Origin of the sequence: Roseovarius litoreus, assembly GCF_900142765.1 — a bacterium.
Taxonomy (GTDB): Bacteria; Pseudomonadota; Alphaproteobacteria; order Rhodobacterales; family Rhodobacteraceae; genus Roseovarius; species Roseovarius litoreus.
Genome location: NZ_FRCB01000008.1, coordinates 1 through 112,749, shown reverse-complemented (window position 1 = coordinate 112,749; position 112,749 = coordinate 1). Strand labels below are relative to the sequence as shown.

At 64.1% G+C, this 112,749-nt stretch carries 112 protein-coding genes and 1 pseudogene (1 of these 113 only partly in view); 79 read left to right on the top strand and 34 right to left on the bottom strand.

The annotated features are described in order from the left end of the window. Positions 1-543, top strand: a pseudogene (locus F3H35_RS19220) (calcium-binding protein) (its annotated part extends 63 nt beyond the left edge of the window); the annotation flags it as partial. 72 nt (positions 544-615) lie between these two features. Then, a complete protein-coding gene (locus F3H35_RS14915; protein ID WP_262975137.1) occupies positions 616-3,636 on the top strand; it encodes an Ig-like domain-containing protein in 3,021 nt (1,006 codons plus the stop codon). Positions 3,637-3,748: 112 nt separating this feature from the next. Here the strand turns inward: F3H35_RS14915 and F3H35_RS14910 are convergent, their stop codons facing one another. After that, positions 3,749-5,737, bottom strand: coding sequence for a DEAD/DEAH box helicase (locus F3H35_RS14910; RefSeq protein ID WP_149780341.1), 1,989 nt, complete (start codon positions 5,735-5,737; stop codon positions 3,749-3,751). A gap of 337 nt (positions 5,738-6,074) precedes the next feature. Between F3H35_RS14910 and F3H35_RS14905 the strand changes: the two genes are divergently transcribed. From F3H35_RS14905 to F3H35_RS14885, 5 genes are read left to right on the top strand one after another with little or no spacing between them, the layout of a single operon-like run. Continuing rightward, complete coding sequence (locus F3H35_RS14905; protein ID WP_149780340.1) at positions 6,075-7,106, top strand: BMP family protein; 1,032 nt, start codon at positions 6,075-6,077, stop codon at positions 7,104-7,106. Beyond that, positions 7,107-8,657, top strand: a complete 1,551-nt coding sequence (locus F3H35_RS14900; RefSeq protein ID WP_149780339.1) for an ABC transporter ATP-binding protein — start codon at positions 7,107-7,109, stop codon at positions 8,655-8,657. It begins immediately after the preceding gene. Next, positions 8,647-9,696, top strand: coding sequence for an ABC transporter permease (locus tag F3H35_RS14895; RefSeq protein WP_149780338.1), 1,050 nt, complete (start codon positions 8,647-8,649; stop codon positions 9,694-9,696). Before F3H35_RS14900 ends, F3H35_RS14895 begins: the two co-directional genes overlap by 11 nt. 3 nt (positions 9,697-9,699) lie before the next feature. Then, positions 9,700-10,644 (top strand): ABC transporter permease, encoded by a 945-nt coding sequence (locus tag F3H35_RS14890; protein ID WP_007812740.1) that lies wholly within the window; start codon positions 9,700-9,702, stop codon positions 10,642-10,644. Beyond that, the gene (locus tag F3H35_RS14885) at positions 10,644-11,921 is read left to right on the top strand and encodes an amidohydrolase family protein (RefSeq protein WP_149780337.1); all 1,278 of its coding nucleotides are present in this window, start codon (positions 10,644-10,646) and stop codon (positions 11,919-11,921) included. The genes F3H35_RS14890 and F3H35_RS14885 overlap by 1 nt, the downstream gene beginning before the upstream one ends. A gap of 7 nt (positions 11,922-11,928) precedes the next feature. Here the strand turns inward: F3H35_RS14885 and F3H35_RS14880 are convergent, their stop codons facing one another. Continuing rightward, on the bottom strand, positions 11,929-12,495 hold the full coding sequence (locus F3H35_RS14880) for a YqgE/AlgH family protein (RefSeq protein ID WP_149780336.1): 567 nt from the start codon (positions 12,493-12,495) through the stop codon (positions 11,929-11,931). 135 nt (positions 12,496-12,630) lie between these two features. Between F3H35_RS14880 and F3H35_RS14875 the strand changes: the two genes are divergently transcribed. Beyond that, positions 12,631-13,437 carry a protein-disulfide reductase DsbD domain-containing protein gene (locus F3H35_RS14875; RefSeq protein WP_149780335.1) on the top strand — a complete coding sequence of 269 codons (807 nt, stop codon included), beginning with the start codon at positions 12,631-12,633 and terminating at the stop codon, positions 13,435-13,437. 6 nt (positions 13,438-13,443) lie between these two features. On the opposite strand, the gene moaB is transcribed toward F3H35_RS14875, so the two are convergent. Genes moaB through F3H35_RS14855 form a run of 4 tightly spaced genes read right to left on the bottom strand, consistent with a single transcriptional unit; the run spans position 13,444 to position 16,014 of the window. Next, positions 13,444-13,986: a molybdenum cofactor biosynthesis protein B gene (moaB, locus tag F3H35_RS14870; protein ID WP_007812749.1), complete on the bottom strand. Its 543-nt coding sequence runs from the start codon at positions 13,984-13,986 to the stop codon at positions 13,444-13,446. A gap of 5 nt (positions 13,987-13,991) precedes the next feature. Continuing rightward, the gene (locus F3H35_RS14865; protein ID WP_149780334.1) at positions 13,992-14,615 is read right to left on the bottom strand and encodes a LysE family translocator; all 624 of its coding nucleotides are present in this window, start codon (positions 14,613-14,615) and stop codon (positions 13,992-13,994) included. Next, complete coding sequence (locus F3H35_RS14860) at positions 14,612-15,211, bottom strand: metallophosphoesterase family protein (protein ID WP_149780333.1); 600 nt, start codon at positions 15,209-15,211, stop codon at positions 14,612-14,614. Before F3H35_RS14860 ends, F3H35_RS14865 begins: the two co-directional genes overlap by 4 nt. After that, the gene (locus F3H35_RS14855) at positions 15,208-16,014 is read right to left on the bottom strand and encodes a uracil-DNA glycosylase (protein WP_149780332.1); all 807 of its coding nucleotides are present in this window, start codon (positions 16,012-16,014) and stop codon (positions 15,208-15,210) included. Before F3H35_RS14855 ends, F3H35_RS14860 begins: the two co-directional genes overlap by 4 nt. A gap of 112 nt (positions 16,015-16,126) precedes the next feature. Here F3H35_RS14855 and F3H35_RS14850 point away from each other — a divergent pair, with 112 nt between their 5' ends. Genes F3H35_RS14850 through plsY form a run of 5 tightly spaced genes read left to right on the top strand, consistent with a single transcriptional unit; the run spans position 16,127 to position 19,944 of the window. Next, positions 16,127-17,077, top strand: coding sequence for an aspartate carbamoyltransferase catalytic subunit (locus F3H35_RS14850; RefSeq protein WP_149780331.1), 951 nt, complete (start codon positions 16,127-16,129; stop codon positions 17,075-17,077). Next, the gene (locus F3H35_RS14845; RefSeq protein WP_149780330.1) at positions 17,074-17,610 is read left to right on the top strand and encodes an aspartate carbamoyltransferase catalytic subunit; all 537 of its coding nucleotides are present in this window, start codon (positions 17,074-17,076) and stop codon (positions 17,608-17,610) included. The genes F3H35_RS14850 and F3H35_RS14845 overlap by 4 nt, the downstream gene beginning before the upstream one ends. Then, on the top strand, positions 17,610-18,059 hold the full coding sequence (locus F3H35_RS14840; RefSeq protein ID WP_149780329.1) for a hypothetical protein: 450 nt from the start codon (positions 17,610-17,612) through the stop codon (positions 18,057-18,059). The genes F3H35_RS14845 and F3H35_RS14840 overlap by 1 nt, the downstream gene beginning before the upstream one ends. Then, on the top strand, positions 18,056-19,339 hold the full coding sequence (gene pyrC / locus F3H35_RS14835; protein ID WP_149780328.1) for a dihydroorotase: 1,284 nt from the start codon (positions 18,056-18,058) through the stop codon (positions 19,337-19,339). The genes F3H35_RS14840 and pyrC overlap by 4 nt, the downstream gene beginning before the upstream one ends. Beyond that, on the top strand, positions 19,339-19,944 hold the full coding sequence (gene plsY / locus F3H35_RS14830; protein WP_149780327.1) for a glycerol-3-phosphate 1-O-acyltransferase PlsY: 606 nt from the start codon (positions 19,339-19,341) through the stop codon (positions 19,942-19,944). The genes pyrC and plsY overlap by 1 nt, the downstream gene beginning before the upstream one ends. A 140-nt stretch (positions 19,945-20,084) precedes the next feature. Here the strand turns inward: plsY and F3H35_RS14825 are convergent, their stop codons facing one another. From F3H35_RS14825 to F3H35_RS14815, 3 genes are all read right to left on the bottom strand, one after another. Further along, positions 20,085-21,455, bottom strand: coding sequence for a glutamate--cysteine ligase (locus tag F3H35_RS14825; protein ID WP_149780326.1), 1,371 nt, complete (start codon positions 21,453-21,455; stop codon positions 20,085-20,087). Between the two features lie 64 nt (positions 21,456-21,519). After that, positions 21,520-22,032: a hypothetical protein gene (locus F3H35_RS14820; RefSeq protein WP_149780325.1), complete on the bottom strand. Its 513-nt coding sequence runs from the start codon at positions 22,030-22,032 to the stop codon at positions 21,520-21,522. Then, positions 22,029-22,754 carry a 16S rRNA (uracil(1498)-N(3))-methyltransferase gene (locus tag F3H35_RS14815; protein WP_149780324.1) on the bottom strand — a complete coding sequence of 242 codons (726 nt, stop codon included), beginning with the start codon at positions 22,752-22,754 and terminating at the stop codon, positions 22,029-22,031. The genes F3H35_RS14820 and F3H35_RS14815 overlap by 4 nt, the downstream gene beginning before the upstream one ends. Before the next feature lie 11 nt (positions 22,755-22,765). On the opposite strand from F3H35_RS14815, the gene ubiA reads away from it, so the two are divergent. From ubiA to argF, 5 genes are all read left to right on the top strand, one after another. After that, positions 22,766-23,731, top strand: coding sequence for a 4-hydroxybenzoate octaprenyltransferase (gene ubiA, locus F3H35_RS14810; protein ID WP_149780323.1), 966 nt, complete (start codon positions 22,766-22,768; stop codon positions 23,729-23,731). Positions 23,732-23,793: 62 nt separating this feature from the next. Then, positions 23,794-25,710, top strand: coding sequence for an OmpA family protein (locus F3H35_RS14805; RefSeq protein ID WP_149780322.1), 1,917 nt, complete (start codon positions 23,794-23,796; stop codon positions 25,708-25,710). Beyond that, a complete protein-coding gene (locus tag F3H35_RS14800; protein ID WP_007812773.1) occupies positions 25,697-26,023 on the top strand; it encodes a hypothetical protein in 327 nt (108 codons plus the stop codon). Before F3H35_RS14805 ends, F3H35_RS14800 begins: the two co-directional genes overlap by 14 nt. A 256-nt stretch (positions 26,024-26,279) precedes the next feature. Further along, positions 26,280-27,464: an aspartate aminotransferase family protein gene (locus F3H35_RS14795; RefSeq protein ID WP_149780321.1), complete on the top strand. Its 1,185-nt coding sequence runs from the start codon at positions 26,280-26,282 to the stop codon at positions 27,462-27,464. 98 nt (positions 27,465-27,562) lie between these two features. Next, positions 27,563-28,489 (top strand): ornithine carbamoyltransferase, encoded by a 927-nt coding sequence (argF, locus tag F3H35_RS14790; RefSeq protein ID WP_007812777.1) that lies wholly within the window; start codon positions 27,563-27,565, stop codon positions 28,487-28,489. Positions 28,490-28,546: 57 nt separating this feature from the next. Here argF and F3H35_RS14785 read toward each other — a convergent pair whose 3' ends face one another. Beyond that, positions 28,547-29,005, bottom strand: a complete 459-nt coding sequence (locus F3H35_RS14785) for an NUDIX hydrolase (protein ID WP_149780320.1) — start codon at positions 29,003-29,005, stop codon at positions 28,547-28,549. A 72-nt stretch (positions 29,006-29,077) separates the two neighbouring features. Next, positions 29,078-31,534 carry an ATP-dependent helicase HrpB gene (gene hrpB / locus F3H35_RS14780; protein WP_149780319.1) on the bottom strand — a complete coding sequence of 819 codons (2,457 nt, stop codon included), beginning with the start codon at positions 31,532-31,534 and terminating at the stop codon, positions 29,078-29,080. 99 nt (positions 31,535-31,633) lie between these two features. On the opposite strand from hrpB, the gene meaB reads away from it, so the two are divergent. Further along, positions 31,634-32,641, top strand: coding sequence for a methylmalonyl Co-A mutase-associated GTPase MeaB (gene meaB / locus F3H35_RS14775; RefSeq protein ID WP_223228429.1), 1,008 nt, complete (start codon positions 31,634-31,636; stop codon positions 32,639-32,641). On the opposite strand, the gene F3H35_RS14770 is transcribed toward meaB, so the two are convergent. Both F3H35_RS14770 and hisD read right to left on the bottom strand, forming a co-directional pair. After that, positions 32,638-33,318, bottom strand: coding sequence for a cysteate racemase (locus F3H35_RS14770; protein ID WP_007812784.1), 681 nt, complete (start codon positions 33,316-33,318; stop codon positions 32,638-32,640). The genes meaB and F3H35_RS14770 overlap by 4 nt on opposite strands. A gap of 41 nt (positions 33,319-33,359) precedes the next feature. Next, entirely contained in the window at positions 33,360-34,667 is a 1,308-nt protein-coding gene (hisD, locus tag F3H35_RS14765) for a histidinol dehydrogenase (protein ID WP_149780318.1), read from the bottom strand. A 323-nt stretch (positions 34,668-34,990) separates the two neighbouring features. Between hisD and F3H35_RS14760 the strand changes: the two genes are divergently transcribed. Next, positions 34,991-35,683 (top strand): NAD-dependent deacylase, encoded by a 693-nt coding sequence (locus F3H35_RS14760; protein ID WP_149780317.1) that lies wholly within the window; start codon positions 34,991-34,993, stop codon positions 35,681-35,683. A 51-nt stretch (positions 35,684-35,734) separates the two neighbouring features. Here the strand turns inward: F3H35_RS14760 and F3H35_RS14755 are convergent, their stop codons facing one another. From F3H35_RS14755 to rpmB, 3 genes are all read right to left on the bottom strand, one after another. Next, positions 35,735-36,214, bottom strand: a complete 480-nt coding sequence (locus F3H35_RS14755) for a copper chaperone PCu(A)C (protein ID WP_149780316.1) — start codon at positions 36,212-36,214, stop codon at positions 35,735-35,737. A gap of 43 nt (positions 36,215-36,257) precedes the next feature. Next, positions 36,258-36,605 (bottom strand): hypothetical protein, encoded by a 348-nt coding sequence (locus F3H35_RS14750; protein WP_149780315.1) that lies wholly within the window; start codon positions 36,603-36,605, stop codon positions 36,258-36,260. Between the two features lie 107 nt (positions 36,606-36,712). Continuing rightward, a complete protein-coding gene (gene rpmB / locus F3H35_RS14745; protein WP_149780314.1) occupies positions 36,713-37,003 on the bottom strand; it encodes a 50S ribosomal protein L28 in 291 nt (96 codons plus the stop codon). Positions 37,004-37,351: 348 nt separating this feature from the next. Here rpmB and F3H35_RS14740 point away from each other — a divergent pair, with 348 nt between their 5' ends. Further along, positions 37,352-37,759 (top strand): (R)-mandelonitrile lyase, encoded by a 408-nt coding sequence (locus F3H35_RS14740; protein ID WP_149780313.1) that lies wholly within the window; start codon positions 37,352-37,354, stop codon positions 37,757-37,759. 191 nt (positions 37,760-37,950) lie between these two features. Then, positions 37,951-38,265: a hypothetical protein gene (locus F3H35_RS14735; RefSeq protein WP_007812797.1), complete on the top strand. Its 315-nt coding sequence runs from the start codon at positions 37,951-37,953 to the stop codon at positions 38,263-38,265. A gap of 632 nt (positions 38,266-38,897) precedes the next feature. On the opposite strand, the gene F3H35_RS14730 is transcribed toward F3H35_RS14735, so the two are convergent. Beyond that, entirely contained in the window at positions 38,898-39,872 is a 975-nt protein-coding gene (locus tag F3H35_RS14730; RefSeq protein WP_149780312.1) for a glutathione S-transferase family protein, read from the bottom strand. A gap of 313 nt (positions 39,873-40,185) precedes the next feature. Between F3H35_RS14730 and F3H35_RS14725 the strand changes: the two genes are divergently transcribed. The 9 genes from F3H35_RS14725 (at position 40,186) to F3H35_RS14685 (ending at position 47,970) form a co-directional block, all read left to right on the top strand. Continuing rightward, on the top strand, positions 40,186-40,410 hold the full coding sequence (locus F3H35_RS14725) for a DUF6732 family protein (protein ID WP_149780311.1): 225 nt from the start codon (positions 40,186-40,188) through the stop codon (positions 40,408-40,410). Between the two features lie 2 nt (positions 40,411-40,412). Then, entirely contained in the window at positions 40,413-41,675 is a 1,263-nt protein-coding gene (locus F3H35_RS14720; protein WP_149780310.1) for a sirohydrochlorin chelatase, read from the top strand. Between the two features lie 71 nt (positions 41,676-41,746). Then, entirely contained in the window at positions 41,747-42,385 is a 639-nt protein-coding gene (locus F3H35_RS14715) for a precorrin-8X methylmutase (protein WP_149780309.1), read from the top strand. Positions 42,386-42,443: 58 nt separating this feature from the next. Further along, the gene (gene cbiE / locus F3H35_RS14710; protein WP_149780308.1) at positions 42,444-43,646 is read left to right on the top strand and encodes a precorrin-6y C5,15-methyltransferase (decarboxylating) subunit CbiE; all 1,203 of its coding nucleotides are present in this window, start codon (positions 42,444-42,446) and stop codon (positions 43,644-43,646) included. Positions 43,647-43,725: 79 nt separating this feature from the next. Next, positions 43,726-44,427: a precorrin-2 C(20)-methyltransferase gene (gene cobI, locus F3H35_RS14705; RefSeq protein ID WP_149780307.1), complete on the top strand. Its 702-nt coding sequence runs from the start codon at positions 43,726-43,728 to the stop codon at positions 44,425-44,427. Continuing rightward, positions 44,418-46,238 carry a precorrin-3B C(17)-methyltransferase gene (cobJ, locus tag F3H35_RS14700; RefSeq protein ID WP_149780306.1) on the top strand — a complete coding sequence of 607 codons (1,821 nt, stop codon included), beginning with the start codon at positions 44,418-44,420 and terminating at the stop codon, positions 46,236-46,238. Before cobI ends, cobJ begins: the two co-directional genes overlap by 10 nt. After that, positions 46,235-46,765: a DUF6882 domain-containing protein gene (locus F3H35_RS14695; RefSeq protein ID WP_149780305.1), complete on the top strand. Its 531-nt coding sequence runs from the start codon at positions 46,235-46,237 to the stop codon at positions 46,763-46,765. Before cobJ ends, F3H35_RS14695 begins: the two co-directional genes overlap by 4 nt. Next, complete coding sequence (gene cobM, locus F3H35_RS14690) at positions 46,762-47,535, top strand: precorrin-4 C(11)-methyltransferase (RefSeq protein WP_149780304.1); 774 nt, start codon at positions 46,762-46,764, stop codon at positions 47,533-47,535. The genes F3H35_RS14695 and cobM overlap by 4 nt, the downstream gene beginning before the upstream one ends. 84 nt (positions 47,536-47,619) lie before the next feature. Further along, complete coding sequence (locus tag F3H35_RS14685; RefSeq protein ID WP_149780303.1) at positions 47,620-47,970, top strand: hypothetical protein; 351 nt, start codon at positions 47,620-47,622, stop codon at positions 47,968-47,970. Between the two features lie 32 nt (positions 47,971-48,002). On the opposite strand, the gene F3H35_RS14680 is transcribed toward F3H35_RS14685, so the two are convergent. Both F3H35_RS14680 and F3H35_RS14675 read right to left on the bottom strand, forming a co-directional pair. After that, positions 48,003-48,530 carry a DUF3833 domain-containing protein gene (locus tag F3H35_RS14680; RefSeq protein ID WP_149780302.1) on the bottom strand — a complete coding sequence of 176 codons (528 nt, stop codon included), beginning with the start codon at positions 48,528-48,530 and terminating at the stop codon, positions 48,003-48,005. A gap of 115 nt (positions 48,531-48,645) precedes the next feature. Beyond that, a complete protein-coding gene (locus F3H35_RS14675; protein WP_149780301.1) occupies positions 48,646-49,818 on the bottom strand; it encodes a MalY/PatB family protein in 1,173 nt (390 codons plus the stop codon). Between the two features lie 254 nt (positions 49,819-50,072). Here F3H35_RS14675 and def (F3H35_RS14670) point away from each other — a divergent pair, with 254 nt between their 5' ends. The 4 genes from def (F3H35_RS14670) to F3H35_RS14655 are packed head-to-tail and all read left to right on the top strand — an operon-like array spanning position 50,073 to position 52,279. Beyond that, positions 50,073-50,597, top strand: coding sequence for a peptide deformylase (gene def, locus F3H35_RS14670; protein WP_149780300.1), 525 nt, complete (start codon positions 50,073-50,075; stop codon positions 50,595-50,597). 4 nt (positions 50,598-50,601) lie between these two features. After that, positions 50,602-51,099, top strand: a complete 498-nt coding sequence (def, locus tag F3H35_RS14665; protein WP_149780299.1) for a peptide deformylase — start codon at positions 50,602-50,604, stop codon at positions 51,097-51,099. Between the two features lie 4 nt (positions 51,100-51,103). Next, the gene (fmt, locus tag F3H35_RS14660; RefSeq protein WP_149780298.1) at positions 51,104-52,021 is read left to right on the top strand and encodes a methionyl-tRNA formyltransferase; all 918 of its coding nucleotides are present in this window, start codon (positions 51,104-51,106) and stop codon (positions 52,019-52,021) included. Between the two features lie 15 nt (positions 52,022-52,036). After that, complete coding sequence (locus tag F3H35_RS14655) at positions 52,037-52,279, top strand: hypothetical protein (protein ID WP_007812829.1); 243 nt, start codon at positions 52,037-52,039, stop codon at positions 52,277-52,279. A gap of 84 nt (positions 52,280-52,363) precedes the next feature. Here F3H35_RS14655 and rnhA read toward each other — a convergent pair whose 3' ends face one another. The 6 genes from rnhA to F3H35_RS14625 form a co-directional block, all read right to left on the bottom strand. Then, on the bottom strand, positions 52,364-52,822 hold the full coding sequence (gene rnhA, locus F3H35_RS14650; RefSeq protein ID WP_149780297.1) for a ribonuclease HI: 459 nt from the start codon (positions 52,820-52,822) through the stop codon (positions 52,364-52,366). Next, the gene (locus tag F3H35_RS14645) at positions 52,815-53,435 is read right to left on the bottom strand and encodes a glutathione S-transferase family protein (RefSeq protein WP_149780296.1); all 621 of its coding nucleotides are present in this window, start codon (positions 53,433-53,435) and stop codon (positions 52,815-52,817) included. The genes rnhA and F3H35_RS14645 overlap by 8 nt, the downstream gene beginning before the upstream one ends. Before the next feature lie 52 nt (positions 53,436-53,487). Beyond that, the gene (locus F3H35_RS14640) at positions 53,488-53,934 is read right to left on the bottom strand and encodes a DUF3429 domain-containing protein (protein ID WP_223228437.1); all 447 of its coding nucleotides are present in this window, start codon (positions 53,932-53,934) and stop codon (positions 53,488-53,490) included. A gap of 78 nt (positions 53,935-54,012) precedes the next feature. Next, positions 54,013-54,828, bottom strand: a complete 816-nt coding sequence (locus F3H35_RS14635) for an N-acetyltransferase (RefSeq protein ID WP_149780294.1) — start codon at positions 54,826-54,828, stop codon at positions 54,013-54,015. Positions 54,829-54,919: 91 nt separating this feature from the next. Next, a complete protein-coding gene (gene ispH, locus F3H35_RS14630; protein WP_149780293.1) occupies positions 54,920-55,876 on the bottom strand; it encodes a 4-hydroxy-3-methylbut-2-enyl diphosphate reductase in 957 nt (318 codons plus the stop codon). A 213-nt stretch (positions 55,877-56,089) separates the two neighbouring features. Beyond that, positions 56,090-56,662 carry a LabA-like NYN domain-containing protein gene (locus F3H35_RS14625; RefSeq protein WP_149780292.1) on the bottom strand — a complete coding sequence of 191 codons (573 nt, stop codon included), beginning with the start codon at positions 56,660-56,662 and terminating at the stop codon, positions 56,090-56,092. Between the two features lie 147 nt (positions 56,663-56,809). Here F3H35_RS14625 and folK point away from each other — a divergent pair, with 147 nt between their 5' ends. The 12 genes from folK to rnc all read left to right on the top strand — a co-directional run bounded on the left by folK (position 56,810) and on the right by rnc (position 68,638). Beyond that, positions 56,810-57,376, top strand: a complete 567-nt coding sequence (gene folK / locus F3H35_RS14620) for a 2-amino-4-hydroxy-6-hydroxymethyldihydropteridine diphosphokinase (protein ID WP_149780291.1) — start codon at positions 56,810-56,812, stop codon at positions 57,374-57,376. A gap of 88 nt (positions 57,377-57,464) precedes the next feature. Continuing rightward, complete coding sequence (locus F3H35_RS14615) at positions 57,465-57,671, top strand: GTP-binding protein (RefSeq protein WP_149780290.1); 207 nt, start codon at positions 57,465-57,467, stop codon at positions 57,669-57,671. A gap of 70 nt (positions 57,672-57,741) precedes the next feature. Next, positions 57,742-58,068: a DUF6525 family protein gene (locus F3H35_RS19050; protein ID WP_223228428.1), complete on the top strand. Its 327-nt coding sequence runs from the start codon at positions 57,742-57,744 to the stop codon at positions 58,066-58,068. A gap of 46 nt (positions 58,069-58,114) precedes the next feature. Further along, positions 58,115-58,474 (top strand): DNA-directed RNA polymerase subunit omega, encoded by a 360-nt coding sequence (gene rpoZ / locus F3H35_RS14605; protein WP_149780289.1) that lies wholly within the window; start codon positions 58,115-58,117, stop codon positions 58,472-58,474. A gap of 31 nt (positions 58,475-58,505) precedes the next feature. Further along, positions 58,506-60,647, top strand: a complete 2,142-nt coding sequence (locus tag F3H35_RS14600) for a RelA/SpoT family protein (protein WP_149780288.1) — start codon at positions 58,506-58,508, stop codon at positions 60,645-60,647. 11 nt (positions 60,648-60,658) lie between these two features. Beyond that, positions 60,659-61,321 carry a DUF2062 domain-containing protein gene (locus F3H35_RS14595; protein ID WP_007812843.1) on the top strand — a complete coding sequence of 221 codons (663 nt, stop codon included), beginning with the start codon at positions 60,659-60,661 and terminating at the stop codon, positions 61,319-61,321. 157 nt (positions 61,322-61,478) lie between these two features. Further along, complete coding sequence (locus tag F3H35_RS14590) at positions 61,479-62,231, top strand: pyridoxine 5'-phosphate synthase (protein ID WP_149780287.1); 753 nt, start codon at positions 61,479-61,481, stop codon at positions 62,229-62,231. A gap of 31 nt (positions 62,232-62,262) precedes the next feature. After that, positions 62,263-63,723, top strand: coding sequence for an alpha/beta hydrolase (locus F3H35_RS14585; protein WP_149780286.1), 1,461 nt, complete (start codon positions 62,263-62,265; stop codon positions 63,721-63,723). Positions 63,724-63,736: 13 nt separating this feature from the next. Beyond that, entirely contained in the window at positions 63,737-64,150 is a 414-nt protein-coding gene (acpS, locus tag F3H35_RS14580) for a holo-ACP synthase (RefSeq protein WP_149780285.1), read from the top strand. Positions 64,151-64,521: 371 nt separating this feature from the next. After that, positions 64,522-67,020 (top strand): cation:proton antiporter, encoded by a 2,499-nt coding sequence (locus tag F3H35_RS14575; RefSeq protein WP_149780284.1) that lies wholly within the window; start codon positions 64,522-64,524, stop codon positions 67,018-67,020. Between the two features lie 90 nt (positions 67,021-67,110). Then, entirely contained in the window at positions 67,111-67,947 is an 837-nt protein-coding gene (gene lepB / locus F3H35_RS14570) for a signal peptidase I (protein WP_149780283.1), read from the top strand. A gap of 7 nt (positions 67,948-67,954) precedes the next feature. Continuing rightward, entirely contained in the window at positions 67,955-68,638 is a 684-nt protein-coding gene (rnc, locus tag F3H35_RS14565; protein ID WP_149780282.1) for a ribonuclease III, read from the top strand. A gap of 24 nt (positions 68,639-68,662) precedes the next feature. On the opposite strand, the gene F3H35_RS14560 is transcribed toward rnc, so the two are convergent. Beyond that, positions 68,663-69,016 (bottom strand): thermonuclease family protein, encoded by a 354-nt coding sequence (locus F3H35_RS14560; RefSeq protein WP_223228427.1) that lies wholly within the window; start codon positions 69,014-69,016, stop codon positions 68,663-68,665. Between the two features lie 333 nt (positions 69,017-69,349). Here F3H35_RS14560 and era point away from each other — a divergent pair, with 333 nt between their 5' ends. The 4 genes from era (at position 69,350) to recO (ending at position 72,030) form a co-directional block, all read left to right on the top strand. Next, on the top strand, positions 69,350-70,258 hold the full coding sequence (gene era, locus F3H35_RS14555) for a GTPase Era (protein WP_149780280.1): 909 nt from the start codon (positions 69,350-69,352) through the stop codon (positions 70,256-70,258). Then, positions 70,255-70,587, top strand: coding sequence for a DUF1491 family protein (locus tag F3H35_RS14550; protein ID WP_149780279.1), 333 nt, complete (start codon positions 70,255-70,257; stop codon positions 70,585-70,587). Before era ends, F3H35_RS14550 begins: the two co-directional genes overlap by 4 nt. An 80-nt stretch (positions 70,588-70,667) precedes the next feature. Next, positions 70,668-71,195, top strand: a complete 528-nt coding sequence (locus F3H35_RS14545) for a universal stress protein (protein WP_149780278.1) — start codon at positions 70,668-70,670, stop codon at positions 71,193-71,195. 100 nt (positions 71,196-71,295) lie between these two features. Further along, on the top strand, positions 71,296-72,030 hold the full coding sequence (gene recO / locus F3H35_RS14540; RefSeq protein ID WP_149780277.1) for a DNA repair protein RecO: 735 nt from the start codon (positions 71,296-71,298) through the stop codon (positions 72,028-72,030). A gap of 3 nt (positions 72,031-72,033) precedes the next feature. Here the strand turns inward: recO and F3H35_RS14535 are convergent, their stop codons facing one another. Beyond that, positions 72,034-72,579, bottom strand: a complete 546-nt coding sequence (locus F3H35_RS14535; protein ID WP_149780276.1) for a TetR/AcrR family transcriptional regulator — start codon at positions 72,577-72,579, stop codon at positions 72,034-72,036. Between the two features lie 489 nt (positions 72,580-73,068). Here F3H35_RS14535 and F3H35_RS14530 point away from each other — a divergent pair, with 489 nt between their 5' ends. The 7 genes from F3H35_RS14530 to F3H35_RS14495 all read left to right on the top strand — a co-directional run bounded on the left by F3H35_RS14530 (position 73,069) and on the right by F3H35_RS14495 (position 86,581). After that, a complete protein-coding gene (locus tag F3H35_RS14530; protein WP_037295083.1) occupies positions 73,069-73,584 on the top strand; it encodes a fasciclin domain-containing protein in 516 nt (171 codons plus the stop codon). 1,407 nt (positions 73,585-74,991) lie between these two features. Continuing rightward, positions 74,992-81,414 carry a Hint domain-containing protein gene (locus F3H35_RS14520; RefSeq protein WP_188129984.1) on the top strand — a complete coding sequence of 2,141 codons (6,423 nt, stop codon included), beginning with the start codon at positions 74,992-74,994 and terminating at the stop codon, positions 81,412-81,414. Between the two features lie 363 nt (positions 81,415-81,777). Next, entirely contained in the window at positions 81,778-82,602 is an 825-nt protein-coding gene (gene phnC / locus F3H35_RS14515) for a phosphonate ABC transporter ATP-binding protein (RefSeq protein WP_149780273.1), read from the top strand. Positions 82,603-82,679: 77 nt separating this feature from the next. After that, entirely contained in the window at positions 82,680-83,579 is a 900-nt protein-coding gene (gene phnD / locus F3H35_RS14510; protein ID WP_149780272.1) for a phosphonate ABC transporter substrate-binding protein, read from the top strand. A gap of 94 nt (positions 83,580-83,673) precedes the next feature. Then, positions 83,674-84,549 carry a phosphonate ABC transporter, permease protein PhnE gene (gene phnE / locus F3H35_RS14505; protein ID WP_149780271.1) on the top strand — a complete coding sequence of 292 codons (876 nt, stop codon included), beginning with the start codon at positions 83,674-83,676 and terminating at the stop codon, positions 84,547-84,549. Between the two features lie 3 nt (positions 84,550-84,552). Then, the gene (phnE, locus tag F3H35_RS14500) at positions 84,553-85,905 is read left to right on the top strand and encodes a phosphonate ABC transporter, permease protein PhnE (protein WP_149780270.1); all 1,353 of its coding nucleotides are present in this window, start codon (positions 84,553-84,555) and stop codon (positions 85,903-85,905) included. A gap of 58 nt (positions 85,906-85,963) precedes the next feature. Continuing rightward, positions 85,964-86,581: an LbetaH domain-containing protein gene (locus tag F3H35_RS14495; RefSeq protein ID WP_149780269.1), complete on the top strand. Its 618-nt coding sequence runs from the start codon at positions 85,964-85,966 to the stop codon at positions 86,579-86,581. Between the two features lie 68 nt (positions 86,582-86,649). Here F3H35_RS14495 and F3H35_RS14490 read toward each other — a convergent pair whose 3' ends face one another. Beyond that, positions 86,650-87,831, bottom strand: a complete 1,182-nt coding sequence (locus F3H35_RS14490; RefSeq protein WP_149780268.1) for an alpha-D-ribose 1-methylphosphonate 5-triphosphate diphosphatase — start codon at positions 87,829-87,831, stop codon at positions 86,650-86,652. A gap of 76 nt (positions 87,832-87,907) precedes the next feature. Then, entirely contained in the window at positions 87,908-88,630 is a 723-nt protein-coding gene (phnF, locus tag F3H35_RS14485) for a phosphonate metabolism transcriptional regulator PhnF (RefSeq protein WP_149780267.1), read from the bottom strand. A 101-nt stretch (positions 88,631-88,731) separates the two neighbouring features. On the opposite strand from phnF, the gene phnG reads away from it, so the two are divergent. The 7 genes from phnG to phnN are packed head-to-tail and all read left to right on the top strand — an operon-like array spanning position 88,732 to position 93,767. After that, positions 88,732-89,175: a phosphonate C-P lyase system protein PhnG gene (gene phnG / locus F3H35_RS14480; protein ID WP_149780266.1), complete on the top strand. Its 444-nt coding sequence runs from the start codon at positions 88,732-88,734 to the stop codon at positions 89,173-89,175. Continuing rightward, a complete protein-coding gene (phnH, locus tag F3H35_RS14475; protein ID WP_149780265.1) occupies positions 89,175-89,744 on the top strand; it encodes a phosphonate C-P lyase system protein PhnH in 570 nt (189 codons plus the stop codon). The genes phnG and phnH overlap by 1 nt, the downstream gene beginning before the upstream one ends. Then, positions 89,744-90,844, top strand: coding sequence for a carbon-phosphorus lyase complex subunit PhnI (locus tag F3H35_RS14470; RefSeq protein WP_149780264.1), 1,101 nt, complete (start codon positions 89,744-89,746; stop codon positions 90,842-90,844). Before phnH ends, F3H35_RS14470 begins: the two co-directional genes overlap by 1 nt. Continuing rightward, positions 90,841-91,722, top strand: coding sequence for an alpha-D-ribose 1-methylphosphonate 5-phosphate C-P-lyase PhnJ (locus F3H35_RS14465; RefSeq protein ID WP_149780263.1), 882 nt, complete (start codon positions 90,841-90,843; stop codon positions 91,720-91,722). The genes F3H35_RS14470 and F3H35_RS14465 overlap by 4 nt, the downstream gene beginning before the upstream one ends. Further along, the gene (phnK, locus tag F3H35_RS14460) at positions 91,719-92,495 is read left to right on the top strand and encodes a phosphonate C-P lyase system protein PhnK (RefSeq protein ID WP_149780262.1); all 777 of its coding nucleotides are present in this window, start codon (positions 91,719-91,721) and stop codon (positions 92,493-92,495) included. Before F3H35_RS14465 ends, phnK begins: the two co-directional genes overlap by 4 nt. Before the next feature lie 46 nt (positions 92,496-92,541). After that, the gene (phnL, locus tag F3H35_RS14455) at positions 92,542-93,222 is read left to right on the top strand and encodes a phosphonate C-P lyase system protein PhnL (protein WP_149780261.1); all 681 of its coding nucleotides are present in this window, start codon (positions 92,542-92,544) and stop codon (positions 93,220-93,222) included. Continuing rightward, positions 93,222-93,767 carry a phosphonate metabolism protein/1,5-bisphosphokinase (PRPP-forming) PhnN gene (gene phnN / locus F3H35_RS14450; RefSeq protein WP_149780401.1) on the top strand — a complete coding sequence of 182 codons (546 nt, stop codon included), beginning with the start codon at positions 93,222-93,224 and terminating at the stop codon, positions 93,765-93,767. Before phnL ends, phnN begins: the two co-directional genes overlap by 1 nt. Here phnN and F3H35_RS14445 read toward each other — a convergent pair. Further along, positions 93,749-94,435, bottom strand: a complete 687-nt coding sequence (locus F3H35_RS14445; RefSeq protein ID WP_149780260.1) for a DUF1045 domain-containing protein — start codon at positions 94,433-94,435, stop codon at positions 93,749-93,751. The genes phnN and F3H35_RS14445 overlap by 19 nt on opposite strands. Positions 94,436-94,485: 50 nt before the next feature. On the opposite strand from F3H35_RS14445, the gene F3H35_RS14440 reads away from it, so the two are divergent. The 5 genes from F3H35_RS14440 to F3H35_RS14420 all read left to right on the top strand — a co-directional run bounded on the left by F3H35_RS14440 (position 94,486) and on the right by F3H35_RS14420 (position 100,385). Continuing rightward, the gene (locus tag F3H35_RS14440; RefSeq protein WP_149780259.1) at positions 94,486-95,628 is read left to right on the top strand and encodes an alpha-D-ribose 1-methylphosphonate 5-triphosphate diphosphatase; all 1,143 of its coding nucleotides are present in this window, start codon (positions 94,486-94,488) and stop codon (positions 95,626-95,628) included. Between the two features lie 255 nt (positions 95,629-95,883). Continuing rightward, entirely contained in the window at positions 95,884-97,956 is a 2,073-nt protein-coding gene (locus F3H35_RS14435) for a leucine-rich repeat domain-containing protein (protein ID WP_149780258.1), read from the top strand. Between the two features lie 54 nt (positions 97,957-98,010). Beyond that, on the top strand, positions 98,011-98,712 hold the full coding sequence (locus F3H35_RS14430; protein WP_149780257.1) for a fumarylacetoacetate hydrolase family protein: 702 nt from the start codon (positions 98,011-98,013) through the stop codon (positions 98,710-98,712). A 228-nt stretch (positions 98,713-98,940) separates the two neighbouring features. Continuing rightward, positions 98,941-99,903, top strand: coding sequence for an SLAC1 anion channel family protein (locus tag F3H35_RS14425; RefSeq protein WP_149780256.1), 963 nt, complete (start codon positions 98,941-98,943; stop codon positions 99,901-99,903). 41 nt (positions 99,904-99,944) lie between these two features. Beyond that, positions 99,945-100,385 carry a hypothetical protein gene (locus F3H35_RS14420; protein WP_149780255.1) on the top strand — a complete coding sequence of 147 codons (441 nt, stop codon included), beginning with the start codon at positions 99,945-99,947 and terminating at the stop codon, positions 100,383-100,385. Positions 100,386-100,470: 85 nt separating this feature from the next. Here F3H35_RS14420 and F3H35_RS14415 read toward each other — a convergent pair whose 3' ends face one another. Further along, on the bottom strand, positions 100,471-102,159 hold the full coding sequence (locus F3H35_RS14415; RefSeq protein WP_149780254.1) for an acyl-CoA dehydrogenase family protein: 1,689 nt from the start codon (positions 102,157-102,159) through the stop codon (positions 100,471-100,473). A gap of 18 nt (positions 102,160-102,177) precedes the next feature. Here F3H35_RS14415 and F3H35_RS18905 point away from each other — a divergent pair, with 18 nt between their 5' ends. Further along, entirely contained in the window at positions 102,178-102,468 is a 291-nt protein-coding gene (locus tag F3H35_RS18905) for a hypothetical protein (protein WP_188129983.1), read from the top strand. Positions 102,469-102,861: 393 nt separating this feature from the next. Here the strand turns inward: F3H35_RS18905 and F3H35_RS14405 are convergent, their stop codons facing one another. Beyond that, positions 102,862-104,460 carry a phosphoenolpyruvate carboxykinase gene (locus F3H35_RS14405; RefSeq protein WP_149780253.1) on the bottom strand — a complete coding sequence of 533 codons (1,599 nt, stop codon included), beginning with the start codon at positions 104,458-104,460 and terminating at the stop codon, positions 102,862-102,864. A 383-nt stretch (positions 104,461-104,843) separates the two neighbouring features. Here F3H35_RS14405 and F3H35_RS14400 point away from each other — a divergent pair, with 383 nt between their 5' ends. Genes F3H35_RS14400 through F3H35_RS14370 form a run of 7 tightly spaced genes read left to right on the top strand, consistent with a single transcriptional unit; the run spans position 104,844 to position 110,322 of the window. Continuing rightward, a complete protein-coding gene (locus F3H35_RS14400) occupies positions 104,844-105,545 on the top strand; it encodes a response regulator transcription factor (RefSeq protein ID WP_007812899.1) in 702 nt (233 codons plus the stop codon). Next, a complete protein-coding gene (locus tag F3H35_RS14395) occupies positions 105,545-107,257 on the top strand; it encodes a sensor histidine kinase (RefSeq protein WP_149780252.1) in 1,713 nt (570 codons plus the stop codon). Before F3H35_RS14400 ends, F3H35_RS14395 begins: the two co-directional genes overlap by 1 nt. 3 nt (positions 107,258-107,260) lie before the next feature. Beyond that, a complete protein-coding gene (locus F3H35_RS14390) occupies positions 107,261-107,734 on the top strand; it encodes an HPr kinase/phosphorylase (RefSeq protein ID WP_149780251.1) in 474 nt (157 codons plus the stop codon). 14 nt (positions 107,735-107,748) lie between these two features. After that, positions 107,749-108,699 carry an RNase adapter RapZ gene (gene rapZ, locus F3H35_RS14385; RefSeq protein WP_149780250.1) on the top strand — a complete coding sequence of 317 codons (951 nt, stop codon included), beginning with the start codon at positions 107,749-107,751 and terminating at the stop codon, positions 108,697-108,699. Then, entirely contained in the window at positions 108,696-109,100 is a 405-nt protein-coding gene (locus F3H35_RS14380; RefSeq protein ID WP_149780249.1) for a PTS sugar transporter subunit IIA, read from the top strand. Before rapZ ends, F3H35_RS14380 begins: the two co-directional genes overlap by 4 nt. Before the next feature lie 7 nt (positions 109,101-109,107). Continuing rightward, positions 109,108-109,386 carry an HPr family phosphocarrier protein gene (locus F3H35_RS14375; RefSeq protein ID WP_149780248.1) on the top strand — a complete coding sequence of 93 codons (279 nt, stop codon included), beginning with the start codon at positions 109,108-109,110 and terminating at the stop codon, positions 109,384-109,386. Between the two features lie 15 nt (positions 109,387-109,401). Beyond that, positions 109,402-110,322, top strand: coding sequence for a lysophospholipid acyltransferase family protein (locus tag F3H35_RS14370; protein WP_223228426.1), 921 nt, complete (start codon positions 109,402-109,404; stop codon positions 110,320-110,322). A gap of 224 nt (positions 110,323-110,546) precedes the next feature. On the opposite strand, the gene F3H35_RS14365 is transcribed toward F3H35_RS14370, so the two are convergent. Then, entirely contained in the window at positions 110,547-111,422 is an 876-nt protein-coding gene (locus F3H35_RS14365; protein WP_149780246.1) for a 3-hydroxybutyryl-CoA dehydrogenase, read from the bottom strand. A gap of 159 nt (positions 111,423-111,581) precedes the next feature. On the opposite strand from F3H35_RS14365, the gene F3H35_RS14360 reads away from it, so the two are divergent. Continuing rightward, the gene (locus tag F3H35_RS14360; protein WP_149780245.1) at positions 111,582-112,454 is read left to right on the top strand and encodes a DUF6473 family protein; all 873 of its coding nucleotides are present in this window, start codon (positions 111,582-111,584) and stop codon (positions 112,452-112,454) included. A gap of 67 nt (positions 112,455-112,521) precedes the next feature. Here F3H35_RS14360 and F3H35_RS14355 read toward each other — a convergent pair. Beyond that, on the bottom strand, positions 112,522-112,749 hold a 228-nt coding region (locus F3H35_RS14355), incomplete at its 5' end, for an electron transfer flavoprotein subunit alpha/FixB family protein (RefSeq protein ID WP_223228425.1).

Here is a 112,749-nt window from a genome sequence, read left to right as displayed (position 1 = left end):
GGCAACGGCGGCAACGACAACATTCGAGCCGGTGACGGAAATGACTTTGTCGATGGCGGCGTCGGTAACGATTACATCGAAGGCAACGCGGGGAACGACACGATCCTCGGCGGGGAGGGCAATGACAACCTGCGCGGTGGCGATGGCAATGACTTCATCGATGGCGGTGTCGGTGACGAATATATCGAAGGCAACGCGGGTCATGACACGATCCTTGGTGGCGAAGGAAATGACAACCTCCGTGGCGGCAACGACAACGACCAGATCGAGGGTGGAACCGGCAACGATTTTATCTCCGGAGATGCGGGCGATGATCGTCTGTTCGGCGGTGATGGCGCGGATGATCTGCGCGGCGGCACGGGAAAGGACTTCCTTGTCGGGGGTGACGGCAACGACCAACTGATGGGCGGTGCGGATGCTGACGCGCTGCGTGCGGGCGCTGGCGACGACCGGCTTTTTGGCGAAGACGGCAATGACGACATGCTCGGCGGCTCTGGCGACGACCTCATGGACGGCGGCACGGGCGACGACTTCATGGGTGGCCAGGATGGCGATGACCACATGAATGGCGGAGACGGTAACGATTTTGTAGCGGGCGATGACGGCGCGGACGTCATGAAGGGTGGCGCTGGCCATGATACACTTGTCGGCGGTGCCGGTGCCGACCTGATCGAAGGCGGCGCGGGCGATGACCTGATCACCTTCGACAACCCGTTCGTGGACAACGAAGACCCCACCACCGATGGTGCGGGAGACATGATCTTCGGCGGCGCCGAGGGCGCGTTGGACAACGACACGCTCGATCTGCGTGGCGCGGGCAAGGTCACCATCGATCAGCAGATCGACGAGAATGACGAGGGTGCCACCAAGGGCACCGTCACTTTCGCCGATGGCAGCACCCTGACCTTCGAAGGGATCGAGACGATCCTGAGCGATGGCGATGGCACGGTCGACGGGGCCGAAACGGGTGAGTTCATGCCCGTGGGCTATGCGGATGCGCAGGGCGACGTGATCACCGAAGGGGATGATCGCATCTTCGGCAATGGCGGCAACGACGATATCCGCTCGGGTGGCGGTGATGATTTCATCGATGGCGGCACCGGCAACGACAACATCTTCGGCGGCACCGGCAATGACTTCATCCTTGCGGGCGACGGCGATGACGTGGTGCGTGGCCGCGAAGACGATGATTACATCGACGCGGGCGCCGGCAATGACAACATCATGGGCGAGGAGGGCGACGACGCGTTGCGGGGCCGTGCGGGCGATGACTTCGTGGCCGGCGGCTCGGGCAATGACGATATCCTCGGCGAGGATGGCAACGACTCGCTCTATGGCGACACCGGTGACGACTTCATCGGCGGCGGCGCGGGTGATGACATTGTCAGCGATGCGCTCGAAGGGTTTGTCGGCGGCGGCAATGACCAGTTCTATGGCGACGACGGCAACGACACCTTGCTTGGCGGCGACGGCCACGACACGCTTGTGGGCGGTGCAGATGCCGACAGGATCGAAGGCGGCGCGGGCGATGACCTGATCACCTTCGACAACCCGTTCGTGGACAACGAAGACCCCACCACCGATGGCGCGGGCGACATGATCTTCGGCGGCGCCGAGGGCGCGTTGGACAACGACACGCTCGATCTGCGTGGCGCAGGCAAGGTCACCATCGATCAGCAGATCGACGAGAATGACGAGGGCGCCACCAAGGGCACCGTCACTTTCGCCGATGGCAGCACCCTGACCTTCGAAGGGATTGAGACGATCCTGAGCGATGGCGATGGCACGGTCGACGGGGCCGAAACGGGTGAGTTCATGCCCGTGGGCTATGCGGATGCGCAGGGCGACGTGATCACCGAAGGGGATGATCGCATCTTCGGCAATGGCGGCAACGACGATATCCGCTCGGGTGGCGGTGATGATTTCATCGATGGCGGCACCGGCAACGACAACATCTTCGGCGGCACCGGCAATGACTTCATCCTTGCGGGCGACGGCGATGACGTGGTGCGTGGCCGCGAAGACGATGATTACATCGACGCGGGCGCCGGCAATGACAACATCATGGGCGAGGAGGGCGACGACGCGTTGCGGGGCCGTGCGGGCGATGACTTCGTGGCCGGCGGCTCGGGCAATGACGATATCCTCGGCGAGGATGGCAACGACTCGCTCTATGGCGACACCGGTGACGACTTCATCGGCGGCGGCGCGGGTGATGACATTGTCAGCGATGCGCTCGAAGGGTTTGTCGGCGGCGGCAATGACCAGTTCTATGGCGACGACGGCAACGACACCTTGCTTGGCGGCGACGGCCACGACACGCTTGTGGGCGGTGCAGATGCCGACAGGATCGAAGGCGGCGCGGGCGATGACCTGATCACCTTCGACAACCCGTTCGTGGACAACGAAGACCCCACCACCGATGGCGCGGGCGACATGATCTTCGGCGGCGCCGAGGGCGCGTTGGACAACGACACGCTCGATCTGCGTGGCGCAGGCAAGGTCACCATCGATCAGCAGATCGACGAGAATGACGAGGGCGCCACCAAGGGCACCGTCACTTTCGCCGATGGCAGCACCCTGACCTTCGAAGGGATTGAGACGATCCTGAGCGATGGTGAGGTAAACGCCGCACCTGTCGCCGTCGATGATGCCGCCGTCGCGCTCGAGGATGGATCGGTCACGATCGACGTGCTGTCGAACGATATCGACCCCGAAGAGGACTCGCTGACCGTAACGCAGGCAAGCGCCGAGAACGGGACGGTGACCGTCAACGACGACAACAGCCTCGAATACACCCCCGATCCCGGTTTCTTCGGGACCGACATCATCACCTACGAGATCTCGGACGGGTTCGGGAACACCGATACCGGCGAGGTTACCGTCGAAGTGGAAGAAGTGCCGGATGCGCCGGTGGTCGATGGAACGGCGGGAGACGATGTGCTGCTGTCGGACTTCGTCGATGAAGACGGCGACCAGATTGATGGCACCGATGGTCTGAACGACACGATCGACGCGGGCGCAGGCAACGATTTCGTCGATGGCGGTGCCGGGGATGACACGTTCCTCGATAACGCTGGCAACGATGTCTACTTCGGCAATGAAGGCAACGACAGCTATGTTTCCCAAGACACGGGCAATGTCTTTGTCTTCGTCGGTGAGGACGGGACCGGTCAGGTGCAGAACGTCACATCCGGCGAGTTGGACGAGGTGTTCAGCGTCGAGACGTTCGTTGCCGGTGAAGATGAAACCGGGTTTGACGGCATCGCCTTCGAGAATGCCATCTCGGAAGACGACATCGCCACCCAGCTTCAGGGCATTTCCGATAATGCCTTCGGTCAGTTCTTCCCTGACGCTGCGCCTCCCGTTGCCTTTGGGCCGGAAGTCGGTCTCTTGCTGTCGGATATCCTGGGCGGGGCAGTCGGAGGATCGCCTGTCGGTAACTATCTGATCGAGGGCGGTGACGAGGAAGGTCAGATCGGAGAGGTGTCCTTCGAAAACTTCGAGCAGATTTTCTTCGGTGTCGAAATGTCGACTGACCGTGAGGTCGAAGAACGAGCCTTCGAAGAAATGCGCATGCGTGAAGAGCTCCGCGAGGAGGAAGAAGAGCTGGACCGTATGGGCTTCGCCATGTGACCAGTTCTTGTGCAGACAGTCAAAGCGCCCCGTCAGGGGCGCTTTTTCCGTTTTGGATCAGACCATTTCAGAGCCTTGGCGTAACGATCACCATCGCATCTGCGCGAAGGGGTCAGGATTTCGTGCGTGGCTTGCGCGGCTTGGCCGTGGCGGCACCGGCAGCGGCCTTGGCCGCTTGCCTGGCGCGGTTTTTCTTGCTGCTTGGTTTCCCGGCAGGCGGTTTCGGTCCGCGCGCTGGTGCATCGCCGCTTGCGGTCCCGGCGCCGGTTCTGGGCTTGCGTTTGGTCAGGCCCGTTACCCCAAGCCGGGCCGGGCGGTCTTCGGCCTTGCGTGTGTCATCGCGCTTGGGCTTGGGCTTTGTCCCCGGCTTGGGCTTCTTGGCGCGCGGCTTGGGATCGTCGTTCCAATCCACAGGCGTCGTCGTACCGGGCGCGGCGGGCTTGTCCTGCCGCGTATCCGCCGGGGGCGTGGGCCGTGTGGCGGGCTTGCCCTTGGGGCTGGCGGGCCTCTCGGCGCGCGGTCCGCGGTCGGATGCGGGCGCGCTGTCCAGCCGGGTCAGCTTCGCACCGCCCTCCAGAGTCATCGCGGGTCCGACATTTGCCAGGAACCCCTGCACAGCACTTTGCCGAATTTCGACCAGCGACACATCGTTCTGAATGCGAATGGCGCCGATATCCTCGCGCGACAGGGCTCCGATCTTGCACAGCATCGGCAAGAGCCTGCGCGGCTCGGCTCCTGCGGCGCGCCCCCCCTCGACCGAGAACCAGACGCTTGGCCCGAAGGCCGCGCGCGGCTCGGGCGCTGCAGAGACATCCGATAGCTCTTCGGGCGCCGAATGCCTTTCGCGGAACAGCCGCACGAATGCCGCCGCCAGTTGCTCGGCCGAAAATCTTTCGGTCAGCTTGGCGACCGTCGCGCGGTTCGAATCCTCGATCTCCGCATCCCACTCGGTGCCGGCCAACATACGCTCGTCATCCCTCGCGGTGACCTCATCGGCCGAGGGCGCATCGGCCCATTCCGCTTTCACCTTGGCCCAGCCCAGAAGCCGCTGCGCCTTCTTGCGCGCGGCGGGCGGCACGATCAGCGCGCTGACCCCTTTGCGCCCTGCGCGGCCCGTGCGGCCCGAGCGGTGCAGCAGCGTGTCCTGATTGGTGGGCAATTCGGCATGGATCACCAGTTCGAGATTCGGCAGATCGATCCCGCGTGCGGCGACATCCGTGGCCACACAGACCCGGGCCCGCCCGTCGCGCATCGCTTGCAGCGCATGGGTCCGTTCGCTCTGTGACAGCTCGCCCGACAGGGCCACGACCGAAAAGTTGCGGTTCGACAGCCGGGTGGTCAGCCGGTTGACCATCGCGCGGGTATTGCAGAACACGATGGCGTTAGGCGCCTCGTAATAGCGCAACACGTTGATGATCGCATTCTCGGCATCCCGCGCCGACACGTTCAGCGCGCGATACTCGATATCGGCATGCTGCGTGGTGCCCGAGGCGGTGGAAATCCGGATCGCGTCCTTTTGATAATTGCTGGCCAGCTTCGCGATCGCCGCTGGCACCGTGGCCGAGAACAGCAATGTCTGACGCTCGGTCGGCGCCTGCTCGAGAATGAATTCCAGATCTTCGCGAAACCCGAGATCCAGCATCTCGTCGGCTTCATCCAGAACCACCGCCTTCAAGGCGCTCAGATCAATGCTGCCCCGCATGATGTGATCGCGCAGACGGCCCGGCGTGGCGACAACGATATGCGCGCCGCGCTCCAGCGCCCGGCGCTCGTCGCGCATGTCCATGCCCCCCACGGTCGAGGCCAGAACAGCATTGGCCTGCCCGAAGAGCCACGCCAGCTCGCGCTTGACCTGCAGGGCCAGTTCGCGCGTCGGCGCGATCACCAGGGCCAGGGGTGCCGCGGCTGGCCCGAAACTCTCGGCCTCGCCGAACAGGCCCGGCGCGATGGCAAGCCCGAATCCAAGCGTCTTGCCCGATCCGGTCTGCGCCGAGACCAGAAGATCCTTGCCCGCCAGTTCCGGGGCGCTCACGGCCTCCTGCACGGCGGTGAGCGAGGTATATCCCTGGGCGTCCAGAGCGTTTGCAAGAGCTTGTTTCAAAGGCGGTTCACTTTTCGGATGCGAGGAGGGCCACAGGCGTCCGAAGGACGGCCCCGGACGGCTAAACCCCCGCGTTATCCTTTCAGACCGTGGATGTATAGCCTGCAATCACGCTATCGGCACCTGGCAGGCGAGTGACCGCGCAGCATCGATCTTGCGCAACCTGCCTTGTCGCACTGTGCACAATTCCTGCGCATGTCGGGCAAGTCTGCCGGAAAAACAGTCTATTTGCGCTGGACACTCGCCCGCATGAAACCTTTTATTGGCAGATACGCGAATTGTCTTTACCATTTGGTCAAACATCGAGGCGCGCCTCGTCCAACAGGGGAAAAAGGTCATGAAGACATCACTCACCAATGCCGCATCCGGCATCACTCGCCGGCGCTTTCTCGGCACCACCGCGGGCACGGCGCTTGTCGTGGCGGCGGGCGCTCCGGGCGGTCTGCGCGCTGCTGAACCGCTCAAGGTGGCGGGCATCTACACCGTCCCGGTCGAGCAGCAATGGGTCAGCCGCATCCACAAGGCCGCCGGGATCGCACAGGATCGTGGCGATATCGCCTATGTCTTCTCCGAGAATGTCTCGAATACCGACTATGCCCGCGTGATGCGCGAATATGCCGAACAGGGATACCAGCTCATCATCGGCGAAGTGTTCGCCGTCGAACAGGAGGCGCGCGAGGTCGCGGCCGAATATCCCGACATCGCCTTCCTCATGGGCTCCAGCTTCAAGCAGGATGATGCGCTGCCCAACTTCGCCGTCTTCGACAACTACATTCAGGACGCGTCCTATCTGACCGGCATCATCGCAGGCTCCATGACCGAAACCGCGAATATCGGCATGGTGGGCGGCTTCCCCATCCCCGAGGTCAACCGCCTGATGCATGCCTTCATGGCCGGCGCCCGTGAAATGAACCCCGACATCTCCTTCCAGGTCAGCTTCATCGGCAGCTGGTTCGACCCGCCCAAGGCCAAGGAAACCGCCTTCGCCATGATCGAAAACGGCGCGGACATGCTCTATGCCGAACGCTTCGGCGTCTCGGACGCCGCGCAGGAAAAGGGCATTCTGGCCATCGGCAACGTGATCGACACGCAGGCCGACTATCCCGATACGGTCGTCGCCTCGGCGATCTGGCATTTCGAGCCGACGCTCGACAAGGCCATCGCCGAAGTGCAGGCGGGCACCTTCAAGGCCGCTGACTATGGCGTTTATTCCTTCATGCAGGAAGGCGGCTGCTCGATCGCGCCGCTCGGCACGTTCGAAGGCAAGGTGCCACAGGCGGCGATGGATCTGGTCAAGCAGCGCACCGATGAGATCATGTCGGGCGCCTATGTGGTCGAGATCAACGACGAAGAACCCAAGTCGTCCTGAATGCTGCGCCCAGAGGCGGCGCGGGTCGTCCTGCGCCTTGACGGCATAACCAAGCGTTTTGGCAAGCTGGTCGCGAACGACGCGATCAGCTTGTCGCTGCATCAAGGCGAGGTGATCGCCCTTCTGGGCGAGAACGGCGCCGGCAAGACCACGCTGATGAACATCCTCTTCGGTCAATACACGGCCGATGAAGGCACGGTCGAGGTGTTCGGCCAGACCCTTCCGCCGGGCAACCCCCGCGCGGCGCTGGATGCAGGCGTGGGCATGGTGCACCAGCATTTCACCCTCGCCGACAACATGACCGTTCTGGAAAACGTGACCCTCGGCACGCAACCGCTTTTCGCCCCCCGGCTGGATCGTGGCGCCGCCCGCGACAAGCTGGCCCGGCTTGCAGCGGATTTCGGGCTTCAGGTGCATCCCGATGCCCGGGTCGGCAGCCTCACGGTCGGCGAACGCCAGCGGGTCGAAATCCTCAAGGCGCTTTACCGCGATGCCCGTATCCTGATCCTCGACGAGCCCACCGCCGTTCTGACCCCACAGGAAATCGACGATCTGTTCGCGACCTTGCGCAAGGCCGTGAAACTGGGCCTGTCGGTCGTCTTCATCTCGCACAAGCTGCATGAGGTGATGGCGATTTCCGACCGCGTGCTGATCCTGCGCCACGGTCGCCTTGTCGCCGAACGCCCCATCGCCGAGGTCGACAAGGCGAAACTCGCCGCCCTCATGGTCGGCTCCGAAGTGGCCGCGCCCAAGGTCGAACAGGGCCGGCCCGGCGCCGTGCTCATGCGCCTGCAGGATGTCACCACGCCGGACCGGGGCAGCGCGCCGGGTCTCAACCGCGTGTCGCTCGCACTCCATTCCGGTCAGATCGTGGGGCTTGCGGGCGTGTCTGGCAACGGACAGGCGGCGCTGGCCGATCTGATCGGCGGGCTGATCCGACCCGCTACGGGCCGGCTCGACCTCAACGACGCCGAAATGCAGGACTGGACCCCGCGCAAGGCGGTGCAGTCGGGCATCGCCCGCATCCCCGAAGACCGTCACAAGACCGGCACCATCGCCGAGTTCGACCTGACCGAAAACGCCATTCTCGAATCCTATGCCGATCCGCCCTACAGCCGAGCGGGCTGGATGAGCTGGGGCGTGGCCGAGGCGTTCACCCGCCAGATCATCGACACCTACGACGTGCGCTGCCCCGGTCCCGGCACGCGTATCCGTCTGCTCTCGGGCGGCAACATGCAGAAACTGATCCTTGGCCGTGTGCTTGAAAAGGCGCCCTCGATCATTCTCGCCAATCAGCCGGTTCGCGGTCTGGATATCGGTGCTGTGAACTACGTGCATTCGCAACTTCTGGCCGCGCGCGACCGTGGGGCTGCGGTGCTCCTGATCTCCGAGGATCTCGACGAGATCATGGCCCTGTCGGATGTGATCCATGTCATGTCCGAAGGCCGCCTGTCGCCCGGTTTCGCGCGCGGCAGCATGACACCCGCCGAACTGGGTGTCTGGATGGCCGGGCAGGGCTTCGACGAAGCGGAGACGGCCCATGCGTCTTGAACCTGTCGCCAACCCTTCGTTTCTACGCACCACGGTGCCGCCCGCCATCGCCATCGGCTCGACCGTGGTGATCGCCTCGCTTCTGGCCATGGCCGCAGGGGCCAACCCGTTTTCCGTGCTGGGGCTTATCATCAAGGGCGCATTCGGCTCGAAATTCGCGCTTCTGGAAACGCTCAACCGGGCAACGCCGCTCATCTTCACCGGCCTGTCGGTCGCTGTCGCCTTCCGCGCCCGTCTTTGGAACATCGGCGCCGAGGCGCAGCTTTACGCCGGCGCGCTCATTACCGTGATCCTTGGTACGGGGATGCTGCAATGGGGGGCTTTTGCCCTCATTCCAACGCTGGCCATTGCGTCGATGCTGGCGGGGGCACTGGTGCTCTTGGTCCCGGCGCTGCTCAAGGTGCGCTTCGGTGTCGATGAGGTCGTCACCACACTTCTGTTCAACTTCATTTTCCTCCTGTTCGTCTCGATGCTTCTGGAAGGGCCGCTCAAGGATCCGATGGGCATGGGCTGGCCGAAATCCGAACGCCTGATCGCCGAGGCGCGCCTGCCGCGCATCGTCGAAGGGTTGCGCCTGCATTGGGGCTTCGCATTGGCTCTGATCGCGGCGGTGGTGGTCTGGGTGATCCAGCGCCGCACCACGCTCGGCTACGAGATGCGCGCGGTCGGTCTCAACCGCGAGGCGGCGGGGTTCGCGGGCATCCCGGTCAACCTCGTGCTCGTCAAGACGGCGCTTCTGGCGGGGGGGCTGGCGGCGCTTGCGGGCTTCTCCGAGGTGGCGGGCCTCAAGGGCAACCTGACCCTCGATCTCAGCCCCGGCTTTGGCTACACCGGCATCATCGTTGCCATGCTGGCGCTGCTCAATCCGCTTGGGGTGATCGCGGCGGCCCTGTTCGTTGCGGGCATCTTCGTCGGTGCCGACAGCATGAGCCGCGCCGTGGGCGTTCCCAGCTATCTGGCCGATATCATGCTGGCCACGGCACTTTTGCTGATGGTGCTGGCGATCCTGCTGACCCGGTTCCGCGTGGTGAGGGAATAGGCCATGGACATCCTCGAAATCCTTCTCTCCGCCAGTTTCTGGACAGCGGCCATCCGCATCGCCAGCCCGCTGATCTTCGCCACTCTGGGCGAGCTGATCTGCGAACGCGCGGGCGTGCTCAATCTCGGGATCGAGGGGATCATGGTCGCCGGTGCCTTCGCGGGCTGGATGGCGGTCTATTCCGGCACCGGGCTATGGATGGGCGTGGCCGTGGCCATGGCGGTGGGCATGCTCTTTGGGCTGGTGCACAGCCTGCTGACCGTCCCGTTCGGACTGTCGCAGCATGTGGTCGGGCTTGGCGTCACGCTGTTGGCCACGTCGCTGACCTATTACGCCTATCGCCTTGCACTGCCCGAAGTGACCAGCCCGCCCAAGATCGACGCGTTCCAGCCTTATGAAATCCCGCTGCTGTCGGATCTGCCGCTGATCGGCCCGGCGCTGTTTTCCCAGACGCCGCTGACTTATCTCGCGTTCATTCTGGTCGGCGTGGTGGCGTTCGTGCTCTACCGCACGCCGCTTGGCCTTGCCTTGCGGGCCGCGGGGGAAAACCCCTCGGCCGTGGCCGCTCAGGGGCTTTCGGTCACCGGCATCCGCATGGGTGCGGTGATCGTCGGCAGCGGCTTCATGGCGGTGGGGGGTGCGTTCCTGACCATGTCGGCCTTTGACAGCTTCTTCTTCGAGATGGTCAACGGGCGCGGCTGGATCTGCATCGCCCTCGTGGTGTTCGGGGCATGGCGGCCGGGCAAGGCGCTTCTGGGCGCGATCCTGTTCGCGGCCTTCGACGCGCTGCAGATCCGCATCCAGCAGACGCCGCTTGGGGCCGACATTCCCTATCAGGTGTTCCTGATGATGCCCTATTTCCTGTCCATACTGGCGCTTATCGTCATGTCGCGCCGGGCCGAGGTGCCCGCCGCGCTGATGGTGCCGTTCAACAAGGGAGAACGCTGATGTTCGATCTGATCGTTCAGGGCGGCACGCTGGCCGATGGCCGCATCGCCGATATCGGTATCACCGGCGACACCATCGCCGCGGTCGAGGATCTGTCGGGCGCCGAAGCGGGCTTGGTGATCGACGCTGCGGGCGATCTGGTCGCACCGCCTTTCGTCGATCCCCATTTTCACCTTGATGCGACCCTGTCCTATGGCCTGCCGCGGATCAACGCCTCGGGCACCTTGCTCGAAGGCATCGGGCTCTGGGGTGAACTCAAGCAGATCGTCACCCAGGACGAGATGATCGAGCGCGCTCTGGCCTATTGCGATTGGGCCGTCAGCCAGGGGCTTCTGGCGATCCGCAGCCATGTCGATACCTGCGATGACCGCCTTATCGGGGTCGAGGCGATGCTCGAAGTGCGTGAACGTGTCCGCCCCTACCTGGATTTGCAACTGGTGGCCTTCCCGCAGGATGGCCTCTACCGCGACCCCACCGCGCGCGACAACACGATCCGCGCGCTCGACATGGGCCTCGATGTGGTCGGCGGCATCCCGCATTTCGAACGGACGATGGCCGATGGCGCCGCCTCGCTGCGCGAGCTCTGCGAAATCGCCGCCGCGCGCGGGCTGATGGTCGACATCCATTGCGACGAATCCGACGACCCTCTCAGTCGGCATATCGAAGCACTGGTCTTCGAGACGCAGCGCCTTGGCCTTCAGGGCCGGGTCGCAGGCTCTCACCTGACCTCGATGCATTCGATGGACAATTATTACGTCTCGAAACTTCTGCCCCTGATGGCCGAGGCGCAGGTCGCAGCGATCTCAAACCCGCTGATCAATATCGTCCTTCAGGGACGACACGATACCTATCCCAAGCGCCGTGGTCTGACCCGCGTGAGGGAAATGCAGGCCCATGGCATCACCGTTGGCTGGGGGCAGGATTGCGTGCTCGACCCGTGGTATTCGCTCGGCACCGCCGACATGCTCGACGTGGCCTTCATGGGGATGCACGTGGCGCAGATGACCAGCCCCGAAGAGATGGCGCGCAGTTTCGACATGGTCACCACCCAGAACGCCCGCATCATGGGCCTTGATGGCTATGGTATCGCGCCGGGCAAGACCGCGTCACTGGTGGTGCTCGATGCCGGCAATCCGATCGAGGCCTTGCGCCTGCGCCCCGCGCGTCTTGCGGTGATCTCCAAGGGAAAAGTGGTGTCTCGGATGCCGCGCGAGGATGCGGGCCTGTCCCTTCCGGGCCGTCCCGATACCGTGCGCCGCCGTCACACCTTCGGCTGATCGGGCGTCACGCCCGTCCCGCACTGGCCGACAGCGCCAGCGCGTCCACGCCAAGCGATTTCAGCGCGGCTTCCCACTTCTCGGCATCGGGCGTGTCGAACACGATCTCCTTGCCGGCCTCGCAGGTCAGCCAGCCATTCTGGGCGATCTCGGACTCAAGCTGTCCCGGCCCCCATCCGGCATAGCCAAGCGCCATCACCACATGCCGCGGCCCGCGCCCATCCGCCAGATCCTCAAGGATATCCAGCGTCGCGGTCATGGCGAAATCCTGGTTCACATCCAGCGTGGAAATCGACGAATGATACCCGTAATCATGCAGAACGAAGCCCCGTCCATGCTCCACCGGGCCGCCGAAGTGCACCACCACGTTGCGCATGTCCTGTCCCGGCGTGATCGACAGCTGTTCCAGAAGATCCCGCAGCTTCAGATCCACGGTCGGCTTGTTTATGATGATCCCCATCGCGCCCTCTCCGGAATGCGCGCACATGAAGATCACCGAATGTTCGAAGCGGGGATCCCCCATGCCGGGCATGGCGATCAGCAGTTTTCCGGTCAGATCGATATCCGAGGTCAATCCCGTTCTCCATTAGCCATGTTTCAAGAATGGGGCGCTCAGCCACTCAGTTCAAGCAGTCCAGTGCCTTGATTGTGACAATTCTCGCTGGAAAGTGAGTTGGCATTTCCTGCCGGATACCCCATTTGAAAGGTCATGATAACGCGCATCCTTGTCCTTCTCGCCCTGCTTTGCGGCCCTGTCTCGCTGGCCCCGATGGCCCGTGCCGACAGTTCCATGATCGAAGCCCGTATCCTGACCGGCTGGCGTCAGGACGATGGCAGCCATGTCGCCGCATTGCAATTGTCGATGCTGGATGGCTGGAAAACCTACTGGCGTGCGCCGGGTGATGCGGGCATTCCTCCGCGCTTCGACTGGGCAGGCTCCGAAAACCTCGCTGCCGTGCAGATCACCTGGCCCACCCCTCGATCCATCGATCAAGGCGGGCTGCGCACCATCGGGTATTCCGACACCGTCATCTGGCCGCTGACCCTGACACCGGCTCGCGCGGGCCAACCGATCACGCTCGCCGGCAAGATCGAACTGGGCGTCTGCAAGGATATCTGCGTTCCGGTCACGCTGATCCTGTCGCAGGATCTGCCCAAGGCGACGCAGCGCGATCCGCGGATCGTCTCGGCGCTGGCCGCGCGCCCCTATTCCGCGCAGGAGGCCGGGGTGACATCGGTCCGCTGCAGCGTCAGCCCCGTCGAAGGCGGGCTTCGCCTGCGTGCCGACGTGAAACTGCCCCATACCGGCGGCGAGGAAATCGCCGTGATCGAGACATCGAACCCCGCGATCTGGGTGGCGCAAGCCGCCACCACGCGCCACAACGGAACTCTCTCCGCCGAAACCGAGATGTATCACGTCGAAGGCGGCGCCTTCGCCCTGGATCGCTCGGGCCTGCGGATCACGGTGATCGGTGACAACCAGGCCGTCGATATCCAAGGCTGCCCGTCGAAGTGACCCCGGTCACTTGCGCCGCTTGTGCTCATCCAGCCGGGGCAGGATCTCCACGAAATTGCAGGGCCGGTGGCGGTAATCCAGCTGCAGGCTCAGGATCTCGTCCCAGGCATCCTTGCAGGCGCCGGGACTGCCGGGCAGGGCGAAAAGATAGGTGCCGTTCGCAACACCGCCCGTGGCGCGCGACTGCACGGCACTCGTGCCGATCTTCTGGAACGAGATCATGGTGAATACCGTCCCGAAGGCGTCGATCTCCTTTTCATAGACATCGCGATGCGCCTCGACGGTGACATCCCGACCGGTCAATCCGGTACCGCCCGTCGAAATCACCACATCCACCTGATCCGACGCGATCCATTCGCGCAGCTGATCGGCGATCTGGTCGCGCTCGTCGCGCACGATCATCCGGTCGGCAAGCACATGGCCCGCCGCCTCGATCCGGTTCACCAGCACCTCGCCGGAACGATCCTCCGAGATGTCGCGGCTGTCGCTCACGGTCAACACGGCAATCCGAACCGGGATGAAATCCTTTGTTTCGTCGATACGGCCCATTCGGGTCAACTCCTCTGAAGAAGGGCAAGCCGCACGGCTAGCCCCGCGAATATCAGCGCACTCGCATAGCCAAGCCCGCGTGTAAACCGGGCCGAGGTGGCCAGTCGCTGCCCAAGGCCCCCGGCCAACAGGCCGACAGCGCCGTTGATGACAAAGCCCCCCACCGCCAGAACCAGCCCGCAAATCAGAAACTGCCCGAGAACCGATCCTTGCGCCGGATTGACGAATTGCGGCACGAAGGCCAGCACGAACAGGATCACCTTGGGATTGAGCAGGTTGACGATCAGCCCCTCCCGAAAGGCCCGCGCCGCAGGCATCGCCAACGGCGTGACATCCCGCGCCGGCCCGCGCCGCAGCGCGCCCGCCGCCAGCCACAGAAGATAGGCCACGCCGACCCATCGGATCGCGTCGAACAGCCATGGCAGCGCCGCCACCGCCGCGCCCAGGCCCAGACCCGCCAGCGTGACATGCACTAGACCACCCGCCGAAATACCTGCAGCGGCCGCCAGCGCGGCCTTGCCCCCCGACCGTAGGCCAAGCCCAAGACAGAACATCATGTCCGCCCCCGGCGTAAGGTTCAGCGCCAGAGCCGCAGGGATGAACGCCAGCAGCACAAGCGGGTCCATCATGCCCCGACCTCGAACCAGTTGACCGTGGGGCCCAGATTGACCACGCGGGTCTTGCCGATCATGCCGCTCTGGCCCCAGCTGTCGTGAATATGCCCGCAGACCGCCAGTGTCGGCTGCAGGCGCTCTATCGCGTCGCGGATCGCGGTGGAGCCGACGGAAACCCCCTGCGATGTGACATCGGCAAGCCCCTTGGGTGGGGAATGGGTGACAAGGATATCCGCGCCGGTGCAGGTGCCCAGCAATCTGTCTGCATCCTCTTCGGTCAGATCGCAGGACCATGCGCCGAACGGCGTAACCGGCACGCCATATCCCAGACCGAACAGGCGCAGCCCTCCGATCTCGTGACCCTGCCCATGCAGAACGGTGATCCCGTCGCGCGCGGCGTCCCGCAGCTCTTCGGCGCTTTCCGCATTGCCCGGCACCACCACCATCGGCGCCGCGATCCCATCCAGCAGCGCCATGGCCTGATCCAGCCCGCGCCGCCCGTTGCAGAAATCCCCCGCCCCGATCACCAGATCGGCCTGCCGCGCCGCTTGGGTCAGCGCCTCGGCATGGCGGGCCGACTGGTGCAGGTCGGAAAAGGCAAGGATCTTCATGCCCCGCCCCGCAGCCGCGCCTGCAACTCCAGCAGATCGGCCCAGGCCTCGCGCTTGGCATGCGGGTTGCGCAGCAGATAGGCGGGATGGACCATCGGCAGGGTCGGCCTGCCATAGCTTTCGGTCCATTGCCCGCGCAGCCGCGTGATGCCTTGACGGCCCAGACCCGCCTGACAGCTGATATTGCCCATCAGAACGACGATCTCGGGATCCACCAGATCGACATGGCGCTGCACGAAAGGCAGCATCATGGCGATCTCTTCGGGCTTGGGATCGCGATTCTGCGGTGGGCGCCACGGCATCACGTTGGTGATATAGACGGCCTGTCCGGCCTCGGGCGCGGTGCGGCTCATGTCGATCGCCTCCAGCATCCGGTCCAGCAATTGCCCCGCGCGCCCCACGAAAGGCCGGCCCTGAAGATCCTCGTCGCGGCCCGGCGCTTCGCCGATGATCATCACCCGCGCCGATGGCTGGCCATCCGCGAACACCAGGTTGCGCGCGCCGCGCTTCAGATCGCAATGCTCGTAGCCTGCCAGAGCCTCTCGCAGCGCATCAAGCGTCTCCGCCGCCCCGGCGGCAGCGCGCGCCTCGGCCAGCGGATCGGCGGCGGGGGCAGGGGCGGGCGCCACCGATGCCGCAACGGCCTGTGCCGCACGCGGCTTGGTGGCCGCCGCGGCGGCAGGTGGCGTGTCGGGCAGCTCATAGCGATTGACCGGCAGATCTCCGATCGCCTCGGTCGCCCCAAGCTCGATCTGCCAGTCCAGAAGCGCCTTCGCGGCATGAGGATCAAATGTCGATTCCATTGCCCTGCCAAGCTACCGCCCCGTCGCGCCGGTGGAAAGGCGACAAAGCGATCCCTTGCCCCTCCGCGCGCCGCTTTCTATAAGCGGGCAGGATCACGGAACGGAGCGGCGGATGACCTTTTCACACTCCCACCTTCTGGGGATCGAGCCCCTTGCCCCGCCCGAGATCACCACGATTCTGGACCTCGCCGATCAATACGTGGATCTCAACCGTCGGGACGTGAAACATGCCGACGCCCTGGCCGGGCTCACCCAGATCAACATGTTCTTCGAAAACTCCACCCGCACGCAGGCGAGTTTCGAACTCGCGGGCAAGCGGCTTGGCGCGGACGTGATGAACATGGCGATGCAGGCCAGCTCGATCAAGAAAGGTGAAACGCTGATCGACACGGCGATGACGCTCAACGCCATGCACCCCGATCTGCTGGTCGTGCGCCATCCCCAATCGGGTGCCGTGGATCTCTTGTCGCAGAAGGTGAACTGCGCCGTGCTCAACGCAGGCGACGGCCGTCACGAACACCCTACCCAGGCCCTGCTGGACGCGCTCACCATCCGCCGTGCCAAGGGCCGCCTTCACCGTCTCAACATCGCGATCTGCGGTGACATCGCCCATAGCCGGGTGGCGCGCTCGAACCTGCTGCTTCTGGGCAAGATGGAGAACCGCATCCGCCTGATCGGCCCGCCCACGCTCATGCCCTCGGGCATCCGCGATTTCGGGGTCGAGGTGTTCGACGACATGAAGCAGGGCCTGCAAGATGTGGATGTCGTCATGATGCTGCGCCTGCAACGCGAACGCATGGACGGCGGCTTCATCCCCTCCGAGCGTGAATACTATTTCCGCTACGGTCTGGATGCCGAAAAGCTGGCCTATGCCAAACCCGATGCCATCGTCATGCATCCCGGTCCGATGAATCGCGGCGTCGAGATCGACGGCGAGATCGCCGACGACATCAACCGCAGCGTCATTCAGGAACAGGTGGAAATGGGCGTCGCGGTCCGCATGGCCGCGATGGACCTTCTGGCCCGCAACCTGCGCGCGCGCCCCAAGGCGGTGATGGCATGACCGACAGCATCCAAATCAAACCCACCGAACATGGCGTCGTGCGTGTCTTCGATGTCGATCTGCCCGCCGAGCAGATCAAGGCCTTCAACCGTCGCAACGGCACATGGCCGCTGCAGGATGCACTTGGCGCCGGCACGCTCGATCCCGCCCATGTCGATCTCATCGCGGTCGAGGATCTCGATGAGCTGGGCCTTGCGGGCTATCTCGCCGAAGGGCATGGTATTTCCTCGGATGATCTGCGCGACATGCGCGGGCGGCTCGCGGCCCTGTCCGGCCATGTGCTGATCGTCACCTCCCGCGCCTTCGGCGGTGAGGAACAGACGCTCTCGCCCCGTGCGCCGCTGCACCTTGTCGCCACCTTCACCGAAGACCGTCCACCGGTCTCCTTCGATCCGCTGCCCTCGCAGGCGGCGCGCGGCGTCACCGGCGGCAAGCCCCCTCCCAGTGACGCGGCGATGTCCGGGCGCGTGGCCTCCATCGCGCTGCTGGTCCTGTTCCTTTTGGTGGCGCTGGTCGTCTGGGTGGCGTCCTGATGGATGGCCTGATGCACTCCATGACCCCGACCACACCCTTGGCCGAGGGCGAAATGGTGCTGCACAGCTTCCATCCCGACCGGGCCACCTATTGGCGTGATCACGCTTGGCTTGCCGCCGCGGCGATGGCGATCGGCATGGCGATCCTCTGGGTCATGGGCAATCCGCATGTCTGGACCGGGGCCGTGGGCGGGCTGGCCGCCGTTGCCGTGCGCGCCTTCTACGTCGCCTCCGACGAGATGCAGGCCCGATGGGATCTGACCGACAGACGCCTGCTGGGGCCGCAAACCCGCGCCGTTCTGCTGGCCGATATCGCCCGCGTCCGCACCCTGGGGTCGGCGGTGCAGATCGTCACCCGGTCCGGCGACAAGCATCTTCTCAAGTATCAACCCGACCGCGACGCCACCCGTCAGCGTATCCAGACCGCCATGACCGGAGCCCGCCCATGAGCCGCACCACGCTTTTCACGAATGCCCGCCTGATCGACCCCGAAAAAGGCACCGACGCGCCCGGCTGGCTGCTGATCGAGGGCACCACGATCAAGGCGCTCGGCACCGAAGATGCGGCACCCGCCGCTGACGCGGTGATCGATTGCGGCGGCCATTGTCTTGCCCCGGGCATCGTGGATATCGGCGTCAAGGTCTGCGAGCCGGGCGAACGGCACAAGGAATCCTATCGCTCGGCCGGGCTTGCGGCGGCGGCGGGCGGGGTCACCACCATGATCACCCGTCCCGACACCTTGCCCGCCATCGACACCCCCGAGACGCTGGAATTCGTCGCGCGCCGCGCCAATGCCGCCGGCCCCGTGAATGTCCGCCCCATGGCGGCGTTGACCAAGGGCCGCGAAGGCCGCGAGATGACCGAGATCGGGTTCCTTCTGGATGCCGGCGCCGTGGCCTTCACCGATTGCGACCATGTCATCACCAATACCAAGGTGTTCCAGCGCGCGCTGACCTATGCCCGTGGCCTTGGCGCGCTGATCATCGCCCATCCTCAGGAACCGGGCCTCAGCGCCGGGGCCTCGGCCACCTCGGGCAAATTCGCCTCGCTGCGCGGGCTGCCATCGGTCTCGCCCATGGCCGAACGTATGGGGCTCGATCGCGATATCGCTCTGCTGGAAATGACCGGCGCGCGCTATCACGCCGATCAGATCACCACCGCCCGCGCGCTGCCCGCGCTGGAGCGTGCCAAGCGCAACGGGCTGGACATCACCGCAGGCACCTCGATCCACCATCTGACCTTGAACGAACTGGACGTGGCCGATTATCGTACCTTCTTCAAGGTCAAGCCGCCGCTGCGCTCCGAGGATGACAGGCAAGCGGTGATCGAAGCCGTGCGCTCGGGGCTGATCGATGTCATCTGCTCGATGCACACGCCGCAGGATGTGGAATCCAAGCGCCTGCCCTTCGAAGAGGCCGCATCCGGCGCCGTCGCCCTGGAAACCCTGCTGCCCGCCGCGCTCAGGCTCTATCATTCCGGCGATCTGGACCTGCCCACGCTGTTCCGGGCGATGGCGTTCAATCCCGCGCAACGGCTGGGGCTGGCCTCGGGTCGGCTTGCGCCGGGCGCGCCCGCCGATCTGCTGGTCTTCGATCCCGACAAGCCCTTCGTGATGGATCGCAACAGCTTGCACTCCAAGTCCAAGAACACGCCGTTTGACGGTCAGCGCCTTCAGGGTAAGGTGCGCTTGACCTATGTCGCCGGAACCTGCGTCTACGAGGCCGCCTGATGCCACCCATCGAAACCGGATCCACCCTGCTGATCGTCTGGGCCGTCATCGGCTATCTTCTGGGGTCGATCCCCTTCGGACTGCTGCTGACGCGCGCGATGAATCTCGGCAATCTGCGCGAGATCGGATCGGGCAATATCGGCGCCACGAATGTCCTTCGCACCGGCTCCAAGGGGGCGGCGGCGGCGACGCTGCTGCTGGATGGCGGCAAGGGGGCATTGGCGGCCCTGCTGGCGCGCTACCTGACCGGCGAGGACGCCGCGCAACTGGCCGGGGTGATGGCATTTTTCGGCCATTGCTATCCGGTCTGGCTCAAGTTCAAGGGCGGCAAGGGGGTGGCGACGTTCCTTGGCCTTCTGCTGGCGCTGGCTTGGCCGGTCGGTGTGGCGTGCTGCCTGACATGGCTGGTCGCCGCCGCGCTCAAGCGGATGTCGTCCTTTGCCGCGATCACTGCGGCGGCGCTGTCGTCGATCTGGGCCTTCGTGCTGGGACGGCCCGATGCGTTCCTGCTCTGCGTGATCCTGACCCTGATGATCTATTGGCGCCACCGCGACAATATCGCCCGGATCAAGGCTGGAACCGAGCCTCGGATCGGGCAGAAGTGATCCTGGGGTTGGTTTGGGTGACCCCGGTCTGACCGCGCTCTTCCGGCCTTCCGGTTGCTCCGACCCTGCACCGACGCAATACTGACGTTATACTGACGTGATACCGATGCAGTTTTTCGCTGTTTTTCGGGTGTCCGGGATCAGTAGGAATACTGCGCGTAAATCCGGCTCAGATCGCCGTTCCAGTCGCCTTCGTAATGCTCCAGAAGCTCGTCGGCGGGAACTTTTCCGTTCTCCACGCTTTCCTTCAGCGCGTTGAGGAAATGGGTCTCGTCCGGGATCATCCCATTGGCCCCGGCCCGCGCCCGCGCCTTCAGTCCCGCTTCCGAAAGGTCCAGAACCTCGCGTGCCAGATCATGCATGGAAATGCCCATCACATTGGCCTGCAACGCTTTTTCGCTCGCCGCTACGCGCAGCGCCTCGCGGGTTTCCGCGTCCCAGTCCTTGACGATATCCCATGCCGCATCCAGCGACGACTGGTCATACATCAGCCCCACCCAGAACGCCGGCAGCGCGCAAAGCCTGCGCCATGGCCCGCCATCGGCCCCGCGCATTTCAAGGTATTTCTTGATGCGCGCTTCGGGGAAGATCGTGGTCAAATGATCCGCCCAGTCCGACAGCGTCGGCTTTTCCCCCGGCAGCGCCGGCAGCTCCCCCTTCAGGAAATCCCGGAAAGACTGCCCCAAAGCGTCAATGTATTTCCCGTCGCGATAGACAAAATACATAGGTACATCAAGGGCATAGTCGGCCCATGCCTCAAAGCCGAATCCCTCGTCGAAGACGAAGGGCAGCATCCCTGTCCGGGCCGCATCCAGATCCCGCCAAACCCGCGCGCGCCATGATTTCAGACCCGTCGGCTTGCCATCGAAAAACGGTGAATTGGCGAAAAGGGCCGTCGCCACCGGCTGCAACGCCAGCGCCACGCGCAGCTTGCGCACCATGTCCGCTTCAGAGCCGAAATCAAGGTTCACCTGCACGGTGCAGGTCCGGTACATCATGGATTTGCCCATGGTGCCGACACGGTCCATGTAGTCGGTCATCAGCTTGTAACGGCCCTTGGGCATGCGCGGCATGTCCTCGTGGCTCCAGATCGGCGCGGCCCCCAGTCCGATAAAGCCCACGCCCACCTTGTCTGCGATGTCCTTGACGTCCCTCAGATGGGCGTTCACCTCGTCGCAGGTTTCGTGGATCGTTTCCAGCGGCGCGCCCGAAAGTTCCAGCTGCCCGCCGGGTTCAAGGCTGACATTCGCGCCATCCTTGGCAAGACCGATCAGCTTTCCACCTTCTTCAAGCGGGGCCCAGCCGTGAAGGTCGCGCAGTCCTTCAAGCACGGCCAAGACGCTGCGTTCCCCTTCGTAGGGGATCGGCTTGAGCGTGTCCTTGCAATACCCGAACTTCTCGTGCTCGGTGCCGATGCGCCATTCATCGCGCGGTTTGCAGCCGCTTGCCAGATATTCGGCCAGTTGTTCATGCCGCTCGATCGGCCCGCCACCGGACTGGGGTATGGACATGACCGTTTCTCCTGCCTTGTCGCGTCTTGCTGGCTGCCACAAGTGGCGGCATTCGCACGGGGTGTCAATGTAGCCGGGGGTATGATTTTTGCCAGATGACCACCGGGCTATTTCCATGCCGTTTCATCTGAGCCAGCATATGCTCGGTCCGGATGCCCGGCAATGTTGCAAATGCATCGAACAGCGCATCTGCGCCGCTGGCCGTCAGGGGGATCGCAAGATCGGGTTGGCCGGGTTGGCTCAAGATCCAGTGCGGCGGTCTCCCAGTGGGATCGAGCGACACTTGCGACAGCTCGCCCAAAGCCACCATACCGCCGGTCAACGGACCGAAATAGGCGATCTGACCCTCGACCACATTGACGATACCCGGACCATCCTGACCAGAGCGAAAGCGTCCGCGCTGCACCCCCGCGGCAACCAGAACCGCGCCTGCTGCGGCGATCACATAGCCCAGCCAGTGCAACAATCCGACCGCCCCGAAGGCCCACCAGAGGCCGACAGCCAGAACTGCGCCCCCGGCCAGCACCTCGCGCCACCGCCACAGCGCCGCCGTGGCCTCAGGGCGCACAAAGCTCATCTCCAATCCCCCAGGGTCATCTGCCAGACCGTCATCGCCGCTACCGCCGCAGTATCCGCCCGCAGGATGCGCGGGCCAAGACTGACCGGATGCGCGAAAGGCAGGGCGTGCAGGCGGGCGCGCTCTGCCTCGGAAAATCCGCCCTCCGGGCCGATCAGGATCGCCCATGCCGGGCCACCCACAGCCCCGAGATTCTGTGCCGCTCCGGCCAATGCCTCGTCACAGAACATCAATTGCCGCCTCTCGGGCCAGTCCTGCAGCAACCGGTCGAGCTTTTGCAGATCGGTGACCTCGGGCACATAGGTGCCGCCGCATTGCTCGGCGGCCTCGATGGCATGGGCCTGCAGACGGTCCTGCCGGATACGCTCGGAATTGGTGAAATCCGTCTGCACAGGCAGGATGCGCGCGGCCCCCATTTCGGCGGCTTTCTCGACGATGAAATCGGTGCGCGCCTTCTTGATCGGAGCGAATAGCACCCACAGATCGGGCGGGTTTCGCTGCGGGGCCGTCTGCTTTTCGACCCGCAGAACCCCCCCCTTTTTCGAGGCCTCCTGCACGGTGACAAGCCATTCGCCGTCACGCCCGTTGAACCCCAGAAGCGCATCGCCCGCGCCGCGCCGCATCACCCCGAACAGGTAATGTGCCTGATCGCGGCTCAGAGGAACCGTTTGCCCTTCCCCCAAGGGGTGCTCTACATAAAGCCTGATCTTCGCATCTGCCATGGGGGCACCATATGACCGGCAAGAACCAGACGCCAGAGGCCGCAGGCATGGTGGCCGATGCGGTCAAGGGCAACTGGGTTGATCGGTTCGCACCAGCGGCCACGCGGCCCTATCTGCGATTGGCGCGCGCGGATCGGCCTATCGGCACATGGCTGCTGTTGCTCCCTTGTTGGTGGGGGTTGTTGCTGGCGATGCTCCATGACGGGCGCGCCCATTGGCATGATCTGTGGATCTTTGCGGGCTGCGGCATCGGGGCGTGGTTGATGCGAGGGGCGGGCTGCACATGGAACGACATCACCGATCGCGATATTGATGGCAGCGTAGCCCGCACCGCATCGCGCCCCATCCCCTCGGGTCAGGTGAGCGTGACGGGTGCGCTTGTCTGGCTGGTTGCACAGGCGCTCGTGGCGTTCTGCATCTTGCTGACGTTCAACGCGGCTGCAATCGCGCTTGGTATTCTGGCGCTCGTGCCGGTGGCCATCTACCCTTTTGCCAAGCGGTTCACCTGGTGGCCTCAGGTGTTTCTGGGCCTGGCGTTCAACTGGGGGGCGCTGCTGGCCTGGACCGCGCATGCCGGACAGCTCGAATGGCCGGCGGTTCTTCTTTATCTGGCGGGTATTTCCTGGACGCTGTTCTACGATACGATCTATGCGCATCAGGACAAGGAAGATGACGCCCTGATCGGTGTCAAATCGACCGCACGCCTGTTCGGAGACCGGACACCCAGATGGCTGGCCATGTTCCTTGTCCTGACGGTTGCATTGCAGTCTCTGGCGGTGATTGTCGCGGCCATCGGCGGGAGTTCGCCGGCCCTGCTGGTTGCGCTTCTGGGTCCGTGGGCAATGGGCTGGCATATGCAATGGCAGCTGCGAAAACTGGACCTGAACGACAACGAGAGACTGCTCGGACTGTTCCGGTCGAACCGGGATGCGGGGCTGTTGCCTTTGCCGTTTTTCGCCATTGCCCTGTTGCTGTGATTGAACATCCCGCCTGCACGGCCTAAACACGGCCAGAGCAATAACTTGCGGGCCTGAACGCCATGCGCCTGTCTTCGATCTTCACCATAGTCGGCACCTTTCTGGCAGCGGCTGTGTTTTGCGTGCTGATGGCCAGTTTTGCCGTGCGCATCATCGAGGACAATTCACGTTTGTCCGTCAGGAACACGCTGGAGCAAAACGGCCTGTCCTGGGCCGAGGTGGACGCGGACGGGCTGCAGGTCTTTCTGGCCGGCACCGCCCCGTCCGAAGTCGCTCGGTTCAAGGCGCTTTCGGTCGCGGGTACGGTCGTGGATGCGGCCCGCGTCATAGACCAGATGCTTGTCGAGGACGCAAAGATCATGACGCCGCCGCGCTTTTCGATCGAGATTTTGCGCAATGACAGCGGTCTTTCCCTGATCGGCCTTTTGCCCGCTTCGACGGATCGCGAAGCGTTGATGGCGGCAATCGCCAAGGCCACGGACGGCGCGCCAGCAAAGGATCTTCTTGAATCCGCCGATTATCCTGAGCCCGAGACATGGGAGGACGCACTCGATTTTGCCGTCGACTCGCTCAGCCTGTTGCCGCGCACGAAAATTTCGGTCGATTCAACGCGCGTGGTCGTGAAAGCCATGGTCGACAGTCCCGCCGACAAGCGCAGACTGGAAACCGAACTTGCCCGAGCGGCGCCTGACGATGTGAGGCTGTCGCTGGACATCTCTGCGCCGCGCCCGGTCATCACCCCCTTCAATCTGCGGTTTCTGATCGAGAACGGGGTCGCGAAATTCGACGCCTGTTCCGCCGACACCGAAGAGACGCGTGCCCGCATTCTCAGTGCGGCTGGACGGGCCGGACTCGACACCAAGGCTGATTGCACCATCGGATTGGGCGTGCCTTCGCCGAAATGGGGTGAGGCCGTCGAGCAGTCGATCGCGGCACTTGCCGAACTTGGGGGCGGTAGCCTGACCTTTTCGGATGCGGATATTTCACTTCTGGTGCAGCAGGGCACGCCGCAAAACGTCTTTGATGATGTGGTGGGCAAGCTTGAAAGCTCGTTGCCCGATGTTTTCGCGCTGCACGCGGTCCTTTTGGAACCCGAAAATAAATCCGACGCGGCACAGCCCGAATTCGTGGCCACCTTGTCGCCTGAAGGTCTGGTGCAGTTGCGTGGGCGCGTGGGCAGCGAATTGGCGCGCCAGACCCTCGACAGTTTCGCCAAGGCCCGGTTTTCGTCACGGTCCGTCCACATGACCGCGCGTGTGGCCGAAGGGTTGCCTCGTGACTGGTCCCTGCGCACGCTGACGGGGCTCGAGGCGCTGACCTATCTGTCGAACGGGGCGGTCACCGTGACCCCGGACGAGTTGACGGTCACGGGCGATACAGGCCAGGCAGACGCGTCCGCGACGATTTCAGGGTTCCTGGCCGACAAGCTGGGCGAGGGTTCGCAGTTTTCGATCAACGTCACCTACAGAGAAGAGCTGGACCCGATCGCCAGCATCCCGACGCCTGAAGAATGCGAGGCGAAGATCGCCTCCGTGCAGTCCGGGCGCAAGATCAACTTCGAGCCGGGCTCTTCGACCATCGATGGCAATGGCGCCGCGATCATGGACGACATCGCCGAGATCTTGCGCGAATGCGGTGACATCCGCATCGAGATCGGCGGTCACACCGACAGTCAGGGCCGCGAAGAGATGAACGAGCGGTTGAGCCAGGAGCGGGCGCAGGCGGTCCTGAACGAATTGCGTGCGCGCCGGGTGCTTACATCGTCTTTCACGGCCAAGGGATATGGTGAAAGCCAGCCCATCGCCGACAATGATACCGAAGAGGGCCGGGAAGCCAATCGAAGGATCGAATTCCGGCTGTTGCGCCCGCAACCTGTCGAAGAAGTTGCGACGACGCTTGAAAGCCTCGAAGAACCGGGCGAAGAAGAAAGCGGAGCGACAAGCGCAGAGCAGGAAGAACCAGCGGATGAACAGAACTGAGTTTATCATTGCCACCGCGATCATTCTGTTCGTGGCATTTTGTATGGGATGGTTCGCCAATTGGCTGGTGCATCGCTTCATCCGTGTGAATCAGTCCGATGTCGGTGAGCTGGAGCGCCTTGCGCAGGAGTTGCACGAAGCCGAGGAAACCCGCGATCAGGCGATCACCTACCTGCAGCAGCGTGAGGCCGAGTTGACCAATCAGCTTGCTCAATCCGAGGCCGAACTGGCCGCGACGATGGATGGTCTGCGAGAAGCCCGCTACGAGGCCGAACAATTGCGCACGCATCTTGAACGCGTGACCTCGGGCTGACATCGGGACCACCGCCGCCGCTCGTTATGCGGACGGGCGGCGCCGCTTGTGCATTTTTGCTTCACGTCGGGGAAAGAACGCGCTACACGCGCTGCATGATCGCATGCTTCACATATCGCACGACCCGACGAGGACGCTGACGCGTCTGACGCTCCTGTTTGCGATATTTGGCGCTCGGCGCCGTTCCCCTTCCTGAAACATTGACTCGCCTGCGCCTCTAAGGCACTCAAAGGGCTTCTTAATAAAGGATACGCACATGTTTCCGTCCGTTCTGCCGACATACAACCGGGCTCCGCTGACTTTCGTCAAGGGCGAAGGCAGCTGGCTGGTCGAGGCGGATGGGCGCCGATTTCTGGATATGGGAGCCGGTATCGCGGTGAACGCCCTTGGCCATGCGCATCCGGCGCTGATTGCAGCGCTGACCGAGCAGGCTGGCAAATTGTGGCATACCTCGAACCTCTACAATATTCCGCAGCAGCAGGCCCTCGCGGACAAGCTGGTGGATGCGACTTTTGCGGATACTGTGTTTTTCACAAACTCCGGCACCGAGTCCTGCGAATTGGCCGTGAAAATGGCCCGCAAGTATTTCTATGAGAAGGGTCAGCCCGACCGGATCGGTATCGTCGCCTTCGAAGGCGCGTTCCACGGCCGGTCTCATGCCGCGATTGCCGCGGCAGGCTCCGAGAAGATGGTCAAGGGGTTCGGGCCTCTTCTGCCCGGATTCACTCAGGTTGCTTGGGGTGATCACGACGGGCTTCATGCCGCAATCACCGACACCACCGCCGCCATCCTGATCGAGCCGGTTCAGGGCGAGGGCGGGATCCGCCCGGTGCCGGATCAGTGCCTCAAGGGGTTGCGCGATCTGTGCGACGAAAAGGGTATCCTGCTGATTTTCGACGAGGTTCAGTGCGGCATGGGTCGTACCGGCAAGCTCTTTGCGCATGAATGGGCGGGTGTCGAGCCGGACATCATGATGGTCGCCAAGGGGATCGGCGGGGGGGTTCCGCTTGGTGCGGTGCTCGCCACCCAAGACGCGGCCGGCGGCATGACGGCGGGCACGCATGGATCCACCTATGGCGGCAACCCTCTGGCTTGTGCAGTGGGGACCAAGGTGATGGATATCGTGGCTGCGCCCGACTTCCTGAATGCGGTCAACGCCAAGGCCTGCAAATTGCGCCAGGGTCTCGAAGGGCTGGTTGCCAGTCACCCGGACGTCTTCGAAGGCGTGCGCGGTGTGGGTCTCATGATCGGGCTGAAATGCAAGGTCGCCAATATGGATGTGGTCACGGCAGGCTATGACGCCGGGGTCATCACCGTGCCGGCTGCCGATAATGTCGTCCGGCTTTTGCCGCCCCTCAATCTGAGCGATGAGGAGATTTCCGAAGCGCTGTCCCGCTTGCAGGCGAGCGCCGTGGCGATCGAAACCGCAATCGCGTCCTGACCACCGGACGTTTTTCATCATTCCGGGGATCAGGGTTCCACTCCGACTGCAGTCCATGTCGACACTCACGCAGCCTTCCCCTCAGCCAAGGGCTCAAAATGGAAAATTTTCTCGATATTCACAAAACCGATCCTGAGGCGCTGCGGCACATCATCGACAGTGCGAAAGCGATGAAGGATGCCCGCAAGGACCGTCCGCGCGGTGCGACTGATGATGAATTGCCTCTGGCCGGGCATATGGTGGCGCTGATCTTCGAAAAGCCCTCAACCCGGACGCGGACCAGCTTTGATGTCGGTGTGCGCCAGATGGGTGGTCAGACCATGGTTCTTTCGGGCACGGACATGCAGCTTGGCCATGGTGAAACCATCGCAGATACAGCCCGTGTGCTGAGCCGCTATGTCGACCTCATCATGATCCGTACATTCGATGAATCCGTCCTGCTGGAGATGGCCGATTATGCGGATGTGCCGGTCATCAACGGTCTGACCAACCGGACGCATCCCTGTCAGATCATGGCCGATATCATGACGTACGAAGAGCATCGCGGGCCAATTGCAGGCCGCAAGGTGGTCTGGTCCGGGGATGGCAACAATGTCTGCGCCTCGCTTCTGCATGCGGCGGGCCAGTTCGGTTTCGACGTCACCTTCACCGGCCCCGCGCAACTCGATCCCGAAGACGCGTTCGTCGGCTTCGCCCGTCAGAAAGGCAGCACCATCCAGATCGAGCGGGATCCGGTCAAGGCGGTCAGCGGTGCCGATCTGGTGGTCACCGATACATGGGTCAGTATGCATGACAGCCAATCCACCAAGGAGCGGCGTCACAACATGCTGCGGCCCTATCAGGTGAACGAAGAGCTTATGGCCCATGCCAAGCCGGATGCCTTGTTCATGCATTGCCTGCCGGCCCATCGCGAGGAAGAGGTCACCAGTCAGGTCATGGATGGACCGCACTCGGTGATCTGGGATGAGGCCGAGAACCGCCTTCATGCCCAGAAAGCTATCATGCGTTGGTGTCTCGACCGGTGATCGTCGCGTTCTGCGCGTCTGCCCGGGTATGAACCCGGACCGGATGCTGTCCTGCGGTTACAGCCTTAGCAGGATTTTTTTCAACTCCGGCTCTTGCACGGCCTCGGCCGCGTCCGAGGGCCGGAACCATCCGCGCTCGCGTTCATGCGCTTCGGGAAAGTCATCGGCCATTTCCGTCACATCAAGGCGAAAAACCTCTACCTCGACCAGAAGATCGCACCCGTCCTCGGCAGATTTCTCATAACAGAACTTGCCCAGACCGGTCTCATGCAGGACGCCGGATTTTACCCCGGCCTCCTCCCAGGCTTCCTTCTGTGCGGATTGTGCGGGCGACATGTCTTTCTCCAGCCAACCCTTGGGCAGGATCCAGCGGCCGGTATCGCGGCTGGTGATCAACAAAACCTCGGTTCCATCAGCACCTGTTCGGCAGCATAGCGCCGCCGATTGTTCTTCCTCCGGCAAACGGAAAAACGGCTGGAGGACGCCAGACCACGCTTTTTTCAGACCTTCAATCATGAGAGTACCGTACCCGCTCGATTTTCATTGTTTTTATGAACTCAATATACGCGTTAAACGTGAAATTACAATTCACGTCGGATTTCGGCGATTGGCGCGCAAGGTGGGGTCCGCCTTGGTGGGGTCTTCTGGCCATGGGTGTTTGGGGTACCGCCCGCGCATATCCTTGCGCACATCGGCATAACTGTTTGCCCAGAATCCCGGAATATCCGTCGTGGTCTGCACGGGCCTGCCCGCCGGCGACAGAAGGGTGACCCGCAACGGTGTGCTGCCGACACGGGGATGGGTCGTTTGGCCGAACATCTCTTGCAGGCGCAACTGGATCTCAGGGGCATCGCCGGAATAATCGATCGGTATCTTCCGACCCAGTGGCGTTGTAAAATGCGCTGGCGCGCCCTGATCGAGACGCTGCATCTGCTCGAAATCCAGCCGCGCGCGCAGCGCATCCAGCATGTCGAAGCGTTTCCAGTCCTGTGCAGTCCTGACCTCTGCCAGATAGGGCAGCAACCAGTCCTCCAACTGCTCCAGCAGCGCGGTTTCGGTCATGGCAGGCAAATCCTCGCCTGCGCGGCGCAGCAATTCGACCCGCGCGGCAAAGCGTCTTGCGGCATCGCTCCAGATCAGCCCAAGATCGCGTACCCCGTCCAGCATGGCGCGCGCCATGACATCGGCAGGGGCGGTTTTCCAGACACGGTCATCCAGAACCAGCGCGCCGAAGCGTTCCTGCTGGCGCGCGACCACCCGGCGCTCGCGTCGATCCCACACGCAAAGGTCATGCCAGTCGATCTGATCCGCGAAAAGCCCCCGAATTTCGGCCTCGGTTATCCGGATCGCCTGCCGGATGCGGGCCTCTCGGGGGTTGCCGTCCAGATCTGTCGCCACGATCAATCGTGCGGCTGACAGATCATCGCCTTCTGGAAGAACCGCGCCCTTGCCGCCTGACAGGATGTAACGTGGTGCATCCCCCTTGCGCCGCATCCCCACCCGGTCCGGATAGGCCAGCGCGGCCATTTCGGCATCGCTGAATGGGGTTTCGGCAGTCTTGCCGACCTGCCGGGTAAGGCGCTTGGCTTCGGTTCGTATCCGTTCCAACACGCCGCGATTGGCAATATGCGCGTGCCGCTGCGCATAGTCGCGCGGATCGCGCGCCGCCATCAGCCGCAAGTGCAGATCGACCGGCGCCTTGCGTGGCAGGGGGTCACGGTCCGACAAGAGCGCCGCAAGCGTTGCGCCTTGCGCGCCCGCCAGCGCCATCACATGGGCCAGCCTCGGATGCAGTGGAAGTGCGGCAATCACCTTGCCATGCGGTGTGATCCGGTTGTCGTCATCCAGTGCGCCCAGCATCCGCAAAAGCGCCTGGGCCTCGGCATAGGCGCCCGGATTGGGCGGTGTCAGAAAGGCCAGATCCCCCGGCGCGGCGCCCCAGACGGCTAGTTCCAGCGCAAGTCCTGAAAGATCCGCCTCTTCGATCTCGGCCGGCGGATAGGCGGGCAGCGCGCCTTCCTCGCCCTTGGTCCACATCCGGTAGCACAGCCCTTCGCTCACCCGTCCAGCGCGGCCTGCACGCTGTGTCGCCTCGGCGCGCGTCACCGGGTCCGTCACCAGCCGGGACATGCCGCTGGCGGGATCGAACCGCGCCCGCCGCGCCCGTCCGCAATCGATCACCACACGGATATCTTCGATGGTCAACGACGTCTCAGCGATCGCGGTGGCCAGTACGATCTTGCGCCCGTCCATGACCGGGGCAATCGCGCTGCGCTGCTTGGCAAAGTCCATGGCGCCGAACAAGGGCCGCACATGGCAGCAAGGCGGCAGACGATCCGCGATCAATGCCTCGACGCGCCGGATCTCGGCTTCGCCGGGCAAAAAGACCAGCATGCCGCCTTGCGTTTCTGCCACGGCCCGCAGCACCAGCTCGGCCGCCATATCCTCGAAGCGCCGCTCTTTCGGTATCGGGCGATCCAGCCAGCGGATCTCGACGGGAAAACTGCGCCCTTCCGAGGTGATCACCGGCACACCGCCCATGAGCTCGGCCACCGGGGCGGCGTCCAGCGTGGCTGACATCGCCAGCAGGATCAGATCCGGGCGCAGCGCCTCGCGGATCTCGATGCACAGGGCCAGGCCCAGATCGGCATTCAGCGACCGTTCGTGAAACTCATCGAAAATGACGGCGCCGACGCCGGAAAGCTCCGGGTCTGTTTGCAGCATACGGGTCAGGATGCCTTCGGTCACGACTTCGATGCGCGTGACGCCTGACAGCTTGGCCTCGCCGCGCATGCGGTATCCGACCGTTTGACCCGGTGCCTCGCCAAGGCTTTGTGCCATGCGTTCGGCTGCGGCGCGCGCGGCAAGGCGGCGCGGCTCCAACATCAGGATGCGCCCTTCGGTCAGGCCCGCCGCCAGCATCTCGAGCGGCACAATGGTGGTCTTGCCGGCACCGGGCGGAGCCTGCAGCACCGCGCCGCCGTGCTCGCGTAGCGCCGCGATCAGCGGGGCGATGGCGTCATGGATGGGCAATTGCGTCGACATGATCCGCCTTATCGACCAAGTCCGATCACTTTTCCATAGCCGCCTCTGGTCGCCCACTCTGGACAATGCGGGTCACGCCAAGGCATGAAGGCAGGCAGTATGCAAAAGAACGGACCCGCCGCCGCGATGGATATCGAAACTTTCAGCCAGGCGATCACCTCTGGCGACCGTCGCGCCTTGTCGCGCGCCATCACCCTGATCGAAAGCTCGCGTGCCGATCATCGCGAACAGGCTGTGCAACTGATCGAATATTTGAAAACCGCGAACCGTCAGGCGATCCGTATCGGGCTGTCAGGAACGCCCGGCGTGGGCAAATCCACTTTCATCGAAAGTTTTGGCAAGATGCTGACGGGGCAGGGACTGAAAGTGGCGGTGCTTGCGGTGGATCCGTCCAGCGCGCGCTCTGGAGGCTCGATCCTTGGCGACAAGACGCGGATGGAGGAACTCAGCCGCGATCCGAATGCGTTCATCCGCCCCTCTCCGTCGCGCTCGCATCTGGGCGGTGTGGCCCGCCGGACGCGCGAAGCCGTCAGCCTGTGCGAAGCCGCAGGCTTCGACGTGGTCCTGATCGAGACCGTGGGCGTGGGGCAGTCGGAAACCGTGGTTGCGGAAATATCGGACGTGTTCGTACTGCTGCTGGCCCCGGCAGGCGGGGATGAATTGCAGGGCGTCAAGCGCGGCATCATGGAAATCGCCGACATCATCCTTGTGAACAAGGCCGATGGCGATCTCAAACCGGCGGCGACACGCACCTGCAGCGATTACGCCGGAGCATTGCGTCTGCTGCGCAAGCGGCCTCAGGATCCCGAAGGCTTTCCCAAGGCGATGATGGTGTCGGCCATGCAGCAGGAGGGGCTGCAAACCGCGTGGTCCGAGATGACCTCATTGATCGGCTGGCGGCGAGATAACGGATTTTTCGATGCCCGCCGCGAGGATCAGGCGCGCTACTGGTTCGAGCAGGAGGTGCGCAACGGGCTTCTGGCGCAGCTCGACACGCCACAGGCGCGCGCCATGATGCAGGACTATGCCAGCCGCGTGGCCCAAGGCGCAATCACTCCCACCGTGGCGGCACAGGACCTGCTGCTCGGCCTGCAGGAACAGACCTAGCCCTTCGCAAAGGCCACGATACCACCCACGAGGCAATCCAGACTGTCGGTCCATGATGTGCCACCGGGCAGCGCATCGGTCAGCAGGGACAACTCGGTGCAGGCGACCAGCAGATGATCTGCCCCTTCGGCGACAAGCGCATTGGCTTGCTCTGCAAGCCGCGGCGCCAGACCTTCGGGATCCTCTCCCGCCTTCACGGCCCGGATGATGGCCAGCAACCCGCTGTCATCGGGCAGGGTCACCGGCTCGAGACCTTGCGCCGCAAAGGGCGCTTCGAACACCCCCGTCAACCGGGTCGCGGGAGATGCGAGCAGGCCCACACGCCTTGCACCGGCGCGCGCCAGCTCCGCCGCCGTCAGCTCCAGCATGTCGAGAAACGGCAGATCACTGGCCTCTTCGACCGCCTTGGCATAGTGATGCGCGGTGTTGCACGGCATCGCCAGAGCCGCCGCCCCTGCGGCCTCGAGATCGCGGGCCATCTTTGCCAGGACCGGCCCGGGATCCTCGCCCGTGCCCTCGATCAGCGCCTTGATGCGGCTTGGCACCTGGGGGTTCTGATGCACGATCAGCGGAATATGATCCGCATCGTCCTTTGCAGGGACGGCATCCAGCACCTTTTGCATGAGAAGAATGGTGGCCTCTGGCCCCATGCCGCCCAAAATGCCCACGGTTTTCATAATCCGGCAATCCTTCCTGGCGCGTGTTTTGCCGGCGGCTTTCAGCCCCCGGCGCGGACCTGTATCTTGCGGTCTGCGGCGAGCTTGTCCAGCCGAATGTCGGCGGACCGGGCATGGCCTTCCATCCGTTCCTCGCGGCTGATCCGTGCGCTGACGCGGGCAAGATCGGGCAGGGCACGCGCATCCACCTGTTGCCAGGTGACGGTCTTGAGAAACTTGTGCACGCTCAGCCCCCCGGTATAGCGCGCCGCGCCCGAGGTGGGCAGCACATGGTTCGGCCCCGCCGCCTTGTCGCCGAAGGCCACGGTGGTTTCCGCGCCAAGAAAGAGCGAGCCATAAGCCCGCAATCTCTCGCGCCACCATGCAAGATCGAGCGCCTGCACATGGAGATGTTCGGGCGCCTTGTCATCGGCGAAACGCGCCATCTCCTCGCGGTCATTGCACAGCACGATCTCACCCAGATCGCGCCATGCCGCCTCGGCGGCGCTGCGGTTCGGCTCGGGAAGGGCGGCGATCACCCGGGGGATGCGGGCAAGAACGCTCTCGGCCAGATCCCTTGATGTGGTGGCCAGCCAGACGGGGCTCGTCGCGCCATGTTCGGCCTGCCCGATCAGATCGACGGCGACAGTTTCGGGGTCTGCACTGTCATCGGCCAACACAAGGCTGTCAGTGGGGCCGGCGAACATGTCGATCCCGATGGGCCCGAACAATTGCCGCTTGGCTTCTGCCACAAAGGCATTGCCCGGTCCGACCAGAATATCCGCAGGCGGCGCGCCGAAGAGCCCGAAGGCCATCGCCGCCACCCCCTGCACCCCGCCGATGCACAGGACGCGCGTGGCTCCGGCCAGATGCATCGCATAGAGCATCGGAGCGGGAATGCCCTCCGCGCCATTGGGTGGCGAGCAGGCGGTGATATCGGCCACCCCGGCCTCGCGCGCCGTGGCGATGGACATCAGCGCGCTGGCGATATGCGTGTAGCGTCCGCCCGGCACATAGCAGCCCGCCGCCGACAGCGGGATCTGACGCTGTCCCGCGATCAGACCGGGGCGCAGCTCGATCTCCATGTCCTGTGCGGTGGCGCGCTGCGCTGCGGCAAAGCGGCTGATATTGTCATGCGCCCAGGCGATGTCATCCTTCAGATCCTGCGGCACCCGGTCTATCGCCTCGGCAATGCTTGCGGAGGGCACAGCGATGCTCCCCTCCCAGCCGTCGAGGGTACGGGCATATTCCAGGGCCACCTGTGCACCTCCTGCGCGCAGGCGCGCGAGCATGATCTGCACGGTATCCACGATATCCGCGGCGGCCTGGGGCGGCTGTCCGGGCGCTGACTTGATATGATCGAGGGGCATGAACACTCTCCTTGTCGTCTCCTGCATGAAGCGCAAGGTGACATCGCGGCAAGCGCTTTGCTGCCGGCCCGCACCGGTTTTTCCGGTGGCCGAAACTCGGCTTCGGCATTTCCGAAAAATGGCGCGGCTTCTTCTGGCCCCAAATATCCCGGGGGAGTCGATCAAATCCCCCCGGGATTTGATCGGCGGGGGCAGGGCCCCCTTTGGCACGGTCCCGCCGGCGCCTCGTTGGGCAAAAGCGCTTCTCGCCAAGCCGGATGACCGGGATCCCCTTGGCCAAACGAGGCTTTTTGAGTCATCAAGAGACATCAAAAGGAGGCCACATGGACAAGATCGTTATTCTGACCGGCGCGGGCATTTCCGCCGAAAGCGGGCTTGGGACCTTTCGGGACGAAGGCGGTCTTTGGGCACAGCACCGGCTGGAGGATGTGGCCACGCCCGAAGGCTTCGCCCGCGATCCGGCGCTGGTTCATCGCTTCTATAACGCCCGCCGGGTACAGGCGGCGGGGGCTGCTCCAAACGCGGCGCATCATGCCTTGGCCCGGCTCGAGGCTGAGTATGGCGGCGATGTGCTGGTCGTGACGCAGAACGTGGACGGTCTGCACGAAGCGGCGGGCAGTCGCAACGTCCTGCACATGCATGGCGCGTTGTCGGGCGCCTTGTGCGCGGCTTGCGATCATCGCTGGCCCGCGCCGCTCGAGATGTTTCCGCATGACACCTGCCCGCGCTGCCATGCGCAGGCCGCAAGGCCCGATATCGTATGGTTCGGCGAGATGTCCTATCACATGGAAGACATCTGGGCGCATCTGGAAGAGGCGGATATTTTCGCGGCGATCGGCACGTCGGGGCAGGTCTATCCGGCGGCGGCCTTCGGTCAGCACGCCGGCCGCGCAGGGGCGCATACGATAGAACTGAATCTCGAGGCGTCTGCCAATGTCCGCGACTTCACGGAGGTGAGGCAGGGGGTTGCCTCGGTGATCGTGCCGGAATGGGTGGACGGGATTCTGTATCGCTGATGGCGAGGAAAGGCGGGCGCATTGCGCCGCCTTTCCTTTGTTTGCAAGACGTTACTCGGATTTTCCGTGCTGATGGCCCATCCCGTGTGCAGGCTTGCGTTCGAGATCGACGGGAACCTCGATCTCGATATCGCCGGCCTGTTCGAAGGTCAGGGTGAGCGGAATCATGTCGCCCTGCTCGAACGGGGAGGTGAGGCCCATGAACATCACATGGTTGCCGCCACGCTCGAGCATCAGTGTCTCGCCCGCTGCGAGGGGAAACCCTTCGGTGACATGGATCATTCGCATCACGCCCTGAGCATCCTGCGTATGCGTGTGCAGCTCGACCTGCTTGGCGGCGGGCGAGGCCGCGCCGATCAGTCGGTCGTCGGAGCCGCCGTGATTCATGATCGTCATGAAGGCAGCTCCCGAGGTCGCCATGGCTGCGGAGGATCGCGCATAGGCGTCGTTGATCATGATGTCCTGAGCAAAGGCGGGCAGGGCGAAGGCGGAAGCGGCAAGGGCCGCGAGAACGGTGGATTTGAAAGACATGGGTGTCTCCTGATCTTGAGAGGTTTTTGGAAAGACGACAGGATCAGGAGTGCACGGGTGGTCCGCGCGCCCGTGCGGGCAGGCGTGCCAGGTCGAATATTTCCAAAGGTAAATCAAGGGTTTGCGCGGGTGTCCACGTGGTCGGGCGCAGCAGGTCTGCCGTGTCGGTGGAGATCACCTGAAAAAGCGACAGGGCACATTCGGGACAGATATGCACAGCACCCGTGGGTTGACCCTGCGCATCGACCAGAACCGTGACAGGCCCTGTGCCGGTGCACAGCACCATCTGACCCGCGGGGTCGGGCGCGTTCCGCGCGAGGGCCATGCTCTGCGCCGTGAGGGTCAGAACAAAGGCCAGGGCGAGGGCGAGATATGTGCGGACCTGTGTCATGCGATGCGGACTATAGCCGTGCTGCGGACCGGTGTGAAAGCGACAAAAAGAAACGGCCCCACTGGATCAGAGGGGCCGCGAAAAATCTTCATGAAGAACCGTCCGTCTCAGGCGGCAGCAGCCTGCGCCTTGGAGATTTCTTTCTTCAGTTTCAGCGCGTTGGCCGAAAGTTCCTCGTCCTTCGCCTTGGCGAGGAAGGCATCGAGGCCACCGCGGTGATCGACACTGCGCAGGGCCGCGGCGCTGATCCGGAGCTTGATGCCACGGTTCAGGATTTCCGACTGCAGGGTCACATCCTGCAGGTTCGGCAGGTAGCGACGCTTGGTCTTGTTGTTTGCGTGGCTCGAGTTGAAGCCAGACATGGGGCCTTTTCCGGTCAGTTCGCAGCGGCGCGACATGGTGTTTCCTCGTCTTGGGTCAAGGGGGCGGTCGGCCCCTGCTCAATACAAACGGGCACCGCCAGCGGCAGCGCCCCGAATTCATCGAGGGTTCTTTATGGCCAAACGCGGGGGGCGTCAAGGGATTCGAACCAGGCAGCCGGCACGTAATCTCGCAGGCGGTGACTTGTGTAGGGTTCGTACCGAACTTACGCGCGTTTGGTACGGAAACCACGCGGTGCTGCGGAATTTGTGTCCATCCCGTACACAAATCGCCTTGCGCAGACCGCGGACGGCCATGTGATCGGGGGTTGCCGCGCGCGGAAGGGAGCGTAGGGTGACCACGATCCAGAGGGAGGATTGAGGACAATGGAAATCACACGGGCCGGGCACAAGCCCCACAAGCTGGCCAATCCCGATTACTTCACCGGGCGCGTCTGGCAGGAACTGATCGTCGAGGCGCAGGAGCCTGCGCGAGTGCGTGCGCTGCGGGTGACCTTCGAGCCGGGCGCGCGCACGGCATGGCACACGCATCCCCTGGGCCAGACGCTGCATGTGGTGTCGGGCGTGGGGCTGGTGGCGCTGCGCGACGGCGCGCCACAGGTGATCCGGCCCGGCGACACGGTCTGGATTCCCCCGGGAGAGGAACACTGGCACGGGGCCGCGCCCGAGACGATGATGTGCCATCTGGCCATTCAGGAGGCCGATGACGATGGGCACGTGGCCGACTGGCTGGAGCATGTGAGCGATGCGGATTATGGCCGCGCCCCCGATTAACCGTATCGCAAGACTTATCGTGTGAAATGATCGCAGGGGACGAGTCGCGGTGACATGTCCCCGGCGTCGACGGGCGCTTGAGCCAAGGCCATGGCGCCGCAGGGCGCTTGAACAAGAGAGGTGCGATACGCAGATAGGTTGGGTGGGCCATATGGACCCCGCTGAACACATGGACAGGAGGCACGAGAGCGATGCAATTTCAGCTCAATACGGATTCGAACATTCGCGGTGACGAACGTCTTGAAGATGTGGCGGAAGAGATCGTGACATCGGCGCTGGGCCATCTGACCGGGCGGTTGACGCGGCTGGAGGTGCATCTTGTCGATACCAATGGCGCCAAGGGCGGCGCGGATGACATCCGCTGCACCATCGAAGCGCGGCCCGAGGGGATGCAGCCCCAGACGGTGAGCCATGGCGATGCCGATGTGGCGGCGGCATTGCGTGGCGGCTCCAAGAAGATGCGGGCGCTGCTGGACAGCGAGTTCGGCAAGCTGGCGCGACGGTGAAGTCACTGCGCTGGGCGTGGTGGTGGTGCTGAGGGTCATGCGCTGGGCATGGTGAAAGCGGCGCCGTGGCGGTGAGCGTCCGGGTCTGTTTGCGCGGTGTCGCGGTGTGCTGGCGCGGCGCTGAAGCAAATGCACTGGGCATGGTGGCGGTGCTGAGGGCAATGCGCCGGGCATGGTGAAAGCGGCGCCGGTGCGATGAGCGTCCGGGTCTGTTTGCGCGGTGTCGCGGTGTGCTGGCGCGGCGCTGAAGCAAATGCACTGGGCATGGTGGCGGTGCTGAGGGCAATGCGCCGGACATGGTGAAAGCGGCGCCGGTGCGATGAGCGTCAGGGTCCGTTTGCGCGGTGTCGCGGTGAGCTGTGGTCGGTGTGCTGCGGTGAGCTTTGGTTGATTTGCTGCGGTGGCCCTGAGGCGATCAGGCGGCCTGCGCGGACGCTGCCTCGCTCCGACTCGGCCCGGCGTCCCCCGGCGCGGCCTGTCGCCCCCCGACTCGGCCCGGTGTCCCCCGGCCCGGCGCCCACCCCGACTCGGCCCGGCACGCGCCCCGGCGCTGCCCGGCGTCCTGAGCCGCATGTCGCGGCGTCTTGGTGGGCCTGGCCAAGCCAGGGAGTCTTGGCGCGGCCCGGGCCGGTTCACCCCCGCCCGTGCGGCGCGCCCAGATCCAGCTCAGGCCCTTGCGGGATGATCCGGTGCGGGTTGATCATGTCGTGGCTGTAATAATAGTGCCGCGTGATATGGTCGAAATCCACTGTTCCGGCCACGCCGGGCCATTGGTAGAGCTCGCGCAGATAGGCCCAGATATTGGGATAATCCACGATCCGCGCGCGGTTGCACTTGAAATGGGTGTGATAGACCTTGTCGAACCGGATCAGCGTGGTGAAGAGCCGCCAGTCCGCCTCGGTCAGGCGCGCGCCCATCAGGTAGCGGTTCTGCGCCAGCCGATCCTCCAGCCAGTCGAGCGTGTCGAAAAGCGGGCCGACCGCCGCGTCATGGGCGGCCTGTGTCGTGGCGAAGCCGGCACGGTAGACGCCATTGTTGAGCGTGTCGTAGATCCGCGCGTTCACCGGCTCGATCGCGCTGCGCAGATCCTCGGGCCAGTAATCGTCGGTATTGCCGGTGAGCCCGTCGAAGGCGGAGTTGAACATGCGGATGATCTCGGCCGATTCGTTCGACACGATCGTGTCGCGGGCCGTGTCCCACAGGATCGGCACCGTGACCCGGCCCGAAATGCCCGGATCGGCCCTTGTGTAGAGATCGCGCGCGTAGCTCAGCCCATGCAGGAGGTCGCCGGTGGCGCCGGGGTAATCGCTGCGGAATTCCCAGCCTTCGGACCCCATGTCGGGATGCACGACCGAGACGCCGACATGATCCTCCAGACCTTTGAGACTGCGCAAGATCAGCGTGCGATGCGCCCAGGGGCAGGCCAGCGACACATACAGGTGATAGCGCCCGCTTTCGGCAGCAAAACCGCCCTCGCCCGAGGGGCCGGGCTGGCCATCCGGGGTGATCCAGTTGCGCAATTTCGCGGTGTCGCGGACGAATGCGCCGCCCGTTCTGGCGGTGTCATACCATTGGTCGTGCCATTGGCCGTCGATCAGCTGTCCCATGAATGTGCCTCCTGTTGCTCGACACCGATCTAGGCCGCGCGATGCGGCCCGGGTAGCCTGTGTGGCGCGCAGGCCCCGTGCAGGTCCGCACATGTCGCGCACCGCCCGCCTTGTGGCGTTTCTCTGTTTGCGCCAGGGGGGCGCAGCTTCTATAGAGGGCGGGACGATGCCCGTGACCGGGCCGGAAAGATGTGCAGAGGGGGCCGACCCATACCGGGGGTCCATCAGCCTGTGATCGTCTGCCGCGCGACACCGCGCGGCGCGACTCCTTTCCCGGCGCGACGCGGATCAGCGACAAAAAAGGGGACCGCCCATGAGATTTGCAACGCTTGCCTTCGCATTGCTCGCCGCCACCGGCGCGCAGGCCCATCCCGGCCATCTGGCCGAGGTGGCGGGACATGGCCATTGGCTGGGGGCCGCGGCGATCGGCGCTGCCATCGCCATCGGCCTTTGGGGTGCCCTCAAGGGGCGCAAGGATGCCGAAGCCGAGGAGGATGCGGCCGAGGATGCCCCCGAAGACGACGCGCAGGAGGCCTGAGCATGGGCAGCAAGACCGGGGTGATGATCTGCGGGCATGGGTCGCGCAGCCAGTCGGCGGTGGATGAGTTCGCGACGCTGGCGGAAAAGCTGCCGGCCTATCTGCCCGATGGCTGGGAGATGGAATACGGCTACCTGGAATTCGCAAACCCGGTGATCCGCGACGGTCTGGACAAGCTGCGCGAGAAAGGCTGCGACCGGATCCTGGCGGTGCCGGGGATGCTGTTTGCCGCCATGCATTCCAAGAACGACATTCCCACGGTGCTCAACAGCTATGCCGAGCGCCATGGCATCGACATCCGCTACGGGCGCGAACTGGGCGTCGATCCCAAGATGGTCGCCGCCGCCGGTGCGCGCATCCGCGACGCGCTGGCGCGGGCCGAAGCCGAGCTGGGGCCGGTCGATCTGCACGACACCTGCCTTGTGGTGATCGGGCGTGGCGCCTCGGACCCGGACGCCAACAGCAACGTGGCCAAGATCGCCCGGCTGCTGCAGGAAGGCATCGGCTTCGGCTGGTGCGAGGTGGGCTATTCCGGCGTGACCTTCCCGCTGGTGGAACCCTGCCTGCAGCATGTCACGCGGCTTGGCTACAAGCGGGTGATCGTGTTTCCCTATTTCCTCTTCTCGGGCATCCTGATCGACCGGATCTACGGCTTCACCGACCGGGTGGCCGCCGAACACCCGGAGATCCAGTTCGTCAAGGCAGGCTATCTCGGCGATCACCCGAAGGTGCTGGAAACCTTCGCCGAGCGCGTCACCGAACAGGCCGGCGCCAATCCGCCGCCCAATTGCGGCACCTGCCAGTATCGCACCCAGATCCTCGCCATCGAGGGCGAAGAGATCCGCGAGATCACCCCGGACCAACGCGCCGCCTTCGCGCAGGCGCGCGGTGCGGGACATGCGGCCTTCAGCGACGTGCCGCCGCCCACCTGCGTGATGTGCAAATACCGCACCGCCGTGCTGGGCTTCGAGGCCGAGGTGGGCGCCGTGCAGGAAAGCCACCATCACCATGTGGAAGGCCAGGGCGCCAGCGCCCCCGGCTCGAACGTCGCCGATTGCACCCTGTGCGACACGTTCTGCACCGGTCTTTGCCGTCTCGAGGCGCAAGGGCATCATCACCACCACCACGATCACGGCCACGATCATCACCACCACCACGATGATCATGGCCACGATCACCATCACCACCATCATCATCACCATCCGCAATACCCCCATGCCGATCATCCGCTGGGGCCGGAAAGCGCGCGGAAGACCCGGGCCTGACAGGGTTCACCGTTCCTGAAATACTCCCGCCGGAGGCATCCGGCGGTGATCCCAAGACCGAAGGCTGCCCATTGCGCCCCTATGAAAAGAACCCCTCGGCGATCTATGCCGAAAGCTTTGCCACCGTGCGCCGCGAGGCGCGGCTCCAGCGGTTCGGTCCGGGCCTCGAGGCCTTGGCGATCCGCGTGATCCATGCCTGCGGGATGATCGAGGTGGCCGACAGGCTGGCGTTTTCCGATCACGCCTGGGAGGCCGGACAATCCGCGCTGCGCGCGGGCGCGCCGGTGCTGTGCGATTGCGAGATGGTGGGCGCGGGCATCATCCGGCGCAGCCTGCCGGCGGATAACGAGGTGGTCGTCACGCTGAACGATCCGCGCGTGCCGGGCATTGCCGCTGGCATCGGCAACACCCGGTCGGCGGCGGCTGTCGAGCTGTGGGCCGACCGGCTGGAGGGTGCTGTGGTGGCGATCGGCAATGCGCCCACGGCGCTGTTTCACCTGCTGGAGCTTCTGGATGAGGGCGCGCCGAAACCGGCGGTGATCCTGGGGTTTCCGGTGGGTTTCGTGGGCGCTGCCGAAAGCAAGGCGGAGCTGGCCGAGCGCCCGCGCGGCTGCGAGTTCGTGGCGCTGAGAGGACGGCGGGGCGGATCTGCCATCGCCTCGGCTGCGGTCAATGCGCTGGCGGCGGGCCTTCCGGAGGAGAGAGTGTGAGATTTTTCGCAGAAAAATCATGGGTCGAAAATTCTGCGAATTTTCGAGTATGGCGCTGATGATGGATCCCTGGCTGCATATCGTGGGCATCGGCGAGGATGGCATGGCGGGGCTTTTGCCTGCGACGCGCGCCGTGGTCGAGGCGGCGGAGGTCATCATCGGCGGAGACCGTCATCACCAGTTGTCGGACAGTGTGAGTGCCGAGCGCATCGCCTGGCCCTCGCCCTTCGATGCGCTGATCGACACGCTCGAGGCGCTGCGCGGGCGGCGCGTGGTGGTGCTGGCCACGGGGGATCCGCTGTGGTTCTCGGTGGGCGCCCGGATCGGGCGCGCGATCGATCCGACCGAGATCACCTATCACCCGCAACTGTCGGCCTTTCAGCTGGCGGCGGCGCGCATGGGCTGGAGCCTTGCGGATGTCGAGACGCTGACCGTGCATGGCCGTCCCGTGCAGCAGATGATCGCCTTCATCCAGCCCGATGCGCGGCTCTTGATCCTGACCACCGGCTCGGAGACGCCGGGGCAGATCGCGGCTTTTCTGACCGAGCGCGGTTTCGGCCAGTCGGCGATGACGGTGCTCGCCAATATGGGCGGCGCGGAGGAGGCCCGCTTTGACGGGCGGGCCGAGACATGGGACCATCAGGTGCCGGCCTTCAACACGCTGGCTGTGCATTGTGTGGCGGCCCCCGATGCCGCCCTTCTGCCCCGGGTTCCGGGCCTGTCGGATGATCTTTTCCGGCATGACGGCACGATGACCAAGCAGGAGGTGCGCGCGGCCACGCTGGCCAAGCTGATGCCGATGCGCGGCGCGCTCTTGTGGGATATCGGCACGGGCTGCGGCTCGGTCGCGGTGGAATGGATGCGCGCGGCGCGCTATGCCCGTGCGATCGGCATAGAGCCGCGCGCCGACCGCCGCGAGATGGCGGCGGCCAATGCGCTGGCGCTGGGCGCGCCGAGGCTGGAGCTGATCGATGGGCGCGTGCCGGAGGCGCTGGAGGGTCTTCCCGCGCCGGATGCGGTCTTCATCGGAGGCGGCTTGAGCCGCCAGACCTTCGAGGCGGCATGGCAGGCGCTGCGCCCGCTGGGGCGGCTGGTCTGCAATGCCGTGACACTGGAAAGCGAGGCCTTGCTGCTCGAGTTGCACAAGGCGCATGGCGGGCAGCTGGTCAAGCTGATGGTCAACCGCGCCGAACCGGTGGGGGGGCTCACCGGCTGGCGGCCGCTGATGCCGGTCACCCAGTGGAGCCTTGTGAAGCGATGAGCCGGGGCCGGGGTCTGTGGCGGGGGACGGGAGCCTCCGGCGGGAGTATTTGGGGATCGATGAAAGCGGGGTCCGGGCGATGAGCGGCGTTCTTTACGGCGTGGGGCTTGGGCCGGGCGATCCGGAGCTGATGACGCTGAGGGCGCACAGGCTGATCGCGGGGGCCGAGGTGCTGGCCTATCCCAGTCTGGCCGGGGGCGCCAGTTTCGCGCGGTCGATCGCGGCCGGTATCATTCCGGAGGGTGCCCGGGAAATCGTGATGGATGTCCCGATGACGCCGGAGCGGGCGCCGGCGCAGGCGGCCTATGACAAGGGGGCGGCCGAGATCGCGGACGCGCTGGAGCAGGGGCAGGATGTGGTCTGCCTGTGTGAGGGCGATCCGTTCTTTTATGGCTCGTTCATGTATCTTTTTGCCCGGCTTTCGACGCGTTATCGGGTGGAGGTTGTGCCGGGGGTGACATCGGTGACCACCTGTGCGGCAAGGGCGGGGATGCCGCTGGCGGCGCGCAACGAGCGGCTGACCGTGTTGCCGGGGCCGCTGCCGGAGGCCGAGTTGCGGGCGCGGATCGATGGGGCGGAAAGCGTCGTCATCATGAAGGTGGGCCGGCATCTGGCCAAGATCCGGGGTGTGATCGAGGAGCTGGGTCTGACGGGGCGCGCGGTCTATGTGGAGCGCGCGAGCCTGCCCGAGGAGGTGGTGTGCCCGCTGGCCGAGGCGCCGCAGGTGGCGCCCTATTTTTCCATGATATTGCTGACCAAGGGGGCCGATCCATGGCTGTGAAACCTGTCGTTCTGGCGCTGAGCCGGTCGGGCGAGGAGGTGGCGCATCGCGTTGCCCGCCTGATCGGGGCAAAGGTGCATGGGCGCGAAGGGCGCGTCGAGCGGGCGGATGCGTTTTTCCCCAATGCGCTCGATCATGCACGCGATCTTTTTGCGGCCGGTGTGCCGGTCGTTGGCGTCTGTGCCAGTGGCATCCTGATCCGGGCCGTGGCGCCCTTGCTGTCGGACAAGCGCGGCGAGCCGCCGGTGGTGTCGGTGAGCGATGACGGCGCGGTGGTGGTGCCGCTTCTGGGGGGGCATCGCGGGGCCAACCGGCTGGCGGCGGAGATCGCCCGGGGGCTGGATGCGGTGGCGGCGGTGACCACGGCGGGGGATGTGGCGATGGGCGTGGCGCTGGATGCGCCGCCCGATGGCTACCGGCTGGCCAATCCGCAGGATGCGAAATCGGCGATGGCGGCGATGCTGGCGGGAGAGGGGCTGAGCGTCGAGGGTGAGGATATTTTCGGCCTTGGGCGCGAGGCGGGCGGCGCGGTGGAGCTGGTCGTCAGCGAGGCCCCTGCGCGGCCGGGCGACAAGCGGCTGGTCTATCATCCGCAGCGGATCGTGCTGGGGCTGGGATGCGCACGCAATTGCGATCCGGACGAGATGTGGGCGCTGGTCTGCGCCACGCTGGAGGAGGCCGGGATCGCAACTGGGGCCGTGGCCTGTGTCGCGTCGATTGACCTCAAGGCCGATGAGCCGGCGATGAACGAGGTGGCGCGGCGGCTTGATGTGCCGCTCAGGTTGTTCAGCGCGGCCGAGCTCGAGGCGCAGGCGGATCGGCTGGCCAATCCGTCGGAGGTGGTTTTCGCGGAAGTCGGCTGTCACGGGGTGGCGGAAGGCGCGGTGCTGGCCGCGGGCGCCGCTCTGGCGGTGGAGAAGCGCAAGACGGCCAATGCGACCTGCGCCGTGGGACGCACGGCTGAGCCTGTCACCGAACTGCCGGGGCGCGCGAGGGGGCGCTTGAGTGTCGTCGGCATAGGGCCGGGGCAGGCGGCATGGCGCACGCCGGAGGTCAGCCGGTTGATCGCCGAGGCCGATGAGCTGGTGGGCTATGGGCTTTACATCGATCTGCTGGGGCCGCTTGCCGCTGGCAAGCCGCGTCATGATTTCCCGCTTGGTGGAGAGGAGGCGCGCTGCCGTCACGCGCTGGAGCGCGCGGCGGAGGGCCGTAACGTGGCGCTGGTCTGTTCGGGGGATGCGGGGATCTATGCGATGGGCGCGCTTGTCTTCGAACTTCTGGACCGGGGCAAGGACGATCACGGCGTGAGCGATGCGGCACATCGGGTCGAGGTTGTCTGCTCGCCGGGCGTGTCGGCGCTGCAGGGGGCGGCGGCACGGGCGGGGGCGCCTTTGGGGCATGATTTCTGCACCATTTCGCTGTCCGATCTGCTGACTCCGCGCGAGGATATCCTGCGCCGGTTGCACGCCGCCGCCGAGGGCGATTTCGTGATCGCCTTCTACAACCCGGTGTCCAAGACCCGGCGCACCCTGCTGGCGGAGGCGCGGGATATCCTGCTCAGGCATCGTCCGGCGGAGACGCCGGTGATGCTGGCCTCGTCGCTGGGGCGTCCCGAGGAGCATGTGCGCTACCGCCGGCTGGACGAGCTGCAGGTCGATGAGGTGGATATGCTGACGGTGGTTCTGGTGGGATCGAGCAATTCGCGGCTGGCCCATCTGGGAGAGGGGCCGCGCATGTTCACGCCGCGCGGCTATGCGCGCAAGATCGACGGGGACCTGGCCGAGCCGCGCAGGACAGGTGGCGCGGCATGAATCCGATCCTTCTGGAATTTGCGGGGCGCATGGCCGATCAGGGCGCGACCCAACTGCCCGAGACCTTTCGGCAGATGGCGGTCAACGCCAGGTTCTTCCTGGGCACGCGGATGGCGGGGGGCGCACTGGCGCAGCGGCTGGACGCGGTCACGGGCTTTCGGCTGAACCTCGAGAAGGGGCGTCTTGTGCTGAGTTTCGAGGATGCGCCGGATCTGTCGGTCGAGGCGCAGATCATCGGCACATGGTCGGATGACGGAAGCTGGATGTGGGGCTGGGGGCATCCGGAGGTGCCCGAGCCGATGCAGCAGGCGGCCTGGGCGGTGCAGCAATTCGGCGAGCGGCAGGAGATCGAGGAGCTGTTGACGCGCGGCGGACCGACGGAGGAAGAGCGCGCGCGCGAGTATATGGCGATCTGCGCCTATATCTCGGATGCGGATGGCGTGTTTATGGGCGATCACGGCGGCGGTGGGCAGGTCTGTGTCTGCTATTATCAGAACGATCAGCTGAAAGGGCTATTGAGCGAATGACCGTTTATTTCATCGGGGCGGGACCGGGCGATCCGGAACTTCTGACCAAAAAGGCCGAGCGGGTGATCGGGGAATGCCCCGTCTGCCTTTATGCCGGATCGCTGGTGCCGGCCGAGGTGGTGGCCTGCGCGCCCAAGGGCGCGCTGGTGATGGACACCGCGCCGATGACGCTGGATGACACGCACGCGGTGATCCGCGACGCCCACGCGAAGGGGCAGGACGTGGCGCGGGTGCATTCGGGCGATCCGTCGCTTTATGGCGCCATTGCCGAGCAGATCCGGCGGCTGCGCGCCGACGGGATCGATTACCAGATCATTCCGGGCGTGCCGGCCTATGCCGCCGCTGCCGCCGCGTTGGGGCAGGAGTTGACCGTGCCGGAGGTGGCGCAGTCGATCATCCTCACGCGGGTGTCGATGAAATCCACCTCGATGCCGGATGGCGAGACGCTGGAGAATTTCGCGCGCACGCGCACGACGCTGGCGATCCATCTGGGGGTGCGCGCCCTGCGCGAGATCGAACGGGTGCTGACGCCGCATTACGGCGCCGAGTGTCCGGTGGTGGTGGCGTATCGTGTGGGCTGGCCCGACCAGATGTTCATTCGCGGCACGCTGGCCGATATCCGCGAGAAGGTGAGGACCGAGAAGATCACCCGAACCGCGTTGATCCTTGTGGGGCCGGTTCTGGGAGAGATCGCGGATTTCAAGGACAGTGCGCTCTACGATCCGGCACAGCCGCATGTGCTGCGCCCGAAGGCCACACTGCGCGCATGATTTGCGCGGGGCGGTGAATTTTAACGTGACCGTCATGGTTTGCTGGCACAGTCTGGGGGCTGGAAGGCAAGAAAGGCATTTGCAATGACGACCTATTTACCCCCCGACGTGCAGGCGGGTCTTGATGCCGCGCGCAAAAAAGCCTTGAAAAAAAGCCATCGGCTGCGGGTGCAGACCGGTGAAGACACCTACCCCGTGCTGAATGCGTGGGAGGGCGGGTTCTCGCTTGATTCGGATGTGGCGCCGCATTTGCGGGGGCTGGTCGATCTCTATGACGGGCCGAAGCACTTGTCGCGTTGCCTGATCGTTGCGTCAGAGGAAGAGGGCGGCGAGATCCGGTTCGAGTTGAAGCGCATGACCGAGGCCAGCGACCGGCAGCCGGTGGATTTCGAGCGTGACCCGGATGCGCCGGTGGCTTTGATCGGGCGCGACTGAGGGGCATGACTGAGGGGCGTGCAGCGCCCTGCTCAGAGTTTCTCGAAAGTGATGATCACCTTGCCGATGGTGATGCCCGCCTTGCGCATATAGGCGATGTTGAGCACCCGGTCGTCGGAGAGTTGCCACATCCAGTCGTCGAAGCTGACGCGCAGGGTGCCGTCGGGCACGGGCAGGTCGATCGTGTAGGCCCAGTTGAACACGTCGCCTTTCTCGGTGCCGGTGGCGGTGCCGATCACGCCGGGGGCGGTGCCTTCCCATGTTTCGGGGCCGGTCTGGCGAAGGGTCCAGATGCGCTGCTCGGTGGTGCCGTCGGCATAGGCGAAATCCTCGACCAGGGTGAGGGTCTCGCCGTCCCATGTGCCGTCGATGGCCACCTCGAAGCGGCGGCGCACGGTGCCGAAACGGTCCTGAAACTGGCCGTGGGCCACGGTCTTTCCTTCGAAGAACTCCTGCAGCTCGAAATCGGCATCGCTGAGGGCGGGATCGTCCAGCGAAGGCCGGCCCGAGCAGGCGGTGAGAAGGGCAAGGGCGGCGAGGGCTGTGGCAAGACGGATCATCGGGGCGCTCCGGGGCTGATGGCAGGCCAAAAGGTAACCCGTTCGCAGCGGGGGGCAAGCGCCTTGAGGGGCGCCTGGCCTTTGTGACGGGGGTGGTGCGACGCGCCGGAGTGGATCACTGCAGGTCGGCGAAGGCGTCCTGCAGGCGGGCGACGGCCTCTTCCACGCGGGTGCGCGGGGTGGCGAGGTTGAAGCGCAAAAACGCCTCGCCGCCCTGGCCGAAGCTGGGGCCGTGATTGACCGCGATGCGCGCGTCGCGTTCGACACGGGCGGTGAATTCGCCCTTGTCCATGCCGGTGCCGGAGAAGTCGACCCATGCGAGATAGGTGGCTTCGAGCGGCATGGAGGCGAGGCCCGGGATGGCGTTCACGCCCGCGTCGAACAGGCGGCGGTTGCCATCGAGATAGCGGACCAGAGCATCGACCCATTCTGCGCCCTCGGGGGAATAGGCGGCCTCGGCCATGACCAGCCCGAAGGAATTGGGCGACAGGCCGAGCGCCGACATGCGCGCGGCAAAGCGGGCGCGCAGGGTTTCGTCGGCGATGATCACGTTGCCGGAATGGGCGCCCGCGATGTTGAAGGTCTTGGTGGTGGCGGTCATCATCACCAGCCGGTCGGCGATGCGCTCGTCGATATTGGCCATCGGGATATGGGTATGGCCGGGCATCACCAGATCGTGGTGAATTTCGTCCGACACCAGCACGAGGTCATGACGGCGGGCGAAATCGGCGACGTCCTGCAATTCCTCGCGGGTCCAGACGCGGCCACCCGGGTTATGCGGCGAGCACAGGATCAGCATCTTTTCCGAGCCGTCCATCGCGGCATCATAGGCGTCGAAATCCATCCGGTAGAGACCGTTCTCGTGGCGCAGCGGACATTCGACGACCCGGCGCCCGGCGGCTTTGATGACGCGGGCGAAGGCATGATAGACCGGCGTGAAGATCACCACGCCATCGCCGGGATCAGTGAAGGCATCGACGCACATGGCGGTGCCGTTCACGAGGCCGTGGGTGGTGAACACCCATTCGGGTTCGACACGCCAGCCATGGCGCTCCTGCATCCACCAGCGGATGGCGTTCAGATAGCTGCGATCATCGCCGTAATAGCCATAGATGCCATGATCGACCATGCCCTGAAGCGCATCTGACACGCAGCGCGGCGGCTGGAAATCCATGTCGGCGACCCACATCGCGAGCCCATCGCTGGCCGGCACGCCATAGGTTTTTTCCATCATGTCCCATTTCTGGGAATGGGTGCCGAAGCGGTCGATGATGCGGTCGAAATCCATGGGGGGCTCCTTGTTGGTGACGCGGGCAGGCTATAATGTTCGGGTGACAGGGTGTAGGGGTGATCTTCTGGCGGATAATATTCCAAATAATCTTTTGATATGAAAGTATGTTCTGTAATGGTGATTAAATATGGAAATATGTCCTATTTATATAAATATATATGGAATATATTTCTTGTAAAATGATCGATGCCATGGCGGGGCGGATCATTGGCCCATTGCGCGCTGTGCGGGCATGACCTAAATCCTCCCGCATGAAACGGCCTATCCTGATCCATCCTGACCCGCGTCTCAAGAAAGTCTGCGCGCCCCTTGGCGATCTGTCGGACGAATTGCGCGTTCTGGCTGATGACATGCTGGAAACCATGTATGACGCGCCGGGCATCGGGCTGGCGGCGCCGCAGATCGGGGTGCTCGACCGGCTGATCGTGATGGATTGCGTCAAGGGCGAGAACGAGACGCCGCGCCCTCTGGTGATGTTCAATCCCGAGATCGTGGCCTCGTCGGACGTGATGAATGTCTATGAGGAAGGCTGTCTGTCGATCCCCGAGGAATATGCCGAGGTCAAGCGCCCCGAGGCGGTGGATGTGCGCTGGATCGACCGGGACGGCAACGAGCAGACCGAGACATTCGACGGGCTCTGGGCCACCTGCGTGCAGCATGAGATCGACCATCTGAACGGCAAGCTGTTCATTGATTATCTGGGGCCGATGAAGCGCCAGATGATCACGCGCCGTATGCAGAAACTGAAGCGCGAACAGGCCAAGGCGAGGGCCTGACGGCATGGCGGTGCGGCGCTGCCTGCCATGGCCGGACAAGCGGTTGCGCAGCCCGGCCGCCCCGGTCGAGGCGATCACCGATGAGATCCGCGCGATCTGGGGCGACATGATCGACACGATGGAAGCGATGCCGGGCGTGGGTCTTGCCGCGCCGCAGATCGGCGTGATGCTGCGGCTGGCGGTGGTCGATGCCAGCGAGAAGCGCGGGCAGGCGGTGCGCATGGCCAATCCCGAAATCCTGCATTCCAGCATCGAGCTGCGCAGCCATGAAGAGGCCAGCCCGAACCTGCCCGGCGTGTCGGCGGCGATCAAGCGGCCGCGCGCCGTGACGGTGCGCTTCCTGAATACGCAAGGCGAGATGGAAGAGCGCGATTTCGTGGGTCTGTGGGCCACCAGCGTGCAGCATCAGATCGACCATCTGGAGGGTCGGCTTTTCGTGGACCGGCTGAGCAAGGTGAAGCGCGACATGTTGTTGCGCAAGGCCAGAAAGCTGGCGGGCTAGGGCGATGCGCGTGATTTTCATGGGAACGCCCGATTTCTCGGTGCCGGTGCTGGAGGCGCTTGTCGCCGCAGGCCACGAGGTGGCGGCGGTCTATTGCCAGCCGCCAAGGCCCGCCGGGCGCGGCAAGAAGGACAGGCCGACGCCGGTGCAGGCCCGCGCCGAGGAGATGGGGCTCGAGGTGCGCCATCCGGTCAGTCTGAAGGGTGCGGACGAACAGGCCGATTTCGCGGCGCTTGGGGCGGATGTGGCGGTGGTGGTGGCCTATGGGCTGATCCTGCCGCAAGCCATTCTGGATGCACCGAAGCGGGGCTGTCTGAACATCCATGCCAGCCTTTTGCCGCGCTGGCGGGGTGCTGCGCCCATTCACCGGGCGATCATGGCGGGGGACGCGCGCACGGGCGTGTGCATCATGCAGATGGAGGCGGGGCTGGACACCGGACCGGTGCTGCTGCGGCGCGAGACGGAGATCGGCCAGACCGAAACCACGGGCGCATTGCATGACCGGCTGTCGCGGATGGGGGCGGAGGCGATCATCGAGGCGCTGGCGCGGCTGGATGACCTGACGCCCGAGCCGCAGCCCGACGAGGGCGTGACCTATGCGGCCAAGATCGACAAGTCCGAGGCGCGTGTGGACTGGAGCCGCCCCAGCAGGCAGGTGGATCGGCTGATCCGGGGGCTGTCGCCCTTTCCCGGCGCCTGGTGCGAACACCGGGGCGAGCGGATCAAGCTGCTGGCCTCGGAGTTGGCCGAGGGGGCGGGCCGCCCCGGAGAGGTGCTCGAAGCGGCAGGCGGGGGCGCGCTGCGCGTGGCCTGCGGCGAGGGGGCGGTGCGGCTTTTGCGCTTGCAACGGGCGGGCCGGGGCGCACAGGATGCCGAGACGTTTCTGCGCGGGCTGCCGCTGGCCCCGGGCGAGATGCTGTAAAGAGGGAGAGGTGCGATGTTTCCCACGCTGATCGGCACGGTGGTGATCGCCGGGATTGTCGGATATGCGTCCGAAAAGTCCGGGTTCACGAAAAACGGCTATCTGCAGTCGATCATCATCTGCGTGGGCGGGGCGTTCCTGTTTTACTTCCTGCGGATCATGTTCGGGATCCGCATCGGCACGCCGGGGGTGGATGCGATCCTGTCGTCGATCGGGGCGTTGATCATCGTGCCGACGCATTGGCGCAAGCGGCGCTGAGGGGTCTGGGGCGGCGGGGGCGGCTTGTCGGGCGTGACCGCCCGCCGCGCGACGCATCCGGGAAAGCCCCGCATTGTGCGCGGATCAGGCCGAGGGTTTGAAGGGCGCCATGCCGGCGCGGGCCAATTCGTCGGCACGTTCGTTCTCGGGGTGGCCCGCATGGCCCTTGACCCATTCCCAGGTCACGTCATGGCGGGCCTGCGCCTCGTCCAGCCGTTGCCAGAGCTCGACATTCTTGACGGGTTTGCGGGCGGCGGTCTTCCAGCCGTTGCGCTTCCAGCCATGGATCCAGCCGGTCACGCCGTTCTTCACATAGGCGCTGTCGGTGACGATGGTGATCTTGCTGGGCTTGGCCAGTGTTTCGAGCGCGTTGATGGCGGCCAGAAGTTCCATCCGGTTGTTGGTGGTCTCGGCCTCGCCGCCGCTCAGTTCACGTTCTTTGAGGATGGTGTCCCCCTCGACCGCCTGCAGCAGCACGCCCCAGCCGCCGGGACCGGGATTGCCCGAGCAGGCGCCATCGGTATAGGCGAAAAGATCAGGCATCCGCGTCGAGCCCCCGATATCCGGGCAGGGCGGCGATGCGGGCGCACCAAGCCGCAAGGCGTGGAAAGCGGACCATGTCGAAGCCGCCGCGCGAGCCTGCGGTATGGGTGTAGCCGTAAAGCGCGATATCGGCCAGCGTGGGCGCGTCTCCGGCGAACCATGGGCTGTGGGCGAGCGCATTTTCCATGACGGAGAGGATCGCATGGCCCTCGTCGGCGAGGCGGGCCATCACCTCGGGCGTGGCCTGATCGGCGAGATGCGGGTAGCAGTTGAGCGAGGCGCGTACGGCGATCACCGGCTCATGGCGGTTCTGTTCGAAGAACATCCAGGCGAGCATCTGCGCCTGGGCCAGTGGCGTCTCGGGCACCCAGGGCGTGCCCTGACCGAGATACCACAGGATCGCGCCGGATTCGGACAGGATCGTGCCATCGGGCAGGTGCAGCGCGGGCAGCTTGCCAAGCGGCAGGTGGCCATCGGCCTTGGCCTGCGCCAGTGCGGGCGAGTTGGCCTCGCAGGGGATGTGGCGATAGGGGTGCTCAAGCAAGGCCAGCAGAAGCCGCACCTTGTAGCTGTTGCCCGAGGAGGGCATGGAATAAAGCGCGAGATCGGTCATGGAGGTCCTGTGGTGGCGTGTGAGGGGGCTGTCAAGGCGGGGACGGGGTCAGTCAGGCGAAGACCCCGATGGCAAGGCAGGTCACCACGATGGCGGTGAGCAGCAGGCGCAGCGACATCCACCATTCCGGTGCCGCGCCATGTTTCCAGAACAGCCAGTCCAGCCCGAGAATGCCGATGAACCCCACCATGAGCGAGACGCCCGCGCCGGTCGGGCCGCCGCCTGTCATGAAAAAGGCCCACAGCGCCGGGATCACCGACAGAGCATAGCCGGTGCCGGCCTGGGCGCCCTTGAGTTGCGTGGCAAATCCCCAGAGCACGCCGGACATGAAGCTGAGGATCACCGCGCCATAGAACAGCATGACATAGGGCCCGGCAAAGCGCGCGCCGATGCTGCGCACGGTCCAAGCCGCCAGATCGGGCGACAGAACGGTGAGCGCGCCCCAGACGAAGGGCAAAAGGCCGGCAAGGCCGAGGATCAGGGGGACACGGGGCATCATCATGGGCGGCACCATGGCGCGACCGCCCGTCCGAGGCAAGAGGCCACGGGCCGGTTTCGCGCGCGACCGGGCGCGCGGTCATCGCGTCATGCGACCGCCGGGAAGTTGCCGCGCATCGGCGACGCCGAAAACGCTGGTGCCATCGCGTGCAAGGCCCATGCGGGTGCAGATCGCCTCGGAGGGGGTGTTGCCCGGCTCGACCCCGGTAAAGACATGCGTGAAGCCGTGGCGCGCGGTCATGTCGAGCATGGCCATCGCCCCGAGAATGAGCGCGAGCCGCTGGCCGCGCCGTTCGGGGCGGGTGGCCAGCATCCCCCACCAGCAGGTGCTGGCGCCATCGGGGTGATCGGGATGCAGAAAGCCCGCAGCGGCGGCACAGGCGGCGGGCTGGCCGCGCTCATCGAGGGCGACAATCGCCACAGCCGGTTTGATCAGCCCGCGCAGCACCGCGCCGGAGGGGGGCAGCACGCCGCAGGCCAGCGACACCTGTGCCAGTTTGAGCACCGTCTCGGGCGGGCTGTCCGGGGTGATGGTGACGGGTGTCAGACCTTTGGGCAAGCGGTGCCGATCCAGTATGGCGCGGGCGGCATCGAATGCTTCGGCGCCGCCGGTCCAGCGAGCATAATGCGCGACCGACAGGCCCCGGGCGAGAGCGTTGTCGCGCAGAGCCGGCAGGGCGTCATCGCTGACCGTGGCGTAATGGCTGTTGCCCTGCAGCACCGTGAGATCGTGAAGTTCGTCGATATCGCCGTCCTGCGCAGAGGCCAGCCCGACAGTGCGCCCGTAATAGGTATAGCGGGTGTCGTGGCGTGTCAGATCGTGAAAGGCGCGACCACGGCGCAAAAGGGCTTGTTGCGGCTCGGTGCCGAATACCTCGTCCATGCGTCGATCCATTGGCCTGATCCTTTTGCCGCCACAGGGTGCGCGGGCATGATGGCATGGCGCGGGGTGGAAAGATACAGAGCGGCGCGCGGAACCCGGAGGGTCAGGCGCCTGCGGGTTCGCGCATCACGCGGGGCACCTTGAATTCGACGTTTTCTTTTGCCGTCTCGATGGTTTCGATGGTCACATCGTAGCGCGCCTTGAGCGCGTCGATCACTTCGTCCACGAGGATCTCGGGGGCCGAGGCTCCGGCGGTGATGCCGATGGAGCGGATTCCGTCGAGAGCGCGCCAGTCGATATCGGTGGCGCGCTGCACAAGCTGGGAATAGGCGCAGCCGGCGCGGGCGCCGACCTCGACCAGCCGTTTGGAGTTGGACGAGTTGGGCGCGCCCACGACCAGCATCGCATCGGCGCGGGGCGCCATCGCCTTGACCGCTTCCTGACGGTTGGTGGTGGCGTAGCAGATATCTTCCTTGTGCGGGCCTTTGATCGCCGGAAAGCGCGCCTGAAGGGCGGCGACGATATCGGCGGTGTCATCGACCGACAGGGTGGTTTGCGTCACGAACGCCAGACGTTCGGGATCGCGCACGTCGAGCAAGGCGACATCCGCGACGGTTTCGACCAGCAGCACCTCGCCCTCGGGCAACTGCCCCATCGTGCCGATCGTCTCGGGGTGGCCGGCATGGCCGATCATGACGATCTGCAGGCCGTTTTCGTGGTGGCGCTCGGCCTCGATATGCACCTTGGAGACAAGCGGGCAGGTGGCGTCGACAAAGAGCATCTCGCGGCGGGCGGCTTCGGCGGGGACAGCCTTGGGCACGCCATGAGCCGAAAAGATCACCGGGCGATCATCGGGGCAGTCGTCGAGCTCTTCGACGAAGACCGCTCCTTTGGCGCGGAGGTCATCGACGACGAATTTGTTGTGCACGATTTCATGCCGCACATAGACCGGCGCGCCCCATTTCTGGAGGGCAAGCTCCACAATCTTGATGGCGCGGTCGACGCCGGCGCAAAAGCCGCGCGGCGCGGCAAGGTAAAGCGTAAGAGGGGGTTTCGTCATCTTGGACCTCCTGTCGGGTCCAGACCTAAGGCCAAGATCGCGCGCCGTCCAGTGCCGCTTGCGCGGCAATGCGCGCCGGACATGCCATTGGGGCCGCATTGGCGCTCGCCAAGCGGGGTCAGGCGCAGACAGCCGGATGCTGCGCCTGAATGATGTTGCACAACGCGGGTCCGGGTCAGACGGCTGCGACGATCCAGCAAAGGAGAGGGCGCGTCAGCCCTCTTCCTGGAAGCTGTCTTCGCGGCTGGTATGAGTATCGCGGGGAGGGCGGCCGATCACGTCCTTGAGATCATCCAGTTCGATGAAGTTGTCCGCCTGACGGCGCAACTCGTCGGAGATCATCGGTGGCTGGCTGCGGATCGTGGACACCACGGAGACGCGCACGCCCTGACGCTGGAGGCTTTCCACCAGAGGCCGGAAATCGCCATCGCCGGAAAACAGCACGATATGATCCACACGCGGCGCGAGTTCCATTGCGTCCACGGTCAGTTCGATATCCATGTTTCCCTTGACCTTACGGCGTCCCTGACTGTCCGTGTATTCCTTGGCCGGCTTGGTCACCATGGAAAATCCATTGTAATTCAGCCAGTCAACCAGGGGTCGGATAGGAGAATACTCATCATTCTCGAGCATGGCGGTGTAGTAAAATGCGCGCAGCAGCTTACCACGGCGCATGAACTCGGCACGCAGGAGCTTATAATCGATGTCAAAACCCAAAGCGCGCGCAGCTGCATAAAGATTTGATCCATCGATGAACAGCGCAAGCCGTTCGTCCTTGTAAAACATACAACAGTCCTTCCGAATTGTATAAACCCCGGTCGAAGGAACAAATGGTGGTGTGAGTGGTGGGTATCGACCGAAGTTGACGAGTATAACTATGATAAACGGCAAGAAACGCAATACTATTTAGGGTGTTCGAAAGGATAGTATGGCATGAATGAAAGTGGAAACGCCCTGATTGCGTTGGGCGGAAATATGCCGTCCGAACGGGGCCAGCCGGCCGAGACGCTGCGATTGGCGCTGGACCGGCTGGACGAGCGCGGCTGTCGGATTCGCGCGGTCAGCCGGCTTTATGTGACGCCATGCTTTCCCCCCGGAGCGGGGCCGGATTTCGTGAATGCGGCGGCTGTGCTGGACTGTGCGGGAGGCCCCGAAGAGGTGCTGGCGCTCTTGCATGAGGTCGAGGCGGAGTTCGGACGCGAAAGGCTGACGCGTTGGGGGGAGCGGACGCTGGACATCGATCTGATCGCGATGGGCGATGCGGTGCTGCCGGACCACGACACCCACCGCGCATGGCGCGATATGGCGCCCGATGAGCAGGGCGCGCGCGCGCCCGGTTGCCTGATCCTGCCGCATCCGAGGGTGCAGGACCGGGGCTTTGTCCTTGTGCCGCTGGCCGATGTGGCGCCGGAGTGGCGGCATCCGGTGCTGGGCCAAACCGTGGCCGAGATGTTGGCGGCGCTGCCCGAGGAAGAGCTTGAGGGCGTGGTGCCCATGTGACGCGGGGCGCGGTGTTGGGGTGGGGTATTGCACCCGGTAAATGTAATGGTATAACATTACAAAGCAGTATTTGAATTGGAGAGGCTACATGCGCACCGCCACGGAAACCCGCTCTCCCGCCAATGTCCTGTCCGGTTTTCCGAAGGCAGGGAGGACGACGCCCATGAATTCGGCCCTTGGCAGTCGCAAGGGGCGCCGGGTGGCGGTGATCGTGAATGACAGGTCCGAGGCGGATACCGAGGCCGTTTTGTTGCGTGGAGTTGGTGCCGATCTGATCGGGTCGAAGGTGGGCTGAGCCATGCGGGGCAAGGGGATGATATCCGGAGCGCCGGCTTGCGTCGTTGCTGTAGAAAGGCCCTGCTGAGATGGGGCGCAACATAAGATCGAGCCTTGTCCAGCGGCGGCGGGGCACCAACCCGATGGCTGAGTTCGACCGCCTGCCGCCGCCGGCCCGTGACTGGCTGCGGAACGCTGTTCTGCCATGGTCGCCGCGATCCGTGGGCCGGTTATGGGACCGCGCCCTGTCCGAGAGCGCCGGAGACATTGCCGCCGCGCTGAGCCGCATGGATCGGGCCGAATGCAAGCGGCTGGAGCACGAGCGGAGGGGATCTGTCCTGCCCCCGGTTCGGGTGTCTGTCGGCCCCGATCATCAAACTGATTCTTGGCTTGTAAATCCCTGTCCAAGGCTTTAGATGTGCGCTTCTTGCAAGATGACTCAGATGACTTTCCGGAGGTCCAATGGCCCGAGTTACAACCGAAGATTGCGTCGACAAGGTTCCGAACCGATTCGAACTTGTGATGCTGGCCGCGCACCGTGCGCGTGAGATCTCGGCGGGCGCCCCGATCACCGTGGATCGCGACAACGACAAGAACCCGGTCGTCGCCCTGCGCGAGATCGCCGAAGAAACCCAGTCGGCGGATGAGCTGCGCGAGCGCCTGATCGAATCCAACCAGACCCAGATCGAGGTTGACGAGCCCGAAGAGGATTCGATGGCCCTTCTGATGGGTGGTGGCGAGCCTGACCGCGCTTCGGCGGATGACGACATGTCCGAGGAAAAGCTGTTGCGCGCCCTGATGGAAGCGCAAGGCCAGGGCTGACCCTGCTGGCGAACCCGGAGCTGCGGGCGGCATGATTTCGGTTGATGACCTTGTCGCGCTTGTCCGCACCTACAACCCCAAGACCGATGAGGCGCTGATCCGCGCGGCCTATGATTACGGCCGTGCGATGCATGAGGGCCAGTTTCGCCATTCCGGCGAGCCGTATTTCACGCATCCCGTCGCCGTAGCTGCCATTCTGGCCGAACAGCGGCTGGACGATGCGACCATCATCACGGCGCTTTTGCACGACACGATCGAGGATACCCGCGCGTCGTATAACGAGGTGGCGGAGAGGTTCGGGGGCGAAGTCGCGGATCTGGTGGATGGCGTCACAAAGCTGACCAATCTGCAACTGAGCAGTTCGGAAACCAAACAGGCCGAGAATTTCCGCAAGCTGTTCATGGCGATGTCCAAGGATCTGCGGGTGATCCTCGTCAAGCTGGCGGACCGTCTGCACAACATGCGCACGATCAAGGCGATGCGCCCGGAAAAGCAGGCCCAGAAGGCCCGCGAGACGATGGATATCTTCGCGCCGCTGGCGGGGCGCATGGGTATGCAGTGGATGCGCGAAGAGCTGGAGGATCTGGCGTTTCGCGTGCTGAACCCGGATGCACGGGCCTCGATCATCCGGCGGTTCATCACCTTGCAGAAGGAAACCGGCGATGTGGTGGAACGCATCACCGGCGACATGCGGCTGGAGCTGCGCAAGGCCAATATCGAAGCCGAGGTGTTTGGCCGGGCCAAGAAACCCTATTCGATCTGGCGCAAGATGCAGGAAAAGGAGATGGGGTTCTCGCGGCTGAGCGACATCTACGGGTTCCGGATCATCACGCGCAGCGAAGAGGATTGCTATGCGGTTCTGGGCGCGATCCACCGCCGCTGGCGGGCGGTGCCGGGACGATTCAAGGATTACATCAGCCAGCCCAAATCGAACGGGTACCGGTCGATTCACACGACCGTTTCGGGACGCGACGGCAAGCGCGTGGAGGTGCAGATCCGCACCCGCCAGATGCATGACGTGGCCGAGGCCGGCGTGGCGGCGCATTGGTCCTATCGTGACGGTGTGCGGGTCGAGAACCCCTTTGCCGTGGACCCCGCCCGCTGGATTTCCAGCCTGACCGAGCAGTTCGACGCCGAGGAGGATCACGAGGATTTCCTCGAGGCGGTCAAGCTGGAGATGTATGCCGACAAGGTGTTCTGCTTCACGCCCAAGGGCGATGTGGTCAAGCTTCCGCGTGGTGCGACGCCGATCGATTTCGCCTATGCGATCCATACGAGGATCGGCAATGCCACCGTGGGCGCCAAGGTCGACGGGATGCGCGTGCCGCTCTGGACGCGGGTCAAGAACGGCCAGTCCGTCGAGGTCATCACCGCCGATGGCCAGACCCCGCAGGCCACATGGCTGGACATCGCCACCACCGGCAAGGCGCGCGCGGCCATTCGCCGGGCGCTGCGCGAGCAGGACCGCGACCGCTTTATCAAGCTGGGCCGCGAGCTGGCGCGTTCGGCCTTCGAGCATGTCGGCAAGAAAGCCACGGACAAGGCGCTCGAGACGGCGGCCAAGACCCTGCGTCTGAAAAACCGCGACGAGGTTCTGGCGCGCTTGGGCAGCGCCGAGCTGACCGCGCATCAGGTGCTGAATGCGGTCTATCCCGATCTGGTCCCCGATCCCGGTGAAGAGGTGGGGCGCGAGCGCGCGGTGATCGGCCTGTCTCCGGACCAGAGCTTTGAGCGCGCGCGCTGCTGTCAGCCGCTTCCCGGAGAGCGGATCGTCGGCATCACCTATCGCGGGCGCGGGGTCGTGGTGCACGCGATCGACTGCGAATCACTTTCCGCGCTGGACGACCAGCCCGAACGCTGGCTGGACCTGCATTGGCATTCCGGCACGCATCCCGCTGCCTATGATGTGACCCTTGATATCACCTTGTCGAACGATGCGGGGGTCTTGGGACGTATTTGCACATTGATCGGAGAGCAGAAGGCCAATATCTCGGACTTGACGTTCGTGGACCGAAAGCCGGACTTCTACCGGTTGCTTGTCGATGTCGAGTTGCGCGATGCGGAACATCTGCATGGTGTCATCAATGTTCTCGACGCTGAAAGCGATGTCGCTTCGGTTGAGCGGCATCGCGATCCGAGGCTATCCGGAGCCACGACGCAGACAGAACGCTAGGAGCCGCAGAGGTGGTCTTCAAACGCCGAGACAGACGACCGATCTGGCAGGCCGTCGCAGACTTCTTCTGGCCGCGCGGCGGCTGGGGGCGTGCGTTCACCTATGTCAAACATCGTGTGCGCCGTCTGCCTGATCCGCCGCACCGTATCGCGAGGGGCATCTTTGCCGGTATCTTCGTGACGTTCACACCGTTTTTCGGGCTGCATTTCTTCCTGGCGGCGACGGTCGCGTGGATCATGCGGGGCAATATCATCGCCTCGCTCTTGTCGACCTTCGTGGGCAATCCGCTGACCTTCGTGCCGATCATGGCGATCTCGTTGCAGACGGGGTATTTCCTGACCGGGCAGGGCCATGCGCTTGGTGATGAGGTGCATCGCTCGCTCGGGGGCAAGTTCGTGGATGCCGGGCGCGATCTCAAGCACAACATCTGGGCGATCTTCACCGATGAGCGCGCGGACTGGAGCCATCTGCTGGTCTTTTATGACGAGGTGTTCTTTCCCTACATGGTGGGCAGCATCATCCCCGGACTGATCGCCGGGATGATCGGCTATTACATCAGCCTGCCGGTCATTCAGGCCTATCAGAACCGGCGGAAGGGTGTGCTCAAGGCGAAATGGGCCGCGATCCGCGAAAAAGCCGCGCAAAAGGCTGACGCCAAGAAGAAACAGGACTAAAGCGTTCCGCCCTTGACCTGAGGCATCAGCCAAGGGCGGAACGCGAGCAACGAATGAAAGAAACACTGCATTTCGCGAAAATCTGTGATTCAGGTTTTCCGCGAAACGCTCTAGGTTCCTGTTCAAGACGGCGGTGCATCATGGAAGGGCGTTCAGCATGACATCCGAAGGCAAGCTGCGGCTTGGAGTGAATATCGACCACGTGGCGACGGTGCGCAATGCGCGCGGCAGCGCCTATCCCGATCCGGTGCGCGCGGCGAAACTGGCCGAAGAGGCGGGTGCCGACGGCATCACCGCGCATCTGCGCGAGGATCGCCGCCATATCGCGGATGCCGATATCGAACGGCTGATGGCGGCGTTGGAGCGGCCCTTGAATTTCGAAATGGCGGCGACGGCGGAAATGCAGGCGATTGCCCTGCGCCACAAGCCGCATGCGGTCTGCATCGTGCCCGAAAAGCGCGAGGAACGGACCACCGAGGGCGGGCTGGATGTGGCTCGGGACGACAACGCGCTTGCCGGCTTCATCGCGCCGCTCAGCGATGCGGGGTGCCGGGTGTCGCTATTTATCGGGCATGAGCCACGCCAGATCGAGGCGGCGGCGCGGGTCGGTGCGGCGGTGGTGGAACTTCATACCGGCGCCTATTGCGATCTGCATTACGAGGGCAAATTCGAGGAGCGCGATGCCGAACTGGCCGCGCTGTGCGAAGGTGCTGCACTGGCGCATTCGCTGGGGCTCGAGGTGCATGCGGGCCACGGGCTGACCTTCGAGACGGTCAAGCCGATCGCGGCGATCCCGCAGGTGATCGAGTTGAATATCGGACATTTTCTGATTGCCGAGGCGATCTTCCTGGGGCTTGGTCCCGCCATCGCCGAGATGCGCCGCTTGATGGACGAGGCGCGCGCGGCATGAGCCGCGGGCGCGTGTTGCGGGATCAGGTGACATGCGTCGCCGCGATCTGAGTGTCGGACTTTTTGCGCTGCTGCTGGCGGCGTGGTCGCTGTGGGTGCTCGAGGGCGCGCGTCAGGGCGTGGTGATCGAAGATCTGAGACTGGGCGATACGCCGGTGACACGGATGAGCGATGGCAGCGGTGGGCCGCCGGTGGTGATCGCGCATGGCTTTGCCGGGTCACGCCAGATGATGCAGGCCTATGGGCTGACGCTGGCGCGGGCGGGCTATGACGTGCATGCGTTCGATTTCCTTGGCCATGGCCGCCACAAGGTGCCGATGGGCGGGGATGTCACCAGCGTCGAAGGAACGACCCGGCTGCTGGTCGATCAGACCGCAGAGGTCATTGCGATGGCACGGGCGCGGGGCGATGGCGCGGCGGTGGCCTTGCTGGGCCATTCGATGGCGACGGATGTTCTGGTGCGCGTCGCGGCCGAGACCGAGGGGGTCGGGCCGCTGATCCTGCTCTCGCCGTTTTCACAGGCGATCACCGCAACAGAGCCGAAAGACCTGCTGATGATCGCGGGCGCATGGGAGGCGCGGCTGTCGGAGTTCGCGCTGGAGCAGGTGCGACAGATCGATCCCGAGGCGGGCTTTGGCGAGGTGGTGGGCCGCGATGGGCTGCGCCGGATGGCCTTGCAGGCGCCGATGGTGGAGCATGTGGCGATCCTGCATTCGCGTGCAGCACAGCGCGCGGCGCTCGATTGGCTGAACGGGTTTCATGGCCGGGATCAGGGCACAAACGTGCCGCCGACCGGCTGGGCGCTGATCGGCTTGCTGACGGCGATCACGGCGCTTTTCGGCCCGGTCGCCCGGCTGCTGCCCCGGCGCGAAACCCTCGATATGCCCTTGTCTGCAAGGGGTTTGGCGGTGGCCATAGGGCTGCCGGCGCTGGCGGCGCCGCTTCTGGCGACGCAGGTGGAAACGAAGGTTCTGCCGGTGCTTGTGGCGGATTACCTGGCGCTGCATCTGATGATCTATGGCGTGCTGCAGATGGCGGTGCTGGGCTGGTTGAGGGGGCGTCCGGGTTGGCCCGCGCCGCTGGCGGCGGGGCTGCTGGTGGTCTGGACGCTTGGGGTGTTCGGCCTTGCGCTGGATCGCTATGGCGCGAATTTCTGGCCGACGCCGGAGCGGCTGGCGATCATCGCGGCGCTGTGTCTGGGGGCGGTGCCTTTCATGCTGGCGGACAGCTGGCTTGCGCATGGTGCGGGGCTGTGGCGGAGGGTGCTGGCAAGGGTCGGGTTTCTGGCCTCGCTCGGGATTGCGGTGGCGCTGGATTTCGGGGGGCTGTTCTTCCTGCTGATGATCGCGCCGGTGATCGTGCTGTTCTTCCTGAGCTTCGGTGTGATGGGCCGGGCGGTGGCCCAAAGGTCGGGGCCGATGGCGGCGGGGCTTGGGCTGGGGCTGGCGCTGGCCTGGGCTTTGGGGGTAAGTTTCCCCTTGTTTTCAGCGTGATGGGAGAGGCGCGATGATCCTCGGGATCGGCACGGACCTGGCCAATATCGACCGTATCGCCGGCACGCTGGAGCGGTTCGGGGACCGGTTCCGCAACCGCGTGTTCACCGAGATCGAGCAGCAAAAGGCCGAGCGGCGGCAGGATGTGGCGGGCACCTATGCCAAGCGGTGGGCCGCGAAAGAGGCCTGTTCCAAGGCGCTTGGTACGGGGCTGCGGATGGGGATCGCATGGAAGGACATGGCCGTGAGCAACCTTGGCACCGGCCAGCCGAGGATGCACCTGACGGGCTGGGCGGCGGAGCGGCTGGAGGCGATGACGCCGCCGGGGCATGAGGCGATCATCCATGTGACCCTGACCGACGACCACCCGTGGGCGCAGGCCTTTGTGGTGATCGAGGCACGGCCCATCGAGGCGAATCAGGGTTAACGCGTTGATATGATGACATTATGCCGTTCGGTATTGCGTCGGTATCACGTCGGTATCGCGTCGGTGTGCAAGCGCCTGATCGTGCTGACAGCCGGACCTTAACAGGGCGTGCGTTGCCCCGTGCCGGTCTGCGGGATGCCGGCGCAGTGGGCGGGGCGCGCGAACACCGGGCAGGCCTGCGCCGCTCCGGCGTGAATCGGCCATGCCCCAAGCGGAGGTGATTCCAAAGCCCCGGGCTTTGGCCTAAAGCGATCCGCCTTTACCCTGAGGCATCAGTAACCGGCGGAGTGGGCGCAACGAATGAACCGAGCACCGCGTTTCGCGAAAATCGGTGATTCAGGTTTTTCGCGAAACGCTTTAGGTTGAAGACTATGGATATCGTTCTGATCACCACGGTCATTGCCGCGCTTTTCGTGGTGATCGGCGTGGCCGAGCCTTTGGCGGCGCGGCTGCGGCTGCCCTATAGCGTGATTTTGGCGGTGCTTGGCACGCTGATCGGCGTGGGCGCGATCTTTTTCCTGCGCACCGAGTTGACCGATGCGCTCAACCCGGTGGCCGAGGCGATCCTTGGCCTACCGATCCGCTCGAACGTGTTCCTTTATGTCTTTCTGCCGACGCTGCTGTTTCAGGCGACGTTTGGCATGAACCTGCGGCGGATGCTGGATGACTGGGTGCCGATCCTTGTGCTGTCGGTGGTGGCGGTGGTCGTGGCCACGGTGACGGTGGGCTATGCGCTGTCATGGACCAGCGCGCTGCCGCTGGCGGCGTGCCTGCTGATCGGGGCGATCGTGTCGACCACGGACCCGTCGGCGGTGGTGTCGATCTTTCGGTCGGTGTCGGCGCCGCGCCGGCTTGCCCGGATCATCGAGGGTGAGAGCCTGCTGAACGATGCCGCCGCGATTGCGCTGTTCGGGCTGTTCATGGGGTTCGTGATGCTGGGCGTGCCGGACCCGAAACTGAGTGATGCGCTGGCGCAGTTCCCGGTGCTGGTGGCGGGAGGCGTGCTGACCGGGTGGGTCACGGCGCGGATCGCGGTCTGGATGATGGCGGCGTTCGGGCGTTATGAGCTGGCGCAGATCTCGATTTCGGTGGCGCTGCCGTATCTTGCCTATATCGGGGCGGAACAGAGCGTCGGCGCGTCGGGTGTGATCGCGGTGGTGACGGCGGGCATCACGCTGAACCTGACGGCGCCGGGGCGGTTGCCGCCGCAGGCCTGGGCCAATATGCGCGAGGTGTGGGGCCTGCTGGCGCATTGGGCCGGGGCGCTGATCTTCATTCTGGCCGCACTGCTGATCCCGCGCCTTCTGGAGGAGGTGCGGCTGAGCGATTTCGCGCTGGTGGGCGTGGTCATTCTGGCGGCGACGGCGGCGCGGGCGGTGATCCTGTTCGGGTTGTTGCCGCTGTTGTCGCGGCTGCGCGTGTCGCCGGTGGTGGAGCGGCCCTATCGCGCGGCGATCCTGTGGGGCGGGCTGCGCGGGGCGGTGACGCTGGCGCTGGCGCTGGCGGTGACCGAAAGTTTCCGGGTGCCGGACGGGATTCAGCGCGTGGTAGGCATTCTGGCCACGGGCTATACGCTGTTCACGCTGCTGGTGCAGGGCACGACGCTGCGGCTGGTCATCTCGAAGCTGGGGCTGGACCGGCTGTCGGCGATCGACGAGGCGCTGTCGCGGCAGGTGGTGGCGGTTGCGCTGCAGACGGTGCGCGAGGATGTGGCGCGCACCACCGGGAATTACGATCTGGGCCATGAGATCGTGCGCGCAGAGGCCAAGCGCTTTGGCGAGCGGCTGGATGCGGCGGTCAAGACCGCCGAGGAGAGCGCCGATATTCTGGATCGCGACCGGATCACGCTTGGTCTTATCGCGCTGGCGGGGCATGAGCGGGATACGATCATCGTGCGGGTGCGCGAGAGGACGATCTCGGCGCGGATGGCCGATCAGGTGTTGTCGGATGCCGACCGGCTGATCGAGGGGGCCAGATCGGGCGGGCGCAGCGGGTATCAGCGCGCCGCCCGGCGCAGCGTGGCCTATGGCACGGCGTTCCGGACGGCGTTGCTGCTGCATAACCGGCTGGGCGTGTCGGTGCCGCTTGCCCGGCTGACGGCGGACCGGTTCGAGCTGTTGCTGACGCAGCGGTTGAGCCTGCGCGATCTGGACGGGTTCATCGATGGGCGGATCCGGCGCATCCACGGGCGGCGGGTGGCCGATCTTCTGCGCGAGTTGCTGGCGCGGCGGGTCGAGCTTGTCGAGACCGCGCTGGAGGGGCTGAGGCTGCAATATCCCGGCTATGCCGAAAAGCTGGAGCGTCGTTTCATCCGCCGTACGGCGCTGCGGCTGGAAGAGCGCGAATATACCGCCATGCGCGAGGACGGCTTGATCGGCGCGGAGGTGCATACCGCGCTGATGCAGGAGGTGGCCGAGCGGCGCGCGCGCGCCGAAGAGCGCCCCCGGCTCGATATCGCGCTGCAGCGGCGCGAACTGGTGGCTCAGTTTCCGCTGTTTGCGGGTCTGGACGAGGCGGCGATCCGGCGGCTGAGCCGGGCGCTGCGCACGCGCTATGCCAATGTGGGTGACGTGCTGATGCGCAAGGACAGCCCGGCGCGCAGCGTGTTCTTCATCGCGTCGGGCGCGGTCGAGCTTGAGGCGGCGGGGCAGACTTGGCGTCTTGGGCGCGGCGAGATGTTCGGGGAATTGTCGGTGCTCAAGCGGATGGCCCGGCGCGCGGAGGCGCGGGCGATCACGCCCTCGGCGCTTCTGGTGCTGGACGAGGCGCGGTTCCGGCGGCTCTTGCGGCGCAGTGCGCGCCTGCGGCAGGCGGTGCAGGAGAGTGCCGCGAAACGCGGCATCAGCATCGACATGCCGCCTGCGGCCTGAGGAGGTGGCGTGCGGCGCGCCACGGCCTGCTGGCTTGACACCCCGGCCCCGTCCCCGCATGTAGCGCGAAGAGATAGCGGAGGACGCCACATGGCCGCCGAAGGCAAGACATCAAGCTCGATCTGGGAAACCGTCAAGACGGTGTTCTGGGCGCTTGTGATCGCGGGGATCTTCCGCACGATCTTTTTCCAGCCGTTCTGGATCCCGTCCGGGTCGATGAAGGACACGTTGCTGATCGGGGATTTCCTGTTCGTCAACAAGATGGCCTATGGCTATTCCTATGCCTCGTGCCCGACGATCCGGATCGCGAGCCTTGGGCTGGATATCGACGCGCGGGATGTCTGCGGGTTTCTGGATGGCGACAACACCCGCTTTCTGGGCAGCGAGCCCGAGCGCGGCGATATCATCGTCTTTCGGCATCCGGTGCAGGGCACCGATTTCATCAAGCGGCTGGTGGGTCTGCCCGGTGATACCGTGCAGATGCGCGGCGGGCGGCTTTACCTGAACGGGGAGCCCGTGGAGGTGGAGCCGGCGGGCACGTTCGAAGAGGTGTTCGAGCCGCAAGGCCCGGTGCGCATCCGGCCGCGTTGCGAGAATGGGGTCGTGGGCGAGGGGGCGATCTGCCGCAAGTCACGGTTCCTCGAGACGCTGCCGAATGGCGCGTCGCATCACATCCTGAATATCGGCAACCAGCGGTCGGATGATACGGGTGTCTTCACGGTGCCCGAGGGGCATTACTTCTTCATGGGCGACAACCGGGACAATTCGACCGATTCGCGTTTTCCGCAGGCGGTGGGCGGCGTTGGGTTCGTGCCCTATGAAAACCTGATCGGGCGCGCGGGGCGGGTGATGTTCTCGTCGGCGGGCAGTTCGATGCTGTTCTTCTGGACATGGCGCAGCGATCGCTTTTTCGAGAAACTGGACTGACGAAAGAATGAAGCTGTCGGCGGAGTTGAAGGCGTTCGAGGAGCGGTTGGGACACCGCTTCGAGCAGCCTGCGCTGCTGGTTCGGGCGGTGACGCATTCCTCGATGGCCTCGCCCACGCGCGACGACAATCAGCGGCTTGAGTTCCTGGGCGACCGGGTGCTGGGGCTGGTGATGGCCGAGGCGCTGCTGGAGCGGGACCGCTCGGCGGAAGAGGGGCTGCTGGCGCCGCGCTTCAACGCGCTGGTGCGCAAGGAGGCCTGTGCCGATGTGGCCCGCGAGATCGCGCTTGGCGATGTGCTCAAGCTGGGGCGGTCCGAGATGCTGTCGGGCGGACGGCGCAAGCAGGCGTTGCTGGGCGATGCGATGGAGGCGGTGATCGCCGCGGTCTATCGCGATGCGGGCTTCGACGTGGCCAAGGCCGTGGTGCTGCGGCTGTGGGGCAAGCGGATCGACAGCGTCAAGGAAGACGCCCGCGACGCCAAGACCGCGCTCCAGGAATGGGCGCAGGCGCGCGGCCAGACGCCGCCGGCCTATGTGGAGACGGCCCGTTCTGGCCCGGATCACGCGCCGCAATTCACCATCGAGGCCCGGCTTCAGAACGGCGAGGTCGAGACGGCCAGCGCCGGATCGAAGCGGCAGGCCGAACAGGCGGCGGCCAAGGCGCTGCTGGCGCGGCTCAAGCAGGGCTGAGACCGTCGGGGCAGTGTGGCCCGATCAGGATGGAGGCATCCTGCCGTTCTGACGGGCAGCGGCACGCCAGAGTTTGCGGCGGATCCCCTCGGGTTCGAGGTGGCGATACTTGCCGCCGGAATATTTCGGCCAGTCGATCGCCAGCCCCTGCTTGACAAGTTCCGCCGCCAGATCGCGCCCATCGGGCAGATAGCAGGTGGCGACGATGCGGTCATAGGACAGCTCTTCGGTGACATGCGCAGTGATGACCTGACCCTTGCACAACTGCACCATGGCCCATTTCGATTTCTGCCCCCAAGGATGGTCGAGTTCCGGAGCGTCGATCCCGGCGATGCGGATGCGCAGCTTGCCCAGAACGATGGTGTCGCCGTCGATCACGTAGCATGTGCTTTTGATGATTTCCGGAGGTTTGGGCGCTGGACGAGGGGGCGCGACACTTCCTTCAATGACGGTAAAGGACCGGGATTGATACCGAACGCGCCGCGTCTGTGGAGTGGAGAATGGAGGCGGCGGTGGGGTGCGTGTGAACAAGGAGCGGAATACGAAACGAAAAAGGCTCATGCAGATGTCCTGAAATGCAGCGGCGGAAAAGCACAGGTTAGGCAGACAAAATGGGCGATTTTTGGGCTTCTTGTGCGGAACGGCGATCTGGCTGGTGCGGGGGGACGAATTCCGGTATCTCCCGGGAAAACCATAGTAGCGGACCCCCTGATGACCACACGCGCCGGATTCATTGCCCTGATCGGAGAGCCCAATGCGGGCAAATCCACGCTGCTGAACCGGATGGTGGGAGCGAAGGTCAGTATCGTGACCCACAAGGTGCAGACCACCCGCGCCCGTATCCGGGGGGTGGCGATGGAGGGTGAGAGCCAGTTGGTTTTCGTCGACACGCCCGGTCTGTTCCAGCCGCGCCGGAGGCTGGACCGGGCGATGGTCGCCGCCGCATGGGGCGGGGCTGCGGATGCGGATGTGATCGTGCTGCTGATCGAGGCGCATCGCGGGATCACCGAAGGTGTCGAACGCATTCTCGAACGGCTGGAGGATGTCGGCAAGGGGCGCACCGTTGCACTGGCCATCAACAAGATCGACCGGGTGAAATCCGAGGCGCTGCTTGGGCTGACACAGGATCTGAATGCGCGGTTCAGCTTTGCCAAGACCTTCATGATCTCGGCGGAACGCGGTCACGGTGTCGAGGATCTGCGCAAATGGCTGGCCGAACAGGTGCCCGAGGGGCCGTGGCTCTATCCGGAGGATCAGATCGCCGATCTGCCGATGCGCATGATCGCGGCCGAGATCACCCGCGAAAAGCTGACCCTGCGGCTACATCAGGAATTGCCCTATCAGCTGACGGTCGAGACCGAAGCCTGGGAAGAGCGCGAGGACGGCTCGGCGCGGATCGACCAGATCATCTATGTGATGCGTGACGGTCACAAGGGCATCATCCTTGGCAAGGGTGGCGAGACGATCAAGGCCGTGAGCAAGGCCGCGCGAGAGGAGCTGGAAGAGTTCCTTGGCCGGCGCGTGCATCTGTTCTGCCAGATCAAGGTGCGGCCCAACTGGCTGGACGAGGCGGAACGCTATTCCGAGATGGGGCTGGATTTCCGGGACGGCAACGCGTGACGCGACTGACGGCGGAGTTCTGGGTTCAGGCTTATCTAACGCGGTTGCGGCTGCGCGATATCCCGGCCTTTGTCACGGCGCATGGCGATGACACCGCAGGCGCCGTTCTGGTCAAGCTGAACACATTGGACGGGCGGGCCGCTGCCTATCAGCGGTCGTTCGATGTGATGAGCGGTGCGCGGCAATGGCTGGTGCTGGCCGAGGGCGAGGAAAGCGCGGTGGACGCCGCGATTGCGCGGCAGCGCGGGTTCGATCCCGATCTGTGGGTGATCGAGGTCGAGGATCGGGAGGGCCGGCATCTGCTGGATGAAGAGGGTCTTGCCGACTGAGCGGCGTTGATGCGCGTCAACGCGAAGGGTGGGGGGTGATGTCTATGCTGCGGGCCGAGACCTGACAGGGAGACAGACCCATGAAAACTCATATTTTCGTAGCGACCGACGGGTCGGACACGGCCGCGAAGGCGGTCGATCTGGCCGCCGATCTGGCGGCGCGGTATGATCTGGATCTGACAATCGGGCATGTGCTGCATTTCGGTCGGCCTTCGGAAGAATTGCAGCGCATGGCCCATGTCGAGCATATGATCGAGGAGGTGCGCGCCAAGGCGGGCGTGGATTTTCCCAATGTGCCCGATACGATGCTGGGCCTGTTCGCCGAGACCAGACCGGGGGAGGAGTCCGTGCGGCTGGTCACGCTTGTGGGCGACGAGATCCTGCGCCTTGCCGCCGATCAGGCGGCGAATATGGGAGCGACGAAGGTCAAGACCATGTCGTCACAGGGGGATACGGCGGATGCCATTCTGGACATGGCCAAGGAGGCCGGGGCCGACATGATCGTGATCGGCCATCGGGGACTGGGGCGGCTCAAGCGCGCATGGTTGGGCAGCGTGGCGCAAAAGGTGCTGAACACCGCCGATTGCACGGTCGTGTCGGTGCGGTGAGCCGGCCTTGTCCCTTGGCCGCGGGGCCGGGACTTGGCAAGGGGCGGCTTCTGGTGTCGTATGGCGCCTGGCACAGGCAGGAGCGGGCGCAGCAGCGGACATGGAATGGCGCGATCAGGGCATATTGCTGTCCACGCGGACGCATGGCGAAACCTCGGTCATCATCGAGGTCTTCACGCCCGAACACGGGCGGCACGCAGGTGTTGTGCGCGGTGGCACGTCGCGCAAGCTGGCGCCGGTGCTGCAACCGGGGGCGCAGCTTGACCTGAGATGGCGCGCAAGGCTTGAGGATCATATCGGCACCTTCACGGTCGAGCCGGTCAGATCGCGCGCGGCGGCGTCGATGGGCGACCGGCTGTCGCTGGCGGGGCTGAACGCGGTGACGGCGCTGTTGCTGTTCTGCCTGCCGGACCGCGAGGCGCATGGGCGGCTGTATCGCAGGACCGAGGCGCTGCTGGATCTGCTGGGGCAGGGGGATGTGTGGCCGCTGGCCTATCTCAACTGGGAGATGGCGCTGCTGGACGAGATGGGTTTCGGGCTCGACCTGAGCGGGTGCGCGGTGATGGGGCCGCAGGCCAATGATCTGAGCTATGTGTCGCCGCGCAGCGGACGGGCGGTCTCGAGGGCGGGGGCGGGCGAATGGGCGGACCGGCTGCTGCCCTTGCCGGCCTGTCTGCTGGGAGCGGGGCCTGCGCCGGATGCCGAGGTGGCCGAAGGGTTTCAGGTGACCGGGCATTTCCTGCAGAACCATCTGGCGCCGGAGCTTGGCAACAAGCCGCTGCCCGCGGCGCGGCAGCGCTTCGTCGATCGGTTCCGAGCACGGCTGGAGGGGTAGCGATCAGCGCAGCGCAAGCACCAGATCAACGAGCGAGCCGATGGCGGCGGCGTTGCGGCCGGGGTGATCCTCGGTGAGGTCCGCGATGCCGATGCCGGTGGCGTAGATGATCCGCGCCATTTCGGGATTGGCGATCCCGATATCGGACAGAAGCCCTTTGATCAGATCAAGCCGCTGCGCATCGACACGGCCCAGGGTGGCCCGCGCGCCGGCGTGATCGCGCGCCCAGGCCCGGATCGCGGGCTCGGCGGTCATGTCTTCTGCACATTCGGCGACCATCTGTGCCGTGGCGCGCAGCTTGCTGGTCGCGGTGGCGCCGCGGGCGAGGGCGATATCCAGCGCGGCGGTCGCGCGGGTTTCCCAGAGGTCCAGAAGGGCGGCGTGATAGGCGGGAATATCGTCAAAATGCCAGTAGAACGAGCCTTTGGTGGTCTTGAGCCGACGCGCCAGAGCTTCGGCCTTGAGGGCCGATGGGCCGGTTTCGGCCAGCGCCTGCAGTCCGGTTTCCAGCCAGTCCAAGCGCGCGAGTCTGCGGGTCTTTTGCGTCATGGGGCAAGGATAGGTCGCGGCCCTGTTTCCGGCAAGACCGATCGCTTTGGGGAATGTCTGCTGCTGGAGATTGCCTAACTGACAAAAAGCTTCGGCCGGGATGCGGCTGTCGAGCCTTCGTCGTTCATGTTCGCAAAAGCCGGTGATGATCGGCACCTTTGGTTGCTTGGGGTCTGGAGAATATAGCCCCGAGCGTCGCTAAGTGTTGGCCCCGGTCCGCGCGGCATGAGCAATCACGGCGGCAAGGTGGCCCATGCTGGGCGGCATGTCGTAGTGCGAAGCCATGGCGTCAGGCTGGCAGGTTTGGGGGCTGATCTGAAACATTTGTAGATAAAAATTGTTACAAAAGCCCGCTTTTCGGGGTCTTTAGCAGATTTTAGATGACATTTTGTCACAGGGCCGTGATGCGCGCATCTGCAAGAGGCGCCGCCTGCGTACCCCTTTGCAACATGTCGATCGGCATGGACACAGTAAAAGGTAGACGGAAACATGACATCAATTCGTAGCTTCGCCGCAGTGGCCGCAACCGCCCTCAGCCTCGGCACCGCCGCAAACGCAGCCAATATCGTAGAGATTGCCTCGGGTGACGAGCGTTTCTCGACCCTCGTGGCAGCCGTCAGCGCCGCAGGTCTGGTCGAAACCCTTCAGGGCCCCGGCCCTTTCACCGTTTATGCGCCAGTCAATGACGCTTTTGCCGCGCTGCCCGAAGGCACAGTGGAAACGCTGCTCCAGCCCGAGAACAAGGGCCAGCTGACAAATGTTCTGCTCTATCATGTCGATGATCGCAAACTGACCGCCGAGATGATCCCGCACGGCTCGAACTTCTTCAAGCCGGTCCTTGCGTCAGAGCGCCTGTGCATCACAAGGGATGCCTCGGGTGTGTCCATCGCTGACGGCACCGGGACCAGCGCCAATGTGGTGATTGCGAACATCCAAGCCGACAATGGTGTGATCCACGTGATCGACAAGGTCCTGCTGCCCGGTACGCGCCCGGCCTGTCACTGATCCGGCTTCCACGACATCAAAGGCCCCGGACCTGCCGGGGCCTTTCTTTTTTGCGGCTACGGTCCGGCGATTGAAGCAGGCTGTGTCGTCGCCATGGAACGGGCTGCGCACGGCCGCAAGACGCTTGGGGGACTGAACGGCCCGCTGGACCGCGCGGTGACCCCGGCCCAGATTGAGCAGCCCTTGGATGTATAGGCGTTTGGCCCCCTGACCTCGAGGCACGGAGCGTCATGCAGCACTTGCGGTTTTGGCGCCGCCCATTCCTTGTCCATCTGCCCTTGCCGGTTCCAACCTTTGGAGGCACGGGCGCTTCGGCGCTGCATGATCTGGATCATATGCGACGTCTTTTCGGCTGGTATTGATGGCAGAAATTTGGCGGACCGCCCGATTCGGGCGGGGCGCTTGTCTCCAGATCGTGTCCGATCCGGTCGGGTTCGGATGGATTGATTACCGGTCAAAAACCCAGCTTGTCCGCAGGATGCGAGTTTGGTGGGGGTTTGCCGTGGAATCTGCAAACAAGGTTAATGTTTCGAAAAAAGAAACGAATTCGCGCTTTGGTTGTAGGTGAATTTTCGCTGAATTTTTGTAAACGCTTTGTTTACGGGGGTTTCGCTCGTGGGCTCTGTTGACGGATGGTCGACAGTGCCCTTGGGGAAGGTTACCGGGAACCATTCTGGAATAGGCTTTTTTGCGGTCACTTGACAATATGTTGCCGGTTTTTAGACAGATTTCCCTTTGTTTCGGCGACCGGACTTAGTAAAACAAATCTGCCCAACTGGGGGGCGAAGTCTGCGGTCAAGGGGGCGACCTTGAGCTGTTCCACGTCTGGCAAGACGTCTAGGTAACGCGCTTTTTCGGTGTGTAACAACCCGTTATGTGCGCCGTGCCTAGCGGCATGTTCAATCGTGGAATGAGATTCGGTTGCGTCTGATTGTGTGTCTGATTCCTCCGAAGTTGTGTGTGTGGTGTTGGTGCCGCTGTTGTTGGAGTGCGAGAGTTGAGTCTGTGTGTGAATGACGTCGTGAGGCGTGCCGTGAGCGGCAGCCAAGACAATCCATCCCGACATTCCAATGAGGTTTCAGCTGGCGCCATGGGCGTACCGGTCGGTGCTGCACGTCTTGGCATCGGCGCGTCCCGGCCTGACGCCATCGCCCGGCCCTTGGTCTCGAATTCCCGCTATGCTGAAAACAAGGCGTTCAAGCGCCCAGGATCGACGGCAGTTTGTGCCGCATCCGCATTTATTGGTAAGGAGTTTTAATCATGGCCAGAATTCAAGGACGCGTTACACTCGACCAAGGCCTCGACAATCTCGAGCTCCAGGGGTCACGTCAAACTGATCCCAATGCCCTAGACCCCGGATTGGCTGGTATCACGGTTCAACTGATTGTCCCAGGCAACTTTGGCACGGTGATTCAAACCACGGTCACGGATGCAAATGGTTTCTATTTCTTTGATGGTCTTGCGTCAGGGAATTATGGCATCAGGGTCCCCACGAGCGTTAACGGAGCTACACTGGCGCGGCAAAACGCGGTCGGCGATTCCGGCAGTGCGGATGGTTTCCAAGAGGGCGATGAATACGCGTTTGACAGCGACATTTTCCCGGATGGCGACTCGGCCTTCTACTTCCTGTCCACCAACGAGGTCGAGGAAAACGTTGACGTCAGCTACGGTTTTTACGGAGGATCACCCGCGGATGGTATCGTCGGCGGGGCCGAGACCGGCGAATTCATGCCCGTTGGCTATTTCGACAGCCAGGGCGACCTGATCACCGAAGGCAATGACGTCATCTTCGGCAATGGCGGCGATGACGATATCCGTGCCGGTGGCGGCGATGACTTCGTCTCGGGCGGCACCGAGAATGACTTCATCGATGGTGGCGCGGGCAACGACAACCTCAATGGCGATGAGGGCAATGACGACCTGCGTGGTGATGCGGGTGACGATTTCCTGTTTGGCGGTGACGGCGACGATTTCCTTGACGGTGGCATCGGGAACGACTTTCTGGATGGTGGCGCTGGCAATGATGACCTGCGCGGTGGTGACGGAAATGACGTCCTGCGTGGTCTGGACGGCAATGACCAGCTGATCGGCGGTGCGGGCAATGACGACATGCTTGGCGGCTCCGGCGACGACCAGCTCTTTGGTGGTGACGGTGCCGACTTCATTGGCGGCCAGGATGGCAATGACCTGCTGAGTGGCGGGACGGGGGCGGATATCCTGTCGGGTGATCTGGGCAATGACACGATCACCGTCGGCAGCCCGGCCGAAGGCGCGGGCGACCAGGTGTTTGGTGGCCAGGGCGGTACGACGGATAACGACGTGCTTGACCTGCGTGGCGCAGGCCCGGTGACCATAACGGAAGAAGCCGATCCCAACGATGACGGCGCGACCCGCGGCACGGTCACGTTCAGCGATGGTTCGACCCTGAGTTTCGAGGGGATCGAGACGATCATCACCGATCCTGATGGGGTCGTGGACGGGGCCGAAACAGGCGAGTTCATGCCTGTGGGCTATGTGGATGAGCAGGGCGACGTTATCACAGACGGCGCCGACACGATCTTCGGCAATGGCGGCAATGACGATATTCGCGCAGGCGGCGGCAACGATGTTGTCGATGGCGGCACGGGCGGTGACTTCATCGATGCCGGGACCGGCGACGACACCGTCCTCGGCGGCGAAGGCAATGACGATCTGCGTGGCGGCGCCGGCAATGACAGCATCGACGGTGGTGTGGGCAACGAGTTCATCGACGGCGGCGCGGGCAACGACACCATCTTCGGCGGCGACGGCAATGACGACCTGCGTGGCGGAACGGAAGCGGATTTCGTCGATGGCGGTCTGGGCAACGACAGTGTTTTCGGCGGCGACGGCAACGACGCGCTGCGCGGCGGCGACGGCGAGGACACGCTGATCGGCGGCCTGGGCACCGATGACCTTCGCGGTGGCAACGACAACGACACGATCTTCGGTGATGCAGGCAATGACTTCGTCGAAGGCAACGCAGGGGATGACAGCATCTCCGGCGGCGACGGCGACGACAACCTGCGCGGCAACGAAGGCAACGACACGATCGATGGCGGTGCCGGCGACGAATTCATCGACGCTGGCATCGGCGACGACTCCATCCTCGGCGGCGCGGGCAATGACGACCTGCGCGGCGGTGATGGCAATGACGTCCTGAGCGGTGGCACAGGTTCGGACCAGATCATCAGTGGCGCGGGCAATGACACGATCACGGTTGCCAGCGCGGCCGAGGGCGCGGGCGATACGATCTTCGGCGGTGCCGGTGGCACGACCGACAACGACGTGCTCGACCTGCGCGGCGCGGGCCCGGTCACGATCACCGAGGAAGCCGATCCGAATGACCCTGATGCGACACGCGGCACGGTCACGTTCGCTGACGGCTCGACGCTGACCTTCGAGGGGATCGAGACGATCCTCAGCGATCCCGATGGGGTCGTGGACGGGGCCGAGACGGGCGAGTTCATGCCTGTGGGCTATGTGGATGAGCAGGGCGATCTCATCACCGAAGGCGCGGACACGGTCTTTGGCAATGGCGGCAATGACGATATCCGCACAGGCGGCGGCAACGATGTTGTCGATGGCGGCACGGGCAACGATTTCGTCGACGCCGGCTTGGGCGATGACACGGTCCTTGGCGGCGACGGCGTGGACAACCTGCGCGGCAACGAAGGCAACGACAGCATCGACGGCGGCATCGGCAATGATTTCGTCGACGGCGGCGCGGGCAACGACACGATCCTCGGCGGCGACGGCAACGATGATCTGCGCGGCGGCACGGAAAGCGACCTGGTGTCCGGCGGTGCCGGCGATGACCAGTTGCTCGGCGGTGACGGCAACGACACGCTGCGCGGCGATGTCGGCAACGACGTCATCAGGGGCGAAGCGGGCGCTGATTTCGTCGAGGGCGGGACAGGCGCAGACGAGATCTTTGGCGGCACGGGCAATGACAACCTTCGCGGTGGCGAGGGGAATGACACCATCGATGGCGGTATCGGCGTCGACTTCGTTGCTGGCGATGCGGGCGATGACAGCATCTCCGGCGGCGACGGCAACGACAACCTGCGCGGCGGCGACGGCAACGACACGATCCTCGGCGGCACCGGCAATGACTTCATCGGCAGCGATGCGGGCGATGACGAGCTCTTTGGCGGCGACGGTGTCGACGACTTGCGCGGCGGTGCCGGCGACGACCTGCTGGATGGTGGCGCGGGCGTCGATAGCCTGCGCGGCGAAGCGGGCAATGACACGATCACCGTCGGCAGCGCGGCCGAGGGCGCGGGCGATACGATCTTCGGCGGCGCGGAAGGCACGACCGACAACGATGTGCTCGACCTGCGCGGTGCGGGTCCGGTCACGATCACCGAGGAAGCCGATCCGAATGACCCTGATGCGACACGCGGCACGGTCACGTTCGCTGACGGCTCGACGCTGACCTTCGAGGGGATCGAGACGATCCTCAGCGATCCCGATGGGGTCGTGGACGGGGCCGAGACGGGCGAGTTCATGCCTGTGGGCTATGCCGATGAGCAGGGCGATGTCATCACCGAGGGCGCGGATACGGTCTTTGGCAATGGCGGCAATGACGATATCCGCACAGGCGGCGGCAACGATGTTGTCGATGGCGGCACGGGCAACGATTTCGTCGACGCCGGCTTGGGCGATGACACGGTCCTTGGCGGCGACGGCGTGGACAACCTGCGCGGCAACGAAGGCAACGACAGCATCGACGGCGGCATCGGCAATGATTTCGTCGACGGCGGCGCGGGCAACGACACGATCCTCGGCGGCGACGGCAACGATGATCTGCGCGGCGGCACGGAAAGCGACCTGGTCTCCGGCGGTGCCGGCGACGACCAGTTGCTCGGCGGTGACGGCAACGACACGCTGCGCGGCGATGACGGCAACGACGTCATCAGCGGCGAAGCGGGCGATGACAGCCTGGTGGGCGATGCGGGCAACGACGCGCTGGCTGGTGGTGAAGGTGACGACAGCCTTTTGGGCGGTGCGGGCAGCGACACGCTGGCTGGCGGCGAAGGCGCGGATGTTCTCGACGGCGGTCTGGGCGATGACGACCTTGTTGTCGGCGCGGGCGATACCGCGACGGGCGGCGATGGCGACGATGTGTTCACCGTAAACCCGATGCTGACGGGCGCGGGCCCGATCACTGTGGTCGGCGGCGAGACCGGCGAGGATCTGACCGATCCGACCAATGGCGGTGACGGCGATGTGCTGGACCTGACCGGTCTGGATGTGGTCTCGGTCACCTATGACAACACCGATCCGACCTTCGATCCGGTGACCGGTGTCAGCGAAAGCGGCACGGTTGTGTTCAACAATGACGCTGGCGATCCGGTCACCCTCAACTTCAGCGAGATCGAGACGGTGATCTTCGATCCGCTGGCCGATGGGGTTGTGGACGGCACGGCGGGTGACGATTCCCTGCCGGTAGGCTTTGCCGATGCGCAGGGCGATCAGATCGACGGCGCCGATGGCGACAACGATGTGATCGACGCGGGCGCGGGTAATGACACGGTCGAAGCCGGTCTGGGCGATGACAGTGTTCTTGGCGGTGCCGGGGACGATGTTCTTGATGGTGGCGATGGCGTCGACACGCTTGAGGGCGGTGACGGCAACGACTCGCTGACGGGCGGCGCGGGCAACGATACCCTGCTGGGCGATGCAGGCGCGGATACGCTGGTTGGTGGAGAAGGTGCGGATACGCTTCTTGGCGGCGATGGCGATGACGATATCGCGGTCGGCGGCCGCGATCTGGCCACGGGCGGCACGGGCGACGATGTATTCACGCTCGATCCGACCGATCCGGAGCCCAATATACAGGCGACGATCGATGGTGGTTCGGATGGTACCGATGGTGCGCCGGGCGGTCCGGAGAATGGTGACGCGGGCGATATCCTTGACCTGTCCTCTGAGACCGGTCCGCTTGAGGTGGTCTTTGATGCCAACCCGGAATCGGGTGCCGTTGATGGGCTTGATGGCGACGTGTTCCCGGATCTGGCCTTCAGCGAGATCGAACAGGTCATTACCGGTGCGGGCAACGATACGCTGGATGCGACTGCTGCGACCGGCCCGGTGGATATCGAAGCCGGTGCGGGCGATGACTCGGTCACGGCGGGGGCTGGCAATGACAGCGTCCTCGGCGATGCCGGCGACGACGTTCTGGATGGCGGTGCCGGTAACGACACGCTGGATGGCGGTGCCGATAACGATGCCCTGACGGGTGGTGCCGGTGACGACAGCCTGTTGGGCGGTGACGGCGCGGATACTCTGGCGGGTGGCGAAGGCAATGACACGCTGGATGGCGGCGCGGGCGACGATGATATCGCAGTCGGCGGCGGCGATGAGGCCACGGGTGGTGCCGGCGACGACGTGTTCACGCTGGATCCGACGGATACCAACCCGAATACGCAGATCACGATCGATGGCGGCACGGATGGTACCGATGGCACGCCGGGCGGGCCTGAGAATGGCGATGCGGGCGACATCCTCGATCTGTCGGATGCGACCGGACCGCTGGACGTTGTCTTCGGGACGAACCCTGAAACGGGGATTGTGAACGGTATCGATGGGGATGTGTTCCCGGATGTGTCCTTCTCGGAGATCGAACAGGTCATTACCGGCGCGGGCAACGATACGCTGGACGCCAGTACCGCGACCGGCCCGGTGGATATCGAAGCCGGTGCGGGCGACGACTCGGTCACGGCGGGGGCTGGTAATGACAGCGTCCTCGGCGATGCCGGCGATGACGTGCTGGATGGCGGTGCTGGCAACGACACGCTCGATGGTGGCGACGACAACGACGCCCTGACCGGTGGTGAAGGTGACGACAGCCTGTTGGGCGGCGCGGGCGAAGATACGCTGGCCGGCGGCGAGGGTGCAGATGTTCTCGACGGTGGTCTGGGAGATGACGCGCTGGAGGTCGGTGCGGGCGATGCTGCGACAGGTGGGGATGGTGACGATGTGTTCACCGTCGACCGGACACTGACCGGCGCCGATCCGATCACCGTCACTGGTGGCGAGAATGACGAGACCATTGGCGATACGCTTGATCTGAGCGGCAATGGTCCGGTGACCCTCGTCTTCGACACGGCCGATCCGACCTTCGATCCGGTCACTGGCCGGAGCGAAAGCGGTACGGCGACCTATACGAACGACAATGGCGACCTTGTCACCGTCAACTTCTCGGAAATCGAGAACATCATTCCCTGCTTCACGCCGGGCACGGTGATCGCGACCCCGAGAGGCGAGCGGCTGGTGCAGGATCTGCAGGTTGGCGACCGGATCATCACCCGCGACAACGGCATCCAGGAGATCCGCTGGATCGGGCGCCGAGATCTGCAGGGGCGCGAGCTGCTGCAGGCCCCGCATCTCAAGCCGGTTCTGATCCGCGCAGGATCGCTTGGATACGGTTTGCCCGAGCGGGACATGGTGGTCAGCCCCAACCATAGGGTTCTGATCAACAACGAACGCACGGCGCTCTATTTCGAGGATCGTGAAGTGCTGGCCGCGGCCAAGCATCTGACGGGTCTCGAAGGGGTCGATTCGGTGGATGCGAGCTCGGTGAGCTATATTCACTTCATGTTCGATCAGCACGAGGTCGTGCTGTCGGATGGGGCGTGGACCGAAAGCTTCCAGCCGGGCGAGCAGACCATGGACGGTATGGGGCAGGCGCAGCGCGACGAGATCTACGAGCTGTTCCCCGAACTGCGGGAGGCCGATGGGCTCAAAGCCTATCAGGCGGCACGCCGGTCCCTGAAGAAGCACGAAGCCAAGCTGTTGCTGAGCTAAGACATGCAGCCGACCGGCGCGCACCCATCGGGGGTGTGCCGGTCTCCGGAAACGGGCCTGGGGGCTGTCCTGTTTTCAGAAACGGAACAATCCCGGCGGTAACGTCGGGATTGTTTTGTGTTTGATCATTGTCCTGCCTGCGCCTGTTGTGGCAGCGGGCGATTTTCCGGGCCTTGTTGCAGTCCGGTGTCCAGCCGGTCCAAGCGCGCGCCAGTCTGCGCGTCTTCTTTGTCGTCGCCAAGGATAGGTTCAGGCCCTGTTTCTGGCAAGACCGGTCGCCTGTTACAAAAGCTTCACCGGAGTGTCACGAGGCTTTCGAGAATCCGGCCTAGGCCATGTCTCGATCGTTTTGGGGGATGCCTAGTGCTGAAGATTACCAAACTGACAAGAAAGTTCGGTCCGAACACGGCTGTCGACGCCGTATCGTTCACGGTCGAAAAGCCGATGATGATCGGCATCATTGGCCGCTCGGGCGCCGGGAAATCGACGCTGTTGCGGATGGTGAACCGGCTGACGGACGCGACCGAGGGCAAGATCGAGTTCGAAGGGCGCGACGTGACAGCGCTGAAGGGCGATGCCAAGCGCGCCTGGCAATCCGACTGCGCGATGATCTTTCAGCAGTTCAACCTCGTGCCGCGGATGGATGTGGTGTCGAACGTGCTGCATGGCACGCTCAATCGCCGCTCGACGCTGGCGACCATGTTCAACCTCTATCCGCAGGCGGATATCTGCCGCGCCATCGAGATCCTGGATCGTCTGGGCATCGCGGAACACGCGCCCAAGCGCGCCGAGGCGTTGTCGGGCGGCCAGCAGCAGCGCGTCGCTATTGCCCGTGCGCTGATGCAGGACCCCAGGATCGTTCTGGCCGACGAGCCGATCGCCAGCCTTGACCCGATGAATGCCCAGCTGGTGATGGACGACCTGCGCCGCATCCACGAAGAGGATGGCCGCACGGTCATCGCCAATCTGCACACGCTCGATACCGCACGGCGCTATTGCGACCGGGTGATCGGGATGCTGCATGGCCGGATCGTTTTCGACGGCACGCCCGAGCAACTGACCACGGGTGCCGCGCGCGACATTTACGGCGCCGATGCCGGGTTTTCCGAGACCAGCACCTCGACCTCGATCGAGACGCTCGAGCGAGCGGGCGTTCGCGCGATGCGTACGGCCGAGGCCGCGATCTGACGTTACCCGCCCTGCCGCGGCATGCGGCAGAGCTTTCTCTGAAACAGCTTCAAGACCGAAACCCGAAAGAGGATATCATGAAGAAACTGCTTGCTGCCATCGTGGCCACGACCGCCCTGACCGCCCCGGTCATGGCTCAGGATATCACCGAATTCCGCATCGGCATTCTCGGTGGTGAAAACGCCCAGGACCGCATGACATCGAACGAGTGCTTCCGCGCCAAGGCCGAGGAACTTCTGGGCGTGCCGGTCAAGCTGTTCACGCCGGCCGATTACGACGGCGTGATCCAGGGTCTGCTGGGCGGCACGATCGACATGGCGTGGCTGGGCGCATCGGCCTATGCCAAGACCTATCTGACCGACCCCGAAGCGGTCGAGCCGGTTCTGGTGAAGGTCAATACCGATGGCTCGTATGGCTATCACTCGATCGGTTTTGCCCGCAAGGACAGCGGCATCGCGTCGCTCGAGGATATGCAGGGCAAGAAATTCGGCTTTGGCGACCCGAACTCGACCTCGGGTTACCTGATCCCGTCGATCGAGATCCCGGCGCTGACCGGCGCGACGATGGAGAACGGCGCCTATTTCGGCGAGGTCGTCTTTACCGGCGGTCACGAGCAGACCATCGTTGCCGTGAGCAATGGCGATGTAGATGGCGGTGTCACATGGGCCGACGGTATCGGCGAATGGGAAGACGGCTATAACTCGGGTGCGCTGCGCAAGGCATCGGATGCGGGTCTTGTCGACATGAACGAGCTGGTAGAAATCTGGCGCTCGAAGCCGATCCCGGAAGGCCCGATCGTTCTGCGCAAGGATCTGCCCGAGCGCGTCAAGCTGGACATGGTCGCGATGACCGGCTCGCTCAAGGCACTGGACCCCGAATGCGCCTACAACTTCATGGCCGGTGACTCGCTTGGCGTGATGCCGATCAACCATGATGCGTATCTCTCGATCATCGAGGCGCGCAAGTCCAAGATGTAAGCCGCAAGGCGGATACATCGGCCGGTCCCTCACGGGGCCGGCTCGTTCTTTTTTCGTTTTCCCGCCCCGTCATCTCGTCAAGGAGCAAAGCCGCATGGCCGATACCTCGCTGGCCCGGAACAGTGCAGCGCCGGACACCTCCGCAATTCAAGACGCCTATCTGGCCATGACGCGTACCAAGCGCATGTATGGCGGGATCATGCTGGTGATCTTCATTGCGCTGATGACATCGGGGTTCATGCTGGCCGATAGCCGCAATGCGGGCGGGTTCTGGGACGGGATCCTGAACATCTTCGCGTTTCCCGGCGAAGTGCTCGCGGAAGCGCGCGAGAAGGTGACGCTGATCCCGGCGCTGATGGTGAAATTTTTCCCGTCGCTGATCGAGACGGTGAATATCGCCGCGGCCTCGACCCTGATTGGTGGGCTGCTGGCGGTGGTGCTTTCGCTGTTGTCGACACGCGGGCTGGCGCGGTTTCCGACGCTGGTCGGTCCTTTCCGCCGGTTGATGGATATCCTGCGCGCGGTGCCCGAGATCGTGATTGCGCTGGTGTTGATCTTCATCTTGGGTGGCGGGCCGGTGCCGGCGATGATCGCCATCGCGCTGCATACGGCCGGTGCCTTGGGCAAGCTCTTTTCCGAGGTCAACGAGAATGCCAGCCTGAAGCCGCTGGAGGGGCTGGAATCGGTTGGGGCGAACTGGACCCAAAGGATGATTCTGGGCGTGGTGCCACAGGTGGCGCCCAACTGGCTGAGCTATGCGCTGCTGCGCTTCGAGATCAATATCCGGGCCTCGGCGATCCTTGGTTTCGTGGGGTCAGGCGGGATCGGTTATGATCTCAAGAACGCCTTCAGCTGGGGGCAGGGCCGCTACGACGAGGTGGCGGCGATCTTCATCCTGCTGTTCCTGACGATCGTGCTTTTCGACCAGCTGTCGAGCCATTACCGCAACAAACTTGTCGGAAAGGTCTGACCCATGAGTGCAACGGCAGAAATGGTGACGGGCGGCAATCCTGCACAGGATGCGGTGGCGCGGTTCCGACGCAAGCAGATTGCGGGCTTTGCGGTGCCTGCCGTGATCCTAGCCTATTTCGTCTATCTTTTCTTCGCCTTCGACATTGCCGGGCTGGTGGACCGTGCCCGCATGGACAACGCGAAAATCCTTGTGGCCGATAGCTATAGCTACAAGACCCATATCACCCACGACAATCGCAATGGCGGTGTGAGCTTTGCGATCGAGGGCGAGAACAAGGGCACCTATCCCGACGGCATGATGCCCGGGTTTGTCACGTCCACGGGCGAAGATGCCGTCAAGATCACGCTGGATGCGGGCGAGGTGGCCGAGATCGAAGGCTCGACCCTGCGCTATAGCTTGCCCGATTACGGCACGGTGACCGTGACGGTCGAGGGGCGGGATATTTCGCTTGAGACACCGGACGGGACCATCCCCGACTGGATCAGCGCCAGCAATGCCCGTGTCAACATCACGGGCGAGGGTGGCCGCGCGACCGTGACCCGCGCCCGCACCGAGGTCTATGTCTATTCCTATGGCTGGGAGCTCTTCTGGTTCACGCTCGACAGCCCGTTCTATGGCAAGTCCTTTGCCGAACTGGTGACGTTGGCGGTATCGGGCGAGCAGGTGATCGAGGGTCAGAGCAACTTTGCCGCCATGCTCAGTGAGGTCTGGAACAACAGCATGTGGCGGCACAAGGATGTGATCTGGGCGATCTTCGAGACCATCCTGATGGCTTTTCTCGGCACGATGGGGGCTGCGATCGTGGCGCTGCCGATGGCATTCATCGCGGCGCGTAATTTCAATCGTCTGGCAAGTCTGCGCTTCGCGATCCGGCGGGTGTTCGATTTTGTACGCGGGGTGGATGGGCTGATCTGGACGATCATCCTGTCGCGCGCCTTCGGTCCCGGCCCGATGACCGGCGCGCTCGCGATCCTGATCACCGATACCGGCAGCTTCGGCAAGATATTCTCTGAGGCGCTGGAAAATGTCGACGACAAGCAGATCGAGGGTGTCACCTCGACCGGGGCGAAGCCGCTGCAACGCTACCGGTTCGGGGTGATCCCGCAGATCACGCCGGTGCTGTTGAGCCAGGTTCTGTATTACCTCGAATCCAACACGCGTAGCGCCACGGTGATCGGCGCGATCACTGGAGGCGGCATCGGCCTGTTGCTGACCCAAGCGATCATCACTCAGAAGGACTGGGAAGAGGTGAGCTATTACATCATGCTGATCATCATCATGGTGATCTTCATGGACACGGTATCGGGCTGGCTGCGGCGCAAGCTGATCCGATCCGACGATAGCGGCGTCTGAGCCGCATGGCGAGACACGGGACGGCGCCGAGCGCACGGACCGGCAAGGGTAGAAGAGAATGAAAAGACTGAACGCGGAGGCGCCGCTGATCCATCCCGAGTGCGAGATAACCGAAAGCGATCTGGGGTCCTATACCGAGATCGGGCGCGGCAGCCGCGTGGCGCATTCGGTGATCGGGGATTATTCCTATTGTGACAGGTTTTGCGACATCGCCAATGCCGATGTGGGTCGGTTCAGCAATATCGCCAGTTTCGTGAGGATCGGCGCCACGGATCATCCGTTGGACCGGGCGAGCCTGCATCATTTCATGTATCGATCTGCCAGTTACTGGGACGATGCCGAGGACGATGCTGCATGGTTCGAGCATCGCCGGTCACGGCGCGCCCATATCGGGCATGATACATGGATCGGGCATGATGCGCAGATCAAGCCGGGCCTGAGCATTGGACATGGCGCGATTGTCGCCTCGGGGGCGATCGTTACGAAGGATGTGGCGCCTTATACGATCGTTGCGGGTGTGCCTGCGAAGCCGGTGCGGCCTCGCCAGCCCGCTGCATTGGCCGAACGGTTGATCGCCCTTGGCTGGTGGGACTGGAGCCACGATCGGCTGCGCGTGGCACTCGGGGATTTCCGGGCGCTTTCCGCCGAGGCTTTTCTGGAAAAGTACGGCGGTTGACGACATTGTAAAAAAGCACCCCTGTCCGGGGCCGCCGCCGGATTGTCGCGAAAGGATCGGGGTCAGGGTCACTCTGCGGCAAGAGCCATACGGTTGCCGATGGACAGGAAGCGATGTGCAGCCTCGCCGGTCAGATGGGTGATGCGGCCTGCGACGAGCGTGGCCTCGATCTCGCGGGTGTCTGCATTCACGACCGTCAGATCCGCCCTGCGTCCGTAGTCGATCACGCCCCGGTCGGGCAAACCCATGATGTGGGCAGGCGTCGCAGAGATCATCGCCCAGGCCGAGGCCAGATCGAGAATGCCGTGATCGGCCAGATGGAATGCCGCCTGTGCCAGCGCGGGGTAGTAGTAGTCCGAGACAAGCGCATCGCAATGGCCCGATGCGATCAGGTCAGCGGCCGAGATGTTGCCCGCCTGCGATCCGCCGCGCACCACGTTGGGCGCGCCCATGATCACCGGATCGTTGACTGCCTTGGCCAGCCGTGCGGCGGAGCGCGAGATGGGGAATTCGCAGATCCGGGCGCCGATCATCGCAAAGGTCTCCCGGGTTTCGCCGTCGGGATCATCATGGCTGCCGTAGCGCACGCCCAAAGCATCGAAGGTTTCGGCCAGACGACACAGATAGCGCGGCACCGCGCGGCCCTGTTTGCGCGCCTCTTCAACAACGGCGAGGTGCTCTTGCGGGCTACGGCCTGCCTCTTTGGCCCAACCTGCCAGAACCTCTGGGCGGCTGTGTGACAGGGTGACGGCCTCTTCCAGGTGGTTGTTGAAGACCACGTAGCCCACGCCGTGCCGTTTGACGGCGGCGATCAGACGGTCGGCAGTGTCGACGGTATGGGTCTCGCAGCGGATCTGCACCCGAAGATCGGTCTTCATCCGGGCGCGGTAAACGGCGTGGGCCTCGAGCATCGCCTCGGCGTGATCTGGGCTGCGCCGTCCGCCTTCCCAGGACCAGCTTTGCGCAAGCCACGCGGTTGTCACGCCATTGGCGGCAGCGTCCCGGTCGGTGCCGATCAGCCCCTGCTCAATGGAGAATGGTGCGGTGGGGCGCGGGGCGGTGTGTCGCTCGAACGCGTCGCCATGCAGGTCTATGATGCCCGGGAGGATATAATAGCCGGTCAGATCGACCTCGGGGAAAGGGCCTCTGCCGATGCAACCGGATTCGATCGCGACAGAGCGCGTCTGAAGTTCGCCGTCACGCAGGACGGTCGCGCCGGTCAGGCGAATATCGGGCCATTGCATGGACATCGGACTGCTCTTGTCTGCCGTTTTCGCAAATCTAGCGCAGGATTGTATCGCCCGCATGACAAACCCTTGGACTCCCTCATGAATCGGAGTGGGTGAGGGTGACTCTGTCGCCGGCGAACCAGGTGCGCCCATATTCCACCGGTTGCTTGTCCGGATCGACATTCAGCGAGACCGAGCGCAGGATCGGTGCGCCCTCGGTGATCCGAAGGTGCAGCGCCTGTGTCGGATTGGCGAGTTTCGCGGTCAGGCGCGTCCAGGCCCGTGTGTAATCGGCGACGCCCTGTGCGCGCAGAGCCTCGGTGACCGAATGAAGCCGGGCCAAGGCTTCGGGCAGATCGGGAAAACGCTCGGCGGGAAAGACGCTGCGGAAAAGGGCGACCGGCGCCCCATCTGATAGCGACAGCCCGTCATAGACATGCACGGCGGCGCCGGGTTCCAGGTTCAGGGCTTCGGCTTCGCGCTGATCGGCGGCGCGGGTTTCCAGACCAAGGACTGTCTTGGCCGGCATGCGCCCTGCCGCGCGCAGGTTCTGGTGAAAGCGAACGCGCCTGCCGATTGGGTAATCGGTGGGCTTATGGGTGACAAAGACGCCTGCGCCCCGGCGGGTATGGATCATACCGTCCTCGGCCAGTTGCGCCAGCGCTCGGCGCACGGTGTGCCGGTTGACGCCGAACCGGGTGGACAGCGCCGCTTCGGTCGGGAGCTTGTCGCCCGGCGCATAGCGGGATGCGGCGATGTCGGCGCTCAGGGCGGCATGGATGGATTTCCAGATCGGGGTGCGAGTGGTGGTCTGGGTCATGTCACGAAAACTTCACGCTTCGGGGATTGCGCGACTCGGCGTGTCGGCGTAATGATTTGTCTAGTTGTATAGAATAATAGACAAATCCGCAAGGTGTCTAGATGACCGAGATCGAAAAGAGACAGCACTGGATGAGCCTGCTGGCCAAGGCGCCTGCAGCCGAGCTGGACAGGCTGTGGTCGGCGCTTGGGTTGGTGCCGGACTATGGCTATCTGCGCTCCCCCGAAGCCGGTGGCGTCATGGTGCGCGGACGGGCCGGCGCGACCGGCGCGCCCTTCAATCTGGGCGAGATGACGGTGACGCGCTGTTCGGTGAAACTGAGCGGGGGCGAGGTGGGGCATGCCTATGTCCAGGGGCGCGACAAGGCGCACGCGACACAAGCGGCCCTGATCGATGCGCTGATGCAGACGGGGCAGGCGGCATTCGTGCGCGAGGCGGTTCTGGCGCCGTTGGATGAGGCGCAGCAGGCAGCCCGCGCGGCGCGTGCGGCCAAGGCCGCGGCGACCAAGGTGGATTTCTTCACGATGGCACGAGGAGAAGACTGATGCAGGCCGAGGCACTGGATGGCGGATTCGCCGATGGCCCGATCGATGCCGCGCGCGCGTTTCGTGCGGCGATGTCCGCAATGGCCCGGCCTGGCCGGATCGAGCGGCTGGCAGGTGCCGCACCGCCCGCGCCGCTGTCGCGGGCGGCTGGTGCACTGATCCTGACGCTGTGCGATCCGGAAACGCCGGTGCATCTGGCCGGGGCGCATGATGCCGCGGCCTTGCGCGACTGGATCACGTTTCACACCGGCGCACCGCTGGTCGGGGCGGAGGATGCGATGTTCGCCATTGGTGATTGGGACGCGCTGCAGCCGCTTGATGCCTACCGGGTCGGCACTTCGGACTATCCCGACCGCGCCGCCACCCTGATCGTCGAGATGCCGGCGCTTGCGGCGCAGGGCGCCCGGTTGACCGGCCCCGGCATAAAGGAGAGCGCGCATCTCTCGCTGCCCGAGACGGCGGCGTTCCGGCGCAACGCGGCGCAGTTTCCCCTGGGCCTCGATTTCTTTCTGACCTGTGGTGATCAAGTGGCGGCCCTGCCGCGCAGCACCTGTGTGGAGGACATCTGATGTATGTGGCGGTCAAAGGTGGCGAGCGGGCGATCGACAACGCCCATGCCTGGCTGGCCGAGGAGCGGCGCGGCGATCTGTCGGTGGCGGAATTGTCGGTGGCGCAGATCCGCGAGCAACTGAGCCTTGCCGTGAACCGGGTGATGGTCGAGGGGTCGCTTTACGATCCCGATCTGGCGGCGCTGGCGATCAAGCAGGCGCGCGGCGATCTGATCGAGGCGATTTTCCTCATTCGGGCCTATCGCACCACCTTGCCCCGTTTCGGTGCATCAAGGCCGGTCGATACCGCGCAGATGGCCTGTGACCGGCGTATCTCGGCTACGTTCAAGGATGCGCCCGGCGGACAGGTTCTGGGGCCGACCTTCGACTACACGCATCGCTTGCTGGATTTCAAGCTGGCCGCAGAAGGTGCCGCCCCCGAGGCGCCAAGCGCCGCACCGCAGGATGGACCCGTGCCGCATATCACCGGGTTTCTGAACCGTGAAGGGCTGATCCAGACCGAAGCCGCCAGTGACGACACCCCGCCCGACCTGACGCGCGAGCCGATGGAGCTGCCCGCCGAGCGGCCCTTGCGCTTGCAGGCGCTGTCGCGGGGGGATGAGGGGTTTGTCCTCAGCCTCGCCTATTCCACGCAGCGCGGTTATGCCCGCAACCATGCTTTCGTGGGCGAGTTGCGGATCGGGGCTGTGGCGGTCGAGATGGATATCCCCGAGCTGGGCTTCGCCATCGAGATCGGCGAAATCACCCTGACCGAATGCGAGACGGTCAATCAGTTCAAGGGATCGAAAACCGAGCCGCCGCAATTCACCCGTGGCTATGGGCTGGTCTTTGGCCAGACCGAGCGCAAGGCGATTTCCATGGCGTTGGTGGATCGCGCGCTGCGCTGGAAGGAACTGGGCGAGGACAATCAGGGCGCGCCGGCGCAGGACGAGGAATTCGTGCTGATGCATTGCGACAACATTCAGGCGACCGGGTTTCTCGAGCATATCAAGCTGCCGCATTACGTGGATTTCCAGTCCGAGCTGGAACTGGTGCGAAAGCTGCGCCGCGAGGCGCAGGACGGCGCGGGCGCGGCCCCCGTGCAGGAGGCTGCGGAATGACCGAGTACAACTTCGCCTATCTGGATGAACAGACCAAGCGGATGATCCGCCGCGCCATCCTCAAGGGATTGGCGGTGCCGGGCTATCAGGTGCCCTTTGCCAGCCGCGAAATGCCGATGCCCTATGGCTGGGGCACCGGCGGCGTGCAGGTCAGCGCGGCAACGCTGGTCCCCGAGGACCGCTTCAAGGTGATCGACCAGGGGGCCGACGACACCACCAACGCGGTGTCGATCCGCAAGTTCTTTGAGCGCACCGCCGGTGTCGAGACGACCGAACACACCGCCGAGGCCAGCGTGATCCAGACCCGCCACCGCATCCCCGAGACGCCACTGAGCGAGGATCAGATCCTTGTCTACCAGGTACCGATCCCCGAGCCGCTACGCTTTCTGGAGCCGCGCGAGACCGAGACCCGCAAGATGCACAGCCTCGAGGAATATGGCCTCATGCATGTGAAACTATACGAGGATATCAGCCAGCACGGCGCGATCGCCACCTCCTATGCCTATCCGGTCAAGGTGGAGGGGCGCTATGTGATGGACCCGTCGCCGATCCCGAAATTCGACAACCCCAAACTGTCGGATTGCCCGGCGATCCAGCTGTTCGGCGCAGGGCGCGAACAGCGGATCTATGCGCTGCCGCCCTATACACGCGTTGTCAGTCTGGATTTCGAGGACTACCCGTTCGAGGCCAGCAAGGCCGATCATGCCTGCGATCTGTGTGGCGCTGGAGACAGCTATCTCGATGAGGTCATCACCGACGATCAGGGAGGGCGCATCTTCGTGTGCTCTGACACGGATTATTGCCGGGGTCGCCGCGAGGCGGGCCATGTGGGGACGCAGGCGCAGGACGCGCCGATGATGACGGAGGCCCGAGCATGAGCCCCCAACCGCTTTTGCAAGTGCGCGATATCACCCGATTTTACGGCACAAGGATCGGCTGCCGCGACGTGAGTTTCGATCTCTATCCCGGAGAGGTCATGGGCATTGTCGGGGAGAGCGGATCGGGTAAATCCACGCTTCTCGGCTGCCTCGCCGGTCAGTTAGCTCCTGATGCCGGCGAGGTTCTGTTCGACACCCGCACCGATGGCCCGCGCGATACGCTCAAGATGTCCGAGCCTGAACGCCGGATGCTGTCGCGCACGGATTGGGCCTTTGTGCATCAGCATGCGCGCGACGGGCTGCGCATGGGGGTGAGTGCGGGCGGCAATGTGGGCGAGCGGCTGATGGCCGTGGGTGCGCGGCATTATGGCGACATCCGCGATCAGGCGGTCGATTGGCTGGGCCGGGTCGAGATCCCGGCGGATCGGGTGGATGACCGGCCCACGGCCTTTTCGGGCGGCATGCAGCAGCGGTTGCAGATCGCCCGCAATCTGGTCACCGGGCCAAGGCTGGTCTTCATGGACGAGCCGACCGGCGGGCTGGATGTGTCGGTGCAGGCGCGGTTGCTCGATCTGTTGCGGGGACTGGTGCGCGAAATGGGTCTCTCGGCGATCATCGTGACCCATGATCTGGCGGTGGTGCGGCTGCTGGCCGACCGGCTGATGGTGATGAAAGACGGGCATGTGGTGGAAACCGGCCTGACCGATCAGGTGCTGGATGATCCTCAGCATGGGTATACACAATTGCTGGTCTCCAGCGTGCTGCAAGTCTGAGACAGGCAGGCTGTCCCGGTAAAAGGGTCGAAAGGAAGAACAGGCGATGATCGAGATCGAAACCGTCTCAAAGCAGTTCACGTTGCACAATCAGGGCGGCGCCGTGATCCCGGTGATGGAGGGTGCCAGCCTGAGCGTGGCGCCGGGCGAATGCGTGGCGCTGACCGGCAGTTCGGGGGCGGGCAAGTCCACGCTCATGCGGATGATCTATGGCAATTACCTGGCTGCGTCGGGCCGGATCATGGTGGGCGGTGTCGATGTGGCGCGCGCCGAGCCGCGCGAGATACTTGCGCTGCGCCGCGAGACCCTTGGCTATGTCAGCCAGTTCCTGCGCGTGGTCCCGCGCGTTCCGACCATCGACGTGGTGGCAGAGCCGCTTCTGGCGCTTGGCCGCCCGCGCGAGGAGGCGATGGACCGCGCCCGCGATCTGCTGGCCCGGTTGAACATTCCCGAGCGGCTGTGGTCGCTCAGCCCCACGACCTTTTCGGGCGGCGAGCAGCAGCGGGTGAACATCGCGCGCGGTTTTGCCCATGCCTATCCCGCGCTTTTGCTGGACGAGCCGACGGCCAGCCTTGATGCCGCCAACCGCGAGACGGTGCTATGCCTGATCGAAGAGGCCAAGGCGCGGGGTGCTGCGATTGTCGGAATTTTCCACGATGTCGAGGCGCGCGCCCGCGTTTGTGACCGGGAAATCGATGTGTCCGTCTTTACGCCGAAGGCTGCATGATGACAGGGCGGCTGATCGGTGTGGTCGGCCCGTCGGGTGTCGGCAAGGACACGGTGATGACGGCATTGGCGGAGCGCTGCCCCGCTCTTGGCCTTGTGCGGCGGGTCATCACCCGGCCCGAGGATGCGGGCGGCGAGGTGTTCGAAGGTGTCACCGCGGACCGTTTCGAGGCGCTCTGCCAGGACGAGGCGTTCTGCCTGCATTGGGCCGCGCATGGTTTGCGCTATGGCATCCCGCGCGAGATCGAGGGGCGGCTGGCTGTGGGCGAGGACCTGTTGGTAAACCTGTCGCGGTCGGTGCTGCGTCAGGCGCAGACACGGTTCGCGGGCTTCGTCACCTTGCATCTGACTGCCCCGCGCAGCGTGCTGGCGGAGCGGTTGGCAGCACGAGGGCGCGAAAGCGCGCAGCAGATCGAGGTGCGGCTGGCGCGGTCGGAGTTTGCCTTGCCGGACGGATTGGAGCGGGTCATCGACGTGGCAAATGCCGGGCCGCTGGAGCAAACGCTTGAGATGATCGAGGACCAGCTTTACCCGGTGAAGGCATGACGCGAGATCAGATGGAACCGGCCTTCGGCATCCTCGCCCGCGAGGCTGAGCGCGTCGATCACGAAGGGCGCGGGCAGAAGCGGCGTGAGGACAGGGGCAAGCGCCCGGGCGGTCTGGCGGGCTTGTGCGACGGGCAATTTGCCGGTCAGGGTGATATGAAAGCGGAATTGGTCCATCACGTAAGGATAGCCCCAGGCCCGCAAGAGGGCATCCTGTTCGGGGGTCAGGCCGGCCTCGCGGCGGCGGGCCATCTCGGCCTCGGAGAGGGGCGCGCGGAAGGCATCGAAGCCGCGCACAATGTCGGCGGCCAGAGCGTTGAGCGGGCCTTCGTCCCCCAAGGGCCGCAGCGCCAGAAAGCGGCCAAGCCGCGCCAGTTCCAGCCCGTCCATCGTTACGGCGGGGCGCTGCGCGCAGAAGCTGGCCAGCGCGTCGTCCAGCATGGCTGGCGTTGCCCCCTGAGCCAGCCGGAAGGGCGGCTTCATGGTGGCGTGAAGCCCATATTTCCTTGGTGTTTCGGTGATCTGTGCGACCGGCAGGGGCAGGCCCGCGACATCCGGGTGCGCCAGCTCGTTTCCGGTGGCCATGTCCCATCCCAGCCAGGCCGAGCACACCTGACTCAGTGGCCCCGGCGCGGGGGTGTAGTAGATCGCGTATCGCCTGTAATCCATGACTTTCCCGTTTCTTTTGGCTTCACTTGTCAGCAAAGCGTAACGACCACATGACACAAGACACCATCCTCGCCAATGCCACCCTTGTCCTGCCCGACCGGACCGTGACGGGCCATGTCGTTCTGCGCGACGGGGTGATCGCGGATATCGGCACGGGCGCGGCGCTGCCCAAGGGCGCGCTGGATTGCGAGGGGGATGTCGTGGCGCCGGGGCTGATCGAGTTGCATACCGACAATCTTGAGCGGCATATCCAGCCGCGCCCCAAGGTCGACTGGCCGCATAATGCCGCGATCCTGGCCCATGATGCCGAGTTGGCGGGCACCGGGATCACCACCGTGTTCGATGCGATGCGGGTGGGATCGATCCCGAGCGGGCGGGGCAGATATATCAAATATGCGCGCGGTCTGGCCACTGAGCTGCTGGCGTTGAGGGCTGATAATGCCTTGAAAATAAGCCACTTTCTGCATCTTCGGGCCGAGGTCTGTTCCGAGACCCTGGAAGAGGAGATGGCCGAGTTCGGAGAGGCGGACCGCGTGGGCATCGTCAGCCTGATGGACCATACCCCCGGTCAGCGCCAGTTCCGGGACATCAGCAAGCTGGAAGCCTATGTGAAGGGCAAGCTGTCATTGAATGACGAGGAATTCCGCGCCCATGTCGCGCAGTTGCAGGAGCTGCGCGCGCTGCATGGGGACCGGCACGAGGCGGCGGCGGTGGCCGAGGCGAAACGCTATGGCGCGGTGCTGGCGAGCCATGACGACACCACCGAGGAGCAGGTGCGGGTGTCGGCGGGTCACGGCATCCGGGTGGCCGAATTTCCCACCACGCTCGAGGCCGCGCGCGCCTGCCATGTGCATGATATTGCTATCATAATGGGTGCGCCCAACCTGATCCGAGGGGGCTCGCATTCGGGCAATGTGGCCGCGCATGATCTGGCAAGGGCGGGGCATCTGGATATCCTGTCGTCGGATTACGTGCCCTCGGCGCTGCTTCTGGCGGCGGTCCAGCTTGGCGAGATCTGGGGGGATATGGCCCGGGGGCTGGCGACGGTCACGGCCAATCCTGCGCGCAGTGTGGGGCTGGAGGATCGGGGGGTGCTGGAGCCGGGCAAGAGGGCGGATGTGATCCGCTTCGCGATGCGCGGCGGGGTGCCGGCGCTGCGCGGGGTTTGGTCGCGGGGATCGCGCGTCGCCTGATTCGAAGGTTAACGGCCTTGTTTTCAAGGAAAACCCGCATCGGTATCGCGTCGGTATAACGTCGGTATCGCGTCGGTGCGGGGTCGGTTTGGGCCATGGGTTAATGCGCCGCGCGCCACGCAACGCCCCAAGATGTGGGATGACGCCTTGACGCGGGGTGATGCAGGCGGCGGCACCGTGACCGATAAAAATTGACCGAACACCGCGGCCCTGTAAAGCTGGCCGCGTGAACAAGTGTTTTCGTTGTGAGTGCCCATGCCAAACAAAGTCGTCTGCTGTCTTTTCAGCCTTGTCGTAATGTGCCTCGTGGCGCTTGCCCTTCCGACCACGCCCGCGCTGGCGCAACAGGTCAATGACATCGCCAAGGTCAACAGCAGTGATGGCGAGTTGAACATGCGCACGGGACCGTCGACCAAGGACCGGATCCTTCATGTGCTCAAGAATGGCGATTCTGTCCGGGTGCTGCGCATTTCGGGAAACTGGGCGCGGGTGCGGCATGCCACGAAAGGCGAAGGCTGGGTTTACATGCCGCTTCTGTCGGTGCCGGATAATCCCGCCGATGTGAGGTTCAAGGCCGCCGACAGGGCGTTTGTCTGCAATCCCAAGAGCGATGTGACCAATGTGCGCAATGGTCCGGGCGCACAGGATTTTCGCGTTATCGACAGCCTGAAGAACGGCGTGCGGGTTGCGGTGAACCGGGTGGTAACCAACAAGGACGGCTATATCTATTACGAGGTGTCATATGTCCCGGCGGGACAGACCAGACAGCGGTCGGGTTATATCTATCACAATGCGCTGAGGGATCGGTGCAACGGTGTGAGCATCGCCAATCAGACGGCGAAGCCTTCGCAGACAGCGCCCAAGCCGTCCAAGACGACACCCAAACCATCCAAGACCACATCCAAGCCCGCTTTGCCCGACAGCGTTCTGGCGCTGAAGGGCGGGAAATGCATGATCACGGTGGCTGCGCGCCAGACACCGGGCGAGGTGCTGAGTTTTTTCAAGGCCATGGATGGGTGGAGCGAGAGTTTCCGCTCGGGCAGGCAAGCGATCCTGATGCGAAATGGCTGGTATACCATCACCATCGGCACGATCGACCAACGCGAATTCGATGCGCGCGTCAAATCCGATCTTATCCGAAACGTCCGGGGCATGCCAAGGGATATCTATTGCTCGACCCTGACCCAGAGCGTGGGATTTTTTGACAAGGAGAGGTTGGAAAAAGAGCACGCCGCGAGCCTTGCAGGCACGAAAAACCTGCGCGGTGATCCCTTGCCCCCGTTGAAGCCGGAGCACCGCTTCGAGCTGAATGCGAAGGGGGAAGAAATTGTCAGAGAGGCCTATGAGGCCTTCGCCGATTTGTGGACGTCAAAACACAAGAAGGATTTGGGCAAAGGCAATTACGAGTTGTGGGAGACGACGGTCAGCATGCCGCATAAGCGCCCAAAAGGGCTGGAATGGTGTCAATTCAGGATTGATGTCAAAACCGAGATGGTCGTCAATAACTATGTCTCACGATCCACCACATCATCCTATTTCGGGAATGCCGTGGACTTGGGGCAGGAGATCGAAGGCTGGGATGAGGAAAGCCGCAAGAAACAACAAGAGATGGTAACTTACGTCCTGAACGATCTCATTCTCAAGACAACACAGCTCAAAGACAAGCGCACTCAGGCGCGCGATGGCTATACCATCGCCGGGTGCAAGGGGGCGGGGACGACCGGGTTTAAATCCTTGTTTAACCAAGCAAGGTGCGAACAGCCAAGGTTCAAGTCGTCAAACGATGACATGATCCAGAAGCGATACAAGGCCATGGGCAAATATTACATGAGTTGCGCAAATCAGGTGATGATCCAGAATCTCATGGCCGACACTCGAGAGCGCAGGGCAAAAGAGATCGAAGCGCAGTTGATCAAGGACAACCCGCTTGCCAAGGAGGCGCTGCGCGCTGCGTTCGAAAAGCAGCGTGGCGAGGCGCTGATGATCAAGGATGCCGGGCTGACGGATATCTCGGGGTTGGAGAAGATGTCGCATCTCAAGAACCTCAATCTGCAGGGCAATCGGATCACCGATATCTCGATCCTCGGGGGCTTCAAGGACCTGAGTTTTCTGAACCTGTCCGGAAACGGGATCGCAGCGGTCGATGCGCTGGCGGGTTTGACAAAGTTGACGTCACTCAACCTGAGCGACAATGCGATCACGGATGTCAGCGCGCTTGCCAAGTTGACGGGGTTGAAGGGGTTGAACCTGCGGGGCAATCCGATTGCCGATCTGGCGCCGATCCAGCATCTGATCGACGATCCGGGTGTTCAGGTTCTGCTGGACTGAGGCGTTTGAAAACTCGGCTTTGACATGGCCGGGAAGGCTTCGCATAAAGGCGGCATGACACAGGACATGCTTTTTGCCCCGCCCGAAGGTCTGGCCATTCCGGTGGCCGGTGACAGCCGTCAGTTTCCGCTGCGGCGGATCTTTTGCGTGGGGCGGAATTATGCCGCCCATGCCGCCGAGATGGGCAATGAGGTGGATCGCGAGGCGCCGTTCTATTTCACCAAGTCGGCCCATGCGCTGTGCCTTTCGGGGGCGACGATTCCCTATCCGCCGGGCACGCAGGACTGCCATTACGAGATGGAGTTCGTGGTGGCGATCGGTGCGCCGGCCTTCCGGGTGACCAAGGCCGACGCGATGCAGGCGGTCTGGGGCTATGGCTGTGGGATCGACCTGACGCGGCGCGATCTGCAGGGGGCCGCGAAGGACAAGCGCCGCCCCTGGGATCTGGGCAAGGATTTCGAGAATTCGGCGCTGATGGCGGCATTGACGCCGGCTGATGCCTTCGGAGAGATCGGCCAGCAGCGCATCACGCTGCGCCAGGATGGCGAGATCGTGCAGGACGCCAGCTTGGGCGACATGGTGTGGTCAGTGCCCGAGCTGATTGCGCATCTGTCGGGCTATTATCACCTGCTGCCCGGTGACCTGATCTATACGGGCACGCCGGCGGGTGTTGGCCCGGTGCAGCCCGGCAGTGTCCTTGTGGGCGAGATCGAGGGGCTGGAGCCGGTGCGCGTCACTATAGGCGAGGCCGAGTGAGGTGGGCAGTGTTGGGGCCGTGCTGCGGGCTTTAGCTGATCCTTTCGGTGCTCCGTGCTGCGGCGGCGTTGCGGCGCGCGTGATGGCATGTGGCCTGTGCGGGTGTCATGCCGGGCCGGACTTTTTTATCGCTTCGACATGCAGAGAGTTGCGGCAGGCTTGATCTGGATCAACGCGGCGGGCGTCATCATATGCTGAATATAGAATATATATTTGGAGCGCCCTGCAATGACCGACCCGACCCATCGCTGGCTTGAGCATTATCCCGTCACCCTGTTCACCATCGTGATGGGCATGGCCGGGCTGACCCTGGCGCTGCGCGCCGGGGAGCAGGCACTGGGCCTGACATCGGCGCTGTCGGCGGCGGTCTATGGTCTTACGCTGGCCTTGTTCGGGGTGATCGCGGCGGGCTATGGCGCCAAGGCGCTGAGGCATCCCGCAGCGGTCCGGGCGGAATGGGATCATCCCGTGAAGCTGGCGTTTTTCCCGGCGATTTCCATCGGGCTTTTGTTGCTGGCGGCGGCGACGCTGCCGTGGTCCGAGCCTGTGGCGCGGGCGATGTGGCTGCTTGGTGCGGCGTTGCAGGGTGTTCTGGCGGTTGCCGTGGTGTCGGGCTGGATCGGATCGCGGGCCTTCCTGCATGGGCATCTGTCGCCCGCGTGGTTCATTCCTGCGGTGGGCAATGTGATCGTGCCGATCGCCGGGGTCGATCTGGGTTATATCGAGCTGAGCTGGTTTTTCATGTCGGTCGGTCTGATCTTCTGGCTGATCCTGCTGACGCTGGTGATGAACCGGCTGGTGTTCCACGACCCGCTGCCCGAGCGATTGCAGCCGACGCTGGTGATCCTGATCGCGCCGCCTGCGGCCGGGTTCCTGGCCTGGGTCAAGCTGACCGGTGGGATCGATCATCTGGCGCATATCCTGCTGAATGGCGGATATTTCTTTGGCCTGATCGTCGCGGTGCAACTGCCGCGCATCCTGCGGCTGCCTTTTGCGATGTCCTTCTGGGCGCTCAGCTTTCCGGTGGCGGCGCTGACCATCGCCAGCCTGCACTATGCCCAAGTCACGGGCTCTACCGCCCATCATCTGATCGGTCTGGGCCTGCTTCTGGCTTTGACCGTGACCCTTGGCGCCTTGCTGATCCGCACCTTTCGGGCGGTCAGTTCCGGTGCCGTGTTTCAACCCGAATGACGCGCGAACGTCCAAACACCCTGTATGAAAGAGGTTTTCCAATGCGCAAGACACTGACAGCCCTCGCCCTTGCGGCGGCAACACTCACCAGCCTGCCCGCTCAGGCGGAGGAGGCGAGAAACCTGGTCACGGTGGTGACCTCGGCCGATCCGCAAACGCAGCTCATGTCGATGGTGCTGACCATGCAATCGGTGCAGCAGGGGGCCAAGGCGCAGATCCTGCTGTGTGGTCCGGCGGGGGATCTGGCGTTGAAAGAGGCCCCGGCCAGCGCCACCGCGCCGCAAAAGCCGAAAGACATGAGCCCGCAGGGTCTCATGCGGATGATCATGGACAAGACCGGCACCAAGGTCGAGGTCTGCGCGATCTACCTGCCCAACAAGGGCGTGGATGCATCGGCGCTGCTGGACGGGATCACGGCGGCGCAACCCCCCGCGATGGCGGCGGCGCTGATGGCGGAGAACACGACGGTTCTCAGCTTCTGATCGCACAGGTCTGACACGAAAAAAGCCGCCCGGTAATTCGGGCGGCTTAGCCGTGGAGTGGCGCGGCTGTTGACTTGACGTGGGCTTAGCCCAGAAGGCGGCGGGCGATGACCTGCGCCTGAATTTCGGCGGCCCCTTCGAAGATGTTGAGGATGCGGGCATCGCAGAGGATGCGGCTGATGCCGTATTCCAGCGCAAAGCCGTTGCCGCCATGGATCTGCAGGCCGTTATCGGCGGCCGACCACGCGACGCGCGCGCCAAGCAGCTTGGCCATGCCGGCTTCGAGATCGCAGCGGTTGCCATTGTCCTTTTCCCATGCGCTGAAATAGGTCAGCTGCCGGGCGACCATGATTTCCACGGCCATCATCGCCAGCTTGCCCGACACGCGCGGGAAGGCGATCAGCGATTTGCCGAATTGCTTGCGGTCGATGGCATAGCGCATGCCGACATCAAGCGCCGATTGCGCAACGCCGATGGCGCGCGCGGCGGTCTGAATGCGGGCGGATTCGAAGGTCTCCATCAGTTGCTTGAAGCCCTTGCCCTCTTCGCCGCCCAGAAGGTTCTCGCCCTTGACGTGGAAGTTGTCGAAGGCAAGCTCGTATTCCTTCATGCCGCGATAGCCCAGAACCTCGATCTCGCCGCCGGTCATGCCTTCGGTGGGGAAGGGCGCCTCGTCGGTGCCGGGGGTCTTTTCGGCCAAAAACATCGACAGGCCGCGATGATCGGTGGTGTCCGGAATGGTGCGCGCCAGCAGGGTCATGACATGGGTGCGCGCGGCATGCGTGATCCATGTCTTGTTGCCGGTGATCTTCCAATCTCCGTTTTCATCCTTGACCGCGCGGGTGCGCAGGCTTCCGAGATCCGAGCCGGTGTTGGGTTCGGTAAAGACAGCCGTCGGCAGGGTTTCGGCGCTGGCAAGGCGCGGCAACCATTTCTGTTTCTGCTCCTCGGTGCCGCCGGCGATGATCAGCTCGGCCGCGATCTCGGAGCGGGTGCCGAGAGAGCCGACGCCGATATAGCCCCGGCTGAGTTCTTCGGAGACGACGCACATGGACGCCTTGCTGAGACCGAAGCCGCCGTATTCTTCGGGGATGGTCAGGCCGAACACGCCCATTTCGGCCAGTTCCTCGATGATTTCCATCGGGATCAGTTCGTCCTTGAGGTGCCATTCATGGGCATGGGGTTCGACCTTGTCGACCGAGAAGCGGCGGAATTGTTCGCGGATCATCTCAAGCTCGTCATCAAGCCCGGAATGGCCCACGGTCAGCTCGGCGCTGCGTTCCTGCATGAGCTCGACGAGACGGGTGCGCGCGGCCTGCGTGTTGCCGGCGCGGCACAGGGTCTGGATCTCGGGGGTGTCGAGCAAGGCGATGTCGCTGTCGGTCAGGTCCAGATCGTGCAGACGGACCATTTCGCCCTGGTTCATCTGGATGCCGCCGCGCAGCTGCGAGAGGTACTCGCCGAAGGCGATCTGCTGGATCAGCTGTTCGACCTCGCCGAATTTTCCCATTTCGGTCAGGCGATTGGCCCAGTTCTGCATCTGGCGCAGCGACTCGACATAGGTGGCAAGCCACGCAAGGCCGTGGGCCGCGAACTGATGCGCCTCGACCGCGCCGCCCGAGACCCGGCCATTGACCGTGACCAGATCGCGCATCCGCGCGCGGGCCTTTTCCAGCACCGCCTCGGCCGGGGACACGGCCGCGCCGGTGAGGCTCAGAAGATCGGTCAGAATGATCGGGTTTGCCATTGCAACGTCTTGTCCATCATGTGCCATGAATCAATCCTTTTCCAGTTGGCGACCGTCCTAGCCATTTTGCAACTGCAGCGCAACTATTATACCCAAACTGCGGCGTTTTTGATCGAAAATTGCGCCTTGAATTTTGCGGGTGCGAAGCTAACGACACGTGCACAGGAAACGGTACAGAGTGTGATCCTCGAATTCGGGAGTGGCGGCGGGATCTTGCCCGTGATGGTGGGTCTGTTGGCCGGGCTGGTCAAGGGCGTTGTCGGGTTTGCCATGCCGATGGACCTGATTTCCGATTTGCGATCAATGGCTTCGCCTGATGCCGCGCTGAGGGGGTAGATCGTGACGACGCTGGTTGCGAGGCTGTGGCAAGGGGTGCGGGGCGCCGGGGCGAGGCGACGATGGGCGCGATCGCCGGGGTTTCGGTAGTTTGGGGGCGCCGAGCATGGCGATGTGAGCGGGTTTCGTACGGACCGTACCAAACCGACGCGGGTTTGGGACGAAGATCCGGGTTTTGGCCGGATTTTGTGTCCATCCCGTACGCAATCCGGGCTTTAACCCGTTTTCAACGATTTGCGGTCAAGCTCTGTCCATGTCACCGAATCCGGTGGCGCAGCTCAGGAGACATTCGGATGGTTCACAACGGGATCTGTAAGATGATGCGGTGCGCGGATGGCCCCGGCCCTGCATGACGCGCTAGGCATGCGCGCCGCGGGGCCGGGCCGATACCGGTCAGCCGAGCGCGGCTGCTTTCACGTCTTCGTCGATATATGGCACATATTGTTCGAAATTATCCGCGAACATCTGCACCAGCTTGGCGGCCTGCCGATCGTAAGAGGCCGGATCGTCCCATGTGCGGCGCGGATCGAGCAGGACCTCGGCCACACCGGGCGCTGCGACGGGAACGTCGAAGCCGAAGTTTTCGTCCTTGCGGAACTCGACCTTGTTCAGCGACCCGTCAAGGGCTGCGGTCAGCAGGGCGCGGGTGGCCTTGATCGGCATGCGCGATCCGGTGCCATAGGCGCCGCCTGTCCAGCCGGTATTCACCAGCCAGCAGGTCGCGCCGTGCTTGGCGATCTTGTCGCGCAACAGGTTGCCATAGACCTCGGGGCGGCGCGGCATGAAGGGCGCGCCGAAACAGGTGGAAAAGGTCGGCTCGGGCTCGGTCACGCCACGTTCGGTGCCGGCCACCTTGGAGGTGAAGCCGGACAGGAAGTGATACATGGCCTGCGCCGGGGTCAGACGCGCGATGGGCGGCAGCACGCCGAAGGCATCGCAGGTCAGCATGATGACGTTCTTGGGATGCCCGCCAAGCGCCGTGTCCGACGCGTTCGAGATATAGTCCAGAGGATAGGCGCAGCGCATGTTGGCGGTGAGCGAATCGTCGTCGAAATCAAGCTCGAGGGTTTCGGGATCGAACACCATGTTCTCGATCACCGTGCCGAATTTCGACGTGGTGGCGTAGATCTCGGGCTCGGCCTCGGGGTTGAGGTTGATGGTCTTGGCATAGCAGCCGCCTTCGAAATTGAAGGTGCCGCGATCGGACCAGCCATGTTCGTCATCGCCGATGAGCGTGCGCGCCGGATCGGCCGAGAGCGTGGTCTTGCCGGTGCCGCTGAGACCGAAGAAAACGGCCGTGTCGACCGGGTTGCCATCGGCATGGTTGGCCGAGCAGTGCATCGGCATGATGCCCTTCTCGGGCAGCAGGTAGTTGAGCAGGGTGAACACGGATTTCTTGTTCTCCCCGGCATATTCGGTGCCGCCGATCAGGATCATCTTGCGGTCGAAATTCATCGCGATGACGGTTTCCGAGCGGCACCCGTGCCGGGCCGGATCGGCCCGGAAGCTGGGGCAGTTGATGACGGTGAAATCGGCGGTGAAGCGATCCAGCGCGTCACGCTCGGGGCGGCGCAGCAGGTGACGGATGAAAAGGCCGTGCCAGGCCAGTTCGGTCACCATGCGCACATTGATCGCATGGGCCGGATCGGCACCGCCGACAAGATCCTGCACATAATAGTCGCCCCCCTGCATATGGGCGATCATATCGGCGTAAAGCGTATCGAACCCTTCGGGCGACATGGCGGCGTTGTTCTCCCACCAGATCGTGTCGGCCACGCTGTCGGTCTTGACGACATGCTTGTCCTTGGGCGAGCGGCCGGTGAACTTGCCGGTGGTGACCAGAAACGCGCCGCCACGACCCAGCGTGCCCTCGCCCTTCTTGAGGGCCGCTTCGATCAGCGCCGGTTCGATGAGGTTGTAATAGACATTGCCCAGCCCCGTGATGCCCTGATCCTCGAGCCGGAATTGCGGGTTGACCCGTCCAGATGTCATGTCTTTCACGCTCCTGTTCGTGATGACCGCCCGCAGGGCGGCGAAACTGTCGTGGCGCCGGGACCGGCGCCGGTGTGTCGGTGTGTACCGGCCCCCGCGCGCCTCTTAACATGACGTTTCCATGAAAGAACAGGACGGTTTCAAGCCGTTAGCGCAACCACGCGAAAGTTAGCGCAACCAGATCGACGTTGGCGCTAACAAAAGGAGGACAATACCCGGCAACCGTGGCGAAAGTGAGTCAATTTAGCCATTAGCAGGATTTTTTTGCACGAATGAGAGCGCGGAAAGGGGGCGATTCGCAGTTTAGGATTGATCGTAAAGGGCAAAACGGCTCATATTGTTGAAAAAAATACAACAAGCAGAGCAGTACAAGGACCAATCACATGTCAAAGATCGCCCTCGTGGACGATGATCGCAACATTCTGACTTCGGTCTCGATGACGCTCGAAGCGGAAGGTTTCGAGGTGGAGACGTATAATGACGGCCAACAGGCGTTCGATGCCTTCAGCAAGAAGCTGCCGGACATGGCCGTTCTGGATATCAAGATGCCCCGCATGGACGGGATGGATCTGCTGCAGCGGCTGCGTCAGAAGACGTCGATGCCGGTGATCTTCCTGACCTCCAAGGATGATGAGATCGACGAGGTTCTCGGCCTGCGCATGGGGGCTGACGACTATGTCAAGAAGCCGTTCAGCCAGCGCCTTCTGGTCGAGCGGATCCGCGCGCTGCTGCGCCGTCAGGACGCGATGGATGGCAAGATCGTCGGCGACACCGAGGAAACCAAGGTGATCGAGCGCGGACATCTGCAGATGGACCCGCTGCGCCACGCGGTCAGCTGGAAGGGCCAGGATGTGTCGCTGACCGTCACGGAATTCCTGTTGCTGCAGGCGCTGGCGCAGCGTCCGGGGTTTGTCAAAAGCCGCGATCAGCTGATGGATGTCGCCTATGACGACCAGGTCTATGTGGATGACCGCACCATCGACAGTCACATCAAGCGGCTGCGGAAGAAATTGCGGATGGTCGACCCTGACTTCTCGGCGATCGAAACGCTTTATGGTATCGGATACCGGTACAACGAGGAATAATGGCACTGGCCGAAGGCATCGACATGCGCGACCGAGGGGCGCCAAGGCGGGATGATGACGTCGTCCTGGGCGATGATTTCGTCGCCCCCGACAGCGTGGGCGATGAAGAGGTAAGGACACGGCGCGAAAGGCGGGGCTTCATCTCGCTGCGCGAGTCGTCGCTGACACGCAAGATCATCACCTTCAACCTGGTCGCGCTGAGTTTGCTGCTGGCGGGGGTGCTGTTCCTGAACTCATCGCGCGACAGTCTGGCGCTGCAGCGCGCGGGCAGCATGGTGAGCGAGGTCGAGCTTGTCGCCGATGTGTTCGAGGCGCAACTGCCCAGCACCGCCCCGGTCAACCTGATGACCGGCGACGGGATCGATGTGATCGGCACGATCGAAGGGCTGGATATTCAGCGCGGCGTCGAGGTCTTTGTGTTCGACAGCACCGGCGCGCTGGCCGGTCGCGGCGAGGGGGACCGGGCGCCGGCGCTCTCGGGGGGCAGCCAGCAACGCACGTTCATCACCGATCTGCTGAGCCGCGTCTGGGGGCTGGTGTCGGCGCCATTCGATGCCGTGCTGACCGACACGCCCGAGACCACCCTGCTCGAAACCGTGAGCGCGCTGGTCGGCCCGACGCTGCAGGGCGCGCCGCAATCGCTGTCGAGCGACGTCGGCGGGCGCACCGTTTTTGCCGCGGCCACTCCGATCATCCGGAACGGTGAGGCGGTGGGCGCGGTGGCGATGGTCAATGCCAGCGGCGAGATCGATCAACTGGTGCGCGCCGAGCATGAATGGGTGCTGCGCATGTTCCTGATCGCGACGGCGGTGTCTGTGGGGCTGAGCCTGATCCTGGCCTCGACGATCGCGAACCCGCTGTCGGATCTGGCCGCCGCCGCGGAAATCGGCGGGGACCGCAACAGAGGCAAGGGCGGCGGGCGCATCCGCATCCCCGATCTGACCGCGCGGCCCGACGAGATCGGGCGCCTGTCGGGGGCGCTGCGCGGCATGGTCGCGGCACTCTATCACCGGATCGACAGCAACGAACAATTCGCCGCCGACGTGGCGCATGAGATCAAGAACCCGCTGGCCAGCCTGCGCTCGGCGGTGGGCACGATGCGGGTGGCCAAGCGCCCGGATCAGCGCGAAAAGCTGCTGGAGGTGATCGAACATGACGTGCGCCGCCTCGACCGGCTGGTGAGCGACATTTCGAACGCCTCGCGGCTGGACAGCGAGCTGGTCAAGGAAGAGCAAGAGCCGTTCGACCTTTTGGCGATGCTGCGCAATCTGGGCGATTATCTTGGCGAAGAGGCCGAGAAGAAGGGGGTCGAGTTCATCACCGATTTCCCCAACGAGCCGATTGTCTTCGTCGGTCTGGAGGGGCGGCTGGCGCAGGTTTTCGTCAATCTGATCACCAACGCGATCAGCTTTTGCGAGGATGGGGACGCGATCCGGCTGTGGGTGCGCAAGCGCGACAACCGGGTTCTGGTGGTGGTCGAGGATACCGGCCCCGGCATTCCGGATCAGGCGCTGACGAAGATTTTCAAACGCTTCTATTCGCAACGCGCGGAAAATGATTTCGGCAACAATTCGGGGCTTGGCCTGTCGATCTCGAAGCAGATCGTCGAGGCGCATGACGGGGTGATCTGGGCCGAGAACATCCGCCCGACCGATGCCGATCCGACGTCGGATCCGCTGGGCGCACGCTTTGTCGTGGGCCTGCCGGTCTGATCCATGACATCGGGGCAGGGCGGCGACGCGCATCCCAGTGAGCCCACAGCGGAGGAAGACGACGCTACATGCCTGCATGCCAGCACGGTGGCCGTGAACGGCCGCGCGGTGTTGATCCGGGGGGCGTCGGGCAGCGGCAAATCGGGTCTGGCGCTGCAGCTGATTGCGCTCGGCGCCGATCTTGTGGCCGATGACCGCACGCTGATCCGGCGCGATGGCGCGCAGGTGAGTGCCGATGCGCCCCGAGCGATCCGGGGACGGATCGAGGCGCGGGGCATGGGGCTGCTCAACTGTCCGGCAAAAGGACCGGCGTATGTGGTGCTGATCGTGGACATGGACCGTGAGGAAGAGGCGCGTCTGCCGCCGCCGCGGCGCGAGGATCTGCTGGGTGTGAGCTTGCCCGTGACAAGAAAAAACACCTGCGCCCATTTTCCCGCGGCGATCATGACTTATCTACGACACGGACGCAGCGACTGACGGACCACGCGCAGATGCCCGAGACGGCAGACCCCATAGCTTCCCGGCTGGTGCTGGTGACCGGTCCTTCGGGGGCGGGCCGAAGCACTGCGATCCGCGCGCTGGAGGATATGGGATATGAGGCGATCGACAATCTGCCGCTGTCTCTCTTGCCGAGGCTTGTGCCGGGCGCCGGGGTCGAGAAGCCGTTGGCGCTTGGCATCGACGCGCGCAACCGTGATTTTTCGACGACGGCGCTGATCGAGGCGGTGGACCGCATGGAGGCGCCGGGCGGCGCGCCGGTGCAGCTTTTGTACGTGGATTGCGACGCCGAGGTTCTGTTGCGCCGGTTTTCGGAAACGCGCCGCCGGCATCCGCTGGCACCTGCCGAAAGCCCCGGTGTGGGGATCGCGCGGGAATTCGATCTTCTCAAGCCGATCCGCGCCAGGGCCGATATCCTGATCGATACGTCCGAGCTGTCGCCGCATGATCTGCGGGCGGAGTTGGAGCAATGGTTCGCGCCGCAAGGGCAAAGCCGGCTGGCGGTGTCGGTGCACTCGTTTTCCTACAAGCGCGGCGTGCCGCGGGGGCTCGACATGGTTCTGGATTGCCGGTTCCTGCGCAATCCCTATTGGGACGAGGCGCTGCGCACGCTCGACGGGCGGGACATGCGGGTGTCGGGCTACGTGGCGCAGGACCCGCGTTTCGCGGCGTTTCGCGACAAGGTGGTGGATCTGGTACAGCTTCTGCTGCCGGCCTATGAGGCGGAGGGCAAGGCCTATCTTGCGATCGGGTTCGGCTGCACGGGCGGCCAGCATCGCAGCGTGGCCATGGCAGAAACTTTGGCGGCGGCCCTTGCGAAGGGGGGCTGGCCGGTGTCAATAAGGCATCGCGAACTGGAACGGCGAGGGGCGACCGAGGCGCCGCGCATCGGCGCGCAACACATGGGTGATGCGGACGACCAACAGGGAGAGAGACTGCGTTGATCGGTATCGTGATCGTGGCGCATGGCGGCCTGGCCCGGGAATATCTGCGGGCCATCGAGCATGTGGTGGGCGCACAGACCGGCATTGTGGCCATCACGATGGAGGATGACAGCAACCGCGCCGAGAAACAGGCCGAAATCTGCGCCGCCGCCGATGCGGTGGATCGCGGAGACGGTGTCTTGATCGTGACCGATCTGTTCGGCGGCTCTCCATCGAACCTGTCGCTCAAGGCGTGCCAGCCCGCGGACAGGCGGATTCTCTATGGGGCCAACTTGCCGATGCTCATCAAGCTGGCCAAGAGCCGGAACATGCCGGTGCACGAGGCCGCGCGATCCGCGCTTGACGCGGGGCGCAAATACATAGACAGCCATGCCGGGTCGAGTGAAAAGGCAGACGGGTAGAAGACATATGGCCGACACGATCACGCGTCATCTGGAGATCATCAATGAAAAGGGCCTGCATGCGCGCGCCGCGGCACGGCTGGTGGAAGTGGTCGAGGGATTCGACGCGCGCGCCGAGGTGTCGATGGACGGGCAGACGGCGGGCGGAGACAGCATAATGGGGCTTTTGATGTTGGCAGCGTCGAAAGGAACCACTATTGACGTGCAAACCTCGGGACCGGATGCCGAGGCGCTGGCCGATGCGGTGCAGGCGCTTGTGGCGAACCGGTTCGGCGAGGATATGTGAACCAACAGCGCAGATATGCGCGACGGGACGGGACGACGCCACGTGGTAGAACACGTTGAGGACCATGCGCCGGGGCAGGATGACGAGACGGTAAACTTCACGAAGTATGACCGTCGGAGCCTCACCTATGCCAATTCGTTCGACAAGCCCGGGACGGCGTTGACCATACGGGCGATCGAATGGTTTACCGGAAAACTGACGATCCTCAAGATGATCCGCGAATTCGAAAGACGCGGCGCGCCCACGGGCCAGCCCTTTTGGCGCGCGGCGCTGGATACGATGGGGATCGACCTTCTGACGCCTGACGCCGAGCTGATGAATATTCCCAGTGAGGGGCCGGTGGTGGCGGTGGCCAACCATCCGCACGGGCTGGTGGATGGGATGATCCTTGCCGATCTGATCGGGCGGCGTCGCACGGATTACAAGATCCTGACGCGGGCGCTTTTGACCGGGATCGACGAGGTGGCGGCCTCGTACATGATCGCGGTGCCGTTTCCGCATGAGCCCGATGCGCAGCGCAAGAGCGTGGAGATGCGCGCCAAGGCGATGGCGCATCTCAAGGAGGGCGGGCTGATCAGCGTTTTCCCGTCGGGTGTGGTGGCATCAAGCGACACGATGTTCGGACCGGTGATCGAGCGGGAATGGAACGTGTTCACGGCGCAGATGATCCGGCGTTCTGGTGCGACGGTGGTGCCGATCTATTTTCCGGGGGCCAATTCGCGCTGGTACCAGATGGCCAACCGGATATCGGCGACCTTGCGGCAGGGCTTGCTCTTGCACGAGGTCGTGCACAGCTGCAACAAGCCGCAGCGCCCGGTGGTCGGCGCGCCGATCAGTGCGGAGCGGATGAAGATGCTCGACAGTGATCCGCGCGGCTTCATGGCGTGGCTGCGCGAGCATACGCTGGCGCTTGGCAATGATGTGACCGAGCGCTGAGGGCGCAAATTTTCTGCGAAAATTTGGGACCTGCGGTGTCGGGGTCTTCGGGGGACATTTCCTGCGCTCGCGGGGGAAGAATTTTCTGCGAAAATTCATGACGGGCAGAAGTGAATTTTTCGTGAAAAATCATGCAAGGCTGCCGTCGAAACGCGGCGCCTGATCCATGTGTCAGTCCGGGGCGCTGAAGCGGACTGTGGCGCTTGCCCGATCCGCGTCGCGGCTCACCGCGTCGGGACCGGCACCTCGCCGCGATAATCATAAAAGCCCCGTCCCGTCTTGCGGCCCAGCCAACCGGCTTCGACATATTTCGTCAGCAGCGGGCAGGGGCGATACTTGGTATCCGCCAGCCCGTCATGCAGCACGTTCATGATCGCCAGACAGGTGTCCAGGCCGATGAAATCCGCGAGTTCCAGCGGCCCCATCGGATGATTGGCCCCCAGCTTCATGGACTGGTCGATCGACTGCACGTTTCCGACGCCTTCATAGAGCGTATACACCGCCTCGTTGATCATCGGCATCAGGATCCGGTTGACGATGAAGGCAGGAAAATCCTCGGCCGAGGCGGCGGTCTTGCCCAGTTTCTCGACCACAGCCAGGCAGGCATCATAGGTCGGCTTGTCTGTGGCGATGCCGCGAATGAGCTCGACCAGTTGCATGACCGGCACCGGGTTCATGAAGTGAAACCCCATGAATTTCTCGGGCCGGTCGGTGCGGCTGGCCAGCCGGGTGATCGAGATCGACGAGGTGTTCGAGGTCAGGATCGTATGCGGCTGAAGATGCGGCAGCAATTCATCGAAAATCGCCTGCTTGACGGTTTCACGCTCGGTCGCGGCTTCGATCACCAGATCCGTGGCGCCGAGGTCGGTGAGCGTGAGGGTGGGCGTGATGCGCGCCAGGGCGCTGTCCATCGCGTCCTGGGTTATCTTGCCGCGGCTGACCTGGCGTTCCATGTTGCGGGTCATGGTCGCGATGGCCTTGTCCAGCATGTCCTGGCTGATGTCGTTGAGCATCACCTCGAACCCGGCGAGGGACATGACATGCGCAATGCCGTTGCCCATCTGGCCTGCGCCGACCACGCCGATTTTCCGGATCTCCATTGTCGCACCTTTCCTGTCCACGCCGCCACAATAGGCCCGCAGGGGCGCAAGCCGCAAGGGCTGCTGATCGCTAAAATTCCCGGCGAATTGGCGCGTTAGCAGTTTGTCAACGCGGTGGCGTCATCCTGGCCCCGGGTGAGTTGGAATCGGTGGGAAAAGATGAATCACGACACAGCGAAGGGGCCAGCGCCCCTTGATTATGAGCCGTGCGGTTATGCCGGATCGAACCTGGTGTTCCGGGGGCCACGGCAATGCCTTGCGACAGACTATGTCGCCTTTCTGGGCGGATCGGAAACCTATGGCCGGTTCATCCGGCGACCGTTTCCCGCGTTGGTGGAGGACGCGCTGGGCATGGCTTGTGTGAATTTCGGCTGGCCCAATGCCGGGCCGGATGTGATGCTGGGCGATCCGGGGCTGGAGCGGCATGTGGCGCGCGCGCGTGCGGTGGTGCTGCAGGTGCCGGGGGCGCTGAACCTGTCCAACAGGTTCTACCGGGTGCATCCGCGCCGGAATGACCGGTTTCTGAGGGCCATGCGGCCGATGCAAAGCCTGTTTCCGGATGTGGATTTCACCGAATACGCGTTCACGCGGCATTTGTTGAAAAGCCTGCAAGGCATGGCGCCGGAACGCTTCGATCTGGTGCGCGACGAGCTGCGCACGGCCTGGGTCGAGAGGATGATCGACCTTGTCCACCGGATCGGCCCGCCGGTCATCCTGCTGTGGTTCGCGGCCCGCCTGCCCGAGCGCGGCGCGCAGCGGCCTGATGTGACGTATGATCCGGCCTTCGTGACGCGCGCGATGCTGGATGGGGTGGCGCCGCATGCGGCGCGGTTTGTCGAGGTGACGACAAGTGCAGCCGCGCAGAAGATGGGCACCCGCGGGATGATTTTCACCCCGGAGGAGGCCGAGGCCGCGCGCTGTCTGCCGGGGCCGGCGGCCCATGAGGAGGCGGCGCTTGGGCTTCTGCCGGTCTTGCGCGAGGTGCTGGACATGGGCGAGAGCACAGATGCGCAGCACGTCGTGGCGCGATAAGGGCTCAATAACAAAGGCCCACCGGAGCGGCGGGCCTTTGGGAGTGGTTCATTCGGAGAAGGACGGATCAGCCGAGCTTTTCGGTCAGTTCCGGCACCGCCGCGAAGAGATCGGCCACAAGGCCGTAATCGGCAACCTGGAAGATCGGGGCCTCTTCGTCCTTGTTGATCGCGACGATGATCTTGGAGTCCTTCATGCCTGCGAGGTGCTGAATCGCGCCCGAGATGCCGACGGCGATGTAAAGCTCGGGCGCCACCACCTTGCCGGTCTGGCCCACCTGCCAGTCATTCGGGGC

Bases quoted from the DNA above. Each gene is read 5' to 3' on its own strand.
- F3H35_RS14915 (WP_262975137.1), top strand. From the start codon at position 616: ATGAAGGGTGGCGCTGGCCATGATACACTTGTCGGCGGTGCCGGTGCC.
- F3H35_RS14905 (WP_149780340.1), top strand. From the start codon at position 6,075: ATGAAGACATCACTCACCAATGCCGCATCCGGCATCACTCGCCGGCGC.
- F3H35_RS14900 (WP_149780339.1), top strand. From the start codon at position 7,107: ATGCTGCGCCCAGAGGCGGCGCGGGTCGTCCTGCGCCTTGACGGCATA.
- F3H35_RS14895 (WP_149780338.1), top strand. From the start codon at position 8,647: ATGCGTCTTGAACCTGTCGCCAACCCTTCGTTTCTACGCACCACGGTG.
- F3H35_RS14890 (WP_007812740.1), top strand. From the start codon at position 9,700: ATGGACATCCTCGAAATCCTTCTCTCCGCCAGTTTCTGGACAGCGGCC.
- F3H35_RS14885 (WP_149780337.1), top strand. From the start codon at position 10,644: ATGTTCGATCTGATCGTTCAGGGCGGCACGCTGGCCGATGGCCGCATC.
- F3H35_RS14875 (WP_149780335.1), top strand. From the start codon at position 12,631: ATGATAACGCGCATCCTTGTCCTTCTCGCCCTGCTTTGCGGCCCTGTC.
- moaB (WP_007812749.1), bottom strand. From the start codon at position 13,986: ATGGGCCGTATCGACGAAACAAAGGATTTCATCCCGGTTCGGATTGCC.
- F3H35_RS14865 (WP_149780334.1), bottom strand. From the start codon at position 14,615: ATGATGGACCCGCTTGTGCTGCTGGCGTTCATCCCTGCGGCTCTGGCG.
- F3H35_RS14860 (WP_149780333.1), bottom strand. From the start codon at position 15,211: ATGAAGATCCTTGCCTTTTCCGACCTGCACCAGTCGGCCCGCCATGCC.
- F3H35_RS14855 (WP_149780332.1), bottom strand. From the start codon at position 16,014: ATGGAATCGACATTTGATCCTCATGCCGCGAAGGCGCTTCTGGACTGG.
- F3H35_RS14850 (WP_149780331.1), top strand. From the start codon at position 16,127: ATGACCTTTTCACACTCCCACCTTCTGGGGATCGAGCCCCTTGCCCCG.
- F3H35_RS14845 (WP_149780330.1), top strand. From the start codon at position 17,074: ATGACCGACAGCATCCAAATCAAACCCACCGAACATGGCGTCGTGCGT.
- F3H35_RS14840 (WP_149780329.1), top strand. From the start codon at position 17,610: ATGGATGGCCTGATGCACTCCATGACCCCGACCACACCCTTGGCCGAG.
- pyrC (WP_149780328.1), top strand. From the start codon at position 18,056: ATGAGCCGCACCACGCTTTTCACGAATGCCCGCCTGATCGACCCCGAA.
- plsY (WP_149780327.1), top strand. From the start codon at position 19,339: ATGCCACCCATCGAAACCGGATCCACCCTGCTGATCGTCTGGGCCGTC.
- F3H35_RS14825 (WP_149780326.1), bottom strand. From the start codon at position 21,455: ATGTCCATACCCCAGTCCGGTGGCGGGCCGATCGAGCGGCATGAACAA.
- F3H35_RS14820 (WP_149780325.1), bottom strand. From the start codon at position 22,032: ATGAGCTTTGTGCGCCCTGAGGCCACGGCGGCGCTGTGGCGGTGGCGC.
- F3H35_RS14815 (WP_149780324.1), bottom strand. From the start codon at position 22,754: ATGGCAGATGCGAAGATCAGGCTTTATGTAGAGCACCCCTTGGGGGAA.
- ubiA (WP_149780323.1), top strand. From the start codon at position 22,766: ATGACCGGCAAGAACCAGACGCCAGAGGCCGCAGGCATGGTGGCCGAT.
- F3H35_RS14805 (WP_149780322.1), top strand. From the start codon at position 23,794: ATGCGCCTGTCTTCGATCTTCACCATAGTCGGCACCTTTCTGGCAGCG.
- F3H35_RS14800 (WP_007812773.1), top strand. From the start codon at position 25,697: ATGAACAGAACTGAGTTTATCATTGCCACCGCGATCATTCTGTTCGTG.
- F3H35_RS14795 (WP_149780321.1), top strand. From the start codon at position 26,280: ATGTTTCCGTCCGTTCTGCCGACATACAACCGGGCTCCGCTGACTTTC.
- argF (WP_007812777.1), top strand. From the start codon at position 27,563: ATGGAAAATTTTCTCGATATTCACAAAACCGATCCTGAGGCGCTGCGG.
- F3H35_RS14785 (WP_149780320.1), bottom strand. From the start codon at position 29,005: ATGATTGAAGGTCTGAAAAAAGCGTGGTCTGGCGTCCTCCAGCCGTTT.
- hrpB (WP_149780319.1), bottom strand. From the start codon at position 31,534: ATGTCGACGCAATTGCCCATCCATGACGCCATCGCCCCGCTGATCGCG.
- meaB (WP_223228429.1), top strand. From the start codon at position 31,634: ATGCAAAAGAACGGACCCGCCGCCGCGATGGATATCGAAACTTTCAGC.
- F3H35_RS14770 (WP_007812784.1), bottom strand. From the start codon at position 33,318: ATGAAAACCGTGGGCATTTTGGGCGGCATGGGGCCAGAGGCCACCATT.
- hisD (WP_149780318.1), bottom strand. From the start codon at position 34,667: ATGCCCCTCGATCATATCAAGTCAGCGCCCGGACAGCCGCCCCAGGCC.
- F3H35_RS14760 (WP_149780317.1), top strand. From the start codon at position 34,991: ATGGACAAGATCGTTATTCTGACCGGCGCGGGCATTTCCGCCGAAAGC.
- F3H35_RS14755 (WP_149780316.1), bottom strand. From the start codon at position 36,214: ATGTCTTTCAAATCCACCGTTCTCGCGGCCCTTGCCGCTTCCGCCTTC.
- F3H35_RS14750 (WP_149780315.1), bottom strand. From the start codon at position 36,605: ATGACACAGGTCCGCACATATCTCGCCCTCGCCCTGGCCTTTGTTCTG.
- rpmB (WP_149780314.1), bottom strand. From the start codon at position 37,003: ATGTCGCGCCGCTGCGAACTGACCGGAAAAGGCCCCATGTCTGGCTTC.
- F3H35_RS14740 (WP_149780313.1), top strand. From the start codon at position 37,352: ATGGAAATCACACGGGCCGGGCACAAGCCCCACAAGCTGGCCAATCCC.
- F3H35_RS14735 (WP_007812797.1), top strand. From the start codon at position 37,951: ATGCAATTTCAGCTCAATACGGATTCGAACATTCGCGGTGACGAACGT.
- F3H35_RS14730 (WP_149780312.1), bottom strand. From the start codon at position 39,872: ATGGGACAGCTGATCGACGGCCAATGGCACGACCAATGGTATGACACC.
- F3H35_RS14725 (WP_149780311.1), top strand. From the start codon at position 40,186: ATGAGATTTGCAACGCTTGCCTTCGCATTGCTCGCCGCCACCGGCGCG.
- F3H35_RS14720 (WP_149780310.1), top strand. From the start codon at position 40,413: ATGGGCAGCAAGACCGGGGTGATGATCTGCGGGCATGGGTCGCGCAGC.
- cbiE (WP_149780308.1), top strand. From the start codon at position 42,444: ATGATGGATCCCTGGCTGCATATCGTGGGCATCGGCGAGGATGGCATG.
- cobI (WP_149780307.1), top strand. From the start codon at position 43,726: ATGAGCGGCGTTCTTTACGGCGTGGGGCTTGGGCCGGGCGATCCGGAG.
- cobJ (WP_149780306.1), top strand. From the start codon at position 44,418: ATGGCTGTGAAACCTGTCGTTCTGGCGCTGAGCCGGTCGGGCGAGGAG.
- F3H35_RS14695 (WP_149780305.1), top strand. From the start codon at position 46,235: ATGAATCCGATCCTTCTGGAATTTGCGGGGCGCATGGCCGATCAGGGC.
- cobM (WP_149780304.1), top strand. From the start codon at position 46,762: ATGACCGTTTATTTCATCGGGGCGGGACCGGGCGATCCGGAACTTCTG.
- F3H35_RS14685 (WP_149780303.1), top strand. From the start codon at position 47,620: ATGACGACCTATTTACCCCCCGACGTGCAGGCGGGTCTTGATGCCGCG.
- F3H35_RS14680 (WP_149780302.1), bottom strand. From the start codon at position 48,530: ATGATCCGTCTTGCCACAGCCCTCGCCGCCCTTGCCCTTCTCACCGCC.
- F3H35_RS14675 (WP_149780301.1), bottom strand. From the start codon at position 49,818: ATGGATTTCGACCGCATCATCGACCGCTTCGGCACCCATTCCCAGAAA.
- def (WP_149780300.1), top strand. From the start codon at position 50,073: ATGAAACGGCCTATCCTGATCCATCCTGACCCGCGTCTCAAGAAAGTC.
- def (WP_149780299.1), top strand. From the start codon at position 50,602: ATGGCGGTGCGGCGCTGCCTGCCATGGCCGGACAAGCGGTTGCGCAGC.
- fmt (WP_149780298.1), top strand. From the start codon at position 51,104: ATGCGCGTGATTTTCATGGGAACGCCCGATTTCTCGGTGCCGGTGCTG.
- F3H35_RS14655 (WP_007812829.1), top strand. From the start codon at position 52,037: ATGTTTCCCACGCTGATCGGCACGGTGGTGATCGCCGGGATTGTCGGA.
- rnhA (WP_149780297.1), bottom strand. From the start codon at position 52,822: ATGCCTGATCTTTTCGCCTATACCGATGGCGCCTGCTCGGGCAATCCC.
- F3H35_RS14645 (WP_149780296.1), bottom strand. From the start codon at position 53,435: ATGACCGATCTCGCGCTTTATTCCATGCCCTCCTCGGGCAACAGCTAC.
- F3H35_RS14640 (WP_223228437.1), bottom strand. From the start codon at position 53,934: ATGATGCCCCGTGTCCCCCTGATCCTCGGCCTTGCCGGCCTTTTGCCC.
- F3H35_RS14635 (WP_149780294.1), bottom strand. From the start codon at position 54,828: ATGGATCGACGCATGGACGAGGTATTCGGCACCGAGCCGCAACAAGCC.
- ispH (WP_149780293.1), bottom strand. From the start codon at position 55,876: ATGACGAAACCCCCTCTTACGCTTTACCTTGCCGCGCCGCGCGGCTTT.
- F3H35_RS14625 (WP_149780292.1), bottom strand. From the start codon at position 56,662: ATGTTTTACAAGGACGAACGGCTTGCGCTGTTCATCGATGGATCAAAT.
- folK (WP_149780291.1), top strand. From the start codon at position 56,810: ATGAATGAAAGTGGAAACGCCCTGATTGCGTTGGGCGGAAATATGCCG.
- F3H35_RS14615 (WP_149780290.1), top strand. From the start codon at position 57,465: ATGCGCACCGCCACGGAAACCCGCTCTCCCGCCAATGTCCTGTCCGGT.
- F3H35_RS19050 (WP_223228428.1), top strand. From the start codon at position 57,742: ATGGGGCGCAACATAAGATCGAGCCTTGTCCAGCGGCGGCGGGGCACC.
- rpoZ (WP_149780289.1), top strand. From the start codon at position 58,115: ATGGCCCGAGTTACAACCGAAGATTGCGTCGACAAGGTTCCGAACCGA.
- F3H35_RS14600 (WP_149780288.1), top strand. From the start codon at position 58,506: ATGATTTCGGTTGATGACCTTGTCGCGCTTGTCCGCACCTACAACCCC.
- F3H35_RS14590 (WP_149780287.1), top strand. From the start codon at position 61,479: ATGACATCCGAAGGCAAGCTGCGGCTTGGAGTGAATATCGACCACGTG.
- F3H35_RS14585 (WP_149780286.1), top strand. From the start codon at position 62,263: ATGCGTCGCCGCGATCTGAGTGTCGGACTTTTTGCGCTGCTGCTGGCG.
- acpS (WP_149780285.1), top strand. From the start codon at position 63,737: ATGATCCTCGGGATCGGCACGGACCTGGCCAATATCGACCGTATCGCC.
- F3H35_RS14575 (WP_149780284.1), top strand. From the start codon at position 64,522: ATGGATATCGTTCTGATCACCACGGTCATTGCCGCGCTTTTCGTGGTG.
- lepB (WP_149780283.1), top strand. From the start codon at position 67,111: ATGGCCGCCGAAGGCAAGACATCAAGCTCGATCTGGGAAACCGTCAAG.
- rnc (WP_149780282.1), top strand. From the start codon at position 67,955: ATGAAGCTGTCGGCGGAGTTGAAGGCGTTCGAGGAGCGGTTGGGACAC.
- era (WP_149780280.1), top strand. From the start codon at position 69,350: ATGACCACACGCGCCGGATTCATTGCCCTGATCGGAGAGCCCAATGCG.
- F3H35_RS14545 (WP_149780278.1), top strand. From the start codon at position 70,668: ATGAAAACTCATATTTTCGTAGCGACCGACGGGTCGGACACGGCCGCG.
- recO (WP_149780277.1), top strand. From the start codon at position 71,296: ATGGAATGGCGCGATCAGGGCATATTGCTGTCCACGCGGACGCATGGC.
- F3H35_RS14535 (WP_149780276.1), bottom strand. From the start codon at position 72,579: ATGACGCAAAAGACCCGCAGACTCGCGCGCTTGGACTGGCTGGAAACC.
- F3H35_RS14530 (WP_037295083.1), top strand. From the start codon at position 73,069: ATGACATCAATTCGTAGCTTCGCCGCAGTGGCCGCAACCGCCCTCAGC.
- phnD (WP_149780272.1), top strand. From the start codon at position 82,680: ATGAAGAAACTGCTTGCTGCCATCGTGGCCACGACCGCCCTGACCGCC.
- phnE (WP_149780271.1), top strand. From the start codon at position 83,674: ATGGCCGATACCTCGCTGGCCCGGAACAGTGCAGCGCCGGACACCTCC.
- phnE (WP_149780270.1), top strand. From the start codon at position 84,553: ATGAGTGCAACGGCAGAAATGGTGACGGGCGGCAATCCTGCACAGGAT.
- F3H35_RS14495 (WP_149780269.1), top strand. From the start codon at position 85,964: ATGAAAAGACTGAACGCGGAGGCGCCGCTGATCCATCCCGAGTGCGAG.
- F3H35_RS14490 (WP_149780268.1), bottom strand. From the start codon at position 87,831: ATGTCCATGCAATGGCCCGATATTCGCCTGACCGGCGCGACCGTCCTG.
- phnF (WP_149780267.1), bottom strand. From the start codon at position 88,630: ATGACCCAGACCACCACTCGCACCCCGATCTGGAAATCCATCCATGCC.
- phnG (WP_149780266.1), top strand. From the start codon at position 88,732: ATGACCGAGATCGAAAAGAGACAGCACTGGATGAGCCTGCTGGCCAAG.
- phnH (WP_149780265.1), top strand. From the start codon at position 89,175: ATGCAGGCCGAGGCACTGGATGGCGGATTCGCCGATGGCCCGATCGAT.
- F3H35_RS14470 (WP_149780264.1), top strand. From the start codon at position 89,744: ATGTATGTGGCGGTCAAAGGTGGCGAGCGGGCGATCGACAACGCCCAT.
- F3H35_RS14465 (WP_149780263.1), top strand. From the start codon at position 90,841: ATGACCGAGTACAACTTCGCCTATCTGGATGAACAGACCAAGCGGATG.
- phnK (WP_149780262.1), top strand. From the start codon at position 91,719: ATGAGCCCCCAACCGCTTTTGCAAGTGCGCGATATCACCCGATTTTAC.
- phnL (WP_149780261.1), top strand. From the start codon at position 92,542: ATGATCGAGATCGAAACCGTCTCAAAGCAGTTCACGTTGCACAATCAG.
- phnN (WP_149780401.1), top strand. From the start codon at position 93,222: ATGACAGGGCGGCTGATCGGTGTGGTCGGCCCGTCGGGTGTCGGCAAG.
- F3H35_RS14445 (WP_149780260.1), bottom strand. From the start codon at position 94,435: ATGGATTACAGGCGATACGCGATCTACTACACCCCCGCGCCGGGGCCA.
- F3H35_RS14440 (WP_149780259.1), top strand. From the start codon at position 94,486: ATGACACAAGACACCATCCTCGCCAATGCCACCCTTGTCCTGCCCGAC.
- F3H35_RS14435 (WP_149780258.1), top strand. From the start codon at position 95,884: ATGCCAAACAAAGTCGTCTGCTGTCTTTTCAGCCTTGTCGTAATGTGC.
- F3H35_RS14430 (WP_149780257.1), top strand. From the start codon at position 98,011: ATGACACAGGACATGCTTTTTGCCCCGCCCGAAGGTCTGGCCATTCCG.
- F3H35_RS14425 (WP_149780256.1), top strand. From the start codon at position 98,941: ATGACCGACCCGACCCATCGCTGGCTTGAGCATTATCCCGTCACCCTG.
- F3H35_RS14420 (WP_149780255.1), top strand. From the start codon at position 99,945: ATGCGCAAGACACTGACAGCCCTCGCCCTTGCGGCGGCAACACTCACC.
- F3H35_RS14415 (WP_149780254.1), bottom strand. From the start codon at position 102,159: ATGGCACATGATGGACAAGACGTTGCAATGGCAAACCCGATCATTCTG.
- F3H35_RS14405 (WP_149780253.1), bottom strand. From the start codon at position 104,460: ATGACATCTGGACGGGTCAACCCGCAATTCCGGCTCGAGGATCAGGGC.
- F3H35_RS14400 (WP_007812899.1), top strand. From the start codon at position 104,844: ATGTCAAAGATCGCCCTCGTGGACGATGATCGCAACATTCTGACTTCG.
- F3H35_RS14395 (WP_149780252.1), top strand. From the start codon at position 105,545: ATGGCACTGGCCGAAGGCATCGACATGCGCGACCGAGGGGCGCCAAGG.
- F3H35_RS14390 (WP_149780251.1), top strand. From the start codon at position 107,261: ATGACATCGGGGCAGGGCGGCGACGCGCATCCCAGTGAGCCCACAGCG.
- rapZ (WP_149780250.1), top strand. From the start codon at position 107,749: ATGCCCGAGACGGCAGACCCCATAGCTTCCCGGCTGGTGCTGGTGACC.
- F3H35_RS14375 (WP_149780248.1), top strand. From the start codon at position 109,108: ATGGCCGACACGATCACGCGTCATCTGGAGATCATCAATGAAAAGGGC.
- F3H35_RS14370 (WP_223228426.1), top strand. From the start codon at position 109,402: ATGCGCGACGGGACGGGACGACGCCACGTGGTAGAACACGTTGAGGAC.
- F3H35_RS14365 (WP_149780246.1), bottom strand. From the start codon at position 111,422: ATGGAGATCCGGAAAATCGGCGTGGTCGGCGCAGGCCAGATGGGCAAC.
- F3H35_RS14360 (WP_149780245.1), top strand. From the start codon at position 111,582: ATGAATCACGACACAGCGAAGGGGCCAGCGCCCCTTGATTATGAGCCG.